Here is a 115,343-nt window from a genome sequence, read left to right as displayed (position 1 = left end):
TGACACCAAGTGTTTTTCCGTCAACATTCGCTTGAACGGCAGCCACACCATTGATTGTTCCTTTTTTATTATCCACACCTTCAAGTGAGTTGTAGGAAGCATCTCCCGGGAAGGACAGGTGAGTGTGTCCGAATAAAATCGCATCGATTCCATCTACCTCACTTAGTGGATAAACGGTATTTTCTTTATTGGATTTATCTTTGTCAAAACCTGAATGAGAGAGAACAACAACCACTTCTGCTCCATCCTTCTTCATTTTCGGAACCCATTTTTCAGCTGACGCTACTACGTCCTCCGTTACTACTTTGCCTTCCAGGTTCGCTTTATCCCATTGCATGATTTGAGGAGCTACGAAGCCAATGACACCGACCTTGACTGTTTGCTTGTTCCCTTTTTCATCGACTACTTCTTTATCCACAATTTTATATGGCTTTACAAGGTTTTCATCGTTTGACGGATCCTGATCATGGTCATCTTTATACACGTTACCAGACACATATGGGAAGTTAGCACCTTTGATACTATTTTCCAGGAATTCCAACCCATAGTTGAATTCATGGTTCCCAAGAGTTGCGGCATCATAATTCAATAAGTTCATCGCTTCATAGATCGGATGTGTTTCATTTTCAATTAATCCTTCAGATACGGCATTTTCTCCACCTAGAATGGATACGTACTTGCTGTCCACCAATTGCTTGGCAGCATCAGTCATGGCATTTTTCTCAACTAAAAGGACAGGAGCATCGTGCTTGGCTGCGAGAACTGATCCCGTTAATCCATCCACAAAATTTCTTCCTGTTGTGACAAACACTTTATCCGTTACTTTATCCAACTCAGTAGCAATTTTGAGTGACGTTTCAAATCGATTTTGACCGAAAATCCGTGATGGGTTTTTCAGTTGTTTTTCAACTTTTTCACTGATGACGCCAGGTCCACCTACAATGATGGTTTTATCTTTCCCTTTAAGAGATTCAGTTGTCGTACCTGGTACACTATCCTTCTTTGTCAGAAGAATCGGATACCCATTCTTTGCAGCATATGGTGCAATCGCAATGGCATCTGGATAGTTGGATCCGTCTGCAAGGATGGCAGTGTCTGTGTTTCCGCCAACTTCCTCAGCAATCATGGTGGCCGTCTCATAGCGATCAGAACCTTGGATTCTCTTAATATATAATTTCATCTTGCTTAATTCACTTTGTACATCTGCAGAAACGGCATTTACCCCGCCTAAAATAATCACTTTTTTCGCACCAAGACGTTTGATTTCTTCCTTCGTCTTTGCATTTAAGCTCTTCGTGCCCGTCAATAGGATCGGCGCATCCAAGTGATAAGCTAATGGCGCTCCCGTTAACGCATCGGCAAAATTATCAGAACGTGCGATGACTACTGTATCAGATTTCGCCCAGCCTTTTTTCGATACCTCTACTGCCGTTTCATATCGATCATCACCTGATAAACGATTCACAAATGTTAAGGGATCAACCTTAGCGATAAAATCAGTAAATGGATTCCCTTGAAGCAGGTCACCATTATCCAGCAGTAAATTATTCGGGTTTTCTTCACGTTCTTTTTTGATCAGAGTTGAAAGGCGAACAAGTCCATTTTCAACAGGTTTATCAGAATAATAGTCATGATCCATTAAACTTCCATGCACATCGGTCGTTTCCATTATTTTTAATTTTACATAAGCATCATTCGATAAAACATTTGTAGGGGCTTTTTCTGCCGAAACGGTACCCCCTACCGGAGAAGCAATCATACCTAAAGCTAAAGTTGACAGAGCAATACTACTTAACTTCTTTTTTACTCCATTGTTCAAACCATTCAACCCTCTCAAAATTAATATGTAAGGAACAACCCAGATCTATTAAACAGTCGAATTGACTCATTTTTTATTCTAATCTGAATCATCTAAGACAATTATACTTCGAAAATTGTCATTTACTATCATTTTTTTACATAATTTAATAAATTTTAAACAAAAAAAGAAGACTATGAACCTATAAAAGGATCATAGTCTTCTTTATCAAATAGGAGTAAGTGTCCACTCGTCATCTTCGTACAGAACTTTGTAAACTCCTTCAGGGTTATCCACATCTATATATTTAAATAGCCATTCATTAATCGCTTTATCAGAGTCCAATACGACTAGAAAGTCTGAATTCTTGAGGCTTGTAAAGAACTTTTCTTTTTCTTCCTCAGAACTTAACCCGTTCGTGATCGAATAGTTCATGGACAGCTGTTCATATGAAACGATATATTTCAAATATCCTCTATCATCTTTACTCTTGGGGCTATAGTAAGTCACCTCTGGATCAATGGCTCCCGTTGAGGCAATCTTGCTAAATTTGTTTTTCACTTCCCATCTGATTGAGGAAATCGTTTCCGGTTTTTCCGCAATCACTTTAACATTCCCACTAAATGGATATATGAATAGACTCCCTAGGAGAATCAGAGTAATCATTTTCGAAATAGGCTTATTGTTTAAATAATGGCTCCACTCATAGATGACAGCACTCATTAATATACCAATCACATAGATAATAATCGTTGATTGATACCTGCCGAAACCTGCAATTCTTGCTGCCTCAAATTCCGGCATTAAATACACATACATGAAATAGAGAGAGAACATGTATAGAACGTAAAAACCATTCGAAATAAAAATGGAGAAAATCAAAAGCTTGGATAGCTTTCTTTGGACTACATACATCAATACCAGAAGGAGAACAGCCATTATATTTACAATAGCGACAGCTTTAAAGTTATTTGATTCTAAATTAGTCGAGGCCCTCCATAACTGTGGGCCGATATGATCCATGAACTCTGAGGACTTTTCATTATTCGCGACTTTATCCGGTGTAACAGCGAACTTGTTTGCACCGTAACCCGTTTGGTAAGCCTTGATGGTATATTTTATCCATAAGTAATTCAAGAACATAGGAATCCCGATCAACCACAATAAAGCATTATAGACAATCTTTCTTACATCTTTCGTCAAAGGTTTCTTATGTACGTAATAGAAATAAATAAAGCTCAGGATAAGAATGACATTGAATGCCAGAAAGATTTTCCCGCTATCTTTTAGCAGCATAAGAAAGATCAGGATGGGTGTATTCACGATCAGCTGCTTCTTCCAATCACCTCTATAATAATACGCTACAATAACCGAGGCGAAAGCAACCAATCCTAATAAGATGTCCACTAAAAGGTTATAAAAGCTTCCCCAATTGACAAGCAATAGAGAAATACCAGCCGCCATAGTTAAAAGAATAACTCCAGGTCTTTTCCATTCACTAAAGAAGTACATTGTCACGACACAAGAGATAGCTAAAAACGCCTGCGCCATTAAGGCATAACTTTCATGTTTCCCTAATACTTCCAATATGAAATAAATAAACACTGCACTGCCGGGAGGATAGTTTTGAAATGTCACAATCGTCGAACTGTCCGGTAAACCATTGATCAGTGACATTTCCCTGACAATTAATCCCCAGTGGCTGAAATTATCATAGTGTGTCAAGATCAGCCCCTTCAAATAAATCATCATACCAAGTATTGAAAGGGCAAATACAATGATACTTGGATGAAGCATCGGCATTAATGCTTGTTTCCTTCTAAAATAAAGAAAAAGGTAAATAACAAAAAGAATAAGCCCCAAGTAGTAAATGAGATTTACTGCTAGAGGCATAATATTAATTAAACCTGCACAAAACACAACTGTAGTAATGGATGAAAAGATAAAGATAGGAATAAAAGCGATATGCACTTTTATTCTATTGAAAGAGAGAAGTCCCCATCCGCTTAAGGAAGCGAATAATAATAAAAATGAAACAACGCTGTTACTCATTATTCAACAACTCGCGACGACCAACTTCATTTTTAAAAACCCATTCTCTTTGAATCACAAAACTCACCAGGAACAACAAAGAATCTACGATTATCTTAATGACTACCTCTCCAGAACTTACAGCCGAATAAATATAGTGTACCCCCAACGCTGAAACCCCCATCTGCACGATGCTCAGGGCATAATATTTTACCATCGTATTCGATGAACTGGACTTAAATACTACGTTTCTATTAATCATAAAATTAATGAACGAAGATAAAACCCTTGAAAGCACTGTCGAGACGATGATAAATGAATCGGGTAACACTTCTTTTAACATCAATGAGAAAATCATGAATAAAACGATGTCTATCCCAAATGATGCAAAAGAGGATGCAATAAACCTGAGGAACACCGAATAGATTTTGATAGAATCTTTAATGGGATTGAAGTGAGATGATTTATTTTCTTCTATATAAATGGTTTTGATCTTAACTTCTTCTATTTTAATATTCTTTTTCTTACATTCCAGCAACATGTTCATCTCGTATTCATAACGATCACCCTTCACCTCTAGCAAATCATCTACAAACATTGCAGGAACTGCCCGCAATCCAGTTTGTGTATCCGATACGTTGATACCGCTGGCAAATTTCACAACTACCTTTGTAAGGTTATTCCCGAATCTGCTTCTAAACGGAATATTTTCTTCTGAAAAATTCCTTGAGCCCAGTACTAGACTAGTCGGACTTTCCAATAACTTAGCTGCTACTTTTTTCATATCTTCCAATGTATGTTGACCATCGGAATCAATCGTAATGAGGCCCATTGAGTCGTTATAATTCTCATTAAAATATGTAAAAGCCGTTTTCAGTGCCCGACCTTTCCCTTGATTCACACTATGGTGCAGCACCACACATTCCTTTGTTTCTTCTAAACCTTCAAATATACCGGAACACTCTTTTTTACTTCCATCATTTACAATAATAACTCGTGAAAATTGAGCTGAAATGATTTCATTCACTAAAGTTGTCAACTTTTCATCTGGGTTATAGGCAGGAATGATGATGGCAATATCATGTATGGATTTCATTGTATCTCCTCCCAAAAATTTCAATCTATCTCACTATATCTAAACCAACTGCAAAATTCAATGAAATAGCAATATCTTTACAAAAACTATACGATTGAGCGGGACACGGGGACAGGCACCGTGTCCCACATATAGTAGAGCCCACGCTTGCCTGCCATCATTCGCTGATAAGTTTGAGATTCCGCTGATAAAATCCGAATTTCGCTGATATATTGAAAATATCGCTGATAAATCCATCTCTGTGGTCAAAATGAACCCCCACACCCCACCAAATTGACTCCCAACACCCTAAACTATAACCAAAGCGGCAAAAAAAGCAGCAAACCGATAAAGATTCCTGCTTCCCCCCTCTATTTTTCACATATCCTTCACTACTTTGATCCAAAAAAAGAGAGCTCCCAAAATGAGAAGCCCTCCAATTACTATTTCCCGCCTGTGAATGAAATTCCTTTAATAAAGTAGCGATTAAAGAATGCATACAGAAGGAGTACCGGCAGAGTAAAGACCATGGATGCAGCCATGATATAGTTCCAGTAGCTGACGTATTGGCCTTTAAAGGTGTTCAATCCTAATGGCAGTGTGTACATTTCTGTATCGGTCATGACAATCAATGGGGTCATGAAGTTGTTCCAGAATCCCATGAACACAAAGATTGCTTGTGCCGCCAAGGCCGGTTTGGCTAACGGCAATACCACCTTGAAGAAGATTCCGAAACGGCTTAGACCATCGATTTGAGCAGCCTCTTCCAGTTCCTTCGGGAAGTTGATGAAGAACTGTCTCATCATGAAGATGAAGGTTGCATTGATCATGGCCGGTACGATCATCCCTTGATACGAGTTAAGCCAGCCGATTTCCTTTAAAATTAAATAGTTTGGGATCATCGTGACTTGTGCCGGTATCATCAGGACTGCGAGAATCATGATGAATAATGCCTTCTTCCCTGGAAAGCTTAAGCGCGCCAAGGCGTATCCAGACATGGAATTAAAGATGATATTCAATGCTGTCCCGATTACTGCGATGAATAAACTATTGAATAACCATCTAGGAAATAGCTCCTGCTCGATAAAGATCTGTTTGTAATTATCCAAAGTGAAATTCTTCGGTATGAAATTCATCGTTCCGCTAATGATTTCTTCTAATGTTTTAAAAGAAGAGGAGAGTGCCCATAAGAATGGAATCAGAGTTGTGATCGCATAGCCTATCAGGACAATGTATAGAAGACGCTTACTGAACGTCTTTTTCTTCGAATTCATGCTTCCATCCTCCTTAATAGAGTGATTCTTCTTTAGAGAATTTACGTTGAATCAGTGTCGCCACCAGGATGATTATGGCGAGCGCGAAGGCAAGTGCGGCTGCATACCCCATGGTGCCCAATGATTTAAAGGCATATTGATAGATTAGGAGGACAACCGTTAACGTCGAGTTATTCGGTCCACCGGATCCACCTGAGAAAATATACGATTGATCAAACAGCTGGAACGTTCCGATAACCCCCATGATCACGACGAAGGATGTAACCGGCCTGAGAAACGGTACGGTCACATAGAAGAACTTCTGAATCGCATTCGCTCCGTCCAGTTCAGCCGCTTCATATAACGAGTCTGGAATATCCTGAAGCGCTGCAAGATAGATGACCATGAAAAATGGTGCCGTTGCCCAGATGTTCATGAACATAATCGCATTCAAGGCGATGTCAGGATCACCTAAGAAATTATACGTCGGCAAGCCTACTTTTTCTAAAAGATTATTGATCAGCCCTTCTTTGTTATACATCCACATAAAGATCAGCGTCAGCACGGCTGAAGACGTTAAGGTCGGTAAGAAATAGACAATCCTGAAAAGCTTCTCACCTTTTAATCCCGCATTTAACGTCGCTGCCAGCACCAAAGCCAGAAAGGTTTGTGTTGGCACCACAATCAGTACGTACTTCGCCGTGTTTTTCAAAGCGATAATGGCCCGATTGTCTTCCATGATCCTCGCAAAATTCTCAAATGCAACAAATTCAAAACTCATATCCCCCAGGAGTTGAACCTTATGAAAGGATAAAAAGATGGCATAAAGAATCGGTCCAATAATAAACACCGCTAATACAAATAGCGTGGGAGACATAAATAAGTATCCTTGTCCTGCATCCTGTAATCTCTTCTTAGAAGATTGTTTGTTCATTCTTATCCCTACCTTCTATCTGTCTAAAATCTGCCCTATTCCCTGTATTCTTTCCGCCCAGGTCTGTCTAGCCAAGACCTCAAAAGAAAGAATACAGTCAATGGTAAAGCTGTACCTGACACCATCATCAGTGCCAGGTACCTTTAAAAAGATTATTGAATTTCGCTATTCGCTTGTTCTTCTGCTTCTTTCAGTGCTTCATCCAGAGGTCTGTCTCCCAGGAAGGCAGCGATAAATTGGTTGTTAAAGTTGTTCATGATGATCGGCAGGTTCTTTCCTTCTGCCCAAACCGTTGCATATGGTGCTCCGGCTACAAGTGCTCCGCGTAATTCATCCTTGTCATACCCTAATTTTTCAGCTACTGACTTACGTGTCGGAAGGGCAAACCCTTTAGAAGTCCACGTTTCCATTCCTTCTTTACCAGTTAGATACGAAATCAGCTTCCATGAAGCTTCCTTCTTTTCCGATGCCGCATTCATCACATATCCAACCGTGTAGGCCATTGTTCCTTTTTCTCCATTGATTGTCGGTAATTCAGCCGTTCCGTATTCAACATCCGGGAACGTATCCGCTAGGAATGGAATCGCCCAGTTTCCTTCGATGACCATGGCTGCTTTCCCTTGACCGAACATTTCTCCTCCCCAGTTCGCTCCTACTTCTGAAGCCTGTGCAGAGGTTTTGTCTTCGTTATGCTGGTCGATGATCGGCTGAAGGGCATTGACCACTTTATCTGAAGCAAAGTTCGCTTGATCATCCTTCACGACTTCCCCACCGGTTGCCTGAGCAATGTGATAAAGGCGGGCTAGTTCCGGAGCTACTCCAAATCCATAAACGCCATCTTTCGTCAGAGCCTTTGAAACTTCACGAAGCTCATCCCATGTTTTCGGAACTTCCACACCTGCTTCTTCAAACATCTTTTTATTGTAAAAGAGAGCTAGAGTCGAATAGTCTTTCGGGAAACCATATGTCTTTCCATCCACCTGGAACGCTTCAAGCATCGGTTTCTCGAAATCTTTCACATCGAAATCTTCTGTTACGTAATCATCCAGCGGCTCAACAACCCCTGTTTCAATCAGGGCAGGAGCTTCCAGAGCATCCAAATAGAAAACGTCGGGACCTTCTCCACCAATCAAACGTGTTTTCAATACATCCATATACTGCTCAGAAATGACTTCGTGTTTTACGTCAATATTCGGATGTTTTTCTTCAAAATCAGAAATCGTTTGAGTTAAAAGCTTCTGTTCAGAAGGATTTCCTCCCCAGCCTGCAAGAGTGATTTCGACCTTTTCGCTTGCTCCATTTGAACTCGTCTTCTCATCTGATCCACTGCATCCTGCCAATACCGATCCCACTAACATCGTCGTAATTCCTAGACTCGCGATCCACTTCTTCTTCGCCATTTTCATAACCCCTTTATTGATTTATTTAAAATAGGATTGTTATTCCTGGATGTGATTACACTGTCTGTTTTTCTTTCACAATGTCGTAGCCTGTTGTGTTTTCTATAATGGTGGTTTCTACTTTGTCTCCTTTTCGCATTAAGGAAAGAGATAGCACTCCATCACCAATCGTTATATCGTGAACCGTCAACATATTCATTTCATCGAGTAAAATCGGATTGAGATGGATTTCTTTTGTAAGACTGTTCGGGAATAACCCTAGCAGTGATTGTATAAACACAAGTGGTGTCCCCGCTGCCCACGCTTGTGGTGAACATGCGACCGGATACTTTACAGCCTTCCCAATTGCAGACTCATACCCGCAGAACAATTCCGGCAGTCGATCATATTCGAAGTGGCGGGATGCATCAATCAGTCCGCTCATCACCTTCTTTGATTCCTCGGTAAATCCTAGTTTACTTAATCCCAGCAGAGTCATGCTGTTATCATGTGGCCAAATGCTTCCATCGTGATAGCTCATCGGGTTATAGCCTGCTTCGCCTTTCCCCATGGTACGAATTCCGTATCCTGAAAACATTTTGTCATTCGTTAACGTTTGACTTACTTTTTCAGCACGGTTCCCTGACATCATTTCCGAATATAAAACATGCCCTGGATTGGAAGTGATCGTACCTACCTTTTCTTTGTTTTGATCAAGGGCGATGGCGTAGAATTCCTGGTCGTCCATCCAAAACTCCTGTTCAAATCGTTCTTGCAGGTTTTTCGCTTCTGCTTTTAATCTAGAAGCCGTTTCAATATTCTCAAGTGCTTCATAAACAGCAGCCAATCCACGTTTCGCCTGATACACATATCCTTGGACCTCTACTAAGGCAATCGGCGTATCAGCGTAGTCCCCGTTTCGATGAACGATGGAGTCCCCGGAATCCTTCCAGCCCTGGTTGGCAATTCCCTTGGATGATTCCTGATGGTACTCAACGAATAGATCTCCGTCACGATCTCCGTACTGGTCAATCCATTCAAGAGCTCTCTTCACATTATCTTCAAGCTTATGGAACGTATCCAAATCACCGGTCCATTTCACATACTCTGTTAAAAGAACAAGGAATAACGGTGTTGCATCAATCGTTCCGTAATAAGGCGTGAACGGAATCTGGTTCGTATTGGCAAGCTCCCCGTAGCGTATTTCATGCATGATCTTGCCCGGCTGTTCGTCTCTCCAAGGATCCACCTTCGTCCCTTGCTCACTGGCCATGGTGAACAGGGTGCCTCTTGCAACCTGTGGTTCGAAGGCAATCATTTGCAGGGCCGCAATCAGACTGTCTCTTCCGAATGGAACCCCGAACCAAGGCAGACCAGCTACAGGAAACTTTCCGTATCCAGTGTCGGTCAGTAACACTCTAAGATCTGACAATCCTCTGTCCACCAGGCGTTGAAGTGGCTGGTAATCCGTTTCTACTTTCGTTAACTGAGCGGACCATTCTTTATAAGAGACTTTTAATTTTTGAAGAGCCTCTTCGACAGGTAAAATGTCATCTCTGGTTTCTACATTTTCCAGTGGCACAATCATAAACGTAATGGACTGTTCTTCCTCATGCTGAAGATCAACCTGGAAAGTAATCTCTCCATTTTCCTTCACGTTTTTCGCTTTGGCATCCCACTGAATCTTTGTCGCACGATTGATATCGTCTGCTCCTTCATATTGGAAGGTGAGGGATTGATCCTCAACGTTCTGACCTGTTCTCTTTCCTACGTTCCCAGTTTGGAACCCGCGTACGATGAACATATCGTTAAAGTCCACATCGACTTCTATATTCAACTCAAACGAGACCGGCTTTGGGTAATAGTTTTTCGTCGTAATCGTTTCATATAACACATCATCATAAATAAAGCGCTTACGTTCAATTTCTACTGATTCCCTCCAGAGAATAAGATTTCCCTCCTCCTCTTGGTGGGGGTTCGTCGATAGAATCGTAGACATATAGTTTTCGGATCCATCCGAATGTAATAGAATCGGTTTTTCATTATTTATTTTTACATTCAACTTGCTAAGGTACCTCGTGTCATTCTTGTATAAACCAAGTCCATAACTGTGATCTGAAACGATATCTCCCTGCTCATCTGTAAGAAGAAATAAGTTGTTTTCTTTAATCACTCTGTAGTTCATATTGGTTCCTCCTACTTTCATAACGCTTCGTTTTTGTTAGTGAGTCATATCGGTGTTTTCCTGTTTTCCGAAACGTTTTGGAAATCCGGCAAAAAAAATATATCCATTTCCAAAACGTTTCGGATTACCCCCTAAATAAAAGTTGGCTTTTACTCCTCTTCCTTTTGAAGACTTTCACTAACGTTTATTCATTTCTATGATTCGTACTTTCTCTTTTGATTAACTTTGTCTCCAACACCATTCGATGGGTCTTGGATTGATTTGATAATAAGTCGAGCAATAATCTTGCCCCTTCATACCCCAGCTGAAACTTATTTTGTTGGATGGTTGTCAGCTTGGGACTAACATAGGAAGCAAGCAGTATATCATCATACCCGACAATGGAAAGTTTTTCTGGCACCTGTATCTTCAACTCTTTCGCTGCACTCATCGCTCCAATGGCCATTAAATCGCTTGCGCAAAATATAGCTGTTATTTCAGGATGTGAGGTCAATAATGTGTTAGCTGCTTTCTTTCCGCTTTCTTCTGTGAACTTACCATTCACGATGTAGTTGGTATTGAGTTCTACCCTTGCTTTTTGCAAAGCGTTTTTATACCCTTCCAATCGCTGCTGACTAACAAACGCAAACTCATGTCCATTAATCATCCCGATGTTCTTGTGACCATTTTCGAGTAAATGTTGAACGGCTTTCTCAGCTCCTAATACATTATCCGTTGTCACATGACTCACATTCCCGGACTCAAGGGGAATATCAATTAATACGCAAGGAATATCACTTTCGACGACTTCATGTAAATAAGGATCATCGGTGCGAATCCCCTGGATTATGACCCCGTCCACTCTTCTTTCCCTGCAAAGTTGAGTATACGTCTTTTCACGCTGCTTCGAAGAATTGGTGTTGAATAGGACAAGATCGTAGTCAGAACCGGAAACAAATTCATTAATGCCCGCCAGCACTTCCACGATGAAATTATCCTTCACACTTTCCTTTGTAAATCCGGAAACGAGTAATCCAATCGTTTTCGACTTTTTCATAACTAAACTTCGGGCAATCGAATTTGGACTATAATTTAACTCTTTGGCAACTTCTGCAATCTTCTTTCTCGTGTCTTCATTGACATCTGAATATCCATTTAACGCCCTTGACACCGTCGTAACGGATACCCCGGCTACTCTGGCAATATCTTTAATCGTAGTCACTTACACATCTCCCAAAACGTTTCGGATTTCCTTTAACTGAATAATACAACAGATTGAAAACGATTACAACATTATTTTTCAATAACGTTTTTTTGTTGGGACAGGGGGACAGGCACCGTGTCCCACTTATACCGTTGTGGCAGTTTCGCCGCTATTTTTGAAATTTCGCCGTTAACATCAGAATTCCGCCGTTAAATGGATCTCAGATTATATCGGGACGCAGCGATAGATAACTGGACGCTGGTTGGGCCTATCTTTTAATGCTTTGAATGTCTGAGTTCGCTGATAAATTTGAGATTTCGCTGATATATTGAAAATATCGCTGATAAAATCATGATTTCGCTGATATATCAAGAACCCTTAAAGAATGTCCCCCTCTTTTATCACCCAAAGGACTATCACCTCACCTTTTTTCTCTAATTCACTCATCATTTATGTCCCAAAACATAAAAAAACAGCGAATTTTGATAAATTCGCTGCATGATATGATCTCTTTTATAGATTATTTATTTCCTCGCTTCATGAACCTTCAGCATCTTACCCTTGACTGTGGTTTTCTTCATCGCTTGTAAGACCAACGGCCCTTTGCCATTCAATATCTCCACATACGAAAGGTTTTCCTGGATCGTGATGATCCCGATGTCGTCAGCAGTCACGCCATCAAGTTTCGCAATTGTTCCGACGAAATCGACTGCCCTGATTTTCTTTTTCTTCCCACCATTGAAGTAGAGCTTCATGATACCTCTGTTCAATTGCTCACTCTTGTCTGATTTAAAATCAGGTTCCGTGTCTAATTTCCGATCAAAATCCGCTTTGGCTTTTGACACTGCTTCTTCCGACGGCGACTGCAGCTTTGGAATCGTAAATCCGATATAGTCTTCAATCTCGGCAAGGAATTTATCTTCATACGGTGTGCAGAAGGTGATCGCCTTCCCTTCAGAACCTGCGCGGCCCGTTCTTCCCGTGCGGTGAACATAACTTTCTTTTTCCATGGGGATATCATAATTGATGACATGTGTAATGTTTTCAATATCGATTCCACGGGCTGCCACATCCGTTGCCACCAGGTACCGGAATTCCCCTCTTTTAAAATCGTCCATCACTTCAAAGCGCGCTTCCTGAATCATACCGCCATGAATTTTATCAACGGGATACCCTGATCGATCCAACTCATCACATAATGTATCAACATTTTCTTTTGTTCGGCAAAAGATGATGCAGCTATCGGGATTTTCAACAGTTGTGACGTTTTTCAGCAGAGTCAGCTTATTCTCCTCTCTCACTTCGATCAAAGAGTGATCGATTTTATCTGTCGTAATACCCGTTGCTTTGATTTCAATGTGAACTGGTTTCTTCATATATTTATGGCAAAGTGTTTCCACATCCTCTGGTAATGTAGCTGAGAATGTCAGCGTTACCCGCTCAGTCGGCAGCTCCTGAATAATCGCTTCCACCTGTTCGATAAACCCCATGTTAAGCATCTCATCGGCTTCGTCGATTACAAGGTACGAAAGCTTATCCAGTGGGAATGTTCCTTTTTCAATATGATCGAGAACACGACCGGGAGTGCCTACTACGACATGATTTTTCTGCTTAAGCTCAAGTTTTTGTCGTTGAAAAGGAGATTTCCCGTACACGGCAGCCGCTTTGATACGCTTATATCTACCGATGTTTGTGATGTCTTCTTTTACTTGAACCGCGAGTTCACGTGTTGGCGTCAGCACAAGGGCTTGAGGCTTATTCTCTTCCCACTGTACCATCTCGCAAATCGGAATCCCGAAAGAGGCTGTCTTACCGCTTCCTGTTTGGGAACGCACAACAAGATCCTTCTTCTCCAGAGCCAATGGAAGCACCTTGGATTGAACCTCGGTTGGAGCTTGATACCCTAAACCGGATAGAGCCCTTACAATTTCATTACTAAGCTTATAATCCGTAAATTGTTTTATACTCATTTCACTACCTCATTTATTCCTTCTTTAGTTTTATTCTCATAGGAAAGTGTCGATTCTATTCAATGGAATTATACCCCCAGCAAATTCTTTTCAAATATCTTTAGGTATTCCACCGATAGTGTGTTATGCTTTACCTAACCATTTTTAACTTGTAACATGTTGTCTCCGGGACCGACGAACGCTGTCGGTCCCTTTTTATATCTAAAGCGCAGGCGGCTCGCCCAGAGGCGACAAGCATAAGGCGAACATGCCGGAAAGGCGTTCTTTGCCTTTTTGGCATGTTTGACTTATGACCTCGAGCCTCTAGCCGCCGGAGCTGGATGACACCAAATGCGCAGGCGGCTCGCCCAGAGGTGACAAGCATAAGACGAACATGCCGGAAAGGCGTTCTTTGCCTTTTTGGCATGTTTGACTTATGACCTCGAGCCTCTAGCCGCCGGAGCTGGATGACACCAAATGCGCAGGCGGCTCGCCCAGAGGCGACAAGCATAAGGCGAACATGCCGGAAAGGCATTCTTTGCCTTTTTGGCATGTTTGACTTATGACCTCGAGCCTCTAGCCGCCGGAGCTGGATGACACCAAATGCGCAGGCGGCTCGCCCAGAGGCGACAAGCATAAGACGAACATGCCGGAAAGGCGTTCTTTGCCTTTTTGGCATGTTTGACTTATGACCTCGAGCCTCTAGCCGCCGGAGCTGGATGACACCAAATGCGCAGGCGGCTCGCCCAGAGGCGACAAGCATAAGACGAACATGCCGGAAAGGCGTTCTTTGCCTTTTTGGCATGTTTGACTTATGACCTCGAGCCTCTAGCCGCCGGAGCTGGATGACACCTAAAGCGCAGGCGGCTCGTTCAGCCCAGACAACAATAAAAAATAAAAAAAGGACCCTCCGAGAGAGTCCCTTCATCAAAAGCTATTACGCTTTGTTTACGTTAGTCGCTTGAAGTCCACGTTGACCTTGCTCAGTGTCAAATGTAACTTTTTGACCTTCGTCTAAAGATTTAAATCCTTCGCCTTGGATAGCTGAGAAATGTACGAATACATCTTCTCCACCTTCGATTTCGATGAAACCGAAACCTTTTTCTGCGTTAAACCACTTTACTGTACCTTGTTGCATAATTGTTTCCTCCTGTGTGGACTTGAATCCACGATTTATTACTATCGTTGCTCAATTAGATATCAAAGGCGAAAAGTTTAAATACTTATTCTTTCCTTACAGACCGAACAAAAATAATTCTTTCTTAGAATAACAGATAACCTGAGAAAAAGCAAATCGAATACAATAATCACCCTCAACCCCTCTTTATTCTTTAAACTCTCCATTAGTAAAGGATAAATCCGTCCTTATGTCGAAAGTAAGAGATAAAGGGGATGACCCAAATGAATAAAATTGGATTATTAAAAAGTTTAAATCAAGCCAGTCGCGGAAACTTCTTTTCAATTGAAATCCCTATGACTTCAAAAGAAGAAGCACAAACAATCAAAAATCTGGCAACTGAGTTAGAAAAAGAAGGAAAAATCAAAATCAGGGAATGTAATCAGAATGAATCCTCCGTTTACATTCAAGGAATCATTAAGTATGCGTTAACGTAATTTTGAAAAGGTGCCTGTGATCGAACTGCAGGGACCTCTTTTTTTTCGCAAATAAAAAAGGACTCTCAGAGAGAGTCCTTCATCATAAAGCTATTACGCTTTGTTTACGTTAGTCGCTTGAAGTCCACGTTGACCTTGCTCAGTGTCAAATGTAACTTTTTGACCTTCGTCTAAAGATTTAAATCCTTCGCCTTGGATAGCTGAGAAATGTACGAATACATCTTCTCCACCTTCGATTTCGATGAAACCGAAACCTTTTTCTGCGTTAAACCATTTTACTGTACCTTGTTGCATAATTGTTTCCTCCTGTGTGGACTTGAATCCACGATTTATTACTATCGTTGCTCAATTAGATATCAAAGGCGAAAAGTTTAAATACTTTCATTCCTTACAGACCGAACAAAAATAATTCTTTCTTAGAATAACAGGAAATCGTAAAAATAGCAAATACTTTTACAAAATTGTTGAAGACCCACTCTATCTTCCTATATAAAAGTCCACTTCCCCGGAAGGAAATGGACTTACATATGACTATTTATCTTCCTGCTTACTCCCATGTTTTACGCCTTTACTAGTATAGGGCTTGTTGCTCTTCTTCTTATTTGCTCCGGCCTGCCAGCGATTCCAGCCTTTCTTTCCTGTGCCTTGGCCTGTGCCGCTCTTTTTCTTTGGTTTACTCATTTTTTCACTCCGTTATGATAAGGTACGTTCTTTCAAGTTCGTCCTCATATCATAACACTTATTAGTGGAGGAATGAACTCCTTGTTTATTCCACTCAGTTTTTCTGCCCTGTGTAGATGTGGATCGCGTCCCTCAAGAACTCAGCCACACCCTCCTGCTCTGCATCATAGTATGCCTTAAACCGCTCATCATCGACATACATCTGAGCAAGACCGGCATGACCCTCCTTGGTGTACTGTCCCCAGTAGAATGTGATCCACTCTTTATGCAAGTCAGCAGCTTTCTGGGCGATGTCGCTTGCTGGATCACCTGTTTCGAACGCTTCGGCTAACGTTACTTTTATCTCTTTTTCAAGCCCTGTGACTTTTTCATGGTCTTCCTGGGACATGTTCATCACTTTGGCGTTAGATTCGTCCACTGCCTTGTCACCATATTTCTCCCGTACTTCTTTTCCATACCTTTTCTCGTTATCCTCAATCATCTTTTGCTTGAATCCTTCAAACTTTTCTTTATCTGACATGGTCATTCTCCCTTCCTTTACATGTATTGTTTTATCTACATTTGCAATCAATTGATCAAGCTGCTCTCGTCTGGCTAACAATTTTTCGCGGTGTTCCTTCAAGGCATGAGTTGCGTCAAAGGCAGGATCATCCAGAATATCCTTGATTTCATCCAGTCCTACACCTAATTCTTTATAAAAGAGGATCTGCTGCAGTCGGTCGACTTCCCTCTGCCCGTATATCCGATATCCTGACGAATTGGTCCTTGCCGGCTTCAGAATCTCAATTTCATCATAATAGCGCAGAGTTCGTGTGCTCACACCAGCGAGCTCCCCAAGCTTCTTAACGGTATATTCCATGATTTCACCTCCTGACAATTCTTACTTTACAGGTTGACGCTGCGTGAATGTAAAGGGGGTTTTTGAAAAAAGTTTTTTATTTGATAGGATAGCCCACCTGGAAGGGATCTATTTGGGGAATCCCTTGAAAATAAAGCAGCAGTCCGATATTCTTAGATTATTAATTATCAGTTTAAGGTTGTGTTGAACATGCGTATTAATAAATATATCAGCGAAGCTGGAAAGGCATCCAGACGCGGTGCAGATAAATTGATTACAGAAGGAAGAGTGACCATTAACGGGAAGATCGCGAAGATTGGAGATCAAGTGAATCCCGGGGATGATGTGAAGGTGAGCGGGGCACCTGTAAGGGTGGCACGAAACAATGTATATATCGCTTTAAATAAACCTGTTGGGATTACGAGTACCACAGAAAAAGGCGTGAAAGGGAATATTGTGGATCTCGTCAATCATCCCCTGCGAATTTTCAATATCGGACGATTGGACAAGGATTCAGATGGCTTGATTCTTCTTACGAACGATGGGGATATCGTCAATGAAATCCTTCGTGCCGAGAATCAGCATGAGAAGGAATACATCGTGACGGTTGACCGCCCGATTTCAGAGGATTTTCTAAAGCAGATGTCGGAGGGTGTTAAGATCCTGGGAACGAAGACACTGCCATGTAAGGTTGAACAGATTTCTAAGTATGTCTTCCAAATCACATTGACTCAAGGATTGAACCGCCAAATACGTCGTATGTGCGAAGCCCTTGGATACGAGGTATATAGACTGCAGCGTACGAGGATCATGAATATTCATTTAGGGAACCTGCCTGTAGGACAATGGCGTGACCTTTCTAAGAAAGAGAAGACGCGACTGTTTCAGGATTTGGATTATGAACCGAAGGAATGGTAATCATCCAGCCGGACCCGCCATACGTTGTGTATGGCGGGTCCGTTTTTTACATATGGACTTCCCGAGAGTGACGGACGAACCCAAGATAACGGGAGCCCTGGAAGTTCAATTCCCCCTGGTCTCCTTCCACAAGCATCCCATACTCAGTATCTTTGACCTTTAACTCCATCCTGTCCCCACTGTCCACTTCGAAGGTGACAAAGTATTGGCTATAGGCTCTTGTTTCCCCACCACCTCTTACTGCCGTCCTTTTGGCAAGGACTTTTGCCCGGACATTTATAACGGGTGACTGGTTATTCTTACTCCACTCGCCCACTCCTTTTATAATGGAGAACAGAATGAACGAAATCACGATGACAAAGACGATCCCTATAAAAATAGGGACAATTTGAAACATCATATCTCCTCCTGGTGCCATGTAACTCCCCCCTTGGGTATTTCCCACTATTTTACCATCTATATTCTTTTATATGTTATTAAAGTTATTTCATATTCACAAAAAAACCTCCCCTGATTGAGGAGGGAAGGCTATGATCCTGTCGGAAGCTTCATCTTATTTATGACCATTGTTATATAATTCTTCTTCACTGGTTTTGGCGTACGAGGAATTTCATAGGAAGTACATTCCCGGGACTCTTCCTCAGCTATATTGAGCTTAGAGGAATAGACCTTCATTCCTCCCATTATGTTACGAATCGACGATGTCAATTCATCACTTGGACTGTCCTTCAACAGATACCCGCGTGCATCCGCTTGTTCCACTTTATCTCGATACCCCTTTTTTGCAAATGTAGTAAGAACAAGCAGTGGACATCCTGCCTCTAGAGGTCCGTCCCTCTCCAGCATTTCAATATCCATGATGAAGAGGTCTGGTTTTAGTTTTTGGATAAGTGTTTGGGAGTCCTGTATGCCCGATGCCTGACCGACGACTTCCATATCGTCCTCCAGGTTAAGGAGGGAGCTCATGGTTTCACGGAGCAACTGTTGGTCTTCTTGTATGACGATTCGAATCATGTAGGTTCTCTCCTTTTATAGGCCTTATCAAGTAAAGACTCCCCTTATATGAAACGTTCATAAGGAGAGTCGGTCAGGTTTATAGTTCAGGTTTGGCTTCAGTCGAGATTCTTGATTTTGACTTATCCAGAGACTTGATGCCTCTAAAGCTTACAAACGTTTTGTTTTCTTCATCCCAAAGCTTGAAACGTAATGATTTTAAGCTTGTTAAAAGTGAGATGGTTGGTACTTTTTGTAATGGCTCTGAGTTTTTATGAGCTTCTTCCAGTCTGTAGTTCGGCACTCTCGGACTTAGATGGTGAATATGGTGATAACCGATGTTACCTGTAAGGAACTGCATGATTTTTGGAAGCTTATAGAAGGAGCTTCCTTCAACAGCCGCCAACACATATTGCCATTCTTTGTCTTCTTCGAAATACGAGTCTTCAAACGTATGCTGAACATAGAACAACCAAATTCCGATCGATCCTGAAACCATGAAGATGGATCCCTGTACCAGCAGGAATTCCTGCCATCCCAGTGTCACACATAGAAGTGCGATAAGGGCCACGATGATCACGTTCACTAAATACGTGTTATTACGTTCTTTCTTACGTGCATTTTTACGGTTAAATCTATTTTTCAGAAGGAATACATAAATCGGTCCTAATACAAACATAACGAACGGATTGCGGTAAAAGCGATACGCTAAACGAATCTTAAGAGGTGCTGCTAAATATTCATCAATCGTCAGCGTCCAGATGTCACCTGTTCCACGCTTATCCAGGTTCCCGCTTGTCGCGTGATGGACGGCATGATCATGCCCCCACTGGTCGAACGGGAATAGCGTTAACACACCCATAGCTGTTCCGACGATTCGGTTTACACGGCGGCTTTTAAAGAAAGAGAAATGGGTACAATCATGAAAGATAATGAAGATTCGTGTCAGGAACCCTGCAGCGATCACGATTGGAACGAGCGCCAGCCAGTACGATACCGAAAGACTTTGATACGCAAGAAACCATAATAGAAAGAATGGCCCCAGCGTGTTGATGATCTGCCATACACTTTCCTTTGTTGTTGACTTTTCATAAGGAGCAACTTCTTTTTTCAACGTTTTTATATTTGTCATGTCATAATTCCCTTCATTTAAGGCGTTGAACTCATTATAGGATAAGCGAAATCATCGTGTTAGTAGTAGGTGTCATATGCTGGGTATGACAAATGTCATAAGGGAGAATTTGTCATGAACCCACTAACGCACAAACCCTTGATATTGCTGGATTCACAATGATTGCTTCACGTTTCCAATTGGTTATATTATTTTTTCAGATTAGAAAAATATTCTTGTTTGAGGGATTTTTTAGAGAGGTTTTATAAAAAAGTTCTTCAATATAACAAAAAGTCTCTTGTATAGCCTACAAATAAAGAGGATGGCCCAAAGATTTTCTTTAGGTCATCCTCTTTTGTACTATTCACTCATTAAAAATCGAACTCATCCGGATCCGGACCACTGCGGAGACCTTCATTTAATGCATCTAATTGATCCATTTGTTCAGAAGTTAATTCAAAATCATATATAGAAATGTTTTCTTGAATTCTGGACTCCGTCATGGACTTTGGAATTGTGATGACTCCTTGTTGGAGATCCCAGCGCAGTATCACTTGAGCGGGTGATTTACCATGTGACTGAGCAATCCCTTTAATGGTTTCATTGCTTAATAGCTCTGCATTCATAAGGGGAGACCAGGCTTCAACTTGGATATTGTGCTTCTGGCAAAAATCTCTCACTTCCGTTTGAATCAGCTTGGGATGGAATTCGATCTGGTTAACAACAGGAGTGATTTCAGCTTCCTCGAGTAAATGCTCCAAGTGATGTACCTGGAAGTTACTTACACCGATCGCTTTGATCCTGCCCTCTTTATAAAGGGATTCAAGAGCTTTCCAAGACTCCATGTACTTCTCTTTTCCAGGCCAGTGAATCAAATAAAGATCGAGATAGTCAAGTCCCATTTTCTCTAAGCTTTCTTCGTAAGCCGCGATCGTTTCATCATAGGAAAGGCCATTATTCCAAACCTTCGAAGTGACAAACAATTCCTCCCGGGACACAATTCCAGCTTCAATCGCTTTATTGATGCCTTTCCCGACACTCTCTTCATTTCCATAGATGGCGGCTGTATCGATACTACGGTACCCCAACTTGATAGCAGTTTGCACCGCCCGTTCTAATTCTGGACCATCCTCTACCCGGAAAACTCCGTACCCTACTTCTGGCATTTTTATATGATTATTTAAAGTGATAGATTTGACGTTCATACCTACACTCTCCTTTAACTTTATATAAAATAGAATGTTCTCGAGGAGAACATGAATATAGTATGGACCATGAAATAAAGCTTGAAAAGTAGGTACTTTTTTGTGGGATAGGTACTTGGAAGTGCCTGAAAAGAGTGGCTTTATTAGTACATCCTTGTATGGTTTGTTCATTCCATTATGAAAGTAGTTGGATCTACCATGTCATAAACACATTTTCCATAAACCCTCACTGTTGTTTCAGCTTGTACATATAATGTGCTGAAAGGGGGGAACAAAATGTTAGATCGTTTTATTCTTTTATTACTGGCAGGTATCCTGGCAGGATTTGCACTATTGGGGGTAACTCTGTTTAGTGGTTTACCGGCAACGATTACTGGTATTTTAGCAGTGGTCACTCCGATTACCAGTACAATTGCAGTGATCGCTATTGTGATTTTTGCACTATGCATCATCTTTAAGGTTGTACAGGCAAAACTTCACAGAAAATGTTAATCGAAAAGAGACCCGGGTTGATCCGGGTCTCTTTTTGATTGGGACATGTTCCCCTTCTCAGCTAGATAAGTAATCTTAATAACCCGTACCCCGCCCTGTACTGAAATGCTTTCTTAACGAGAATCTGGCATTGGAGTGGATATCATGTAAAGGAATGCAGCGGGGATCTGTCCTCATCACTCACATACCAATATCTGCCGTACAAATCTCCCCTTGCTCACTTCACAGCGGTCTACAATCTGGAATCCTGCTTTTTTAACGTTTGCATCGGCATCTTCCAATGTCACGATCACGACCTTCGTTGCAAATCGTCTCGCACTGCGAAGCATTTCAAGCTGCTCATCATCCGTAATCACTGAACAAAGATTGTAGGGAAGGTCAATCACGGCCACATCATAGCTACCCTTGACGTCGTTAATATCCTTTAAAGAGACTGCCCCTTCGAAACCAAAATGAGCGATATTCTCCTTTACTCCATCCAGGATCAAAGGATTGCGGTCACTACCGACAATATCGATTCCCATGGACAACGCCTCGACAAGGACTGTCCCAATTCCGCAACAAGGATCAATCATCTTGATCCCATCCGGATTTGGGGACGCTATGTTTACGACCGCTCTTGCTACACGAGTGCTAAGTGCAGTCGAATAGCTGTGCGGCTTCTTCACATGGTGTAACCAAACGGCTTCATTTTTCATATATTTTCCGAATACCCAACGATCGTTCGTCTGTATGACCCCGAACCAAATGTCCGGATCGACCAACTCAGCTTCCCCTTTCAGATGCAAGCCCACTTCCTTCTCAATCCTACGCAGCTTCTTAAAGCCCACTCTTTCGGAATCTGGATTTTGTACATATACTACTTTGAATCCATCCAGTGCTTCTAATTTTTCTATTTCTTCTAGTAAATCTTCAAAACTTTTTCCCTCGCATATCATGTCAAGCCGTTCTCTAATAAAAGGACTTCTACTAGGATCTATTTTCACTGAACTTTCCAGAATACCAGATTCAGAGTTTTTTCCAAATAACGCTCTTCTTTCCAATGCGCATAAGGATCCTTCGTTCGCTTCCCATGAATACGTATATAAATAGTTTTTCGCTTCTATAGTGATCATCTCCGTGTGATGTTAAAAATGTTGTGTTGCATTAGAACATTGTAACATACGGAGAGGGTTCTTACCCGATAAGGTCCGTCCCTCAACGCTTTAACGTGGTGAGGGACGGACCTTCATTAAAAAAGCCCATCCATAATTGAATGGGCCGTTACTAAAAATGATCCTTTATCAAATTTTCATTTCCCAACGTTCCTGCTGGGTTTCCTTCAGCTGCTTCTCCGTTTCTTCCGGATAAACCGTACGGAATTTATGGTTTTCGGCGGGGATGATTTCAATCATCTTTTGAATCATGTCTTCCGGATCGAACTGGTCTTTTAACCCTTCCTGCTGTTTTAGCATATCTTCTTTACGGGTAAAGTTCTTTTCATCATCGAACCATTTCCAGATTTCCTCTGCGCTTCTTTTATTGAAGCCGGTCTCGAACGCACCCGGGTTGATGGTTGCAACCTTCACTCCGAACTCTTCAAGCTCCGATTTCAAGGTTTGAGCAATTCCTTCAATGGCGTGCTTCGTTGCTGTGTAAGGACCCACATATGGTGTCGCTGATATCCCTGCCATGGAACTCATGAACACGATCTTTCCGCTTCCTTTTTTCACAAGATTCCTTGCGGCCAGTTGAACGGTTTCAAGGGTTGCGAAGACGTTCACTTCAAATAGTGCACGGAAACGGTCCATAGGAACTTCTCCGAGTGGTCCGCCTTCATTGATCGCTGCGTTTGCTACAAATACGTCGAAATCATATTTGGTAATCTGTTCCCGATCTCTGGAGTTTGTAATATCGAGCTTGAATACTTCTATATCCAGATTTTGCTCTTCCGCTTCCCTCATAAGATCGGTTTTCTGGGAAGTAAGCTCTGTCGTCGCAATCACACGGTGGCCCTTTTTTGCAAGACCGAGTGATGCTTCTCTTGCCAGACCACTTCCTGCTCCTGTAATGAAAATTGTTTTAGCCATTCTGTATTCCTCCTATTAAAAACGTGTCTTCCTTCTTTCTTCCCTTTAACAAAATGTGTAAAACTTTTTATATAAAAAAGAGGCCAGCCCCCGGCTCACTAACGCATTAGTTTACCAGGGGGCTGGCCCCACAACATTATTTATTTTCCATAGTGGAAATATATTCTTTCACCACTTCATAGACATATTCCTGATTCGATGATGCGGTTTCCGGGTTGTATGCTCCACCGTTTGTCTTGTTATTGGACAGTACACGGATTCCCAGGAACGCTACATCATATGCACCGGCAATCTGTGCTGCTGCGGCACCTTCCATCTCCTCTACAGAAGTACCGTATTTCTCATGGAACCATTGGATGCGGTCCACTTCATTATTCCACACGTCGGCAGATCCGATTGTGCCCTCGACGATCTTACCATCAGTGTATGTATCCTTCACTGCTTTGGCAGCTTCAAGTAAGTCCTTGTCTCCATCGTAATAACGGATCTTTTCAGCATTTGGGTCTTCACCTGCACTGCCTTCAGAAGCCATTAAGTCCATCGGCTTCCAGACGGTTGGATCAATTCCTTCGTTATCAGCTTTGTCAGCAGTTTTCAATGAACCCAGGTTCACGGTTCTTTCTCCTAATACGATATCAAATACATGTAGTTCAGGGTCATGTCCACCTGATGTTCCTTGGTTGATGATGGCGATTGGATCGTATTTCTCAATGGCTACCGCAGTAGCTGCTGCCGTGTTTTCCATCCCTTTACCGGTTTTGGCAACGATGACAGGATAATCATCAAGCGTTCCTATATAAAAAACAAATGATCCCGATTTTTCTTCTTTCACATTTTCTAATTTCCCTGCAAACTTTTCAGCTTCAATCGGCATTGGACCTTGAATCATAATGGGCCTCTCTGCCTTTTCTTCCTTAGCTGCAGTCTGTGAAGTGGAACTGCATCCAGTAAATAAGGACAATGCGAGTAAGGATAATGATGCGAATAAAGCCAGTTTCTTTTTCATTAAATCTCTCCTTTTTCGTTTTTTCCTGATGTTGATATCTCGTTGTTTTGACCAAAAGAAAAAGATCCAGAACATGTAGAGTGGTTTCTACTTTCCAGACCTTCGAAGTCAAAGTATAGGTGGTGAACAGGGATGTGCATCACAAAGTGGCTACGTCAAAAAAGGCGTAAAACCGAATACTTCAACTCGTAGTCTAGTTCTTATAATGGGAACCAGGTAGAAACACTCAGACCATATTACCGAGGATATACGAGTAACGATATGTAAAATCAGTACTGTGCTACTATACCAGACCCAAATTAATTATTCAACCGAAATACGAATATTATTTTTATCAATATGTTAATTGTTCGTGTTTCAGTAGATGCACATTAGTCACGATTAAAAGGGATCTTCATGCAGAAAAGCCTTACATTTGATATATCAATCAAGATTAATATAATGAAAGGAAGCTACAAAATAAACAACGGGGTGAAAATCATGAAAATCGGACTTATCGGATTAGGAGATATCGCCAAGAAAGCCTACCTGCCAGTTCTCTCTGAAAAAGAAGGAGTCGAGCTGGTGCTTTGCACGAGGAATGCTGAAACCCTGAATGCTCTGGCAAACAAATATCGGATCCAGGAAAAGGTACAGACTGTAGAAGAACTGATAGCAACCAATATAGACGCAGCATTTGTGAGTACGGCTACCGAAGCACACTTTGAAATAACGGAAAAACTACTCGAGAATGGCATCAACGTTTACATAGATAAGCCGATTTCCTTGAACTTTCACGAAACCGAAAGAATCGTCCAGCTTGCAAAAGAGAGTGGCAAAATCGCTATGGTTGGTTTCAACAGGCGTTTCATACCAAAAGTGAAAGAGCTTAAAGAACACGGAAAACCGAGCTTCCTTCTTATGCAAAAAAACAGATACGCTTTACCTGATTACGCCAGAAGGTTCGTCGTAGAAGATTTCATCCATGTTGTAGATACTCTGCGATTCTTAATGGATACAGAGGTTCAGGATGTAAGGGTTCAGCATCTAAAAAAAGAAGACAAGCTTCATCATTTAGTCATCCAGTTGATCGGTGACGGCTGTACCGCTGTGGGCATCATGAACCGTGATGGCGGTGTGACGGAAGAAATCATCGAGTACTCTGCAGGACATCATAAATATGTCGTCGACAGTCTCGTGGAAACGACTCACTATCATAATAAAGAAGTCAGCTCTTCTTCATTTGGTGATTGGGAGCCTACTTTGTATAAGCGTGGGTTTTATGATTTAGTGGATCATTTCATAGCTTGTGTGCAAAATGGTACAACGCCTGACCCATCGATTGAGGATTCACTCGTAACCCATGAAATTTGTGAGAGGATTGTCGGGATGATTGAGTAGGGCATGGGACTAGGGACAGGTTCCTTGTCCCATTCATGAAAAGGGTGTCGGGACAAGGAACCTGTCCCCACGTCCCTCTTTAATAAAAACCAATAACACTTTATCCAGAAAGAAAAAGATAGTAGCGTTTCAATATGTTAGCACTCTATGCATTGAGAGACGGATCTGGCTATAGAGTTTACTTGCCGATTCCACTAGTATAAAAGACTCACAAGAGATGTAATATACCTACTTCTTATTTTCAGATAATTGTTACTATTGAGTGATATACGTCTCTTGATCACTCTTGTATACTTTAATCGAAACGTTTCACCAAATTGAAAGGAAGTGTCAAATTTGAAGAAATATTTTTCTTTGCTGTTAGCTTTATTGCTAATCGTCAGCGCCACAACCCCTGCTGCGGCTTCTGCAGAGCACACAACCAAAGGAAAAGAGATCGCTTTGTCCAAACAATTGAAAGCGATTTCAAAAAATACCTATCGATACTTCGAGGATTTTACAGATAAGAAAACCGGGCTCACTTATGATGCCGTACGAATGGATAATGGGGAGATCAATGCCCAGAAATTCACGTCACCAACGAACATCGCCATGTATATGATGAGTACGATTTCAGCTGAGGAAGTCGGCCTGATCTCACGTGAAGATGCCGTGACAAACATCGAAAAGACGTTGAATTCATTAAAAGCTATGGAAAAATGGAACGGATTATTTTACAACTGGTACTATACAGAAGATGCAACGCTCATGACAGATTGGGGGCAATTCATTTCAACTGTTGATAATGGATGGCTATCTGCAGGACTCGTTGTAGTGGGACAAGCGTATCCGGAACTCTATGAAGAGACCCACGCATTAGTAGAGGACATGGATTATTCCACTCTTTACACACCGGAAGTAGGACAAATGCGGGGCGGATATGATGTAGCAACCGAGAGCTATACTTCTCATCATTATGGTGCCTTCTATACTGAACCACGCGTAGCAAGCTACATCGCCATCGGGAAAGAGGACGTACCGGAAGAACATTGGTGGAGAATGTTCCGCACCATGCCTGAAAGCTGGGATTGGCAGGCTCAAATTCCTGAAGGATATACAGAAACATATGACGGCGTAGATGTCTTCGAAGGACATTACAGCTACAAGGGCACTAAATATGTACCAAGCTGGGGAGGAAGCATGTTTGAAGCATTGATGCCACAGCTTGTACTGAAGGAGAAAGAACTCGGGAAGAACGCACTTGGCTTGAACAATAAGCGTCATGTAGACATCCAGATTCAATATGCTAAAGAGCAAGGGTATGCAGCCTGGGGCATGTCACCAGCAGCCACACCGGATAACTATTCAGAATTTGCCGCTACTCCATTAGGCATGGACGGCTATAAGTCAGATGGCACTGTCACTCCACACGCCACTTTCCTTGCACTTGAATACGCACCGATGGAAGCGTTCAAAAACATCCAAGCGTTGAAACGTTTCGATATGTACGGGAAATACGGCTTCCTTGATTCAGTCAATGTGGAAACAGGTGAAGTGACACAAGCCTACCTCGCCTTAGATCAAGGTATGACAATGGTCTCAATCGTCAATTATTTAAAAGATGGAGTCATCAGAGATTACTTCCATCAAGATCAAATCGGGAAATCACCTGAGGACCTGCTGATAAAAGAGACGTTCTCTATTAAATAATGTAGCGAAGATAATGTAAAAGCCCAAGTGGATGTATTACTTGGGCTTTTTGTATTTTAAGTGTTACTGCCTACCTCCATCTCTTCGCCAACGCCTCAATTTGACCCGGATCCGTCCGGCAGCAACCACCAATGATACGGGCACCTGCCTCGTACCAAACTACTGATTGCTCATCAAACGCCGAGCACCCTTCCTCCCCATGCCACGTTTTGGTCTCAGCATTGTAAGACTCACCTGAGTTCGGGTACACGATGAGTGGTTTGTCAGTGTTTCTGCTTAATACGCTTATCGCCTTCTTGGCCGCAGGAATTGGTGCACAATTCACACCAATTGCAGCGATTTGTTCATCGTCATTGAACACACACGCGCACTCTTCAATCCCCGTTCCATCACTTATCGTCTCTCCATCCTTTAATGAAAAAGACAGCCAGGCGCAGGTATCTGGAAATTCTTTCAGAAGTGAAGCCAGTACCTTTGCTTCCTGCAAGGACGGGATGGTTTCGAATGCCAACAAATCAGCACCCGCCTCCACTAATGCCTGGATTCTTGGAAAATGGAAATCTGCTAAATGTTGATCACTTACTCCATAGTTCCCAACGTATTCAGAGCCGTCAGCAAGGTATGCCCCGTAAGGTCCTACAGAACCTGCAACGATTGGTTTCGGCCGATTCGCATTGCCCTTCTCTTCCTTCCAGAATTCATCCCGGGCCTGTTTGGCAAGAGTAACCGTTCTCTTGATTAATTCCAGCGCTTCAGGTTTCTCTATTCCTCGCTTTTTAAAACCATCCACCGTTGCCTGGTAGCTGGCTGTAATCGCACAATCGGCTCCTGCACGGAAATAATCAGCATGAACCTTCTCAATCGCTTCCGGTTTTTCAAGAAGTATACGGGCAGACCAAAGGGAATCGTTTAAATCAAAGCCATGGGATTCCAGCTCTGTGGCTAATGCTCCATCTAAAATCAGTGGGGAATGTTTTTGTAAAATACTATCAATGGGATTTAGCTTCAGTTGATTCGACATAACCTTTTCCTCTTTTCTTTACGTATTGTGTTAGATAATAGCTTCCATAGCAAAGGACGATAAACGGGATTCCGCAATAAAGGGCTATCCTCTGAGTGGGATCAAAGGCAATGCCGATACAAGAAGCTAGACAAAGCAGAAATGACGCAATGGGAACGAGTGGGTAGAGCGGCGTCCGATAAGCCAGATCTTTCACATCGTTTCCTTCCTTTATATACTGTCTTCGAAATAGAAATTGGGCAGCACTAATGCTCATCCACACGATCACTACCGCAAGGCCTGAGACCGAAACCAATACGATGTAGACCGTTCCCGGTGCAATGATGCTTGAAAGCAAGGCCAGTCCCCCTCCCAGCATGCTGCATACAATCGCATTGAGAGGGACTCCCCTATCAGTCAATTTGGCAAAGATCGGTGAGATGGTTTGCTTATCTGCCAGCGACCATAGCATTCTGGAAGAAGCATACAAACCTGAGTTTGCGGCTGATAAAATGGCCGTTATAATAACAAAATTCATGATATCGGCGGCATATGGGATTCCAATCCGTCCTAGCACCGCTACGAAAGGACTTTCCAATATACCGGCTGACTGGCTCGGCAATAAAGCAGATAATACGACAATCGTCCCTACATAAAAGATGATCAATCTCACAAGCGTGGTGCGGATAGCTTTAGGAATCGATTTTGATGGATTCTCCGTTTCTCCCGCCGCAACCCCGATCAATTCTGTTCCTGAAAAGGCAAAGTTCACGGCAAGCATGGTCATCAAGATGGCAAATGCCCCATTCGGAAACAACCCTGAACTTGTGATATTCGAGAAAAACGGAGCGGGCTCTGATTGACCGAGAGGGATGAACCCGACAATCGCCCCTGCCCCGATCACAATAAACGCAACAATCGAAATCACTTTTACTAAAGAAAACCAAAATTCAGATTCAGCAAAAAACCGCACTGACAATGCATTAAGTCCAAAAATCAACGCAGCAAAGACCGCGCTCCATATCCATACACTAATCGAAGGAAACCAGCGCTGCATCATCAAGCCAGCCGCCGTAAACTCCGACCCCAATGCCACTGTCCATGTCAGCCAATATAACCAGCCCACCGTGTAACCGGTGCCTGGACCAATGAACTTTGCAGCATAACTATGAAAGGATCCCGTCTCCGGCATATGGACAGAAAGCTCGCCTAAGCAAAGCATCACAAGATAAACAACCAGCGCCCCAATCAAATAAGCAAGGATCGTCCCAAACGGTCCAGCCTGATGAATCGTATAACCCGAACTCAAGAATAGCCCGGTTCCGATCACCCCTCCAAGAGACAGCATCACCAAATGCCGTGTCTTCATCTTCCTTTTAAAACTCTGACCTGCGTGTTCCATAAAAAAACACCCTTCCTCCTGAATATATTGTGGAATAAGTGGACAAACAAAAAACGCACCCTGAACGAGTGCGTCACCGACAAATAAAAGATTGCTCCTATCTATCAGGTTTGAATCACCCGCTGGAATTAGCACAGTATCTTCACAGACCTGTTGCTGAGGCTTCAAAGGGCCAGTCCCTCCACCTCTCTGGATAAGAAAATATGTAGATTTTTTAAAACTTTATCAATATATTGGAATAATGTCAAGAACATGAAACAGATGAGCAGCCCAGCCTATCCGAATGTTACTTCGGAAAGAAAAAAGGGAACAACTATACTAAAAAAGGAGAAACTGCCATGCAAGAAGGTCCGGAAATCAGAAGAGCTGCAGATGGAGTAGAGCGCGCTCTTAAAAATAAAAACGTACAAGATGTGTACTTTGCCTTCCCTCATTTAGAAGAGTACGAAGACCTTTTAAAAGGATCGATCGTGACCAGAGTGGATACGAAAGGAAAAGCCATGCTTATCCGCTTTGACAATGGCTACACCATTTATTCACACAATCAACTCTATGGAAAGTGGTACATCAGGAACCTTTACAATTATCCGAAGACAAACCGCCAGCTCAGATTGGCTCTACATAATGAGAAAAAGTCGGCACTTCTTTACAGTGCATCTGATATTGAAGTCCTACGTGATGAAGAGGTACCTGAGCATCCTTTCGTTGCAAAAGTGGGACCCGATATTTTGAGTGAAGAAGTAACAGCGGACGAGTTGCTCCAAAGAATGAAAGACAAACGATTCTACAAAAGAAAGTGGTCGATTTTTTTATTAGATCAAGGGTTTGTAGCAGGAATCGGGAATTATTTGAGATCTGAGATCATGTTTGCAGCAGGCATCCACCCTTCTCTCCGTCCGATTGACTGTACGAAAGATCAATTGATGAAAACATCAGAGGCAATCATTCATTTAATGATGCAATCCTATAAGACTGGGGGAATTACAAACGATCTTGAACTTGTTGATAAGTTAAAAGCTCAAGGAGAGAAGCGCTCAAAATATCGACATTGGGTATTCAATCGGGAAGGAGCATCATGCTTTATTTGTGGGAGTGAAATTGAGAAGACGGTCGCAGCTTCGAGGCGGTTGTATTTTTGTCCGGTATGTCAGGTTGGGAGATAGGTTCCCTGCACCCCCTCGCCTCCCATGAACAAAGATAACTGTGTTACAGTAAAAAGCTCATCTCATCAGATCTGACAAAATGAGCTCTTCTATTCTACATTCCGTATTTCTCCCGATAATAATCATGCTTCGGCTGAAACAACTCTTCATCGGATTGTCTGACGTCGGAGAAATGATCTACATTATAATGACCATACAAAGCCTTGTTATGGTGCTGGATGATTTGTTCAGCCTTCAACACGGATGAATCCTTCGTTGAGTGACCATCCGATACCAGGGTTACATCCAATCCATTAACCGTTGCATACCGAACAGCGGTGTCGATACAATATTCTGTTTGGCAGCCCATGATGACGACATGTTCAACCTTATTGTCTTTTAAAAAGCTTAATAAAGGCGTACCATAAAACGAATTTGTCGCTAATTTATCATACACAACAGCGTTGTCCGGAACATGGATGTCCCTGTGAACCTGGAATCCGTCACCTTCCCCGCCTCCGACATCCTTATCCCGTATAAAGACGGGATGAGCACCCGCTTCGGCTGCCATTTGGATGACCCGATTGATGGTTTCAATCAGCCTCTCTTTTTGGAATACAGCTTGTTCCCCTTCATTTCCTTCAATTAATTCCTGCTGGGCATCAATCACGAGCAATGCTTGGTTCAATAGAAAAACTCCTTTATCTCCATTTTCTCCTCAACTATCTTTGAATAGTTTCGACTTATCAATGAGAAAGTCCTCTTACACACAAAAAAAACAGGAAACCTTTTGGGCTTCCTGTTACAGGTTCATTCTTCATGTACCGCAATACGTTCGGTAAGGACGAACAGATGGTTCCGGGAGTTTGGTGTACTCGCACTGTTCTGTCGTGTACTGGTAAGGATTCTTAAGGACCTCAAGCAAACGCTCCATTACGCTGTAATCATTGCTTTTCACAGCAGCTTCCAACGCTTCCTCCACACGATGATTCCGGGGAATCACCGACGGATTGCTTTTTCGCATTAACTGATGAGTTGCTTCTTTCGATTCTTTTTGCCTGTTTAGTCTTTCTTCCCAGCGTTCTTTCCATTGAATAAATTCAGTATTTTTAAACAGATCGATTTCTTCCTCATTTGTTAATGAACGGAATGTATTCGTATAGTCGGCACGATTCTCTTTCATTAATCCCAGAAGATCTTTTGCAAGGGATTCGTCCCCTTCTTCTTTGTTGAAAATACCGAGTTTCCCTCTCATTCCGTCGAGCCAGCGAGCTTCATACAGCTTAGGGAATTCCAGCACAGCATCTTGAGCAAGTTTCAGCGACTCTTCTTGTTCATCATGAAGAATCGGCAACAAACTTTCGGCAAATCGGGCAAGGTTCCAACCGGCAATTTGAGGCTGATTGCCATAGGCATAACGTCCCCCGGTATCAATGGAGCTGAATACTGTTGCCGGGTCATACGTATCCATAAAAGCGCATGGTCCATAATCAATGGTCTCTCCGCTGATCGTCATGTTATCTGTGTTCATCACACCATGAATGAACCCGGCCATTTGCCACTTGGCAATAAGTGCAGCCTGGCGCTTGATGACTTCTTTTAACAGGTAAAGATAACGGTTCGGTGCATTCATACCTTCCGGGTAATGACGCTCAACTGCATAATCAGCCAGTGCGCGGAGATCATCTACCGTTCCAAATTTAGAAGCAAACTGAAAAGTACCGACACGAAGATGACTAGCCGCTACGCGGATCAGGATCGCACCCTGCTGTTCCGTTTCCCGATAAATCGGTTCACCCGTAGTCACCACCGCCAAGCTCCGGGTAGTCGGAACCCCAAGTCCGTGCATGGCTTCACTGATGATATGCTCCCTGAGCATCGGTCCAAGTCCCGCGCGACCGTCCCCACCTCGGGAATAAGGGGTTCTCCCTCCCCCTTTGAGCTGGATATCAAAACGCTCACCTGATGGGGTGATCTGTTCACCGATCAGGACTGCACGACCGTCTCCCAGCATAGTAAAATGGCCAAACTGATGCCCGGCATAGCTTTGAGCAAGGGGTTCGGCACCTTCCGGAATTCGGTTCCCGGCAAATACCTCTACCTCTTCTCCAAGTTTCCCCGCGTCCAGCCCCAGCGACTCAGCCACTCGTTCATTCAGTACGATCAGCTTTGGAGCTTGAACAGGAGTCGGATCCTGTCTAGTAAAAAAAGAACTTGGAAGTGTGGTATAGCTGTTCTCGAGATTCCAACCTGCTTGATTTCCCATTATCGTCATCTCCTTCTTTTCATAAATAAAACAAAAAACCATAGACCGTCTATGATTTTTGTGTAGTTCCCTTTTATGTCACCATCATTATAACGTTCTTCTCGGCTAATGTCCTATATGGCACCTGCGTATGTATCACTACTGATAGGATTTTCATTGGCATGAATTCCTATACCAAGAATAACATCCAGCAAATTAACATTATTGTAAAAATTAAAATTATTTTGAAATTTTTGTAATGCAAAGATATAATACTTCTAAAAGACTTTGGGGGTGTTTTTACTGAGAAAGTTCAATGTCATCGGTCTTCCCATTCAATTCTTGCTCACATGCATCGGATTATTCCTTTTCAGCGGTGCCGGTTCTCTGCTTGCGTATGATACGGAATTGGTCATCATGCTGGGGAAATATCTTCAAACCTTGCAGGAGATGGGACGTGAAATGCTCCGACCAGGCTCCATTATCATCAAAATCGGGGATCCAATGGACTTCAAAAGCTACCCGATTTATCCGTTGTTTTTTCAGCTGTTCGGTTACTCGTTCTCGCTCTTGCTCCTGGCCTTTTTTCTTGCTGCCGTCACGTCTTCCCTTGTTAGCTACTTGTTTATGTTTCTGCCTAAGAAAATTTATCAGATCTGCTTCCGTTTGCTGGATTCACTGGATTCCCTCCCGGATGTTCTGATTATCGTATTTATCCAACTTTTCATTGTCTGGTTTTTCAAAAAGACGGATATTTTGCTGTTTGACATCTACACCCTTGGGGATGAAAAAATCTATCTGCTCCCGATCATTTGTCTTGCGATCATGCCAATTGCTTTTTTAACGAAGCATTTCTTATTCCAGCTTCGGGAAGAAGAGGAAAAACCATATGTCGAATATTCCTATTCGAAGGGTTTCTCAAAAGCCTATACAGTATGGGTTCACCTATTCCGAAATGTGTGGATTCACTTTTATTATCACATCAAACCGATTTTTCTGCTTATGCTTTCAAACCTGTTGATCATTGAGATACTTTTTAATATCAACGGATTTATGAATGTGCTCCTCGATGTTTCCATCAATACGCCAAGTGCCTTTTTCATCGGGATGCTGATGATTTATATACCATTCTTCATTGTGTTTACATTAGGTGCTATTTTACTGAAAAAATGGCTGTCTGGAGAGGAGGTCAGTTCATGAGGATTCTTAAATCATTCCGGTTCTGGCTGCCCGTTGGTTTTCTCTTTGTCATGCTTTCAGCGAGCTTCATCATACCGGCCATATATCCAGAACTGCTCGAACCTGGGCCGCCGTATTTAAAGGATGATTCTGGACGAATAATCGCGGATCCTCCATATACAATGGAGGAAATGCCCCCTTTGGGCAGTGATAAACTCGGACGGAATTTATTCTATTTGCTCCTTGCCGGTGCGAAATATACGCTGTTATCGGCAATGGTCATTGCACTGCTCCGCATGGTCGGCGGGTTCACGTTCGGTATTGTGTATGCTTTTCTTCCTGATTGGGCGAAACAGATGATCAAAGGGATCGGGGATACATTTAACTTCATCCCACTTGCAATCATTGCCTTTGTTCTTCTCACCCCACTCCAGCTTGCCTTCGAGTCAGGGGCGATGTATTCGTTTCAATTTCTGATCATTGAAATAGTGGTGATTGCGATCATCGTGATTCCTTCACTCGGGATGTATATCGGGGAAGAAATGAAGGAGTATCTAAAAAATGATTTCGTTACCGTATCCAAACAAATCGGAGCAAGCAGATTCTATATCATCAAGCGCCATTTACGGCCCCAGTTCAGCCGCCATGCCCTTGTCATGTTTTCCGAGCAAATCTCCCAGACCCTGTACCTCCTCATTCAACTTGGAGTTCTCCATATCTGTTTGGGTGGTCTGAAAACGGAGGAGTTCGGGATCATGGAGCACATACCGGAATACTTTTCCTATACAAATGAGTGGGCGGCCACGATGAGTATCAACATTCAAATGGTCTTTCTGCATACGTGGCTGGTGCTGACACCACTTGCTTTTTTTGCCGTTTCAATCTTTTGCATCAATGAGATAAGCAGGTTTTTAAAAAAGGTTCTTCTTGAGGATACGCTTCCTGTCGGGAAAGGCGAGACTCCTTCCAACAAGAGGGGACCTTCTTCTCGACTGGAAGATCCCTTTACGTTCACAAACCGCTCAAAGGAGGAATTCCATTGAGGAATAGGCTGAAGTATATTCTGGCGGTCAGTCTGTTTTTACTGACAGGATGCCGGGTTGAAATGGCAACCGAACTTTCTCAAAAGCAGGATGCGCCTTCCGGAGTCAGGGTTGATATAACCGGAACGGTCCTGCTTCAAGGAAAAGAACTCATTGTAGAAGGCCAATCCAACCTTCCAGAGGATAGCACCATGTCTGCCGGGCTAAAGGATTATGGTGAGTTCGAATCCTACGCAAGGGTCATCAACTGGCAGGGAGAAGAAAGTGAGGAATACGTCACGGAAAGTACCGGGGTGGTGGACGAAGACGGGAATTTCCAGATCAAGGTGCAACGGGTCAATCCGGAATCGCGCTACAAGCTGGAGGTCATCTTTAACCCCGCCATCCAAAAATCCAAGGTTCAGGAAATCTATGGGCTCCGGGGGGAGGACATCGCCCCGAACATCGGCTACTTCGATTTCGAGTACAACGAAAACCCCATCTCCGGGATGATCAAAGTAGCCCCGATCGTGAGCATCTCTGACCCAAACGGTGATGCCGCTAAATGGAACCTGACGAACATTCCGAAAAAATCCAGGCCAGTGAAATGAGGGACGGACCTCTATTCTGCAATTGAATTTTGCCTTGTGAGGCAGAGGAGAGGTCCGTCCCTCTTAATCATAAACAAAAAAATACCTGCCCCCAATCAGGGTCAGGTATTTCCTTTCATGCGAGAAGAATCTCTCCGTGTACTCATGAATTCAGTGTCAGTGTTGCTACACATTCCACGTGCACCGTTTGAGGGAATAAGTCAACAGGTTGCACAGCATCCAGGGTGTATCCGAATGGTTCAAGCTCCTTAATATCCGTTGCGAACGTATCAGGGTTACAGGAAACATACACGATGCGTTCCGGTTTGGCGCGTCCGATTCGTCTCATGACTTTTCCGCCTGCACCAGATCGTGGCGGGTCAAGCATTAATAATTCCGGATGTCCAAAGCTCTCCAGCATTTGGTCAATTCCTTTACGAGCATCCTTCGCCAGGAATGTCGTGTTCGAGATGCCATTATCTTCAGCATTACGTTTCGCAGATTCAATCGAACTTTCAACGATTTCAATGCCGGCAAGCTCTCCTACCCTACTGGCAAATGGTAGAGAAAATGTTCCCACTCCACAGAAAAGGTCGATCATTTTTTCTGATTTCTTCGGCTGTCCCATTTCGATCGCTAAGTCAACAAGCTTTTGAGCTTGTGTCGGATTCGTCTGGAAGAACGTATCGAACCAAAGACGGAAACGGTATCCATCCATTTCATCATAAATAAAGTCACGACCGGACAGGAGATGGATTTCCTCCGCCTGTGTACGGTCTGCCCATGCTGTGTTCTCAAGCCATAGCAAGCTTTTCACATGCGGGAACTTCTCGCCGACACGCTTTACAAGATCGTCCACCGCTGTTTGATGAGCGCCGGGTGCCTCTGTGGCAAAAAGCGCAAGCATTAGCTCGCCCGTTACAAAGGATTGTCTCACCATTAAGTGACGCAGTAAGCCTTCATGCTTATCTTTATCATATCCTTTTAATCCGTGGTCCTTCACCCAATCAGCGACTTCCATCGTCGCTTCCACCATTTCAACACTTGCAATCAAACAGGTTTCAAGCGAAATAATCTTTCTGAAATTCCCCTGCTCATGCAATCCAAGGGCACCTTCAGGAGAAAACGTAAATTCCATCTTATTGCGGTAACGCCAAGGATTATCCATCCCCATGGTGTCTCTCACTAAATTCGGGTCAAAGCCTTGGACTTCCAAAGCATGTTTCACATGATCCGTCTTCTGTTTTAACTGACCCTCGTATTCCCAATGCTGCCACACACATCCGCCACACCGCTCAAAATGCGGACATGGAGCTTCCGTTCTTTCAGGATGGGCTTCAAGGACTTCATCCGGCATGGCCTTCCTTCTTCTGCGATCAGGCTGATCAACCGTTACACGAACCTTCTCTCCCGGAAGCGTCTGCGGAATCGTAAGCCTTAACTTCTTCGGATTTCCAAGCTCATTCTCCCGCCAAATAACAGCCTGTCCCGACCCTTTTTGATCTAACTCTTCTATAGTAGCAACCATTGTTTCTGGTTTGATATTCGTCAATTCCTGAGTCCTCCTTCAAAATGCTCTCTAACTCTATACTTTATTAAAAAAGCAGGATGAATGCAACAGGGACATGGGGACAGGCACCTTGTCCCATGCAATGCAATTCACTTCCTTGAGTTCAGTAGTTTGTGGATATGGGGACAAGGGACCTGTCCCTCCGTCCCTTACAAGGATAAAAAAAGTGCCCAACCCCCAAACGGAGTCAGGCACCTCTTAAATTTATTATTTCGCTTCCAATCGACTGATCCGATCATCCAGATCAGGGTGAGTCGAGAAGATGGCTGATTTTCGTCTTCCGTTGATTTTTAATGTGGAGATGGCTGTGTCATCATCACCCTTCATACGACTTGAGTATGCTTTTAACATTTGCAGAGCGTGGACCATTTTATCCTTACCGGCAAGGTCAGCTCCTCCACGGTCAGCGTGATACTCACGGTGACGGGAATAAGCGAAGACAACTAAACTTCCCAAGATCGAGAATACGATTTGGAATAGAATCACAGCAACAAAATGAACGATTGGTGCCATTTCTTCTCTTACAAATCGTGACGCAATCCATGCAGCGATTCTTGCCAGAAAAACGACAAAGGTGTTGACCACACCTTGAAGCAACGTCATGGTCACCATATCTCCGTTGGCCACGTGGGCCACCTCATGAGCGATGACGCCTTCAACTGCATCATCATCCATTTCGCGAAGCAATCCAGTCGAAACGGCAACCAATGAGCGTTTCTTCGAAGGACCCGTCGCAAAGGCATTTACTTCAGGAGAGTTGTAAATTCCTACCTCTGGCATATGCACTAAACCAGCCGCTCTTGATAAACGGTGGACTTTTTCAACAACAATCTGTTCCTCAGAAGACAATGCTCCATTCGGATCTAATACACGGACGCCCATCATTTTCTTTGCCATCCAACGAGACATGGCCAGTGAAATGAACGACCCGGAAAAACCAATAATCGCACTAAAAACCAGTAACGCTCCGAAATCAATTCCGCCTGAAGCATTAATGTAGTTACCTGCTCCAGTTAGTGAAAAAATAATACTAATCGTCAGTAGTACTAGAACGTTCGTTAAAAGGAAATAAAATATTCGCTTCCCCATCTTGTCTCCTCACTCTCATTTCAAGTTCATTTGAACCTGTATCTGAAATCATTATATATTTTTTTTAGGTAAAATACAAGAATAATTCTCTCTCACCAGGTGAATTGACGAGACCCAAGGGAACCAGTAGTATTAAAGAAGATAATTGGAAAAAGACAGGGTGTTCATGATGAAAACGTTTAACCTGACACGTAAAAATATGGCCGACTTGCTATTATCCCTAAACGGGACAACCTACCGTACCCCGCTCATGGTACTACAAGATGCGTGGAACATTAGTCATAATGATGAAAAATCAGTCGAGTCCTTCATCTCAAGCGATATGCCTCCTATCGTTCAAAAAATCATCAAACCGACTAAACGTGAAATCGGCTTCTCTCTAAATGAAATCGTCTCTCTTGGAAATCAAATCGAATTCACCAACTTCCCCCAAAGTACCGTCCAAAACTGGGTGAAGCGTGATGTGAAAGAGCTGATTGGATCTCCGCAATTCGGAAAGAAATATACCATCGAACAAGCTGCCATGCTATTCATCGTTGAAGATCTAAAAGCAACGCTAGATTTTGAATCCATTCGAAAGGTTTTAACCCTTGTGTTCAACAACATAGAAGACCGTACAGATGACATTGTAAACCCCACCGATTTATACGCTGCCTACTCTTCCGTCTTTGATAAAATTCATCATCGTTCGTTGCCAACAATGAAAGGTTCCGCTACTGGTTCAGTCAATGAGTTGATCGATCAATTTATTAAGGAAGAATGTAAGCGGCTGTTCCCTTCATTTGAAGGGGTTAAAGAAGAGAACCTCAACATTGTCCTGAATGTGTTGATCGTTTCTGTGTTTACTGTACAGTCGGCTTTTTACCAGGCTGCCACGAAGAAGTATGTGAAGGCTGCCTTAACTTTGCAGGGAATCAATTAACAAGTGCCTGACCATCTCTGGGGTCAGGCATTTTTTGATTTTTTTATTATCCTTCAGGCATTCCGAACAATAGAGTGCCGGTTAATTTTCAATACTTTCCGCATCAGATCAAGTGATGATAATAACCCTTCTCCTCCTTCCTCCATAATCAAATGGGATAAAAACACTCCATGAATTTGTCGATTCCACTTCTAAACAACCATTCTTAAAAAAGTTTCAATAATGGGTTGAAAAAACACATGACTTAATCCCTATAAAGAAACACCAATTCCTTCTGGTTATAATGAAAATTTTCATAAATAACGCATTAATTCAACATTCATTTTTTCAGCATCCTAATATTTTACTTTTACAGAAAATTCGACTTATTCAGTTAATAATAAGATTTTGTTACGATTAATCTGCAAGATTCATTACATATTGGTTTAGTCGCCCATCACTATGATTCTTGTAATAACGTTTTAGTGGGGAGGAGCGCGTTCTTCGCAATTCGTTTAAGTGGGGTAAATATTGTAACAAATAAAAGGAGAGGATGTTGGAAATGAAAGTAGGAAAGATTTTAGGGAGCGTCGTCTTAAGTGCTTTATTGGTTGCACCGGCCTACACAAGTCCGGTTGATGCGGTTGAAAACTCTGAAAAGGTTCGTGTACTCATTTCTTCAACAAATGAAAAAGCAGTAAATAATGCTAAGCAGAATTACGGCGTTCGCTGGAGTTTCGACCAAAGTGGTTTCTCCACTGAAGTGACTGAAGCACAGTTCAATGCACTTCAAAAGAATAAAAACCTGTCAGTAAAGCTTGTGGAGGAAGTTTCACTGGCTGCCAAGCCTGGCGGAACAGCAACTGCTGCACCGATCGACCAAACACCATGGGGAATTGAAGCTATGTATGAGGACCCGACAATTAATACAACATCCGGAGGCAGTGGAATTAAAGTTGCCGTACTTGATACCGGTGCCAATACAAATCACTCTGACCTTACGAATAACGTTGAACAATGTAATGACTTCTCACAGAGAAAATCCAATCTTGTTACAAACTTTTGTGAAGATAAAAACGGGCATGGTACTCACGTAGCCGGAACGGTCCTTGCTGATGGCGGAGCCGGCGATGGGATTTACGGTGTAGCTCCTGATGCAAAGCTTTGGGCATATAAGGTATTGAATGATCGTGGTTCAGGCTATTCGGATGACATCGCAGCAGCGATTCGTTATGCCGCAGACGAAGCAGATCGCTTAAACGTAAAAACGGTAATTTCCATGTCACTGGGCTCCAGTTCCGAAAGCCCACTTATAACGGATGCAGTTAATTACGCTTATAACAAAGGCGTATTAGTCGTAGCGGCAGCAGGTAACTCAGGTCCAAGTGCAAACACCATAGGTTATCCTGGAGCCCTGGTAAATGCTGTAGCAGTAGCTGCACTTGAAGATGTTCAGGAAAATGGAACGTATCGTGTAGCTGACTTTTCTTCTCGTGGAAACCCAAATACGGATGGGGACTATGTCATCGGGGTGCGTGATATAGAGGTTTCTGCTCCAGGGCGAGCAATCGAATCTACATGGTTTGATGGAACATACCATACAATCAGTGGAACTTCCATGGCTACCCCACATGTCTCAGGGTTAGCTGCAAAAATTTGGGCCGCAAACCCTAGCCTATCTGCACCCCAGCTTCGTGCCGAAATCCAAAATCGTGCTAAGAGCAATGATATTTTGGGCGGCTCCGGTGCTGCAACAGGTGATGACTATGCTTCAGGATTTGGTTTCCCGACAGTCAACTGATTTTTAGGTGATTGAAACCATAATGTACATTTTAATAATCTTTATGGGGACTTCCTTTATTTCAGGTAGTCCCCTTTCTTATTTCTCTATCTGTCATTCTGCACCTCTGCTAAAATAACATTCTAAAAGATGTTTCCGTCTTACTAAAGTAAAAGAAGATGCCCCTAAAAATAGGCATCTTCTTTACTAAAACTACCTTAATCCATACGCCTTGATGATTTCCTGAGTGATCTTATTTCCTTCATCATCCCAAGCACTTGCCTTCAATGAAACAGATGTTGCGTTTTTGGGGTTTTGAATGGTTACGCTGAACGTATCCCCCTCTTGGTTAAGTTTTACTTTCTTCCAGGTCTTCCCTTCATTGAACGATACCTCCAGGGTTGCACCTTCTACATTTCCGTAGCCTACAGCCTCTTTCACTTTACCTACAGTTAGCTCAAGACTTGTCGGACGATTGGATAAGGCATCCCCTTTGACATCTGTATCCACTTGGTAATCAAGGGTCAGGAACGGGAGGTCTTCCATCCAGTTCTCTGTTTTTTCCGTCCAGAAGGTCCATTCCGTATGTGTGCGGGTGGATGTATTCCAGCGGTTTTCATCACGTTTGGCATCTGTGATGAATCGGTATTGGGTACGTTCTTGTGGTAAGACGTCCCAAACATTCAACGCCTGTCCCTTTCCTTCTTTCAGTAACGTATCCCCTTTGTATAACTGAGAGGTCTGGTTTTGGAAAGATACATCCCATTCTGTCCCGCCTGTGTTCCCTGTTCCGGCATCAGCCCATGCAGGGACATTGATTTGGAGGGAATCACCCTGTCTTCTCGGCGGCCAGTAACCATCTCCGAGACTTGGACGGACTACAGGTGAGAACCAGTTCTCTGTCATTTTCTCCCCTCCATCATACGACTTCAGCGGTTGACGGACCTGCCACCCCTCATCCAGTACGTTGGCCTGATGATACCATCCTGTGTCTTCTGTTGCGGAAACATATTCTGTACGGGCACTAGGGAGTGAAACCTTTTGAAGGAAACCTACCGCTCCTCTTGTATGTGGACGGAGGTCAAAGCGGAATTCCCCTCCATCCGTTTCAAGATGTGAATTGTAGCGCGTATCTATTTTCGCTAAATCCTTGCCTTTTGGTGCATAAGTCAAGTCCTTCGGGATGGATCCTTCATGGACATCCATCAGGTCATACACGTATGGAGAATCAGTGTTCCCTTCCACCTTAAGCTTAATATTCCCTGAACGGACCGCCTTTACAAGCTTATCCCCTTCTTTTTTGCTGATAGCAGCAACAGCTAATGGATTGTCTGTGTATTCAGGAGTTCCTGCATAAACGCTGAATTCTTTATCTTCATTATTCACAACGATAACCAGCTTCGCTCCTGCAGCCGCGGCATTTGTTGCTTGCTGTGAAACGCTCACTTCTGCATTCCGGTCCACTACGACTGCCTTTCCTTTTGCCTTTAATCGATCAAAGTCAGCAGCGCTTCCTTTTCCGGCATACACCGTAGTCAGATTGTACTTTCCATCCAATAATGTACTTCCTGCCAACGGGATATCATCCAATTCTTTTCCGTTAAAATTGATCGTCAATAGTGGCTTGGTCAGGCGCCAGCGTGTCAGCTGCTCGAAGTATCCACTTTGCACTTCCTTGGTCGGTACGGCATATAGTTTATCGATCCACACCGGCATTAAGTATAAACTTGTCATTGGCATATCACCGATGGTTTGATGGTACTCCATACGTTGGTAATTCGCTTCTGTTTTCTTCGGTACCTCTACTTTGATTTCCTTCGCTTTTCGTGCATCCAACTCGACTGTTTTAGGTCCGTCAAGCTTCACTTCCGGATTTCCGACAAGGGCTACTCCTGCGTGATCCGTATCCATGTCGACATCCATGAGAGACATAGCGGAATAAGTGCCAGGTGGCAGTCGAAGCTCGAGGGTTCCATCTACGCCCACTACTTCAGGCTCCATTTTTTCACTGAACAGTACGACATAAGCTTGTCCTTTCGAACCGTCACGATCGGTTGCGTTCAAGGTGAGTGGATAACGCTCTTCTTCCTTGACCATCGCCATCGCTGTGCGTACGAGTTCTGTTCCGTCTTTTTTGGCTGTCAGGAACCCTTGGTATCGGGATCCAGTTTCACCAAGCGTTGAATCGAGTGTTACATTCACGTCCACCGTTCCTCCTGCAGGAACCGTAACGGTTTGATCAGAGATTGTGAGCATGCCGTTTGGTGCCTCTTCTCCCTCCGCATTTGTAAAGGCTGATTCAAGTTCAAGAGTGATTTCTTCCTCACTATCATTTGTATAGGTCACTACCTTTTCTACTGGAGCTGCTTGATCATGAGGCCATTTAAAGAATCCGAATGAGACCGAGCCTGTTGCTCTTACCTGTGTATCCAGGGCAGCTGCTATGTCCACCCGGCCTGTACCGACATGATAAGGCTGGTAACCATCAAGCTTCTTTGTCGTATTCATCAGAGCCTGTTTTAATGTAGTGCCGTCCCAATCAGGGTGCTTTTCAGCTAAAATGGCAGCTGCACCCGCCACATGAGGAGTCGCCATTGATGTACCATTTAAACTTTTATAATCTCCAGTTCCACTGGAATATTGAGAACGAGCCGCGACGATTCCCACACCAGGAGCTGAAAGATCCGGTTTGAGTCCCATGTCCCCATAGCGTGGACCTTTGGAAGAGAAATACGCCAGTTCATCCTCTTTATCCACTGCTCCAACCGTCAAGGCTGCATCAGCTGCACCAGGCGATCCGATTGTACCTTCCCCGCCTCTGTTGCCGGCAGCAATGACGAATAAGGTTCCATTTTCATTTGTCAATCGATTCACCGCTTCTGCCATTGGGTCTGTCCCATCACTTGGCATATCGCTTCCAAGACTCATATTGACGATTTTGGCATTTTCTGAGGCCCACTCCATTCCGTCGATGATCCAGGAATCCTGCCCGTATCCTTGATCACTCAATACCTTTCCAACTAGTAATCGGGCATCGGGAGCAACACCTTTATGTTTTCCATCGCCTGCGCCTGTTCCAAGAACGGTAGAGGCAACATGGGTTCCGTGACCATTGACGTCCTTCACTTCTTCACCAGGTACGAAGCTTACAGCATCATCAATCTGACCTGCTATATCCGGATGCTCCGAGTCGATTCCAGTATCAAGTACGGCAACCTTGACTCCCTCTCCTGTAAAGCCTTGTTCCCAAGCCGAATCGGCTTCGATTTGCGGTACACTTTGATCAAGGGCTGCTTCTACACGGCCATCCAGCCAGATTTTATCAACGCCGTATTCAAATAAGGGTGCTTTCTCCGTTTCTTTCTTTTCACTTTGAGCAGTGACGTCTTTCCAGAATGTTACTGCCTGCTTTTTCTCGGCAGAAAGAGCCGCTCCATTAATGCTTTCCAAGTCTCTCACTTTCTTCGATCCTTTTGGCGCCGGAGCTGCTGAGAAAGTCTTCGCCTTGGTTTCCTTGTATTCTACGATGACAGGTACAGACGCTTGATTCTTATCATCATACCCGTACTCAATCAATTTCGTAATATTAAATAAGTCTTCATCCATTTTACCTGCAGCCATATAAGGCATGGCAGAGTTCGGGAATACGAAAGTGTCGTCTTTGATGGTCATGACCCTGACACCTTCGCCATTCTTGTCAGCAGCCTCCACGTTGATGATTTGTTTGCCGTTTTCCAGAGTGGATACCTTGACCACATCACCTGTGATAAGGGTGACGGTGTGCTCCCCCTTGATGGCCGTATTCACATCGACTGTTGACTGTGTGGGATCAGCATCTTTGGAAGAGACACTTTGGGCATCCACTTGAAACATAGTGCCTGAAATCATCGTAGCGGCAATCGATCCAACGAGAAGTGGTTTCAAGTTAAGCTTTTTCATGAACATTCTCCTATTCTATTAAATGTTGATGGATTCTTAAAAGTTGACTCTTGTTGGGGAAAAAAATGAAGAAGGTATGTAGTCCTACTAAAATGATTTAAAGAATGAAAGACTACTAGAATGCAAATCAATCATCACCTCCAAATAAAGATCGTTTTTTGAAGTTCTGAGGATGTGATAGGTAAGGTATCTTGAAGTCGTGTAGACGCTATGTGGTTAATTGAATTGTAAGTCTAAGTCCGTCCCTTTCTCAATTGGGGTTATTTTTCGGGAGTAGGGAACTAGCCACAAAGAGAATGGTGGATTACATTCAACTTTTTTGTGAATATTGACACATTTTTTTGAGCATTAAATCTAAATAGAAAGTGGTGAAATCGAGTAAATTGAGAGGACGGAACAAAGAACACATTCTGTGAGAGAAATGAAAGGTCCTTCATTAGTACAAACGCATCAGCATCTCTCCATCCGTCTTAAGTCCCCTAAAAATATATAATAGAAGAGATCAAGGGAGGATAAATAGAATCAGCAATACATGAGGCTTTACTCGTTCATAAAGTCGAACATCTTAATATTAATCACTCGGGGCATGATGTCGCCGAGTGAAGTTCATCATCTTTTCATGCAGCTCTGTGAAAAAAAGGATAAATAGAAAAAGAGCAGGCGGAACCACAAAGGGTTCAACCTGCTCCTATTTTGCATTAATAGAGACTTTCCGAACGGGATATTAGATCCATCATTATGTCCCAACTCGTGTGAAATAGCTAGTTGAAAAATGAATGCGTAGAGGTCACTTGAATGATGAATGACTAGTTATCAGTTTACCTGTCCCCTTGTCCTATCTACGCTACCGATTCTATGTCTTTCCTGCCGGCAATGGTTTTTTTCTTAGTAAATCGTTCGACCAGCACGGCTACTGCGTTGTCTCCTGTTGCGTTCAGTAACGTAGCCGGAATATCGATTATAGTTGAGATCACCGCTAATAACGGAAGCACTTCCGGCGTCAGCCCGTAGGCGGCGATGATGAACATTTCACCAATCAGTCCTCCTCCAGGGATCCCCCCCATGACGATTGCGGTGATAATCGCGACCAATACCGCTATAAGGTACGTATCAAGCCCTTCAAAAGGAATGCCCAGAACGCCAAATGCAAAGACGATTTTCAAGATGGCCCCCATGGCCGAGCCGTCTTTATGAATCGACGCTCCAATAGGAATGACCGTTTCTCGAACGGCATTGGATACCCCCATCTTTTTCGTTGCATCCAGATTGGCAGGAATGGTTGCCACTGAGCTTTGTGTTCCGATTGCGGTTGCCGCAGGTAAAAGGTTATGCTTCCAAAAGCCTCTCACCCCTCTTTTCCCTCCTGCCACAAAGGCATAGAAGGAGAAAACCACTACAAAGTAAATCACCGCTATCACTAAATACAATAGGAAAGAACGCAAATAAGAAGATAGTAAGCTTGCCCCGAACGTTCCTACTAATGTAGCAAAATAGGCAGCCAGACCGATTGGGGCATAATACATGATATACGATACCAACTTCATGCTCACATCGGCCCCTGCCTGTAGGATTTTTTTCAATGGCTCTGCTTTTTCCCCCAGTCGATTCGTGGCAAATCCGAGTGCCACTGAAAACAAGATAAGGGGCAGCATATGCTCCCGTGTAAATAATTCAATGAAATTATCCACAGTAAAGGTTTGGACGATTTGGTCCCCCAATTGGATGTCTTCTGTTTCAACTGACTAGTCCAGACTGATGGTAATACCTTCCGTCGGGGAAAAAACCTTCACTCCCACAATCATCAACACAGACGAGATGATCGTGGTGATCAGGAATATCACCAGCATACTGCGCATGATTTTCTTAAATTGACCTTTCGATTCCAAATTGGCGATCGCCGATGAGATCGAAAAGAAAACCAGGGGTACCACGATCGTAAAGAGGAGATTCAGGAAGATATCTCCCAAGGGTTTTAACATTTCTGCTTTCTCTCCCATGGTCAGTCCGATAATGGATCCTATGATAATGGATGCGAGTAGTGTGATGGCTAATCCGTACGTTTTAAATATGTTTTTCATTCTATGTTCTCCTCTTCATTATGATTGTAAGGTGGATTATTCTTTACCGGTCATTCCGAACTAAATCAGCATACGATTCACGCTCGATCACGACCCGTGATTCCCCATCCTTTACAAACACAACAGCCGGTCTTGGAATCCGATTATAATTACTCGCCATGGAATACCCGTAGGCTCCTGTACTGAACACGGCCAGAATATCACCGTAATTCGTCGGTGGCAGCATCAGGTCCCAGATCAGCATGTCACCGGATTCGCAGCATTTCCCGGCAATACTCACAAGCTCCGTGCATTCCTCATGGGGACGATTGGCAAGCACCGCATGGTATTTCGCCTGATAGAGGGCCGGGCGAATATTGTCCGTCATCCCCCCGTCGATCGCGACGTACGTGCGCACATCGGGAATGATTTTCTTCGACCCCACTTTATACAAGGTCGTCCCAGCTTCAGCCACCATGCTTCGTCCCGGCTCCACCCATACTTCAGGGAGCGGATATTCATTCTTGGTGAAATAGGTCTTCACACTATCGGTAATGCCCTTCACATACGTTGGAATCGGCAGGGGCTGGTCTTCTTCCGTGTACCGGACACCGAATCCTCCGCCGATATTCAGCACCGGTATAGTCACATCAAATTCGATCCGGATCCGCTGCAGGAAATCTGCCAGTACTTGAATCGCCTGATCAAACCCTTCCCGTTCGAAAATCTGAGATCCAATATGTGAATGCAGACCGAGTAATGAGAAGTACGGCTTGTGGAGAGCTAACTGAATCGCCGTATTCGCCTGTCCGTTGGAAATGCTGAATCCGAATTTCGAATCCTCCTGTCCCGTCGTGATGTACTCATGGGTGTGGGCTTCCACACCTGGCGTGACCCTGATCAGGATCTGAACCTGCTGCTCACGCTCCTTGGCCAGATCATGCAGCAGTTCAAGCTCTAGGAAACTATCGACAACAAAGCAGCCGATTTTAGCCTCAAGTGCCATGAGTAGCTCCTCTTCTGACTTGTTGTTCCCATGAAAATGAATACGCTCCGCTGGAAAACCTGCCTCAAGGGCCGTATACAATTCCCCGCCGGATACAACATCCAGTGATAACTCCTCCTGCTCTGCCAGGCGCACCATCTCTTTACATAGGAACGCTTTACTCGCATATGCCACCTGGAACTGCAATCCGCTTTCGTTGAAGGCATTACGGAAAAGTCGGGCATTTTCACGAATCATTCCTTCATCGTAAACCATTAAAGGCGTGCCATAGGTCTCCACCAACTCACCCGTGCTCATTCCTCCGATTTCAAGATCTCCACGAACATTCACATCAACTGTACTCATATCCTTTACTCCTTTTGACTCTCTCTAAAAAAACACAAAAAAACCGTATGAAGCGATGCTCATACGGTTTATCATCAAAAGTTTTGGAAACATAATGAAGACTATGTATTAACATCTCTTCAATAGTTCTCCACAACTTTTTCATTGTGACAGTCCAACATTTCTTCAATGCTGGCCCAACAAAAAATAGAATTGGCTATTTTCTGCTTCGGCGATCTGCCTTTCCCTTCTTATCCCGGAATCCATTATTCTCAAAGAAGATACTCATCATACTCGCGCCTCTATTATCAGAGAGTGACGTATTATTTTGTTTGAATTACTATACCACTCTCTTAAAATAGTTGTCAATTGGTTTTTGAAAGAGAAATAGGCAAAACCCCCGGAAGTAGCCCGGGGATTTCGTGGATCATTTTATTTCAGATTGATTTCGAACGGTTTCATTTTGACCGGCTTATCATTTCTGCTCAATGTCTCGAATGGGACAATCAGTGAGTAGTCCTCAAGGTTGGCATCCTGAGGCAATGTAAACGTGGATTGATAACGGAGAGTATCCTTATCCACTGTTTTCGTTTTAGCACTTCTGATCATATGATTCAGCATCTCATTATAATCCAGTTCATCCTTCGCATTTCTTTTAATATCTTTTGATGGGATCACCTGAACGAATTGAGCAAAGCTCTTTAATATGTCATATTGGAATTGTTTCTCTTTGATATGATCAATGGTGAAATCGACTGTCACCTTCCCTTTTGCGTTTTGGATATCTTGTACCGTGACCTGATAACCAAAACGAGGGCTCTTCACCTGGAATGGAGGTGAATCCTTCAGTGAGTTGATGCCGTCTTCATCTACTCGCTCCATATCAGCCTGGACTTTCAGCGACTGTGCTTTATCACTGAGTTTACTCGTGAACAGCTCCCTGACAGTCTTTTGATAATAACCGTCAATTTCTTTGATATTTAGTGTCTCTGCACTGGACTTTGATAACCGGTTCCCTAAGTCATCAAACACAATCAGATTTAACGTATCCTTCTCGGACTCCACCGAATAGGTATACTCCAGCGTAGTCGTAGCTTTTCCTTTAGTGACAGATGTTACTTGCAGCTCAAATTCCCCATTGGGCGATTCTGTCCTTACATCTGTTTTGATCTTTTCAGATGGAATCCTCTTGACCGGTACATCAAAGGTCCAGGTACCGTTCACATCTGCCATATGGGTGAACGTTAACGGAAGCGTGAAGTTTTCCGGCGGTTCTTTCCCATCCCGGTAAAATTCGATCGAGCCTATGAACTCATCCCCGTCTTTTTTAAGACCCGAACTTCCCGATCCCCATTGATTCTGATCCTTACCGTCGAAGAGATGATAGCTGTAGCCGCTCACCGGACGATTCCCTTCGTCCATATGTTCGATGGAAAGGTCATCACCCTTCGCCTTGAAGGTGACTCCGATGACGTTCCCGTCATAATATGTGCTTGTGATTGTCACATCGACGCCGTTGGAAGTGGCGGCCTGATTAACTTCCGTCACTTTATCGCTGAAATAGAGTTCTTTTCCGACATCCGAACCGACTTTTTCATAAATGGCACCCAGTACAGGCAGTTTGGCCAGTGCATTGTTCACAGGTGAGAACAGGAAGCCCGATACGAGTACCATGGAGGCAGCAGCGGTGGTAAATGCGGCACTTATCTTGACCGTTTTTTTCCGGACCTTTTGTTTTCTGCCTTCTTGGATTCCTGTTGAAATTGCCTCAAAAACCTTTTCTTTTGGTACCTCGATGCTGTTCATTTCTTCCTCAAACCATTTTTTGTCCATACTGATTCACTCCTTCCAGCAGCATTCTCAATTCCAGCTTCGCCCGGTGAAGATACGTCTTGACCGTCCCTTCAGGCGTACCCATCGTATCGGATATCATCTTGATCGACTGACCCTGGAAGTAGAATAAGATAATGACGGTTTGATAGTGCTGATTCAAAGACGCCATGGCCGTAATCAAGTCGATCCGCCCTTCTATATCCGTTTCTTCTGAGACGAGAGTGTTGTCTAGAAACTCATCCCCCGTCAGGACCAGTCGGTTTTGTTTCTTCAACATGCTGTATGCCGTATGTATCAGGATCTTGATCAGCCAGGTGCTGAAATACTCTGGGTTCTTCAAACGGGCTATCGAGGTGAATGCTTTACAAACCGTTTCCTGCACCACGTCGAGAGCATCCTCTTTATTTCTTACATATAGAAATGCCGTCCTGTACAGCTTCTCGCTTTCTGAGTGGATCAGCCTTTCAAATGCCTGTTCATTCCCTTTGATTGCTCTTTTTACGAGTTTCACATCCATTGATTAACCTCCTGTCATTCATTAGAGTCGGGTGAGGCGGGAAAAGTTTCAAGGAATTTTTTATGGGGTGTCATGCGATGTAGACTGAGGGTAGTTACCATTTATTTCAAAAAGACGCATAAACTATGAAAAACGACGCAATAAATTTGAAATCGACGCAATTACTTCGATCATGACGCAATTCACCTTGAAAATGACGCAATCATGGACGATTTCGACGCAATTAAGTAGGATGGGGTCATCCTCCACCAAGATTGAATGAAAATGATCCAAAAGCCAAAGAAAGGTTGAAAAATCCTTTTTTATCTTCCATCGTAATGCTTTTCACTAAAAAAAGCTTATCCGTCTCGATAAGCTTCAATCCGCCCGTCCCGTATAGATCATCACAAAGTGGAGGACCGCTTCTATTGATTCCATATTCATGTAACTATGGCCTTTATCCCCATGGAATTTGATCGAGTCATACTGACTGAGCTCGAATACTTCATCCTGCACCTTCACACGTACTTTTCCTTCCATAACGGTTACAAATTCAATCACCCCGGGCTGGTGGGCATCCGCACGGTACTCACTGTCCGGTTTCAGGAAGGCCCTGTGGGTTTCCAATGAGCTGTAGCCAGAGGAAGTAAACATCGGTTCCAGGGTCAAGGACTCATTGGCACTGATCACTTTGCTCCCTTCATTTTTCCGGGAAATCTGGACTTCTTGTTTTTCCACGAGAAGGGCCGAAATGGGGATCGCGAGTCCGTTCGCAATTTTCCATATGATCGTCAAAGATGGATTCGCCTCTCCCCTTTCGATCTTGCCCAAAGTCAAAGTACTGACATCGGTCATAGCTGCGAGTTCCTGGAGGTTTAGCCCACGCTCATGTCGTATATGTCTCAGTGTCATCCCGACGTGCCTAGCCAATTTTTCCGGGTCCTGCCAAGTCAAACCGTCATTACTCATAATCCTACCTCTTTCTATAGACAACGTATGTAAGTATATTATAATATATAAAAAATAAACTATAGTATATGTATTGGAAAGGAGTGTTCATCATCAAAGAGCTTGCTCTCGGTGTCATTTCATCTATGTTCTTTGCCGTTACCTTTATTCTGAACCGGTCCATGGAGCTCGCTGGTGGAAGCTGGATGTGGAGTTCATCCCTGCGATTCCTGTTCATGCTACCCTTCCTATTCCTTATTGTAGGTTTACGGAAGAATATAAATCAAGTCTGGATTGAAATGAAGAAGAAACCATTCGAATGGCTGACGTGGAGCTTTGTCGGGTTTGTCCTCTTTTATGGTCCTATCACCTATGCGGCTGCGTACGGACCGGGTTGGCTTGTAGCGGGCACGTGGCAGTTTACCATCGTCGCAGGCATCTTACTCGCTCCTTTATTTTATACTTCCGGGCCGGCCAGGCGCAGGCATACCATTCAAAAAAGAGCTTTGGCCATATCCTCCATCATTTTAGTTGGGGTTCTCTTCATTCAACAGGAAAATGCCAGTGGATTGTCCTTTTCTGAAATGGCCGTTGGGATCTTACCTGTGATCATCGCAGCCTTTGCTTATCCTCTTGGAAACCGGAAAATGATGGAGGTGTGCGGTGGCAAGCTTGATACCTTCCAACGTGTGCTCGGGATGACGATCGCAAGCACTCCTTTCTGGCTGATCTTAGGATGCTATGCGTTCTTCGAGGTTGGGGCACCAAGCGAGCAGCAAGTGATACAATCCTTTATTGTCGCCATATGCTCAGGTGTGATTGCGACGTCCCTGTTCTTCATCGCCACGAATCAGGCAAGGCACACTCCCGGGAAACTTGCCGCAGTGGAAGCGACCCAATCGACACAGATCCTGTTTGTCATCATAGGAGAAGCGGCGATCCTGTCCGTTCCACTTCCATCAGGAATAGCCCTGATCGGCATCCTCCTGATCATCACGGGAATGATCATCCACACCATAAACGTGAAAAGAATGAATACCGGAATGGTCAAAGCCGTTAAATCCGTCAGCTAAAAAAAGGAGGGGCATCCTGGATGCTCCTCCTTCACTTTATTTAAATACCTTTCTTCTCATCCACTGGGTAGCAGCCCATTTATCCCCGATGACAACCGGTGCGCCGCCATGAAGCGTCAAGTCGTTCAGCTCCTGGTTATCATAGAAATATTCGAAGTAGACCGCCATCCCCTTTTGCGGAGAAACAGAGAAATTCAATTTAGGGAAGTACGTTTCCCCGCCTTCCTCTACGTCATTCAAGTACATCACGAGGGTGCTGATTCTCGGATTCTTCACCGGTCTTGATGAGGCCGAGAAGAAGTCAAAGTGAGCCTTGTATTCCTGACCCGGTTTATAGTTAAGGATTTGAAGACCTTCCCCGTGCTCCACGGGTATATTCATAATCTGAGAGACCCGTTTTTCGATACAAGACACGACGTCGTGTTCATTCTCCTCTAGGAACACTGAACTGCTCGTTCTAAGCTCGTCCACTGTGCGTGTGTTACCGATTTTCGAGCGCTCGACCCGATCCTTGGAAAGCTGAATGAGTTCATCACATTCTTCATGGCTCAACACATTTCCAAGAACGACGATCAACGGCTCTTCCATTTTCGCGATGATCTGAATCTCCCGGTCGTCCGTCTTGATCTTATTCCCCGTATGGTGGAAAATCGTTTGTTCCTTTACAGCTATTTCAGTATTATCCATTGCCAACTTTCATCAACCTCTTATCGTATTTTTAACATTCTGAATTTTTATATTGGTGGAAGCACCCTTTGATTCTTCCAATCTAGAAAAAACGATAGCAACAATAGGCATAACTGTAGTCTTTATTTTGGCTGGCGGTTTCCTCCTGCGTGTGTATTTTTATATATTTTACACCCGTGATGAGGGGAATTCTATCTTTTTTTTGATGAAAAATTAGGGGTCTGATGGGAATGAAGGGGATTGTAGGATTGGCGCGGTTGCGGGGACGTCACAGAAAAGACACGGATGGGTTTTATGCGCCGGTTTCCTCTTATACATCAAATTTCGAAAGTATGCGTCTTTTTAAAATTTATGCGTCGATTCCTCTGCGTCTTCCTTCCAAAAAAATGGACTGCCGAATCAAGTTCGACAGCCGATCCCATTTTATTCCTTCAAACCTTCATACTGAACCAATACTTCCTTCACAATCTCGCTATCCGGATCCAGTCCGCTCACTTCTTTCAATACATGGGCAGGTCCGTGTTCCTTGATCATGCCCTGGATTTCAACCGCTTGTTCATCCTCAGGATTGTCAAACAATAGCGCTGCAGCAATCGCTTTGGCAAGGTAGGCATAAGAGAGCCCCGCTTTTTGAGCCTCTGTCGTCGGTCGGATCAAGCGGTCATCAGGACCCAGCTTGCGGATCGGCGCCCGTCCCACACGACTGACATCATCATTCAGGTAAGCATTTTTGAAGCGTACGATGTTCTTATCAATATAAGCAAGATGCTCGTTTTCATTAAGTCCGTATTGCTTCACAAGGTAGGCACCTGTTTCTTTCAGTGTCTCCTTGACCTGCTCGGCAATGGCTTCATCGGCCAATGTCTGATCGATCGTTGACTTGCCTTGCAGGTAACCAAGGTACGCAATGACCGCATGGCCTGTATTCACCGTGAACAGCTTACGCTCGATGAATGGAGCAAGGTCGTCTACAATCGTCATGCCTTCAACAGGCGGGATTGTTTCTTTTGTTTCAACCACCCATTCGTAATACGGTTCAACGAGTACATCTAGTGAGCTCTGATCTTGAATCGGTACAATGCGGTCGACGGCTGAATTGAAGAAGTAGACTTTTCCTTCAAGCATCGCAATCGTTTTCTCATCAAGATTTTCTATAATATGATTCTTTAATATATCAGTGGCACCGATCTGATTTTCACATGCAATCACGTATAACGGCTCATCTGATGAGGCGATGCGTTTTTCGATCCCTTTGGCGATCAGGGGAGCGATCCGTGGAAGGATATTCGGTCCGATCGCCGTCGTCAGATAGGTGGATTGTCCGATCGTCTCAATGACTTCCCCTTCTTGATGAAGGTTGTTCAGTCCGGATACATTCTCGATTGTTTCGGTTTCCTTCGTTTCCGTGGCGAGTTTCACTTCGTAGCGTCCTTCTTCATTCAGCTTGTTGATCACCTGCTCGGCGATGTCTACGAAGGTCACGTGGTAACCTGATTGTGTGAATAATGCTCCGATAAACCCTCTGCCTATGTTTCCTGCTCCAAAATGTACCGTTTGTTTCAACATCATCATTCCTTTATCAAATTAGTTTGTAAGTAGTCCAAAAAGATTTCTTCTAATTTCTTTAAAATGACCGCTTCGTTCGTGGACGAATAGATCATCATCGACCGGTGATCTTCGATTAAGCTTGTAGAGATCAGGCTGAGAATTTCCTGTTCCCTCCTGCTCAATTCTTCAGGGGCAAGCATGAGGAGAAGGCTTTTCATCTCCATTTCCCCACCGTCCATCCCTTTGATCTTACAAGGTTCATCCAGATGGGCCACCTGGAAGATCAGCTTCTTCACGTTGTGGTCACGGCAATGGAAGAGGCCCATATTCGTCTTCGGAATCCCGAGTCCGCCTTTTTTCTCCCTTTCGATCAGCTGATGCATGACCACATGCGTGTGTTGAAGAAGTTCGTCCTGTTCCGCTTGTTCCACCATTTCATTCAGGATCCTGAAGTGACTTCCCGTCGACTGCTTCCGGTACACCCGGAAATTGGTGAGGATGGCTTCCATGCTGGAGTGGACATCCTTGATTTCCTGAAGGAGCATCCTGACCTCGGTTTTCTCAACCGATCGCGGCGCTGGCTTCAAGTATTTCTTCCTCGTCAGCTTTTCAACATTATTCTGCAGATAGCTTTGGATGAATCCGATGTCCTTCTCGCTCAATAACGGGCTTACCAGAATATACTCCACTTCCGTAAAGGGGAGCCTGACCGTGGAAATGACAATATCGTAGTCATCAAGGTTTGCACTCTGAAAATCCTTGATCGACAGGATTTCCACCTTGTTGATCATCGTCAGTTCCCGCTGGATGCGGCTGGCGAGCATCTTGGACGTCCCGATCCCTGTCGGACAGACGACCACCGCTTGGATGTTCACCTTCTCTTCATTCATCAGCATGGCCGATCCGAAATGAAGGACGATGAAGGCGACCTCATCATCGGGAAAAGAAATATCCTTGAATTCCGTTTCAAGACTCTTTTTCACTGCTAAAAATAACACGGGATATTTCTTCTTGATTTCATCCGTCAATGGATTGAAAAGATCCAGCTCCTGCTGCAGGCGGAAGATGGACGGTCCCATATGGGCAAGCAGGCCCTGGAAAAGGGAAAAGTCATCGGACAGATCCACATGGAGGTCTTCCGATACATCCTTGATGACATTCTTGATGAGATGGCCAAGGAGGATACTGTCATAGTAAACAACGTCGGGATCCTGAACTTTGGATCCTTTTAAAATAACGGTCAAAAATTGGACATCCCGATTGGTCATGGGTATGGAAAGCTTATCTTTCAGTTCCCTGTAAATCATGTCCATCAGCTGATTTTCAGTAGAATCATGATCCTCCGCTTGCTCATATTTCTGTAATTCGAAGCCCTTTTCGGTTCGTTGTATCGTCAGGGAGGTATACACAACAAGACCGATATAATCACTGTCCGTCAAGGTGATTTGCCCCTCTGCCAAGTGTTGGTTCACCACCCGGTCGACAGCGAGTAAATAGTCCGGTTTGAAATACCCCAGCACCGGCTCATCTAGGTGATTCCCCTTTTGCATCCCATACAGGGTCTCGATGATGACTTCATAAAAATAGACGAGGAAGAAGCTTGCCAGTGCATGACGTTTGTCGGCTTCATCTGCGGTAAGCTCCACCCCCACCCCTCGTTTCCTTGTCAGGGTGATGCCGTATTTTTGCAGCCAATCTGCGATTTCATCGAGATAAGAAGTGAGAGTCGTGACGCTGATCCCCAACTGCTGTGCAAGGACCTGTTTTTTGAAGGAAGATCCTTCATGGAGAAGGATGATCAATAAACCCAGTTTTCGCTCTTCAGGTGTTTCATCGGTCGGATTCACTTCCGCAAGATTCTGGATCAAGCGATAGATGTGTTCATTCTTCCCGTCGATGAACAGTCCTTCATTGCCCGTCCGCTTCAGTTCTAAATGATACTGTTTTAAAATGCTTTCGATGGATTTCAGGTTGCGCTGAACGGTTCTCCCGCTCACATTCAAGAATGCAGAAAGAGAGTACACGGTATGTTTTCCCGATGTTTTTACGATCAATTCAATGATGGATTTTTCCCTTGATGTAATAAACATTCTTTCCACTCTTTTCCCTGAATTAGCTTTTATCAATACAAATGAGAACAGAAAGGCAGGGATCCTACCTTTCTGAATGATTGTTCTAGTTGCTATTAATGATGTCCTTCAGTTCTTTGGCTGACTTGGCCAGAACCATTCTGTCGACGTTTTCCTGCTCGGAGCAGACAACGGCGATCCCTGAAAGGATTTCCAGATGTGTGCCGTCCTTGCCGGCGATACCGAAGATCATCTTCGCCTTCTCACCGTTGAAGTCCACGCCGTCCGGAACTTGAACGACCGTGAATCCGGACTTGATGACGGCTTTCTTCGCGTCTTCCGTACCGTGTGGAATGGCTACATTATTACCCATATAAGTAGATGTGATTCCTTCTCTGTCAATCATAGCATCTACATAGCTGTCTTCCACGTATCCTGCTTTGACCAGAGCTTCTCCTGCGAACCGGATCGCCTCTTCTTTTGTGGCAAAAGACTGATTCATGAAGATGTTCTCTTCAAGCAGTAGATCATCATCATGATCAGCATTCGGTTCAGCGTTCACCGTTTCTTCCTCTGCATCCTCCACAACCTCTGCCTGCTCACCCGTGATTCCGTCCTGAAGACTCGCAATCAGCTTGTCGTACTCCGGACTGGATAGGAAATTATCCACGGAAATGTGATAAGCATTCGGAAGCTTATTTTTCGCCCGCGGCGTCAGTTCTTCCTGTGTGATGACCACTTGAGCGTCAGATGGAAGGTTACTGATGGATGTATTCGTTACGCTGACGTCGAGTTTTGCCGCCTTCACTTTCTTACGGAGGAGTGAAGCCCCCATAGCACTAGAGCCCATCCCTGCATCACAGGCAAAGACGATTTTGTTTACTTCTTCAGGCATTGTTCCTTGGCTTACTTGTCCGGCTACAGAACTTTTCTTGCCCTTCATTTCCTGCATTTTCTTCGTTGCGCCTTCGATGTCTTCATCTGTCGTTTTGCTTGATTTCAACACGATGGCAGACACGATGAAGGAAACGGCTGCTGCCACAAAGACGGCTGCAAAGTTTGCCAGATACGCCATTCCTTCTGGAGGGGTAACCGCGGTAATCGCAAGGATACTACCTGGTGATGCCGGTGATACCAATCCTCCACCTAATAAAACAAGGGTGAACACTCCACTCATTCCACCAAGGATGACGGAAACAAACAGCATCGGCTTCATTAATACGTACGGGAAGTAAATTTCATGAATCCCACCGAAAAAGTGAATGATTCCTGCTCCAGATGCAGATTGCTTTGCTGTTCCTTTTCCAAAGAACATGAACGCCAGTAGAATTCCAAGACCTGGTCCCGGGTTGGCTTCTAATAGGAAAAGAATCGATTTTCCACCCTGTTGAACTTGCTCCAATCCGATCGGTGATAGTACACCGTGGTTGATGGCATTATTTAAGAATAAAATCTTTGCAGGTTCGATCAGGATACTTGTTAAAGGAAGCAGTCCAGCTGCCACAAGCCAGTCTACACCTGAGACTAGTAGATTCGTAAATGCGTCCACGGCAGGTCCTACACCAAGGAATGCCAGGATCGCAAGGATTCCTCCAAGAATACCTGCTGAGAAGTTATTGACGAGCATTTCAAATCCTGCTCTGATTTTCCCTTCGATTGCCCCGTCGAACTTTTTGATCACGTAAGCCGCAAGAGGACCCATGACCATGGCACCTAAGAACATCGGTGTATCCGGTGCACCGACAATGACACCCATTGTCGCAATCGCACCCACGACCCCACCGCGCTGGTCGTGTACGAGCTTACCTCCTGTATACCCGATTAAGAGCGGTAACAGGTACGTAACCATCGGCCCTACCAGTTTGGCAAGGCTTTCATTTGGAAAGAACCCAGTTGGTATGAACAACGCTGTAATTAAACCCCAAGCGATAAAAGCGCCAATATTAGGCAGAACCATTGAACTGAGGAAGTTACCAAACTTTTGTACCGCGACTTTCATATTCGATTGAGCCACTTCTCTCATCCTTTCATGTTTGAATAATCATTTTTCTTATATTCATCATAGGCTCCGGATGGTGACGGTTTCAAGAAAGATGAAAACTAACTTTGTCACCCTTGTCACGACAAACCTATTGTTTCTCTGGCCGCGGAAGTTATTCTCACTTAAGAGGGACGGACCTCCTGCTCTAAAAGCAGGAGGTCCGTCCCTCTTTTTATCTTCTATCTTCTTAATCCAACTTCACCTTCACCTGGTCATCCACATATTTCGTTGTGCTGTAGCCCCCTATTTCAAGCTTGGTCAAGTTTACATCTTCCCTGGACGAATCGTTATAAAATTCAATGGTTTGTTCCTTCTCGAAGTAGCGGGGTTGATCCAATTTATCATACTCATATACATCGATTTCATGGATCTTGCCGTTTTTGTCCATCAATACCCCATCGCCATCACTAACTCCAATTGAAGTATTTTCATTCATCAAATAATCGCTGGAGAACCCATAGTGCACTCTTTCATAGGCACGATCCTTCGATACATCATGCGTAAGAATCACCTTCGCCGGATTTCCTGCCTGAATTTCATCAATGGTAATGGTATTCCCTTGATACTCGAATGCCTCGGGCAGGTCCTTGAGATTATCAAGTGGGATGGTTTTCCGATCGTCTACAGATAAATGAATGGAATCAAACAGTATGTCAACTTCTTTTGGATTTTCAAAATATAAGGTGTCAAAGCTTGATGTAAAGGCACTCCATCCCTCCTGGTCAAAGGATTCAACGTACATATTCCCTCCAAAGAGGTCTGCCTTCACTCTCTCCTTATCCGATTCAATGGAATCAAAGGTAATGACATCAATCCTTCTGTCCCCGCCTTGATTCTGAAAGCTGTACTGGAGGAGCGTCGTAGTCGGCGCGATCGTAAGCTTATCCAGGCGGACTGGAATTCCGTCAATGTCGATTTCCTTATCCAGCTTATGCACCCGGGATGACTGCTTTGTAAACGGAATGTCAAAGCTCCAGTCCCCTTCCGCAAATGTCATCTCCCTACTGAAATACTCACCTTTTCGAGTGTCCGGATCTACTTGCATGAGTCTTGCCACATTCAATTTAATGGTTCCGCTGTCCATCGAAACCGGCAGGAGACTCATGGTACCTTTATACACATTTTTCTCTTCATTTTGTATTTCATCCTGATCGACAGGAGGAGAATAGAACATGTTTTGCACATCACGCCTCATGACGTCGTATTCATTCTCGATATGGACTCCTTCATGAGCATTCATCATATAGCGATTGTCTTCCTCGGTATCCTCTATTTCATAAAAGACAAGGGTCTGTACATCATCGGCGACGACACTCTTGATGGTGATCTTCACCCCATTGCTTTCCGACTCGAGATTCAACCTTTCCCCCAGATCATGCTGGAGAATGGCACGCAATTGTTCATCCTCTTCCGTCCATGCATAGTAGAGGCTGGAGAATCCACCTGTCACGAATCCAATCGAAACGATCATTGCGAAAATACCTGCGAAGGCAAGCCAAATCGACTTCCGTTTCTTTATCTTCCGTTGCCTGCGCGCTTCTCTTTCTTCCACCTTATTCTTGACCTTCTCCATGAATCCAACAGGGATCTCCATGGCATCTGTCATTCCTGTCAGAGTCAGTGCCACTTCCTGAAAGGTGGCCAAATCCTCCTGACAGCCCTGACAATGGTAAATATGCATCTCAAACTCTACTTTTCCAGGCCGATCCATCGTTCTACCTAAGTAATCAAGATAATGCTTATGGTATTCCGGGCAGCCCTCGAAAGAACCGTGGCCCAATTCTTTCCGAAGCTTTCGTATAGCTGAAAATAAAACAGATTTTACCTTCTCTTCTGAAATATCAAGAATACGCCCAACTTCCTCATAAGAGCATTCCTTGAAATAGAATAAAGCAATCGCTTCCCTTTCATCCCACTCCAATTGATGTATGGCCTGAAAGAGCGCATCATCATGATTCTGTCCTTCTGAAACCCGGAAACTCTTATCTTTAGAAAGATCCCGACCATTATGTATAAAATGAGAAACAGCCCACGAGTCAAATGAAGGTTCTTTTTTCAAACGGTGTAATTCATTATGTATCATGTTGATTGAACGATAAAATATCTCTTCCAGGTCCTCTTGCTTATTTACATATATCCGTCCAAGGGCATAGAATGACTGGTTACGCTGTACAAACCAATCCATTACCGACTCCAAGTCCTTTTCCCTCATCCTGCTGATCAAAAAGGGAGCTGTTTGCGTTGTGACCATATATGTATTCCCCTCCTAAAAAAAACGAAATATTCCAAAATAAAACATGTAATTCCATTTTACCATATAAAGGGTGTGTGTTTGGGTTAAAAAAAACGGAAGACGAATTCCCAGACAAAATTCTGGCAAACACGATCAAATACAATTGACTAACTTATTCCATTTCAATATATTTTTTTTACTGAAGAGTCATTTATTAGTCTATGAAAGAGTCTGGAGGATGTAGATGAAAACAAAGGACAAGTTGATGGATTTTTTTCACTTGCAGTCGGATGAGATCATCGGTGAATGGTTACAGTTGCGGGAAGTCGATCAATTTTCCATCTTTAATGTGAACGCACCGAAAGAAATTGAAGAAAAACTTAGGCAGGAGTCAGGAAGCTTTATACTCTATATAACCGAGGCGTTGGTCGATGAAGAACAGAAACTTTCGAACGAGCTTTTAAAGTGGTCGAATCTCATTGCCAAAGAGCGTGTGAATGACGGGACAAGTATCGATAAGGTGCTTGAACAATTTCACCGTTTCAGGAAAGTTTATTTTCAATTTATGAAAGCTTGGCTGATGGAAAATGAAGATCTTCTGCTGGAAGCCCGCTATGCCATGATTGAAAACTACCATTCCATCTTTGATGAAGTGATAAAAACCTTTGTTATATCCTACAAGACTCATTATGAAAGCAGACTCAAGGATCAAATGGGACTCATTAATGAATTGAGCTCACTCATTATTCCATTATCCAATACGATCGCGATACTCCCACTGGTCGGGGATATTGATACAACGAGGGCAAAGTATATCATGGAGCATGCCCTAGAGAAGTGTGTGGAAAAGGAAATCCAGCATTTGGTGGTGGACCTTTCAGCCGTGCCTGTCATCGACACCATGGTCGCCCAGAAAATCTTTGAACTTATGAACACCCTGACTTTGGTGGGGGTCGATCCTGTCATCACGGGAATCAGGCCAGCCATCGCACAAACTGCCGTTCAACTCGGCATCCCCCTTGGATCTTTGCATATTCACTCTACGTTACTCCATGCTTTGAAGAGCCTGGGATACAGCATCAACCCAAGAACATAATATATAGAAAAGGTCTGGATCCCAATGGTCCAGACCTTATGCATATCTATGAACGGTCGATTTCACCAAGCTGCTCATGCATGTCCAGCTCGATCATCTTTTTGGCCTTAGAGAAAGTAAACACTTCGTTAGAGACCCAATGATTATATAACTTAGAAAGGGCATTCCTGTGGTAGACCGTGCCTTTTACCTCTGAGAAGAAATAGATGATCAAGAGGTTGACCACGTCTTTAGGAAGGGCCTTTTTACGCTCGATAGACTTTAACGACAGGGTATCCAATCCTCTTAATCGGTCTCCGATCACCGATTCTGCCATATGAAACGGATCTGATGTCCGGCATAATTCCACTAATTCTGGATTAATATCTTCGAATTTCAAAGTGAATTCCCCTTTTACATAGAAAGTGAACGAAAAACGCGACACTTCAACCTTTTTTAGATTAAGATCAACTACTATGTAGTATAACAGAAAAATGGGACATTCATGACTTCCTGTATGCTTAATTTTTTATTAACCAGAATTCCATCTTTCTCTCTTTAGCAGAAGGATAGACAAGACGTTTCACCTGTTCCTCCACCAGGAAGCATTCCGTAATCCACCCAGGAACCGAACCATGCTCTTTCTTCCAAAGATGGGTTCGTTCCAGAGCATCCTCTACCCTCATTTTCACCCATGTGTTGTCATCCTCCGTCACTCTCTTCAACCATGATTCACCTGAGAGGCTAAAGTACGGAACCCCCCCCAAGATGGCTCTTATTTCTAGCCCATATCAAGCTTTCCCTGGGGAGGAAGCCTATATGACGATTTTCAGAAGCCACCTGTGTGAACTCTTCTAAATAACAGAAACATCCTGACCATTGCCGATCAGTACTTCGCGGTCGGATCATTTCCGACATATAAATCGATTGACCTTTATGAAACAGATTGTCGATCTCCCGATTGATAAAAATGGGCTCTCTCCGATTATAATTAGAGTCGGACTGAGGCGTACCACAGGTAAATCCATTTTGGGAAAATCGAATCATTTTGACAAATTGCATATTGCTGCCCCTCCTTTTAGGTGAATTCCCCAAGGGCGTTTTTTCCAAATTCACTCTATGATGGTGGTAATTACCTTTATAGAATGGTTTTAAACAATTTGTTTTATAGAATAAAAAGAAACGAGCGATTACAGAGTAACCGCTCATTAAATCGCTTCTACCGTTGCTCATTCAATGCTCGCTCAAGAGTCGAAGTGACAGAAATATTTTCAAATGATATACCAAGTTGAATAGCGGTTTGGGCAATTTCCGGGCGAATGCCGGAGATTGAACTTTTCACACCAATTAAGTTCAAACTCTCCATTATCTGGAATAATTGATGAGCAACCATCGTGTCCACCATGATGACACCTGATAAATCAATAAACAAGTGCTCAACATTTTTATCGACGCATTCGGCCAGTGTATTCTCGAGGATATACTTCGCCCTTCCTGTATCGATATCACCGACAAGAGGCAGCACCCCTGTCTTTTTATCGATTAAGATGACAGGTGAACTCAATTCTTTGATCATTTCCTGCTGTGCCTTCAAACGCCTTTGGGCATACTCGTAATTTTCTTCTGCAAACTTGGAAATGACAAGACCAAAGGTTTTAATGATCAACTCTCTGAATGAATCGATTCTCTCCGCTGGATAATCAGTGCCATACAGGCGTTCAAATTCCTTCAAAATCTCCAAATATTGATCCTGGGTTCTGAAGAATTCCCTCAGTATATAGTGAGTTGGGGTTTGTAAGTGCTCTTCATCTTTTGCAATTTCTTCGATCCATTCAGCGAAATTACATAGTGCGTCCTGCCCTATATCTTTAAAAAGGAGACAAAAACGTTCGTGAAATTCGTGATTTTGGCGCTTCAACGTTAGGATGACCTGTGGATCAGTTGAAGAATAAACGCCTGAGACATCACTTTTATCAAGGGATTCATACCAATTCTCCGTCAGTTTCCACGTACGTTCTTTCATAAATTCATAAAATTTTTCCTCTACCTGCATATTCGACCTACTTTCTATAAGACAAGATATTGTGATCAGTTCATAAGCCATGATCCTGACGGGCAGGAATGTATAAGACTATCTTAGTTGCCTATACCCTAAATGACTTATTCATATGCCTATAAGAGTAATGTACTATTTCCTTGAACGAAAGGGAAGAAAAAGTTGAACAAATGGTGTACAAGGACCATTTTATTTTCTATGTTTTTCCAAAATTATGATTGATTTGACCTTGAAAGGTTGCATATTTTCATAAAAAAGTACACTATCCCTTTGGGAAAATAAGGGATGTGCCCTGATGAAAAAGCTGGTCGGAAATCGCATTGTCAGAAAAAGATTAGTAGGGGATAAATAAAAACAGAAAAGAATGTGTGCAATAAGAAAGACTTCCCCATCTTTCCTCTTTATTAATTAGTAAATTACTTTACCATTTCCTCAATATCTACGAACTCTTAGAACCATTTCGGACTACATGTTGAAAGAACCAATGCAGCGTAAGGAATGCCACTAAATAAACGGGGAGCGAGTACCATATTTTCCACTCTAGATGTTTCATATAACCGTTAAAACTCAGCAACAGTTCTATAAAGAACGAGAGTACTGTCCAAATGAGCACATAAAACAATGGCTTATCCGGTTTCATAATATTCAAGTATAAAAGCGCAATAAACGAGGGAGCAAAGGCCACCAGTGCAAAATCGGAAACTTCCACACCTTTGGTTGGTCCAAAATCTACATAATCCAACATAAGCCCTACCAGAACATGTGCCAACGCACCAAAATAACCAACGAACGGAAACATGATAAGATTTTCCCTAAGTGTTAACCTCTTTGGCACGAACATCAGTGCAATGACTAAAAAAAGAATAAGTCCCCATACTAATATCAAGCTGAAACAACCCCTTTGTCGGTTAAAAAGAATACTTCTCCTTATTTTGCTGAAACACAAGAAAATTATGTACTTAACCGGGGTTCTTTAAATTCCCGGAATTCCGGATATCGACATCAACTACAAAGTCTGTGGACAAGTTTTGATAATACTTCGATCTCCACTCCTTTAAGTCCATCCTCGGTATTTCTTTTCTGAATAATTGGCCAAGTCCTAGAATATCCGCCTCACTATTCTGTAGCTTCGAGAACATCTTATTCAAACGATCTGTCAGAAGCTTTTCCAATCCCTTTTCAATCATTTTCTCTGTAGGATCTCCTTTTGTTTCCAGTATCATGACATCTAACTTTATTTTGGAATATAAGAACGGTTCTTTCCGCACCTCACTTGTATGTTCAATCGTATTTCCTAAGATCAAGACACTTCCTTCATTGAGCACCTCTATTTTCCCTTCAGTGCTTTCTCCCTTAAATGCATTATAAAGAAGGGTTTCATTAGGGTTGATTTCTTCTACCATTTTTCCGTTCTTTATCACCGCTGACCCCACATGGTCCACTAACGTCGTCTCTCCAAGACAGAGCATCGGGATGGCCACGTCCCGGGTATAAGAGTGAATACTTCTATAAACTTCCCAAACTCTGGTTAAAGCAACCTGAGGGTCCCAACCGGCATTCTTTTCAAAGAAATCCAACAGAGTCGTCCCGCGCGGAGAGGTGTTTTTCTCCATACTTTCGAAAAATCGGTCAATATCGTCGTTACAAATGGCAACCAATGCTTTTGAAGATACATCCCTCGACCTCATAATACCTGAAATAAGGTCCTTCACACCTTCTTCTGCAAGAAGTCGATCGATGACAATTACCTTTACGTGAAGCAAATCGACACTGCTTTCCATGTCAGCACTGATATCATCTACAATTTCATTAATCGTTTCACCAACACCAACAACCACTTTCGTTTGTATCATATCCTGCTGAGGGTGGGGAATCTGCAGAAAGACTTTATATTGGTCACTATCCTTGGATATCCCCAAGACAACGGGCATCACCCGATGATTAATATCTCTGGTATCCCAACAGCCACTCATCATGAAAACCAAGAATAAGAGAGAAAGCCAGATCACCGCTTTTTTACACCTCAACTTGCATTCTCCTTCCTTGTTCTTACACCAAGAAACCAAATTGAAATTGGAACTCCAAAGATGACATAAAATCTTAGGGGAGTATTCCATTTAAAGAGCTGTTCAACGTCACTCCAATTTGGAATCCACAAACAAATGATGTAAATGATGAGTGAAACCGATATTACTAAATAAGATGATTTCATGGTTGGAAGCACACATTTATTTATTATTTTTACACTCATCCATAATACGAGTGATATAAACAACAATATATAAATCACTATACTTAGTAAGAAAAACATGGTGAGTCGATCAAACATAAGCCATGTCAAATTGATGGCATCCACTGTCATGATGAAAGGGAACATAAATGTAGATGCTGTTGCCTGGCCAAATGTAAGGACGGGTATATATACAGATATGATAAAGATGGGAATAAGTGCAACCGCAGCAAGCAAAACTTTTTTGCTCTTATAGGGAAGGACCGGCCTTACAAACCCAATAAACAGAAATACACCACCAATGGCAAAGAAGCTTCTATGGTAAGAGGAGTCAGTCAAAAAAGAAAAATCTTCATTCCATAAGGGATATACATAGTGCCAATCCACGTTCTGAAACGCAACCACCAATATGAAGCAAACCAACGGGAATAATAATAAGAAGAGAAGTATAGCTGTACGAAAGATGGCTTCTACTCCCTTAATAGCTAAATAACATGATAAGATAAGCAGCAATGCCATGATCGCCCAGATGGGAGTGTTTGATAGAAACACAATGGTAACGACTTCTGAATACGCCCGGACTGTTATGATGTTAGCCATTAAAAAATAGAGGAGAGCGGGGAACAGAAAAATGAATGTCATCAACTTTCCCTCACGCAGATAAATGGTGATGATATCTTGTTGCGGAAAACGATCAAGCCCCGTCAAAAGCAAGAATAAAATAATGAAATGTACGATGACTCCGATAATGATCGGAATCCAATGTCCTTGAGATGAGCTTTCAATGATATTACTAGGATACAAAAACAGAATAAGGCCTATGTGGGTTAAAATGTACATAATGACAACATACAAGCTTCTATCCACTATTACTAACTCCTTTAATCTTGAGGTAAGGCACCCCAAAAGTGCTTATCCCCGCTAAGTATGCACAAACTAAGAATATTCCTGCCAATATGCCGAATACCCCAAAAATCGAAGAAAGAATCAAGATAAGATATTTAAAGATTCGGATGGAGATGGAATTTTGAAATCCAATGATGGTAGAGTTGGCAATCGTAGTGGCGGCTAAGATGATAATCAGTAAATTGCTTACTAATCTCGCCTCGACTACGGCCTGACCCAGAATGATCCCTCCTACCATTGTAATGGTAGGACCGATGCTTTTCGGAAGCCTAATACTCGCCTCCAATATTAATTCAAGAATAAGAAGCATGAAAATGGTCTCAACAAATGCCGGATAAGGGACACCTTCACGAGTCTGAGCAACGGATAATGCTAATTCAATACGGAGCATCTCAGGATTGACAGCGACCAATGCTACATACAGCCCTGGTAAAACAAGGGCAAGCAATGTACCGATAATCCTGAGCAACCTCACTGAAACCATGATAGGGAAAGAGAAATTCCGATCATTCTCAAGGAAGAACATATCCCAGAAATCGCTTGGAAGAATAAGAGCAAAAGGTATTCGATCCAGAAATAATACAAGTTTTCCTTTTTGCAGGCTCCTGTATACTTCTTGGGGCGCCTCTGTTGTGTTGAAGGGAGAAATCAGGGTTCGGGTCGACAATCCTAACATCTTCGTCACATCTTGTATGGTATGAAGGGATTGATCCATATTTGATGTGATCTGGTGGACGACCCTGCTCACATAATCCACATCTGCGCTATCCTTACGATACACTACCGAAAGCGTTCTTTTCTCTACACCCCCTCCTGAGAAGGATCTTATCTGCAAGTCTTTTGAAACGACCTGTTTGCGGATAATCCCAATATTTGTATCGATGTCTTCATTGAAAGAACTCAATGGCCCTTGTAGGGTATTTTCATTGATAGGAGGCTCGATTGAACGATTCAGCGCCTTTGCAACCGGGTCCATCCTGAAGAAAGGCCCATTTTCCTCAACTCTTGAGATGATCAGCTTCCCTTCCAAAATCGCTTCGATGACTTCCTCTCCATCATGAAGCAATTCACCCATCGTCCCTGATATGACTCGATCTTCGATTACCTGGATTGTTTTCTGTACATCTATAAGACTTTTAAGCCCTGACAATAAATAGCGAGATTCACCAAAATCTTGATGCACCTGAAAGAAATCATCATTGTCCCCTATTGATGCCTTCATCTCCAATAAATATGAATCCATTATAATAGACTCCTTCTATACATATCTCTTGATTACTGTCCCCAAATTTAAGGTGAATATGTATATGGAACTAGGGATCCAAACAATGAAAGGTCAATCCGAGCAAACCCTTTCAACCATCAAGCACTTCCCTGGCCACGGGGATACTTCCGTAGATTCACACCTTGAGCTTCCGGCAAACTGGAGGTTATTCAAACAGGAGAGGTTGACTTAACGAAGCTTAATCATTCGATTGAGTCCATTAAAAAGAGAATCCAGCGATAAAAAAATGGTTGTCTAATAAGGTATAATCAGAAAAATAATCAAAGTCAAAAAGCCAAGAATGCTGATCCAATAGCATTCTTGGCTTTTTTTAAGATTTTGTGTTGGAGTTTTTTCGGAAAGAAAACACACGTCAGCTTTCCCGGAATAACAAGGTTCCTGTTAGGATCCGATATTGCGATACTCCTCAGCAATCCTGATACTCTTTTGCTGGGTGAAAGCACTGACAGCTATGACAATGACGATGTTGCAGATCAATCCAAGGATACCTGCATGTATTTCGAAAGGCGTGGTTTCTGCGACTAGCTGGTAATAGTAGTTTACAAATGTACCTACGACGAGTCCCGTGATCACAGCCGGGCCGGTCACCCTTTTCGAATAGAGGGCTCCGTATACACCGGGTGCGAATTGAACGATGGAACCATAGGCTCCCAGCAATAGGGCGATGAGCCCCTGCCCCCCGAATACGGTGATAAAGTAAGCAAGCCCTCCGACAACAAACACACCGATTCTCATCAGAAGCAATGTGGTTTTATCAGAAAGGTCCGATTTTACATTCTTAATGACCCCGTCCGTAAATTCCAGCGAAGCACTGTGGGTGATGGCATCTGCCGTAGACATGGCTGCTGCTAACGCTCCTGCACCTACAAGCCCGTAAACCCAGCCGGGAAGGCTAAGGACGGTGGTGATCAGGTAAGGAAGAATTTCATCCGGTGCTCCAATGTCAGCTGGATTGACGACATTCACTGCCGAAAAGCCAACAAATAATAGTGGGATAAGGAACAGGGCAAAGATCGGATACACCAATACGGTTTTCTTAATCGTTCGTGCATTGGAGGCGTATGACTTTGAAAATAGGTGTGGCCACATTAAGAACCCTATGAGAGATACAAGAATCGTGGTCGTATAAGCTGTCCCTGACATGGTAGACCCTTCATTCCCGATTTCAAAAAAGGCAGGGTTGTCCTGAACGAGGTTGGTAAACATCCCACCCACGCTGTCGTGGAGCTTATTCACAATCGCAAGGCCGACTACCCACGAGATGACAATCATTAAGATCCCCTGGAACACGTCAGACCATGCCGCTGCCCGCAATCCACCTGTTGCAACATAGACGACTACGATTCCATACGCGAGCAGGGCTCCAAGCCAAAGAGGAATACGTCCTTCAGTCATGATATTGAAGATGTAGGCCATCCCTTTCATCTGCGTGGCTAGGTATTGAATGGAGGCGAGTAACGCAATGACCCCAATTAAGATAGGAAGCGTCTTACCTCCGTAACGTTTTTTCATAAAGCCGGAAACCGTGTATATATTGAATTTACGACCGATTTTCCCGATTTTCGGACCGATGATGTACCATGGGAGAATCGCAAAAGCGGTATAAGTTAAAATATAAAGTGCGGGTGCTCCTTTGGAATATGCCCACCCTGGAGCGCCGAGAAATGAAAAGGCACTGAACACAGCCCCTCCCATCAGGAACCACATCACAACCAAGCCGAGACCTCCGCCAGCAACGGTAAACTCATCTAATGAATGTTTATCATGACCTCTTCCTGCCATCACACCAACTACTAATGCAATCACAAGATAGCCGATCATCATGATCATTGCAATTTGCCAATCTGCCATTAATGGACCTCCTCTTCATCTTTGTCTGGATCGATCCGATAGAGTATAAGAACGATTAGAAAGGTAATGATAATCCATAAAATCACCCAGAATATCGAAAACGGCAGCCCCATGATGATCGGGGTTGCCCTGTTTCCAATTGAAAACAAGGGGAAGATCAATAGAAGAAACGGTAAAATCAGAGACAAGCAATAGATTTTCGTAAACGCGCTTTTACTCATAAAACACCCTCCTTTTTTGCTGCATATTCCACTTTCCCATCAAGGATCGTTAACTCTACTTTTAACTCTCGTAATCTTTCAGGTTCACAGTGTAAAATCGACTCATTCAACACAACCAGATCGGCGAGCTTCCCTGCTTCGATGCTGCCTTTTATGGGTTCTTCAAAGCTCGCATATGCACCGTTCCATGTATAGGCCTTAATCGCTTCCTCTAGGGTGATTCGTTGTCCGGTCCCTATCACTTCACCGGATTTACTCATGCGAGTGACAGCTGAATAAATCCCTTGGAGCGGATCCACGGCGGTGATCGGGCTGTCAGATCCGATTGCAAAAGGAATCTGCGCTTCTGAAAAGCTCTTTAAGGGGAACATGACGTCGACCCGTTCTCCATAATCTTTCACGTAGCCGTCGCCGAATTCATAAATGAAGGCTGGGTTTGGTATCGGAACAATATCAAACTCTTTTATCCGGTAAATGAGGTCTGCTGGTGTCATGCCGGAATGTTCAATGCGGTGACGATGGTTTTCACGGGGGTGTAGGTCAAGAGCATGGCGAATGGCTTCAATCATCATTTCAACCGCTTTGTCCCCGATGGCATGTGCGGTGATTTGCCACCCCGCTTCATGCGCTTTTCCGAGGGACCCGTTTAATTCATGCTGGTTCAAATATAAAATGCCTGAGTCATTTGGATTGCTCGTGTAGGCCTCCCTCGTCTTGGCTGTAGGGCCACTGCTGCTTCCGTCGATAAACACTTTGGCAGGCCCGATTTTCATCCACTCATCCCCAAGGCCTGTCCCTATTCCGCTTACCAGGCCTTTCTCCACCATTTCTACAGAATCATGCAGCGAACCGTAAAGTGCGTATACCCTCTGCTTAACTCTCTTTGCTCTTACTGCTTTTTGAAGGAACCGAATATGTTCAGGTCCATATCCCCCGGCATCATGGACACTCGTAATTCCTTTTGTTAAATAATCCTGGGAAGCGAGGGACAATCCCTGCTGCACCTCATCCTCAGAATAATTGGCTGTAAGAAACATGTTCATATGGGCAGCTTCCAGCAGCAATCCGGTTAATTCGCCGTTTTCCCGTACATATTTCCCTCCATTCGGATCTTCTGTTTCAGGATGAATACCCGCAAGCTCCAGCGCTTTCGTATTCACGCACGATATGTGCCCGCATGTCCGGACCACAATGATCGGGTGTTCGGTGGAAACCTGATCAAGATCCCACCGAGTTATGTGCCTTCCCTCTTTAAGGGTATTCTGGTTATAACCCCAGCCCCGGATCCATTCCCCCTTTGGAGTTAATCGTACTCTCTCCTTCAACTTCCCGAGGAGCTCTTTTATACTTCCTGCCTCCTTGCCGTTCACCCCGAGCCTATTGGTTCCATAAAGTTCGAGGTGGGCATGAGCATCAATAAAGCCGGGCAAGAGACTTCTTCCCTCCAAATTCACAATCTTCGTTCCTTCACCTGCAAATGATAGAATTTCTTCATCCGTGCCGACCGCGATTATTTTATTATCCTGAATGGCAACCGCCTCTTTCACGGAAAATTCAGAATTCACAGTAACCACTTCTCCGTTTACGAAGAGCATCGTCGCTCTCAAACGATCACCTCCCAAATGGGACAGAGGGACAGGTCCCTCGTCCCAGCCTTCTCTTACTTATCATGAACAGCAGCAGAGCCGTCTTTTGGGACAAGGTGCCTGTCCCCATGTCCCTTACAAACACGCAATGCTGTCGCGTATAGGAGCTGAACTCCTTTTTCCACATCATCCATCTCGGCATACTCCATTGGATTGTGGCTGATGCCTTTTTCACAGCGTATGAAGATCATCCCGTAATCACTGATATAGGACATGAATAAGGCATCATGGAAAGGGCCGCTCATTAAGGTCGGTGAATCCAGTCCAAGCTTTTCATCCTCCTCCTTCATAATGTCCTTGATCCAGTCTGCACAATATCTCGGTTCACTCCGGGTATCTTCTTTAATCTCGTATTTAAGATTGTAACTGATTGCCGTCTCCTCGATGATTTGATAGAGTTTTTCCTCCAGTTTCGTACGTGCTTCAACATCTATATCACGAAGGTCCACGGTAAACTCCACCTTTTCGGCAATGATGTTTCTTGAGTTCGGGAACACCTGCATACTGCCTACCGTTCCTACTGTGGTTCCGGTTCCTTCTCTTTTAACCAGCTCATCGAATTTCCGGATGATTTCCGACGCACCGACAAGGGCATCCTGCCTCATCGTCATCGGCACCGAACCCGCATGGCCCGCGAATCCTTCTAGTGTAACGGTCAGCCAGATCGGTCCGGAGATGCCTGAAACAATTCCGACTGGTTTTCCCTTTTCCTCAAGGACCGGCCCCTGTTCAATATGTAACTCCAGAAACGCTGCGATATCACCTTTTTGGTAAACAGGACTTGCGGTTACATCCGGCTCGACCCCGAATTCCTTCAACGCCTCTCTTCTCGTCACACCCTGCTTGTCTTTACGGTCCAGTTCGCCTTCCTCAAGCATCCCGGCTATAGCCCGGACTCCAAATACTCCTTTGTTAAACCGGCAGCCCTCTTCATCGGAAAAACAAACCACTTCAATGCTCCGGTCCGGGACGATTCCATTGTCCTTCATACTATGAATGACTTCGATCGCTCCCAGTGCACCTGCAGTCCCGTCGAACCTCCCGCCATATGGCTGAGAATCAATGTGTGAGCCCAGCATAAGGATCGGCTTATCCTTGTCGGCACCTTCTATCCTTCCAATCAAATTTCCGAAGCCGTCAATCCTGGCCGTCAAACCCGCCTCCTCCATCCAGCCTTTCACCACTTCCACTGCCTGGCGATCCTCCTTGGAATGGGCCAAACGGCAAACGCCTGTCTCCCCGATCTTCCCGATTTCAGCTAACTCCTCTAGATGACGCTTTAATCTTTCTCGATTGATTGACATAGAATCATCCTTTGCTTACATATTTTATAGCCTTAACTTTAGTTTATTTTGAAAAAGCCTGTTTATCATTAGACACTTTGTCTATAAAAGATCCTGTGATCCGTACAGAATGACAAATAGAATGAAATTTCAGAAAAATTAGTAGAGTCTTCTATTCAATGAATATCGGACACCAACCCCCTTTCGACTTCCACTCCCTTATTTAGACTAGTTTCTAGAACATTTTCACTTAATCCTGCCTGACTTTTGAAAATGAAGAGATTTACATAGGCGTTTTCGCAAGAACAGATACATTTATTAGGACAAGTTCCCTGTCCTGCTTGCCAATTACTTGCCATGATGAAGATAATCCGGCCGAAATGAGTATAAATCCGGCCGTTTTTCACGAAAATCCAGCCGAAATCCTGATAAATCCGGCCGTTTCTGTTGATAATCCGGCCGTTTTCGAAAAAAATCCAGCTGATTTACATAAATTGCAAAAAAACTTCATTAAGCGCAGCAAAAAAATAGAGAGGCCACTCGCTATGCGAATGACCTCTCTACTTCGATATGCATATCATCGTCAGACCTACAAACGTGGTTAACCGCTTGGCGTGCTCAACCGACTTTCTGTTTTTAACCATCAATAATTTTCTGCTCTCTTTGTTCGTTGCTGCGAATAAATCAGCATCCCAAAGAATACGAGCACGGATGCCAGGATCAGTCCGAGTGAGATAGAGGAAATTGATAACATCTTAAAAATGACGCTTACTGCGACCACCATGTACAAAACTGCAAGCATCTTTTTGACGGTAACGTCTGAGAATCGTTTCAGCTGGATGGAGCCGATCGGGGTTCCGATCAAGGTTCCGATGATCAGCATGATTCCATGACGGTAATCGAGTGCTTCCCCCGCATACATGTACGAGCCGATCCCTGATAATACGATGATCGAGGCTGCCGATATGCTGGTTCCAATCGATTTGGTGAGATCAAGCTTCAGCCATTTCGAGAGGAGCGGAGTCATGACAAATCCACCGCTGACCCCCATAAGTGAAGAGATGATACCGGTGAAGATACCGATAAAGGGAGTTGCAGATACTCCTTTCGCTTGCGCTTCCTTTCTTCGTTTAGTTAAAAACTGGTAAGAAAACCAGCTTAATATCCCAATATAGACAATGGAGATAACCGTGGAAGCTCCATTCATCGAATCGAGCCACTTCACAAATGGTACGGTGATGACTGATCCGATCACTCCGAATCCCCCGAGGACAACCGCTAATTTCATATTTACATTTTTTAATTGAATGTGTGACACTGTCCCCGTCACAGTCGATCCCAATGTCAGCATTAAGGAGAGAACGATCGCCTGGCTTGGTTCATAGCCAAGTACAAGTAAGGTTGGTGTGAGAACTATCCCGCCGCCTATACCAAAAAAACCAGAAATGATGCCGATGACTGCTCCGCCTATGATAAATAATAACCATTCCATCTTGTTGTTCACTTCCTTCGTCTCACATTATACCTTTCCTTAAGATATAATAGAAATGAATAATAATAATGTAGACGATTACGTTTTGTAATGGAGGGGTTCTATGCAACTGGAATGGATTCGAACCTTCGTCACTCTCGCTCAGCTTCAACATTTCACCAAAACAAGTGAATTCCTGAACTTGTCTCAACCGACCGTCAGTGTTCACATCAAGAAATTGGAACAATCCTTAGGAATTGAACTCATCTACCGTTCTTCTGCCAATCAGGCTTTTCAATTAACACCTGAGGGACTTCACGTGTTTGAAAAAGGAAAGAAGATGTTGGAGCTTTGGAGGACGATGGAACAGGTCACACAAAAGACTGAAGAAATCCAATTAAGGATCGGGGCCACTCACACCGTCAGTGACGTTCTTCTTCCCGATTTTGTCAAAAAGATCAAGATCCTCTATCCACACATCCGGCTTCAACTGATGACCCACAATCACGAAACCATTGTGGAGGCACTGAATCACAAAGAACTCGACCTCGCCCTTGTGGAAGGAACACGGGGACTCGAGCCTTTTCACCTGGAAGTCATCAGCCATGACGAACTGCGTTTCTTCGCCAGCAGCCGCATGAATTTACATTCTTCCCCCCTCATCCTCAGGGAAATCGGATCAGGGACGAGAGAGTATGCGGATGATTTTCTGAGATCCGAACGAATCGTACCGACAGAAATTCTTGAAGCCAGTAGTCATTACTTAATCAAGCAACTCGCAGTAAGGGGTCTCGGCATTGCATTTCTATCAAGCTCCTTGGTAAAAGAAGAGGTGCTCCAAGGAATGCTAGTATCCCTTGACCCTTACGTCATCAACCGACCATTTTATTCAGTGTACCCTGAAGATGGAGAAGCGGGATCAATTGTGAGAGAGTTGGTAGAGTTGCTCGGAAGTTCTTCATAAGCAGATAGGGACGGACCTCAGCTTCCACACGAAGCAAAGGTCCGTCCCTCTAAAATATCAATCGCTAGATCGCAGCCACAGTTCCATCTCAGCTTCCAATTCTTTAACGGCGTCCAGCTTTCTCCCATACAGTTGATTCAGTTCATTGTATTCAATATGACCTGTCTCCATGGCTAGATCAATTTCTCTTATCATGTTTTCCAGTCTTTCAATTCTCTTTAAAACTTTTGCCTGTATTATTTCCTCATTTATTCTTTCAGGTTTTTGTACTGGTTTCTCAACCCTTACATCAATCGACTCTTTCCTCTCCTCCTTCTCTTTTTCACGTTTATACTCATCATAATTCCCATGATAGCTCTTCAAAGAATAATCCTCCACATCAATGATTCTCTCCGCCATCCGATTGATAAAATAGCGATCGTGGGAAATGAAGAAAATCGTACCACTGAAGTCTTCGAGAGCTTCCTCAAGGGTTTCGATTGTATCAATATCCAGATGATTGGTCGGTTCATCGAGTATCAGTAAATTGATATCCTGGAATAACAGCATGGCAAGCTTTAACCTGATTCTTTCCCCACCTGAGAGATGCTTTACTTTCTTGAAGACACTGCCTTTGTAAAACATGAACTTCGCCAGGAATTCCCGAGCTTTTCCTTCAAGTATGGAGATATCCTCCCTGAAGCAGTCGAGCACCGTGACTTCCTCATTATTAAAAGCAATGTTTTGTGGTAAATAGGCTGCCTTTACATTTGCACCAAACTCTAACACGCCTTCATCCGGCCGCACTTCCCCTACAAGCATTTTTAAGAATGTGGTTTTCCCGCTTCCATTCGGACCCAGCATGCCTACTCGTTCACCAAAGTGAATCATGACATCTGTGTTGTTAAAGATGATCTTATCCCCAAAGCGTTTAGAAAGCCCCACTGCCTTGATGGTTTCTTTTCCTGATCGTTCTGCAGCTCTCACATCAAGCTTCATATTCCTTCGTTCAAATACTGGCTTATCGATGCGATCCATCTTATCCAGCTTCTTTTGGACGCTTGAAGCCCTCTTAAAGAACTTGGTATTATCAGCCCTCATGGCCCAGTCACGCAGACTCAACACGGTCTTTTCCATGCGATGGATCTTCTTTTGCTGTTCTCTGAAATGCTCGTATTGAATGCGCATATTCTCTTCCTTTTGATCAATGAAAGAAGAATAATTGCCTTTATAAGAAGTCGATCTCATATCCTCTATTTCCACAATCTTTGTGACCACGTTATCCAGGAAGTAGCGGTCATGGGACACGATGATGACCATCCCTTTGTAGCTCTTCAAATAGCTCTCCAGCCATTCGATGGATTCCATATCAAGATGATTGGTCGGCTCATCTAGAAGCAGGATATCCGGCTCGTGAATCAGGAGCTTTCCAAGAATGACCGTTGTCTTCTCCCCTCCGCTCAATAAGTCGAATTCCCTTTCCAAGAAGCTCTCCGTAAGCTGCAGCCCTGTACAAACCCTGCTCATTTTTTCCTCTCGTTCATACCCCCCCTTTACTTCAAACAGCTGAGTGAGCTCACTGTATTTAGTAAGTGTCCGCTGGAGCTCATCCTCCTGTAATAAGGTCATCTGCTCTTCCAGTTCACGCATCTGTTTCTCGACTCTGTCAATCTCTTCAAAGGCCAGATTAAGGACATCACTGACTTTCACCCCTGTTGGGTACACAGGCGATTGTTCAAGATAGGCAGTGGTCGCTCCCCTCGACATATGAATGAGGCCTTCGTCATACCCATGACTCGATGTCTGGGGGTAACCAGGATAGTAATTCATCGGCTCGATGCCTGCAATCAGCTTCAAGATTGTGCTCTTACCGCTTCCATTTGCCCCGACGATTCCGACCTTATCCCCTTCATATACTTCCAGCGATACATCTTCCACGACCAGCGTCGCTTCCATATATTTTTTTATCCCATTTAATTTCAGTTCCAACATACGCGTTCCTTCTTTCATCCATAATTGAAGTTACGCTGTTTATGGACGGGTCAAGAAGACCTTTACTCCTATTCAATTGTGAAATAAAAAAGACCGTAAGAAGAGGGTCTCTTCTTACGGTCCAGTATCATCAATGTATATGATTTTTCGCAAAGCAGTATAAGCATCATGCGCATACTAAAAAAGCGCATTCCAATGCCTAATACAATCCAGACGCTGCTGGACGCTTTATGATCAATCATCATCCCGATATCAGTAAAGTAAGTTACCTTCCAATTGCCCTGACTCCATAAAGAGCATAACAAATAAACCTATCTCCATAGGCACTTTCACGCTCATTACAAAATCCGTATTAATTTAAAAATAAATTAAATAATTAGCAATTAGTTGGTTCCATAAACTTACTTTCCCTCCCCCGGAATTTTCTTTATTATCTCACTTTTTCATAATTTTGTAAATAGGCGGGACGGAGGGACATGTCCCTTGTCCCATTAACCCCTCATAAATGCAATGGTTTCAGCTATCCCCTGTTCATAGGATGTGTGCTGCCGCTTACCCATAAATCCATCGATCTTTTCTCCAGATAGAATAGTAGGTTCCGAGTTAATATACTGCATCTCCAACGCCTCACGCATTCCCTTCCCTGCAAAAAGGGAGTATACGGCAAACATCGATTTTGAGATGTAGTAAAGCCCCTTCTCTTCACCGAGCTGCTTTTTTAGGATCTGCTCTACTTCGTTCCCGGTTATCGGTGCGGTGGAAGGTATATTCCAATTGTGTCCGTATGCTTCGTCCTGACTGGACAAGTCGACCATCGCTTTAGCCCCATCCTTAGTAAATATGAATTCACGCACAACATCCTTCGGACCGACAAACCCCGCTTTTTTCTTTTTCAAAATCTGTTCTAATGTGAAATGGATGTATGTGTTGGTGGCATTCGGTCCATAAAAGTCCGGAAAATGGCAGATGAGCGACGGAACAGAAGATTGCTTGATCATATGATTCAATTCTAAGCGCAGTTTGCCTTTTCGTGTATGAGGGTGTTTTTCTCTATCTTCGGTCAGCATTGTACCGCCACTTCTTCCGTAGGCGTAGATATTGTCTACAACTGCCAACCTGGCGCTGTTTTGTTCCGCTGCAAAAATGATGTTTCCCGTAATCGTACTTAATTTATGTTTCCATTCATCATAAGGGAGGTTTATGGCATGAAAGATGATGTCACTGTCCTTTGCAGCATGAATAAGCTGGTCTTTATTTTCCGCATCCCCAGTCTCGATGGTCACAGCCTTCAAACCTCCAAATAATCTGGACAACTTTTCTTTCCCTCTTGCAAATGCTACGACTTCTAAACCCCTGCTGACCAATTCCAGCACAAGTGCATACCCCATTCCTCCAGAAGCACCTACCACCGTTGCCTTTTTCATAAAAAGTCCCCCTTTTAATTAACCGCTGGTCAAATACATCCAAAAAATTTTATCCTATTGATTTCAGGATAAAATTCACGTGCAAGTGTGCCAGGTTCTCAACTTCTTCATAGGTTTCATCACAACGGCAGTAATGACTGACAAACCCGTGTAGTGCCAGGAAAATCGACCACGTCTGTTGGATGGTGATCTCTTGGTCGCTTAGATGAATAAGGGCTTTAGCGAATTTTTCATATGATTCGTTCGGTCCTTTGTTTACGCAGCTTTTGACTTCCTCATCCGCAAGCAGGAACATCATTTCATACTGGCTTTTATGACTCAGGCCGAATCGAATGAATGCGAGAAGAATCCCCCTCAATTTCCCTTCGTTATCCATTTCTTGACCCATCACATCACCCAGCCATTGATCCAACAGTTTAAAATCGGTTTCGATCATGGCATAGAACAATTCTGCTTTATTCTTGAAATGGTAGTAGAGGGAGCCGTGACTGTATCCAAGCTGGGACGCAATCTGCCTCATGGACACCTGCTGATAACCCTTCTTCCGAAAAAGCTCCCGTGCCGCTGCCATTACCATTTCCTTCGTGAGCTCCTGTGCTACTGCTTTTCTGGGTGACATACATTTCTCATCCTTTTTATTGACCAGTGTTTAATTAAATAGTACTTCGCTTACGATGGTAATGTCAAGGGATTTTTTACCAAAAAGAGGGGCGAACCTCCTCTAAGCTGGAGGTCCGTCCCTCTTATCTACTTACCCAAAAATCCACCCTCTGATTTTATCAGCTGCCCGGTGATCCATCCGGAATCATCACTGGCTAGAAATCGTATCAACTTCGCTGCATCCTCAGGTTCACCTAATCGTCCCATTGGAAACATTGGTAGTAAGTGTTCCCTTAACTCTTCATTGATCCACCCTGAATCAGTCGGACCTGGATCAATCGAATTAACGGTGATACCGATTGGCGCGAGGCCAACGGATAATGGCTCAGTGATGGCAATCAACATACCTTTTGATGCGATATAGGCCAGGTTGTTGGGATCCGGACCCTTAGACACCATATGGATGATCCGCCCGTCTTTTCTTTCAGGAAAGGCTATTTCATATCGCCTCGCAAACTCCATGGTCAGCATGAGCGTCCCGCTGTTGTTCACATGGTAATGCTTATCCAGAATGTCTCTATTCAACGTCCGAAAATCGGCAGGTGATTCGAATGTCGCATTGTTTACTAGAATACATGGTGTTCCCAATGTCTCTTCCACTCGATCCATTATTCGAAGCGGTGATGCTTTATCACTCAGGTCAACTTCCATATGAAAGGCACGTACGCCCATTTGCTTTAATTCTTCACAAAAGGTTTCCGGAAACTCATTCTCTACTCCATTTCCACTAGCCTCATCAAACGCGCTCCAATGGGTAAAAAAGATATCAGCCCCGGCGCTGGCAAGTGTTCGGCAAGTCGCTGCCCCTATTCCTTTTGAACGACTTGCTCCTGTCACGATCGCTACTTTTCCTTTTAGATTGGTCATTTCATATTCCTCCTATTTTTAAAGGAAGCTATAAGGTGTCACTAAGAGATATATATATCCCGGCACAAAAAAAAGCAGATACAAAGGTATCCACTCTAGGTGTCGGGTATTCAATCACACCAGGCGCTCCTTGTATATGATGGTCAAACAGACACACTTCTCCCGTCAAAATGATAGGTTCATAGTCTATTGATCTCGTTCATCATTACAGGATTGTCCACATGTCCGATTCAAATCCCCTTTCGTCTACATCTCTCAATCAGAAGTATAATGGATTTTTTTTCAATAGACAATCTATGGTTATCGGGACGGAGGGACAGGTCCCTTGCCCATCATCACTGTCCTGTGCCGTTCCCCGAGTCATGACCGCCTCCCATGGTGTAATTCTGGTCTTCACCAGGTTTGGTAGAAGGATGAATCCCCTGTACATGCCGGTCGTTTCTTCTTTTCTTTCGCTTGAGATCGATTAGTAAAGCGAATAATAAAACACCCGAAATCATGATCACAAACCACCACATTATACATACCCCCTTCTAAACCATATGAGCTCTTAATCACAATCATGCCCTGGAGTAGGACAAACATGATGTTATAGAACGTGTTGGGATAAAGGGTATCAGCTTTCGCCAATCAATCCAGTTGCTTTCGTTTATCATCTGCAATCTTAACGTTTTGTCGCTGAAGCAGCAAAAACAAGGCCAGGCCGATCAGGATCAGAGCGATTCCGATACCTTGTTGCAGTGAGATCACTTCTCCCAAAATGAAATAAGCGAGTAAGCAGGTTCCAATCGTTTCCCCGAGGATCCCCATAGAAATCACGGTTGTGCTCAGCCATTTCAACAGCCAATTAAACACTGTTTGTCCAAAGATCGTTGAAACCAAGGCTAATAGAAGGAAGTACCACCATGTCTGTGAGGAATAATCCCTGAAAGAAACGTCCTGTGTCAATGCAAAGATCCATAAGAACAGTGAACTGCTGGCATACCCGATGATCGTATACGGAATGAGGGACAGCTTTTTACGGATATGCTGGCCGACAAAGAAATAGGCTGTGATGACCCCCGCTGCAATAAAGGCAAGGATGTCGCCGAATAATGCTTCTCCACTGATTTGAAAATCCTGCCACGCAATTACGAAGCTTCCGACGATCGCAACCAGACAGCCGATCAGGGCTCCCAAGCGGTATCGCTCTTTAAATAGAAAATAGCCTCCCACCATGGCAAAGAGCGGCTGCAATGTGACGATTACCGTCGAACTTGCCACTGAGGTATAGTGTAAGGATTCGAACCATAAGACATAATGCGTCGCCAGAAAGACTCCTGACAATAACCCGAGTCCCCACTGTTTCTTGGTAAGGGTAGATAATTCTTTCCGGTTCGATTTACTTGATACTAAGAATTGCAGCAGAAGGAGTGCTGCAAAAAGCATGCGGTAGAATGCAGTGATCGTGGCAGGAGCATCTGCCAATTTGACAAAGATGGCTGAAGTGGATAGAGCAAATACGGCCAGGAACAATGTTGTGTATGTCATGAATGATGATTTCAATCCTTATGCCTCCAAATTGGTTGTTTACTATACTATACAACTAAACTTCAAGTCTTCAAAACAATATCAGCACTATCCACTGGACAAAAGGTATCCATATAATAGTCCTCCGCCTTCCAATATCTCTTTTCAAATTTTTCAAGATTCTGTTTAGTCGTTTCAGCTTCCCGCATAAATCTCTTTTCCCGGGGGCAATCCAGGAAAATGATGTGGTGATAAAAGCCTTTCCATTCCTTCCTCTGGAGGAAAACACCCTCCACGATGATGAGTCCTGTTTTAGGAAGCGTAACCGTTTTCCAATCGTGGTTATCCATGTGAGAGTCGTAAAATGGAAGGTTGAGTTGCTTGTCATGCGTCAGTCTTTCAAAGAAGTTTTCACTTAACCACTGAACGTCCCATTGTAAATGGAAATATTCATACCATTCTTCCGATCCAGTATGATACCGTTGATTGCGTTCGACGATGTGGTCATCGATGTGGAAGATATGATAGGCAATCCCTTCTTTTTTCAGGATTTCATTAAGTTGTTCCACGAAAGTTGTTTTTCCGGATCGGCTTAGGCCGTCTATTCCTAAAATGGTTCTGCCCTGAGATGGAATGGCCGAAATGATTCCCCTTAAATCATCGTGGTTTTCCAATATTCTCACCCTTTAAAATGACTTTTCGCTGTAGTTGCATACTCTAATAGTTCATCCACGCTTCCCGTACATACTTCAACCTCTGACAAATGATAAAAAGTCGTTGTCTGTGCAAAGTCACTTATTTCATTGTTAGGAGAATATAAAATTACTTTTTTATTCAGCCCAAGAGCTATTCCCAGTTCAACATGACTCCCTTTTCCCCCAGGCAACAACACAAGGATCACATCGGATTCGATGATGGCCTGCTTTTCTTTTTCACCGATCCTTCTTAACTCTTCAACTGTGGAAGTCCTGCTATTTTGAGTCCAATCATATGTATGGGTATACCCTGTTCTTTTCAAACGTTCACAGACGTCTCGTACTTGATCGATATTTTGAAAGCTTGATGCAACATAAAACTTCATGTCGGTCTCCTTTCTTATATTCATAACTTGATTTTACCATAATATTCTAAAGATCAATCTTCTATTAAAAACGCTCTTTTCGCAAAGATTGTTGCTTTTTAACATAAGCTCTGTTAAGGCTCTGTCAATTAGTGTGTGCTGGATGGTGAGGGGAACTGCTCCGCTTGCAGCTAGCGTTCGGCCGAGCCTCCTCAGCTTAGCCGAACGGGGTCTCGGCACGCCCGTACTTCCGCAGGAGTCTACGCAGTTCCCCTCACCATCTTTAACAGAATTTCTGTGACAGTGCTTCAACATACTCAATAATACCATGTAACTAGAAAAAAATTCTTTTTCAAAAAAGGCAAATCAATCTCTACCCTTGAATAAGGTTGTTTGCTAAAAAGCTTGTTTTAATTGTTTTCGATTAAGGATACATGCTTAGAAAGTTGATTCTCGCTGCAGGATGCTCGACTCCTGCGGGAATAGCTGGACAGTCCGAAAAGCGGAGGCGGCTTGCTCAGCCCCGACAAGCATAAGATGAATGGGCCGGGAAGGCGTACTTTGCCTTCATGGACCATTTAGCTTATGACCTCGAGGGGCTAGCCGCCGAAGCTGGACAGGTGAGACCCCGGAGGCTCACCGCCAGCCCCGCGGAAAGCGAGCATCCTGGAGCGGAAATCAACTAGTACACTCTTCTCTACAATAGCAACACACTTTACGAAAAGAGCCGTTAAAAAAGATGATTCCCCTAATCTTCTCAGGCTCTTTGTAATGTGTTCCATAAAGTTTTATCAAAATAGTAATCGGGAATAGAGAAGTATGTTTAAACACTTGAGAGGAGTGATTCCAATAATCGGTGATACCGGTACTGCGTTATTTGTCATTATACCTATGACCATCATTTTGATTCTTATTGTAGCCACTATTCTTTTCTTTAGAAGAAAATCAAGAAAAGATAAAGATTTTTAAATTAAAGAGGTCTGGCAAAATGAACTTTTCCGTTTTTGAAGGCGCTCCCAAAGAATAAATTACTAAATAAAAAGGTCTCCAAATAATCAGTAAAAGCTGACTTTAAGGAGACCCTTTTTAATAGTTTTTATCTAGATATGCCTTCAAGCGTTTTTTTCAGCACAATCTTTCTATACATACCATTAAACATTAGTGGTATGTCCTCTTTCACAGATAAATGTCCCTTTATATTTTTCATACAGGAACTCAAAGTTCAACCCGATATCCGTGCCTAATAATCTTATAATCGGCCTGATCACCTTTTGATAAATCGGAAGTGCTCTTCCTTTGGGTGAAAACTTATCGAAGATGATGATCTCACCATCCTGCTTCAAAACCCTGATCATTTCCTTGAGACACTGATCTGCATCAGGTACGACAGATAGAACAAGGCTTCCAATCACTACGTCGAATGGATGATCTTCAAAACTCATATTCTGTGCATCCATTTTTAAGAATTGAATCGAGGAATCCGGGAACTTTTTTCTGGCTTTTTCAAGCATTTCATTAGAATAATCAACTGCTGTAATGTTTAGTACCTTATGGTTAATCAGCTCCAAATCGGCCCCTGTACCTACACCCACAAATAATATCTTTTGATATTCGTTAAACTGCACTTCTTCAAAAAATCTTTTTCCGTGCTTTAAGAAATTCACCCGAATTAAAAAACCTATCGTATACTGGAGACCAATATTTATACATCCGTTCATTCCAACGATTGTTCATTACTGCACCTCTTGATTTTATTGTCTATCTTGGTCAGAGGAATACGTATTATGATCCAAGCTTACTTGGTTTGCTTTTTTTCTGTTCGTGCCTTGTACGAATCATACTCGGAACCCCCACCGCCATACTTACCATGAAACTCCACATAACATAACGCCAGTCTCCTGTAAAAAGCGACACTCCGATGAAAAACATCAGCTGTACCACAAGGGCGAACCATGAAGCAATCCAGGCCAAGGTTAAATTTTGTTTCATTTGCAACCCTCCTATTCTTAAAATGACGCCACTAAATGATTCTATTAATCTCTTATCTTTTATTACCAATTATTTCAAAAATTTTCACCTAACTCAATCATTAATTTATTAAAAATGTTGAGCTTACCTTCACTCCTCACTATATAATGAGGATAGGTGATCAATATGAAACGAATTCATTACAGCTGGATAATATTAACCATTTCCTTCTTCTCGATTATCGTAGCCGGAATTGTCCGCTCTTCTTCAGGAGTCTTCATCGAACCTTTCGAGAGCGAGTTCGGATGGGACCGATCTGTCATTTCTCTTGCGTTTGCTGTGGGTCTCTTTTTATATGGGATTTCCGGTCCGTTTATGGCAGCGTTAATTGAAGTGCTCGGTTTAAAGAAGATCATGATTATCTCCATGGGAACATTATTGTCGGGAACGTTGCTTACTTTGGTGATGAATCAACCATGGCAGCTCATTTTGATTTGGGGGATAATTATCGGGTTAGGTTCTTCTCTTTTCCTAACAGTCTTAAGCCCTTATATCGCAAATCGCTGGTTTGTAAAACGCAGGGGCCTTGCAGTTGGAATACTAACGGCAAGTACCGCCACGGGGCAGTTGATCTTACTTCCGATCTTAGCAATCATTATAGAAAACTATACATGGCGAGGGGCCATCAGCCTCATCATCATTCTTAGCGTCACCATGTTTCTCATCATTGCTTTCTTTATGAAAAGCTCACCCAAAGATATCGGCATCGAGCCCTATGGCGATGAAGACGGGCTTCAAGAAAAGGAGGGCGACTCCAGGAAGAATCCAATTCTGATCGCGTTCAACGGGTTATTTCTCGCGGTAAAAGCAAAGGAATTCTGGTTACTGGCAGGGAGCTTCTTTATATGTGGTCTTTCCACCAGTGGATTAATTGGGACTCATTTTGTTTCCTACTGTTTAAGCTATGGGATCTCTTTGGTGACGGCTGCCTCACTACTATCTTTCATGGGGATATTCGACCTTTTCGGTACCACATTATCCGGCTGGCTTTCGGACCGCTTCGATAACCGCTGGCTGCTGTTTTGGTATTATGCCTTAAGAGGAGGTTCTTTGGTCTTACTTCCCTTTGCTTTGTCTGAAGGGTCTGTTACTTTGCTCATCATCTTCTCCGTATTTTACGGACTGGATTGGATTGCGACCGTACCGCCTACCATTAATATTTCAAGGCAGATCTTCGGGGTTGCAAAAAGCGGGGTCATTTATGGGTGGATATTTGCCGCTCATCAGGCTGGTGCTGCCGTTGCGGCGTTTGGCGGCGGGATCATTTTCAACCTGTTCAACTCCTATACTTGGGCATTCTTCCTCGCAGGAATATTCTGCGTACTGGCCAGTTTGTTTGTGGTCTTGATCAAAAAAGAGGGACGGACCTCTAATTCCCTTTCATAAGGATACTTGTTAATGAGAGGTCCGTCCCTTTCCAGGGAGTAATTAAAACGATTCGCTACTATAAAGGTCCGCTTTTATATGCTCAAAGAATGGACTCGGTTCACCTACGCTGAATAGCTGCAGCTCGTGCATGGCTCTTGTGCAGGCCGTGTAGAATAAGCGGCTGAGGCTATCGTCACCATACGAGCTGGCAGATGCGTCATAAAGGATGACGGCGTCAAATTCGATTCCTTTTGCTAGGTATGCCGGGATGACGATCACGCCCTGTTCGTATTCAAGAGAAGCGCTTTTCATGAGCTTGATGCCTTCCACACCCCTTAAGGAGGCGTATGCGGCTTCACTTTCTCTCGCAGATTTACATATGACGGCAATGGAGTGATAGTCCCGGTCCTTCCATTCTTCTATTTTCGCTGCAATTCGGCTGTGAAGTTCATCGTGATCAGTGACCCGGGTGAGCACCGGTTTATCCCCTTCCCGGTCAAATGGGGAGATTTGGTCGCCGCCAGGCACAAGCCGGCGTGTGAACTCGATGATCGGCTTGGTGGACCTGTAGCTTTGAGTCAGGTTAATCATTGTGGTCTCACCCTGTCCATAGAGTCCGGTCAATGTGCTGAAATCCACGTGCTCACGTGCATGGGCAAAGATGGCCTGATTAAAGTCGCCAAGCACGGTCATCTTGGCTGAAGGAAACAGACGCTTGATGAATTCGAATTGAAAAGGTGAGTAGTCCTGAGCTTCGTCGATGAGCACATGCTTAATCGACGTATTGGTCTGAAAGCCAAGAATCAGCTCTTTCAACAGTAAAAAAGGAGTCGCATCCTCGTAGGACAGTTCCCCTTCCTCGAGCATGTTCACTGTCGAACGGCAAATATCCTCCCACTCTTCCGGGATCTCACCCTTCCATAAGGTGGAGATGTTCGTAGGATCAGCAAAAAGCTGAAGATACATTCCTCTCACGTCCACATATTGAAACCTATTGATTCGCTTGCGCAGTCCCTTGAATCTCCTGCGAACGGTCAATCTGGCCAGCGCATCATACTCGATCTCATAATCATTAGACGGATTTTTCTTCTGCAGGTGCTGATGCGCTTTGTGATAGTCCTCATTGCTCATCAGCTCGATTTCTTCTTCGACCCAAGGCTTGCTCCGTTCAAGCTTCTCTGCTTCATCGATCTGTTGATTGATCCACTCGGTCAATTTCTCCAGCCTGTTATGGAAACGCAATGACGTATCACTGGTATAAAATCGTTCCTTGATTTGATTTGCTGTGACGATCGGCTGTCCCCGGAACTTGATTCCTTTGAATCGCATCCCGGATTCCTCCAGTGACGTTCTGTATAATTTAATGACATCAAAGAAATCCGTCGATGCCTTGAAGGAAATACTCGCCGTCCTGGTCCGGTACGAGGGGGCACCCGTTTCAGTCAGGACGTATTCCAATTGACTGTATGGTCCCTCCAATTCGAACTCCGCACTCAACCGATGGTCCAGATATTCCTGAAAGGTCACCTGCTCCATATTCTCTTCACCAAGCTCTGGCAGTACGTTCGATACGTAGCTGTTGAACATGGCGTTCGGGGAGAACAGAATGATTTGATCAGCCTTGAGACTGCCCCGATACTTATAAAGTAAATAAGCAATCCGCTGAAGGGCGGCCGATGTTTTCCCGCTGCCCGCTGCACCTTGAACAATGAGCAGCCGGCCGTAATCGTGCCTGATGATTTGATTCTGCTTCTTCTGGATGGTCGCCACGATGCTGTTCATATGGGTATCGGTCCGCTTCCCCAATACCTCCTGCAAAATTTCATCCCCAATCGTCAGGCTGGTATCAAACATGGATTCGATGACGCCATCCCGGATGAGATACTGCCATTTTTTCTCCAGTGTCCCTTCGATTATCCCACCGGGTGTGATGTATTCAGCGGGACCTGGCGGATAATCATAGTAAACGCTCGAGATCGGAGCGCGCCAATCATAGACCAGGAAGTCCTCGCCACTTTGATCTGTGAGAGTGGCAATGCCGATATAGACCTTTTCCGACTCCGATTCTCCTTCTTCGGTAAAATCAATCCGTCCGAAATAAGGCTTACCCTTCATGCGTTGTAGAGCGGATAATTTTTTTACTGCCTGCCTGTGAGTGCTTTGACTGACGGTCAACACTTGTGCCTGCTGCCTCAAACTGAGGACGGTTTCCAGAAAATCATCGAACGTATCCGTATTCACCTTGACCTCATCCCAGAAGTGTTTACGGATCTCCACCACTTCCTCTTGTCGTCGTCCGGTTTCATCCTCCAGACGACCGATTTGCTCCACAATTGTCTCAATGACACGGTCCACACGTTCCTGCTCCTGCCGAATTTCAAGATTCATCCAAGCACTCCTTTTTCTAAAAAAAATTGAGGGTTGACGAAAGAGTAAATTATGTTATATAATTATTATTGAGGTAATATGTTTTAATTTACTCAAGATAAGCGTTTCTGTTCTAATTTATCACAAATATCCACTCTAATCAATATAAATATGATGACTGCCAAACGATTAATGATCGTTTGGCATTTTTTCGTCTGGAAAAAGAGGGACGGACCTCATGCCTTCATTTGAAAGCACAAGGTCCGTCCCTCTGCATTATAGTAAACCCCTCCCCTTTGCAACATAGCTTTCCATAATCGGTGCAGGCACCAAGTTCCCACCAGTCGCCCACACTAGATGAGTCGCATGATTCAATTGATTATTAGTTAATGAAAGCGATTCAAGATGCTTCCGTATTTGCTCGGAGGTTGGGCCCAGCATCCCCGCAAGTGCGGAAGGCTCCAAAGAAATGGACTCTGATTTATGTAAAAGAGCCAGCATTTTAAATAAGTTTTCATCCTTCACTGTATACACGCCGTTCACCAGTTCCTGCACCACCCTTCCTGCTAATGCTGAGGGGCGTCCAACCGCCAGGCCATCGGCTTCTGTCCGATTGCTTAATCCTAAATCCTGGACTGAAATATTTTCGTGTTTTCCAGTCGATAGCCCAAGAAGCATACAGGGAGAATTGGTTGGTTCGGCAAAGTAACAATGAACATGATCACCAAATACATGCTTTAATCCGTACGTCACTCCTCCAGGGCCGCCTCCAACACCGCATGGCAAATACACGACCAATGGATGGTCCCTGTCAACCTTTATCCCCTCTTCTTTAAACTGCTTTCGTAACCGCAGCGCAGCGACTGCATAGCCCATGAAAAGATCCTTCGAATTTTCATCATCTATGAAGAAACAATTCGAGTCCTTCACACATTGCTTTCGCCCCTCTTCAACGGCATAGGAGAAATCGTTACGATGCTCGATCACCGTTACTCCTTTTTCTCTGAGAAGTACCTTTTTCCATTCTTTCGCTTCACGCGACATATGGACCGTCACATTGAAACCAAGAGCTGCACCAATGGTCCCGATACTTAAGGCTAAGTTTCCCGTCGACCCTACCGCAATGGAGTATTGTGAAAAGAACTCCTTGAACGAGGGATCGGCTAACATGGAATAGTCATCGGTCAATTGAATCATATCGTGTTTTAGCAAGAGTGTTTCTGCAAGTTTCAGAACTTCGTAGATGCCTCCCCTGGCTTTAATGGATCCGGCAATGGGCAGCTCATTGTCACATTTCAAAAGTAGCTTTCCAGGTATGGTGGTTTGATAATACTTTTCCAGTTCTTGCTGCATATGCGGCAGTGATTTAATAGGTGATTCAATGATTCCATTCTTCTCTTCTGTTTCAGGAAATACATGTTGTATGTATGGAGCAAATCGCAGAAGCCTCTTTTCAGCTTCATAGATATCATTTCCGTCTACAGAATTTGTTTCAGAATTGAAGCAGGATTTTAGTGAAGAGTTTGACCAAAAGGTCTCTTTCATTACTTTTAGATCGGAAAGTAAAGCCGGTCTTAGCCCGTATGTTTGTTCCATCATTTATTCCCCCCTCAATTTACGTATCATTTTACAGAAGTTTCGAAGCCTTTAGAAGTTTAATGTTGACTATTTATTGAAGGTAAAAAAATGAATGGATCAGTATGACACTCTTTGTAGAATTCTATGATTTTTTATCAATTTCCGGGGAAATAGTTGTAGAAATTTGGAGGACAAGGCGACCGCTCCCTCGTCCCGTAACAATCATCATAGTGTATTTGAGTTTGTCGGGACAAGGTGACTGTCCCTCTGTCCCATTCGATTGGAATGGAGAGCCATTGTGACGCTTATTAGTATAGTGATTGCCCCGATCATTTGCATAGTGCTTACCGACTCTTTCAACACAATGTATCCGACCACCATTGCCACAAACGGTTCAATGTTCAGGAGCAGGGATGTATTTGTAGAGCCGATTTCTGAAATGCAATGGTTCCAAATAAGCGGGCATATCCCATGCATGATGATCGCTGTAAAAAAAAGCAGCATCCAAATGCTGAAGGGGACGGACCTCAGAAAAGTAACGTCGGAGAATGGCAAAAACACGGTCATCAAGATCAACCCCACCATGGTCGAATAAAAGGTCAATAGAATAGAAGAAAGGTGCCTTGCATATCGTTCCACAAGAATCATGAACACGGAAAATGTAAGCATCGTGAGGAAGATATACCCTTCTCCCATACCGATCACTATGGCCCCTTTCTTCATGATGACCAGGAGCACGCCGAAAAAGCTGAAAAGGCTCCACATCCAGAAAAACGGACTTTTGCGTTCCTTAAATACAACCGAATTGATAAGGGATGTACAAATGGGTGCCGTAGCCAGGATCAAGGCAGCCGTTACGGGTGATGCCGTGGTCAAGCTGGCATAGAAGCTCCAGTGATTCAAGGTCACGCCAATGAAACCGATGAAGAGCAGCGGGATGACCATGGATTTCAACGAAGAAAATTGTCTAATTGGCTTGTAGAATACTATAAGCAGGAACAGAGTAATAAAAATAAGCCGTAAAAAAGCGATTTCCATCGGCTTGAAATAGTGCACTAAAATCGCACCGAAAATAAAATTACTTCCCCAGCAAATGACACAAAAAAGGAGGCCCATGTAGAGATACACGGGCTTTCCATTTACCTTTTCTTTCATTTCACCAGCTCATGGGTACTCCAGAGAGACCCATATACCACTTTCCCTTTGTTCATCACGGCCAGTCGTTTCGGTCTTCTGGCAACGACTTCCGCTGATGAAGCGGCGTCAACGAAAATAAAGCTTGCATCATCTTCCACTTTCGGCCACTTGTATTCACCTGTTTTCGTCAATGCCGTTGTTCCGCCAGTTATCCACTTCAGACTGTCCCTTAAGGATACTTCATCGCTTTTTCTTGTCACCTGGCCGTATTTATACACTTTCTCTAACACGTCCCCGTGACCAAGCGGACTCCAGGAGTCATAGAATCCATCACACCCAAGATGGACCTTCACTCCATGATCGTCCAGGAGCTTGATTGGCGGAAGGGACTTTGTCAAAGGAATGGTCGACATGATTGCCACTCCGTTATCTCTTAACCTCTCTGCCAGTTCAACCTGTTTCACTTCCGGCACCTCCCCGATACAGAAGGCATGACTGATGGCTGTCCGGTTCTGCCAATTCGACTCTTCCACCATATCGATCCACTTATCGATCGTGTAGGTCCCCACATGCCCGCTGTCGTGCAGATGGATGTCTACATCCGCATTGAACTCCGTTGCAATATTCATCGTTTCATAGAGTGATTTTTCAATTGAGCGATCGATTCCTGCAGGGTCGAGGCCGCCAACCATGGTGGCTCCATTTCTCATCGCTTCCCTCATCAATGTCGGCACGGAACCTCTTAATAATCCGTGCTGCGGGAAGGCAATGATATCCGCAGTCACCGCATGCTTATACTCTTCCAATACCTCGATGACACCCTCGAGGTTCTTCAATCCAATGTATGGATCAATGTTTACGTGAGTGCGGATATGCGTTGAACCGTTTGAAAGGATTTCGTCAATCATCCGTTTCGCTCTTTGTTTAGTCGTTGGTGCGAGTTCTGTCAGCTCCTCTGCTTCAAACTGCAATCTTTCTTTCAGGTTTTTAACGGGCTTCGTCGCTTTCCATCCAAGCGTTAGATACGTTTTGTCCAAATGGTTATGCATTTCGTTAAAGGTCGGAATGGCCAAGTGACCTTTTATATCATAGATCACATCAGCAGTCTCGGGTATGGACTGTGTATGAGGCAGCTGTTGAACGATTTTCCCTTCCTTGACCCCGAGGTGAAAAAGCTCTGTTTTCGTTTCTGTCATGCCTCCATTTTCTATGTTTCCTACTTCAAGCTTCACATTTTTCAGCCAGATCATCAAAACGTCTCCCTTCTATTATTTATTGATCAGTACAGATTCAGAGTGAGGCAGCAACACCTTTTCCCCGTTCTTATAAACAGAATCAATTTTTGCTCTCCTTGCCACTGCTTCCGCTGAGCAGCTTGCTTCCACCAGGAGGAAGTCTGCTGCGTCCCCTACTTGAGGCCACACCTGTTTCCCTGCATCATCCAACGGCGTGATCCCTCCGGATGCATATTTCCATGTACGGTTGATGGAGTACTCGTCAATCAGTCGGAATCGTTCAGCAAGAATATTCAGCTTCTCGATCGTATCCCCGGTTCCAAAAGGTGACCAGTGATCGGTTAAGCTGTCATGACCGACGGATACCTGTAAACCGTACTGATCCAGAGTCGAAACAGGAATGGTTGGACGGTTAATCGGGATAGTAGTGGTAATATCAATCTCTTGATCTTTCAGAGTGGACATCATGTCGGTAAGAGATTGCCCCTCAAGATCACCAAGTGCAATGGCATGACTGATCGTGACCCGCCCCTTCAAGTTCGCCTCTCTTGTAAAATCAGCAAGACGTTCAAAGGTGAAAGCGCCAAGTGTGTCCGGGTCATGAAGGTGAATGTCAACACCGGCATTATGCTCTGTAGCAATGTCAAACGTCGTATAGAGCGATTGATCGATATGACGGTCCACTGTCGCCGGATCGACTCCCCCGACAAGGGTGGCACCATTTTTCATCGCTTCCCGCATCAGTTCCACTGAATTGCTGCGCAGGAGCCCGTGCTGAGGAAACGCCACAATGTCATAAGTGAGGTGGTGTTTATATTTCTCTAGTGCTTTAACGGTGACTTCCAGGTGCTTTAAGCCGGAAGTCGGTTCGATGTTGCAGTGCGTCCGGATGTGAGTGTGGCCATTTTGAAGCAGCAGCTCAATCATCTTTTCAGCTCTCTCCTGTGCGTATGGCAATTGCTTAGGAAGCAGCTCCTGTTCTTCTTCTATTCTTGTAAAAATTCCTTTTGTGATCGGGCGGCACGCCTTCCATGGACCACTGTAGTAGGTTTTATCGATATGGATGTGCATTTCACGTAAGGAAGGCAGGATCAGCTTTCCTTTTGCATCCAACACGGCCGCTCCAGCTTCAATCTCTGACTCGTCCCGTGAGATGGCCGTAATCTTTCCACCTTCTATTTTGACATGGGAATATTCCGTAAGGGTTCCTGTCACGACTCCATTCTCTTTCTCAAAACCCGTTTCCATTCTCACATTTTTCATCCATACTGTTTTCATCCAATCAGCCTCCAATATTTAGTGTTTACAAGGGTACGGATGGTGCTCATCCACCATCCGTAATCTCTCCTATTCGATCGTTGCCTCTTTCACCATTAAGTAGTTGGCGGCACTCAACCAAAAATCCTTCACTTCATTGTTGTACAATGCTAAATGCTCGTAGTTTCGAATTGGAATGTATACCGCTTCTTCCATTTCAATGGTCATCGCTTCTTCATATAATGTCTTTCTGACTTCAGGGTCCACTTCTTTCCTTGCCTGCTCGATGAGATCATCGACTTTTTCATTGGTGTAATAGAAATGGTTTCCTGGTGAACCGTGGGAAGAAGAGTGGAACAAGTTGTATTGGTTGTAGTCTCCATCGCCTGTTGCATTCCCCCAACCGCCAATGAACATATCTTGTTCTCCTGTGTCTACGGCTTCAATATACGCACCATATTCAAGCACTTGAATATTCACTTTGATCCCGATTCCCTTCAGCTGGGACTGAATGACTTCTGCCATATTGATCCGTTCTTTACGGTCACTTGTAATCAGTGTCAGCTCAAGACCTTTTTCAAATCCTGCTTCTTTCAAAAGCTCCTTGGCAGAATTCGGGTCATACTCATACGGTTTCACGTTTTCACTATGACCGAATACTTGCGGACTCATGGCAGCATTCGCTAAAGTACCCACTCCGTTATAGACACCTTTTATAATCGCTTCTCTTTCAATGGCCATGGAAATGGCCTGTCTTACCTTTACATTATCAAAGGGCTCTTTTTGCGTATTGAATCCGACATACTCGACGGCTAACCCTTCTGTTCGATACAGATTCAATGTGTCGGAGCTTTCGATGCGCTCGATTTCAGTTACGGGCACTTGATCACTGATATGAGCTTCACCTGTTTCAATCATCGCTAAGCGGGTAGCGTCCTCTGGTACTACCTGAAACTCGATTCCATCAATATTCGGCTGTTCTCCCCAATACTCTTCATTTTTCTCGAGGGTGATGGACTGACCTGACTTCCATGTCTTGAAGGCAAATGGCCCGGTTCCGATCGGGTGCTTAGCAAGACTATCAGGATTTTCTTTCACTGCTTTCTGGCTCATGATGCTTCCTTCGTTACTTGCAAGGATCGATAAGAGAGGTGCATAAGGAGCATCGAGCTTGAACTGCACTTTATATTCATCCAGTACGTTGATTTCTTTGATCATCCCCAGTTTATCCTTTTGAGGAGACCCGGTGTTTGGATCCAATAAGCGGTCGAACGTCACTTTGACAGCCTCTGCGTTAAATTCAGAACCGTCGTGGAACATGATTCCCTCATTTAATGTGAATTCCCACGTCGTATCGTCCGGCTGCTCCCAGCTTTTCGCCAGTGACGGAACAATGTTCATTTCTTTATCAAACGTTACAAGGCTCTCGTACACCTTTTGATAAAGTACATTGGCGGACGGAATATCTGTGATAAAGTGGGGGTCCAAATTGGTTGCATCGGATAATCGGACGACCTTCAGTATCCCGCCTTCTGATTCACCGCCTTGTTTGCTTGCGGTTTCACTTTCTACATTACTTGTTGAACACGCCTGGGTGATGAGCATGACCATCACGATCAATAATCCTGCGATCCCCCTGAAATACTTCTTATTTTCTTTCAATTCCTCCACTCTCCCTTTTCCGTATTGTTGGTGCCTATCTGCATTATAAAAAAGAAAACAGCGATTGATTTTCAATATCTTTACCAACTTTTTAATTATTTTGACAATTCAAACTTATCACCTTCCCTTTCCACCCCTCTTCCTCTATCTTTGAATTACACAAACCATTTCAATGAGGAGGAAACGTCATGTCGACAGAACTTAAAGTTCAAGAAATTCAATCACCCATACTTGAGTCAAAGCCCAGCCTGTTTGAAACAAGAATCAAACCATTTTGGGAAACCTTTTCAAGGAACAAGGCAGCAGTAGTCGGTGGAGGGATCATTCTCTTCTATATTCTCATTGCCCTGTTTGCTCCTTTACTCGCTGTACATGATCCTTATGACATTCAACTGGACAATAAACTCCAGCCCCCGAGTACAGAACATTGGATGGGGACGGATGATAAAGGACGGGATATCCTAGCTAGGATCCTCTACGGCTCCCGTCTTTCAATGGGGGTCGGTTTTGCCGCAGTCGGCTTCGGTGCTTTCTTTGGCATCATCATGGGGTTGATTTCAGGGGTTTATGGAGGATGGATCGATACCTTCATCAGCAGAATCCTGGATGTCATGCTTGCTTTCCCTGGGATCCTATTGGCTCTTGCCATCATCTCTGCCCTGGGACCGAGCCTTGTGAATGTCATGATTGCCGTCGGGGTGTTCTCCATCCCTTTATTTGCAAGGGTTGTCCGGGGATCGACGCTTGAAACGAAGAAGCTTGAATATATCGATGCCATTCGTTCGCTTGGAGCCAATGATTTCATCATCATCTTCAGGCACATCCTGCCGAACATTTTATCTCCCATCATCATTCAAGGATCCTTGCGTCTCGCCACCGCCATCCTTTCAGCAGCGGGATTATCCTTCCTTGGATTAGGGGCACAGCCTCCTTCACCTGAATGGGGTACGATGCTGTCCAGCGGAAGGGACTTTTTATTCACGGCTCCCTACATCGCCCTCTTCCCGGGGTTGGCGATTTCCATTCTCGTACTCGGCTTTAATCTTTTCGGGGACGGACTTCGGGACGCGCTTGATCCGAGACTGAAATCATAATAAGGAGGAATAGGAAATGATATTGTACATTTTCAGAAGATTAATAGAAATCATCCCCGTCATATTCGGTGTGACCCTGGTTGTCTTTCTCATCATGCAGATGGTTCCCGGAGACCCGGCTATCATACTTGCAGGAGAAGGTGCCTCGAAAGAAGCGATCAACCAACTGCGGACAGAGCTCGGCTTGAACCGACCACTGTATGTTCAATATGGAGAATACATCATGAATGTCTTCCAGGGTGACCTTGGACAATCTTTGAAGAGCCAGCAGCCTGTCATCCAGGAAATCATGACCCGCTTACCGATCACGATTGAACTGGCCTTCTACAGTATTCTCATTACGATAGTCCTTGGAATGACAGCAGGGATCATTTCGGCAGTCAGACCATACTCTGCTACCGATATTTCCGTGATGATCGTCGCTTTATTAGGGATTTCCCTTCCAAGCTTCTTTCTAGGTCTTCTATCCATTTATTTATTCTCTGTAAAACTTCAGCTTTTACCTGTTGCGGGATGGGACAGCATGCTGCACATCATTTTACCTGCCTTTACGCTCGGGGTCGGAGGAGCTGCCATCGTAGCCAGAATGACCCGATCCAGCATGCTTGAGGTCGTGAGGCAGGACTATATCCGTACTGCTCAGGCAAAAGGTTTAAAAAGCTTTGCCATTATCTATAAACATGCCCTGCGCAATGCCTTGATTCCCGTCATCACGGTGGTCGGCCTTCAGTTTGGGGCACTTCTCGGAGGGACGGTATTAATTGAATCGGTCTTTGCCATCAATGGTCTCGGCCGTATGATCGTTGACTCGATCCGTACACGTGACCTTCCAATGGTTCAGGGCGGAGTACTGGTCGCATCCCTGGTCTTCGTGATCGTCAATCTATTCGTAGACGTTTTATACCGATTCTTTAACAAACGAATTGAACTTAACTAGGAGTGGTTGTAATGAGTAAAAATGTGGTCTTGGAAGTAAAAAACTTAAAAACCCATTTCACTTCGAAAAAAGGAGTGACGAAAGCCGTTGATGGAATCGATTTTGTTCTTCACGAAGGTGAGACGCTGGGAATCGTCGGAGAATCGGGCTGTGGAAAAAGCATGACCTCCCTTTCGATTCTTCGTCTTGTCCCCTCCCCTCCCGGAAAGATAGTGGACGGCACCATTGAATTGAAAGGAAAGGACATCCTTAAAATGTCCGAACCCGAACTTAGAAAAGTGCGCGGAAACCAAATTTCCATGATATTCCAAGAGCCAATGACGTCATTGAATCCTGTCATACCGGTCGGGGAGCAGATTGCAGAAGCTGTTCGCATCCACCAAAAGCTCGGGAAAAAGGAAGCATGGAAGAAAGCGGTCGAAATGCTCGAATTAGTAGGCATCCCTTCTCCTGAACAAAGGGCGAAACAAGAGCCTTTCCAGCTGAGCGGCGGAATGAGGCAACGTGTCATGATCGCCATGGCACTTGCCTGCAATCCCGAAGTCCTGATTGCGGATGAGCCGACTACGGCACTTGATGTGACGATCCAGGCACAAATCCTTGAGCTGATGAAGGACCTTCAGAAAAAGCTGAATATGGGAATCATCTTCATCACACATGATTTAGGCGTGGTAGCCGAGCTATGTGACAAAGTAGCGGTTATGTATGCCGGACAGGTTGTGGAATATAGTTCGACGGAACAATTATTCTCCAATCCGAAGCATCCATACACAAATGGACTGATGTCTTCATTACCGAAATTGCATGAAGACCAGGCAGAACTGGAAACGATGCCGGGAAGCGTCCCTTCCCCTTATGACATGCCAAAAGGCTGCCGTTTTTCTCCCCGTTGCGCATTGGCGACCGCACGATGTCACGAGGAAGAGCCACAGCTCAATTCCTCGAAGGATGGCAGTCAAATCAGATGTTTTCTATATAATGCCGAGAAAGAGGTGCAGATGACATGACCGCTATGATGACAGAGAAAAAACCTATTTTAGAAGTGAATGGCCTGAAACAGTACTTCCCTATCAAAAGGGAGTCGTTGTTCCAACCTAAACAAGTGGTGAAAGCCGTGGACGATATCACCTTCACGCTCTATGAAGGGGAAACCCTCAGTATCGTAGGTGAGTCCGGCTGCGGTAAATCGACAACCGGCCGTGCCATCCTTCAGCTGGATAAGCCGACGGAAGGCAGTATCCAATACAAAGGAATCGAATTGAACAGTCTATCCAAAAAGGGATTAAGAAATATGAGGGGCGATATCCAGGTCATTTTCCAGGATCCGTTTGCCTCCTTGAATCCGAGACAAACCGTCAGAAAGATCCTGAAAGAAGCCATGACCATACAAAAAGTATTGCCCCCTTCCAAGCATGAAGCTCGTATGAAGGAATTATTGGACTATGTGGGTCTCCCGATTACATCACTCGACCGTCTCCCCCACGAATTCAGCGGCGGTCAGCGACAAAGGATCGGAATCGCACGGGCATTGGCGGTCAATCCGAAAGTGATCATCTGTGATGAAGCCGTATCGGCACTGGATGTATCCATTCAGGCACAGATCTTGAACCTGTTAAAGAAACTTCAGAAGGAATTGAAATTAACGTACCTCTTCATTTCCCATGATTTAAGTGTTGTACGTCATATATCAGATCGGGTGATTGTGATGTATCTGGGGAAGGTTGTCGAGATTGGGAGAAAGCATGAGCTGTTTGACAACCCTACTCACCCTTATACCAAAGCCTTACTTTCAGCCATCCCCGTACCTGATTTTTCTAAGAAAAGAGAAAGAATCCTTTTAAAAGGGGATGTACCTTCCCCATTGAATCCGCCATCCGGATGTAAGTTTCATACCCGCTGCCCTCTGGCAACGGATTTGTGTAAAGCAGAACTGCCTCCTATGACCGGTCATGGAGAACATTTCACAAGGTGCCATTATGTCTAAACATATTTTCAGAATCTTAGTTTTCTTATAAAATAGAAAGTATGACTCATCACTTTAGGAGTTCTTCACATGATTACACAAGAATCCTTTTCATTTTATATCATGCTGTCCGTATTAGCCCCAATCATTGGGGCTTTTAGCTTATTATTTCTCTTTCTATTTGAAAAACGTCTGGATCAACTGGAGAAAGAAAAGAACGAACTGCTTCTGAAACAGGAACTTCAAGAAGCTAGATACAACCAACTGAACCAACAGATCCAGCCCCACTTTTTTTTCAATACACTTAATGTCATCCTGAGCCTGGCACGTTTGAATCGCAAGGAAGAACTGATTTCTGCCATCGAGGTGCTTTCCAAATACTTTAAGTTCAAATACAAACAGACTGACCCATTGATCACCATGGAGGAGGAAATCCAATACACCCGATATTATCTCGACATTCAAAGACTGAGATTCAGAGATCGGCTCGATGTAGTGTGGAGCGTTGAAGAAAGCTGCAAGCTTTCCCTAGTCCCTCCTTACCTCCTGCAGACCCTTGTAGAAAACGCCTTTAAGCATGGACTTGAAAAGAATCCCGGACAAGGCAAGCTGATCATCATCCTGAATGAGCAAAGGAACAAAGTGTACTTAGAAGTATGGAACAGCTCATCAACTGCTTTGGAAGCGCTAGATGTTCAAAAGGAAGACCGTGGAATTGGATTACACAATATTCAGAAGCGATTGCAGATGCTCTTTCCTAAGGAAGAAATCCTCATTCAGCTGAATGAAGAAGCCAAAGGAACGAGTGTCCAGATCTTCTGGCCTCATATGACCAGAGAAGACACCATTACTTGATGAAGGAGGAAGCGCCATGCATATTTTGCTCGTTGACGATGAGCCCCTGGAACTGGAGCAGCTCAACTACATGATTCACGAAAAATATCCTTACTGGACGATTCATACAGCCGCGGATGCGTCACAGGCGTTAAAGATTCTGACGGAACATCCGATTCGCCTTACGCTCCTCGACATTCAACTGCCTGGTAAATCAGGGATTGAACTCGGGATTGAAATGAAGAAATATGACCATATCGACATCATTATGGTCACGGCCTACCAATCATTCGATTATGCACAGGCCTCCCTGCGACTCGGGGCAAAGGATTATTTGACAAAACCGATTATTGAAGAAGAATTATTCCAAGTTCTCGATCACTATAAATACGCATCAATCCAATCCCATATCGTGCAGGAAGCGTTAACGATCATCCATGAACAATACAGCGATAAGCTTTCCCTTTCTTCATTGGCGAGCCAGATCCATATCAACGGTACGTACCTGAGCAGAAAATTTCATGAAGAGATGGGGATCAGCTTCTCAGAATACCTGAATGATTTCAGAGTCCAGGCCGCACAGCGATTACTGCGGCAGGATACCGAAAAGTCCATCTCTTCTATTTCTGAAGCGTGCGGATTCAGCAGCCAGCACTATTTCAGTTCATTATTCAAGAAGCAAACAGGATACACTCCAAGGGAATATCGGATAAGAGAGAAGGTATAAATCAATGAAGCCACGAACGTATCGTGAGTATATACAAGGAACCATCACGTTTGGAGTGGCGTATGGAGTCGTTTCGCTCCTGGCAAGATGGGTGACCGGCAATACGATTTTGTCCTCTCCTGAAACACTTGTGAAATATGGACTGCTTGGTGGAATCGGCTATGCCATGATGGGAGCCACCGCTCTCTTTCTATTCGGGTGGATCACCCCCTATATCAGGGAACGATTCCCAACCTACATGACTCTAGGGGATGTTTTGAAAGAAAGGCTCCGTGGGAGGTCATACTGGTTCGTCATGTGGGTATTGCTCCTGACAAGCCTGGACTCACTGCTTATACAAGCACTGGGGGCAGGTGTGTTATTTCATTTTCTATTAAAAACACCGATCTATGTAGGGTTACTCGTATTCTTTCTATACTGCTTCCTGTTGTCCATAGGGGGCATGAAGCAAATCCATCGCTTTGAAGGGATTCATATCTCGTTTATTTTCGCAGCCATCATTCTGATTCCCGTTTATTTTTTTATCCAAAAAGGTATTTTTCCCGTTTACGATGGATTGCTGCTTTATCATCCCTACTTATTATTTCTGAAACATAATGAAATCACCTTGTTCATTCTTACCGCATTTCTGATTGGATTCGGACAAGTATTGATCGACCGGGCGACCTGGCAGCGGATCTATATCATTGAAAAATCCAAGGTCCGAACATCCTTTATGATGGCCGGGATCATTTGGGCGACCATCCCCCTCGCCTTCACCGCGATTGTATTGATTGCGGTTTATGGGCAGGGCTTTGAAAACATTTACTCCATATTGAGTCAGCTGGTGGAGAAAATCGACTCATTGTTTCTGCTTCTATTATTTATCGGCTGCTGCTTCAGTGCCATCGCCTCCACCGTGGGGGCAGAGCTCCATGCCACATCGATCATGGTCATCCGGAATATGCTAAGCCACAAGTTCGATTGGAGTGAAGACCAGCAATTGAAAAAGACCTATTTGGTCTCTGGTGTGCTTTCCCTTTCACTCTTTCTCATCAGCTCGATCCTGTCACCCAGTCTGATGGAGCTTATCTTCTTTTTCGCCCAGGTGTATGCAGCCATCATTCCGACGATGCTGGTGGTCATCTTTTATAAAAGAACGATTCCGGTGCTCCTCCCTTATTGTTCGTTGATTGGTTTAGGAGTGGGGCTGCTGTCTCTCCTAAACTATAACTCAATTCAATCGACCTGGATCAGCTTTTTCGTGTCGAGTGGATTAGTGGTGATATCCCTGGTGGTTAATGAGATTCGGATTCATAGAAAATGAGACCACACTCGTAATGGTCCGAGTAAGAGAGTCGTCAAGTAGGCGACTCTTTTGACTTAATGGACTAAGACATCTACTAATCATAGGATTGTATGATGTTATCTATAAAGCCTCATCGTGATAGAATGAAAGAAACGATGAAACTATTACAAATAAGGAGGAAAGATAAGAATGACAGAATCAAAGGAATGGAAACATGGTGCTCGCGGACATTCATTCATCACTTCGTTTAGCGGAGGAAAGGATAGTGTCTTAGCTCTATACAAAGCATCGAAGGATGGAGAGGCGATCGGCCTGATGGTGATGCTGGAGGAAGAAGGAAAACGTTCCAGATCACACGGGATGCCTCCGGAGCTTATCCGAGCACAAGCGGAATCGATCGGCTTGCCCGTATTCACAGCAGCTGCCAGTTGGACAGATTATGAAGAAGTCTTCATGACCCTTTTAGATAAAGCAAAGAATCATGGGGCAGAAGTGTTAGTGACGGGAGACCTGGATATGCCTGAACACGGCTGTTGGCATGAAAAAGTGGCGAAGAACGCAAGGCTTAAACTCGGGATGCCTTTATGGGGAATGAACCATCGTGAAGCTGTCGAAGAGTTTATCAATCTGGGATTTGTATCCATCGTTGTTACGGTTAATTTATCCCTGGGCATGCGCCTTGAAGATTTAGGGCGAACGTTGACCCATGAATACATAAAGGAACTTGAAGCCCGTGGAATCGATCCTTGCGGAGAAGGTGGAGAATTCCATACCACAGTAGTGGATGGACCGATTTTCAAACAACCTGTTCCCGTTTTAAAACGTGAGATTATGAAAGACGGAGATTATGCTTTTTTGCCACTGGATCTGGATCAAATGTCGGATAGTCGCGTTAGAAAGTAACCCTGCATGATGATTGAACAATGAAAAAGCTGGAGATCAGATGGTTGATCTTCAGCTTTTTCCCCTTTAAATATAATTATTAAATTAAAATTGCACTCCTGATTCCAACACCAGATGTTCTTTGAGTGTTTGCTGTAATGTACCCTTTGTCTCTACTTGACTGTCGAATGACACTCCTGTATCAACTATTTTTCTGACAAGCTCTACCCGTAGCCCTGTAAGGATTGCCTTGCATCCCATCATATTAATTCCGTTTAAGATCTTCTCAAATTGAAAAATGACATCCAATTCCATTTCGGCAATACCCGATAAATCTATAATAAGGGTTTGAATTTGCATAGAACTGATTCCCATCAACACTTTCTCTTCCAATGTATTGATACGATAGGTATCTATCATTCCAATTAAAGGAAGTACCGCAACCGAGCTGGCTATCGGAATGATAGGTACCGATAGATTTTCCACCAGCTTTTTTTGCGACAATAGCAGTTCATCTTTGTAATCAGAATAACTGATAAAGAAATTGTTCAGGAACTGATCAACACTGTCATTGATTCGTTTTTCCAAATCAAAGAATTTCTTTCGTGGAGATTCATTATCCTCATTCTGATCATCAAATTGATAAAGGAAATACCATAAAGTTCTTCTAATTGCATGTACCCATTCCAGTTTGAATGCAAGTGTGAGAGAATGTTGCGCCCATGCAATACCCTCTACCTTTGCAAATTCAACCAGCTCTTCTTCTCTGTTTTCAACGATATAGTGAGCTAACATTTCTGCATTCTTTAATAGATCGATGTTTCCTTTTTCTAGAATATCATTGATTTTGCTCCCAACATTTACAGCTTCAGATAAGAGCATTTGCTGGAATTTCTCTCTGTTAGCCGTAAGAAAATCCGTTACCTCTTCCTTATTATGGAATAATCCATTCATCATAACACGCTCCTTTTTATCCTGATATATTCCCTATTCGTTGCTTTGAATAAAAATCCTTCTAAAACAAGTATTTCAAATATTTATTTAACATTTCACACCAATTTAATCGTCAGGTTTGTTGGGCAGAAAATCATTAATCAATTTACCCATTCATTTTAATCACCTATCGACACCTGTAAGAAAAGTGGGCCGGATACTTGGGACTACATTTGATTTGCTATGAACCTTAGAACAAACTCATCCTGCCTAATAAAAAGGTCAACAAAACAAAAAAAACAGTAAAGATATCTTAATTTTATATGTCTGAAAATTCTTATAATTAAATAAATACGGAGGGGAGGATGAATAGATGAAGACGAAGGTAAGTAGTTTCAGGAGCAGGGTTGTCATGATTGGAATAATGGTACTGATGTTAGCGATTAGCGGTTGCTCTACCAATATGGGGGCAAATTCGGGTGACCAGGCTGATGGACAGGCTTCCAACAAAGAAAATAAGTTGGTCATTGCCCGTCTATCCGATGTGGAGAATCTTGATCATCATTTTATGTCCACCATCAATGCAGCAAGTGTGACACACGGTAAAATTTACGAGGGGCTTGTCGGCAGAGACAAAAATGCCAAAATCAAGCCATTACTTGCTGAGGAATGGGAGCAGTTGGATGATACAACGTGGGAATTCAAACTAAGAGATGATGTCTCGTTTCATGATGGGACACCATTTAATGCCGAGGCTGTGAAGAAAACGTTTGGTCGTTTAACAGACCCAAAGGTGGCTTCGCCTCGAGCAGTTGTATTCAAAATGGTCAAGGAAGTAAAAGTAGTCGATGATCATACCGTTCAATTTCTTTTATCTGAACCTTTTTCACCCTTATTATCCATCCTGGCGAGTCATGAAGGCGGAATCATCAGTCCCAAGACGATCGATAAATATGGAAAGGACATTATCCAAGAGCCGGTCGGCACAGGTCCATTTGAGTTCAAGTCCTGGGAAACAGGAAAAGAGATTGTGTTTAATAGAAACGACGAGTACTGGGGAGATCAACCAACTATAAGCGAAGTCGTATTCAAGGTCGTACCAGAAGAGACAACGAGGATTTCTATGCTTGAAACAGGCGAAGCCCATATTGCGGAACCTCTTTCTGTCACGATGATGGATTCAGTGAAGGCTTCCGATAATGTTGAAGTATACCGAAGTGAAGGCTTTGGTACCGAGTATGTAGGATTCAATGTACAAAAGGAACCTTTCAATGATGTCCGTGTCCGGAAAGCCATATCCCATGCAGTTGAAATGGATTCCATCATGAAAGGTGTATTTAATAATATAGGAAAAAAGGCAAACTCCTTATTAGGGTCTAAAGTGTTTGGCTATCATCAGGATATGAAGGCATATGAGTATAATGTAAATGAAGCCAAGCGGTTACTGTCCGAAGCTGGGTATCCTGATGGATTCAAAACAACATTGCTTACAATGGACAGTAAGGAAAGGATCAGCCTGGCTGAAGTCATGCAATCCCAGCTCAAAGGAATTGGAATCGACCTGGAAATCCAGATCCAGGAGTATGGAACCTTTGTAGAGCAAGCCACAAGTGGAAATTCGGAAATGTTCATCATCAGTTGGAGAAATGCTACAGGTGATGCAGACTATAATCAATACAATCTTTTCCACAGCAACTCCCATGGACCTGCCGGAAATACATTTTTCTATAGTAATGAAGAGGTAGATCGATTGATCGAACAGGCACGTTCTGAAATGGTTCAAGAGAAACGATTGGAGCTTTATGCAAAATCTCAGGAGCTGGAAATGGAAGACGCGGTCTATATCCCGGTTCGAGTGATTGAAAATATGGCGGCGATTCGAAACAACGTAAAAGATTTTTCTATCAGTCCTGCCGGTTATTTGGAAATCAATGATGTTAGCATTCAATAATATCTCTTAACTAAACGATTCAGTAAAACCAAAAATGAGAAGTTGCCTAACTTCTCATTTCTTATTTCTATTTACTTATTCTTTCGTTCCTGCGCTTTAATGGCCACTTTTTCAAGTCCATCTTGTGCAAATTCCACATCTGACTTCGGCATTGCTTTATTATTCTTAAGGTCCTTGTTCTTCTGTTTAGACATACTTTCACCACCCTTTTTGTTTTATTTATATAGTGCACAAGGATGGCAATAAATATGAAGCCATTCGAAATTTCCACTGGCCTATGTGTTGAACATAAAAAAGTCGACTCCCATAGGAATCGACTTATTATAGTGAATGAAAGAAATTAAAAAACCCCATTTTCATTGGGTGAATCCTCCGGAATGGCTTGTCCAACATCCCACAATTCAACGATCCGCTCATCCTGGAAACGGAAGATATGAACGACAGCCCCTCCCAGGTCCTCTGGATTCTGTCTCACGTGTGAATGAACCGCAACCGTGTCACCTTCCTGGATGGCACGTTTGACTTCGAGCATCTTCTCAGGGTTTCCGGCTGCATTCTCTTCCATAGCAGACATAAGTGAATTGGCATCTCCTGGAAAATGCGGATTGTGGTGGCGAAAGTCAGGACTTACGTGACTCTCGTATGCTTCACGGACGTCTCCTGATGCGACAAGTTCCAGAAATGAGACTGCTCTTTCTTTAATGGTGAGTGAACCATTCATTTTAATCATCCTTTCATTTCAACCGAGATACTTTCATTTTATAGGATATGGAACGAATAGGCGAATGAATGTCCATGATGTAAAAAAGCATTGGCCCATGCAGGTCAATGCTTTTTTTGTCTTATCGTGTATTAAATGCATTCAACATCCAAATATGTTGTTCGAGTGATGTTTTAATTCCGATGAATAAGTCAGCTGTAGGCTGATCCTGAGAATCCTCTGCTGCTTCGATGATTTTCTTGGAATCATTCACGATTTGTTTAAAATCGTTTATTAATGCGTCCACCATTTCTGTGGCGGTTTCTTTTCCATTGGATTCTTCAATGGTAGCCGTTTCAAGGTACTCTTTTAGGGTAGCAATCGGCTTCCCTTTGATTGTAAGAATTCTTTCTGCTACTTCATCAATATAATTTCCCGCTTCGTTGTAGTATTCTTCAAATTTCTCATGCAGGGTGAAGAATTCCGGACCCGTTACATACCAATGATAATTGTGTAGTTTTGTATAAAGGACGTTCCAGTTTGCAAGTTGTTTGTTAAGGGCCACGACTAATTGTTGATTCATGTATGTTCTCTCCTTTTGTCTTTGTTATAAATGTATTATATCATTATTTATAATAATTATCAATTAATAAGTATTATCATAAAATACTGTACACCCTTATTCTATCCACTGAGATATAGAACATACAGCTTCCCCTAAAAACAAAACCAACAGGAGCATGACTCATTCCCTGAGTTCATCGCGCCTGTTGGTTTCATAGAAAATTATAGATCTTTTTGTTCCACATTAAGTTCAATCAAATTACCATCTGGATCGGCGCAGAAAATTTGGGCGAATCCACTTTTCGATTGTGGTTTTTCGAGAATTTCCACTTCGTTTTCTTTTAACCATTGGAGAGTATCATAATAGCTCTCCACTCTAAGGGCAAAATGGCCTTCCCTGCTGGATAGACGTTTATCCTTGCGTATGGTTTGCGAAGAAGGATCGACGATCAAGTGGAGCTGCTGACCCTCAATATCATACCAGGCACCCGGAAAACCAAAATCGGGACGCGGAATTTCGTTTAAACATAACGTTTTCCCATAGAAATCTTTTGCTTTTTCCAAATCTGTAACCGTAAGACTTACGTGATGGAGATATTTGTACTTTATCAAGACCTTCACTTCTTTCTTTTCAACTATTTAATTAATGGGAACAAGGTGCCTGTCCCCTCGTCCCACTTACACCGTCATCTTCCAACTGGACATTGCCAGCCAGTGTTCTTTCTCTTTATAGTCGGGCACGATTCTCCCGACAAGACGCCAGAAGGACCGGTCGTGATTGAGGTGGACCATGTGGCACATTTCATGGACGACGACGTAGTCGATGACATCCTGGGGGGCCATGGCAAGCTTCCAGTTGAAGGTCAATTGTCTTCTCCCATCACAGGTACCCCAGGTCGTTTGACTGTCTGAGATACGGATGGAACGGGGCTTGGTTTTAAAGTGACGTTGATGGACCGCAATGCTTTTCTCTACGATCGCTTTGCACTGCTTGTAGTAAAAACGTTTTAACGCCTGTTGGATCCGTTCATCCTCAAGCTCTTTTACTTGGATATGCAGTGTTTTTCCGTCAAATGTGACATGATCCTGTATGATCGATGGATCGTGTTGAACCTGTATGGGAAATGAGTTCCCAAGAAACAAAAAGGGTTCCCCATGTTGATAGGTCTTCTCCTGTGGTCCATTCAGACGATCCTTCATCTCCTTCGATCTCTCCAGGATCACATCCCATTTATCCTCCAGCAGCCGGATCACCGATTCGTCCGGGGTCCCTTTAGGTGCATGGACTTCAATGTTTCCGAAGCTGTCCAAGTAGATGCCGATGGATGTCCGATTCTTATATTTAATCTCAAACTGTATGGTCTCACCAGAATAAGTATGATTCATCTTTTATCCCCTGTATCGGATGGCCAACCCTTTTAAGAAATTCCGTGCATACCGGTCACCGCACACTCTGTAATTGTTATGGCCTTCTCTTCGCATAATCGCTCCCAATTCACCTTTTGTAATTACCACTCCAGCCAGATCCAGGATGTCGATCATATCCTCACTTGTTAATGAGAGGGCGATCTTCACCTTTTTTAATAGAAGATTATTCACATGTTCATACGTCAATTCCGGTCGTCCCGTCTGTCCCGGTTTTGGCCCTCTTTTAAACGTAATGAAGCCGTTCAAGAATGACTCGAACATTTCATCATCACATGGGATATGGTCTTCATCCTCCAGGATATCGTCCTCGAAATCATCACTATACTGTGTTTTTGTTAGAACCTTCAGCACTTCTTCCTTTGAAAGCTCAATGCCTCCCAGCTCAAAGATCTCAACCATTTCTGTATTTTTAAGATCCAATGCATATCGTAATCGAATCAATAGATCGTTATTATTTAGGTTCATGTGTCGACCTCCTGAAAAATTTCCTATCACTAAATTATTAGCTTACCACTTTAAGGACATGTTTTATAGTATGACCTCAATGAAAAAGAAGCTTACCGATTAATGAACCGATTCAGACATCTTCTGCGCATGCTTCGCCTTCTCTGGATAATCCTGTTATACTTACGATACTTACTATAAACCTGAAATGAGTGATGTCATGATTACCTCATATGAGAAAATCAATCTGTCCGGAAACAAACTGGCTGAAGTTTATCTCCATAAAACTCCCGACAAACGATTTATCGTATCGATACCAGCAATCCATTGGTCTGCAGAATTCAATCAAAAGGATGACATCAGAATTCAAAGTACAAAACTTCAATCCTCACTTAATTTCCATATGTTCCAAGGGGATACAGACGAATTGGTAACAGCTATCGAAAAGTTAGTTCAAAGCCATTTTTGATACACGACAGCAAATTTATTTGCTGTTTTTTTCTTGTTCAAATTAGAAAGGAGCCTTTTAAGTAACCGTCAACATATGTGTCATTCTCTCCGACATCTCTTCTCTTAGTTGATCCGATACTTTTTAACTCACACTGTTGATTTAACCTGACTCGGATGAATTCATTTATCATTTTGGGAGAATATATAAATTGTGCGTTCAAAGCAGGAAGGAGGCACACAAAATGAATTTCAGGAGGATGTTTATGGGTATTTTAAGTGGAAATCCAAAAGATGAACCAATGCATTATGGTGAAGTATTCAGCACATGGAACTATTTATTCTCAGCTAAAAATGCGGTTGCTGGTTATCAGCTTCAACTGAACCACGCCGGGGATGAAGATCTTAAGAAGTTACTTAAAGAAGGTATTGAAGCCGGGCAGGAAGAGGCAAAACAAATTGAAACCCTGCTTAAAGAAAATGGAATCGGCTTACCGCCTACCCCTCCAGAACCGCCACAGGCGTGTCTCGATGACATTCCAACAGGTGCCCGTATGCCGGACCCTGCTATCTCAGGAGCACTTTCAACCAATATTGCTGCTGGATTAGTTGCTTGCAGTACGGCCATCGGTCAATGTATTCGTGAAGATGTGGCCATGATGTTTGGACAATTCCATATGCAAAAAGCTCAATTAGGGGCTAAAGTACTCAAATTAAACAAAGAAAAAGGCTGGTTAATCCCGCCGCCCCTTCATAAAAACAAACAAGAACATTGTGATTGATGATCTGAATTCAGTTGTTAAAGACCTGTTCGTCTAACAGGTCTTTTACATTTCCCTAATTCTAAAGCCAAACTGGGATAGAAAGAAAAAAGAGGGATCTATTTAACGTAAGATCCCTCTCCCTAACTATTATCTAGTTATTATTGTTGTTTGGGCTGTTTGAGCTGCTTGAGTTGCTTGAACCATTGGAGTTGCTGGAATTACTACCGCCTTTTGCTCCAATTTCCTGATAGAATTTTTTGTCATGGTTTTCTGAGGTTGCTTCTCCGCCCTTTTCACCAATCTCTTGGTAGAATTCTTTATCATGGGTTCTGGCTGTTTTCTCTCCGCCTTTACGGCCTGCTTCTTCGTAACTCATTTTGCTGTTGTTGTCATTGTTGTTGCTACTGTTTTTGTTGCTGTTGTTGCTGTTACTGTTTGCCATAATGAAAATCCTCCTTAAGTTTAGTAAAAGTGGTGTGTACGTTTGTACACTCGTTATATACCTCGAAAGGATCTTCCTAAACGATTTTTTGGAGATTTTAACATTTTTGTAAATTAATTTATACCGTCGAATTCAGCTAACTAAAATAGCAAAACGTCCTGCCTTTATTGGAACAGGTCGTTTTGCTATTGTTATCATTTAAACTTACACGTCAACAAGCGGAAACCGAAGTGTAACCGTCGTACCTTTTCCCGTCTCGCTGTCAAAGTGTATGGTCCCCTTATATTTCTCCACAATGTTGAAGCAAATCATAAGACCCAGGCCGGTTCCTTTACTCTTCAAGGAATAGAAAGGAGTACCGAGGTTTTTCACTTCCTCCTGACTCATTCCACGTCCGTTGTCAATAATTCGAATGCAGACATGGCCTTTTACTTTGGTAGCCGTCACCTTAACGGACCCGCTATGCGGGGAAGCTTCGATGGCATTTTTCATTAGATTGATGAAAAGCTGCTTAAATTCAATAGAATTGACCGCCACATGACAATCCTTTTCCACGTTGAGATCAATGCCATTATCATTCAACAAACCGTACATGTTGAGGAGTTCCGTTACATCTTGCAGAACCAGTTCAATATCAACGTTGTCCACCTTCTCCCCTTGATCGGGCTTTGAAACGGAGAGGAACTGTGAAATGACATGCTCCGCCGTATCGAGTTCATTGATCATAAGGGAAAAATTCTGCTTCTGGCTTTGACTTAATGCGGGATTTTCCACATAAAATTGAAGAAATCCATTCACCACGGTCAAGGGATTCCGGATTTCATGGGCGACAGCCGCCGCCAGCTGACCAGTCGTCCTCATCCGCTCCGCCTGCTGCACCTGTTCATAGTAAACCCGCTGCTTCTGAATCCGCAGATTCGTTAAATGAAAGATAAAATACAGCAGGACCTGACTTGCCAGGAAGTTCACCACATTCCCTACTAAATCTGTGTATATGTAAGGATAATCCTGCCCCTTATCCACGAACCCGATATAACCGAATGTAAAGGCAATGAAAGCAAAATTGATCACAAGCGAAAAATAAAAAAGCCTCTTGTCAAAAAAGAGAATCGAAAAAGCAGGAATAAAACAAAGTAAAATAAACCCCGACCAGGTTTCCGGATACAAGTAAAACAGGGTGTAAAAATAACCGGTCGACGAAATGACCGTCATATATCTCATCCACGCATTCTCATACCAAGGATAAATCAATAGACAGCCAGAGATGATCACGATCATCACTCCATGCACCGCGAATCGTGAATTGACCGGATTATCCACCAGTAAACCCGCTATCATCAGGACGATGATCAACGAAACAATCATATAATAGTATTTCTTATGTAATCGGCCATTAAATTCTTTCATTAGAAATGCTCCCACTAGAAAACTCTATTTCTGTCATTCTATGACAGGACATAGTAACTATCTTACAAAAATCGGGAATAGTCAATAATGGAAATCAATTAAAATGGGAGGGACGGACCTTCACAAGGTCCGTCCCTCCTCAACATGATCAGAAAATATTCAGCAGCTCATCAAATGAATCAATGGCTTGGGTGTATTCTTTCGCCTCCCCAAATCCATAGCGGGCATAGATAAATGGAATCCCTGCTTCTTTTGCCGCCCTTTGGTCCCCTTCTGTATCACCTACGTATACTGGGTCAATTAAATGGTTGCGTTCGATGATCAGCTTAATATTCTCACCTTTTGAAAGACCTGTTCTGCCGGGGTTCTCATAATCGATGAAATGCTTATCCAGTCCATGATAGTCATAAAAGGCCTCGATGTATCCGTCCTGACAGTTGCTCACGATAAACAGCTTGGACTTCTTCGACAGCTCTACAAGCACCTTTTCCACATGGTTATAGAGACTCCCTCCATGCTTACTTAAGTGCGGGATTTCATGACTGGACAGATCTTTCAGTAGCTGCTCCCGCTCCTCTTCGTTCAATTCAGGGAACAATTTCTTCCCGATTTCCTTCATTTGAAGCCCCATGGTTCCCTCAAGATGCTCCCTTGTTATGCCTTCTTTTAACTGGTTATGTTCGTTGATGACGTTGTTCCATGCTTCCAGTACGGATTCTATTGGGTCCCAAAGTGTGCCGTCCAGGTCGAAGATGATGCTGTCCATGATCGGTTCCTCCAATTCGTTTTTTGTTAGGGAAAAATTGTCATTGTATGTAGTATAGCAGAAATTTCAGGGATAGGGTTATTTCCTAAACACTACAGGCGTTAGCTTGAGTAGTGGGACATGGTGCCTGTCCCCGATGTCCCACAAAGGAAATTTATGTTAATATGTAATAAAAAATGATTTGTAGAGTCATAGACTATAACGGAGGTTAAATCAATGAGCAAACATACCGAGCTGCGTAATCTAATTGATCAAAGCTGTCAAGAACTCGACTTCTCTGGTGTCGTCCTAGTTAAACAAGGGACAGAAGTTGTATCCGAAAGCGCCCGTGACTATGCGAACCGATCTGATCGCCTTCCGAACAAACCGACTACACGATTCGGAATTGCCTCCGGGAGTAAGTTATTTACGAGCATAGGAATAGCCCAATTGGTTGAAAAAGGGGCACTCTCTTTTGACACTCGTCTAAAGGATTGTTTGGATATCGACTTTCCTCATTTTGATGACCGTGTGACCGTCCATCATCTTTTGACACATACATCAGGCATTCCGGATTATTTTGATGAAGAAGTGATGTCTGATTTTGAAGAGCTATGGAAAGAAACACCAGTTTATCACATGAGATCGCTACGGGATTTCCTGCCATTCTTTCAATCCGGTCAGATGAAATTCACTCCCGGTGATCGATTTCATTATAATAATGC

General features: G+C 43.6%; 100 protein-coding genes, 3 pseudogenes and 3 riboswitches (2 of these 106 cut by a window edge). Of the genes and pseudogenes, 28 read left to right on the top strand and 75 right to left on the bottom strand.

Annotated features, from left to right (window positions below; genetic code table 11):
* The 10 genes from AAEM60_RS05805 to AAEM60_RS05760 all read right to left on the bottom strand — a co-directional run.
* Positions 1-1,819: the 5' portion of a bifunctional 2',3'-cyclic-nucleotide 2'-phosphodiesterase/3'-nucleotidase gene (locus AAEM60_RS05805; protein ID WP_341357647.1), read on the bottom strand. 2,492 nt of this gene lie to the left of the window's left edge; 1,819 of the gene's 4,311 nt are visible here — the first part of the coding sequence; its start codon is at positions 1,817-1,819; its stop codon lies beyond the left edge, outside the window.
* Positions 1,820-2,026: 207 nt separating this feature from the next.
* Positions 2,027-3,850: a hypothetical protein gene (locus tag AAEM60_RS05800; RefSeq protein ID WP_299744588.1), complete on the bottom strand. Its 1,824-nt coding sequence runs from the start codon at positions 3,848-3,850 to the stop codon at positions 2,027-2,029.
* On the bottom strand, positions 3,843-4,925 hold the full coding sequence (locus AAEM60_RS05795) for a bifunctional glycosyltransferase family 2/GtrA family protein (RefSeq protein WP_299744585.1): 1,083 nt from the start codon (positions 4,923-4,925) through the stop codon (positions 3,843-3,845). Before AAEM60_RS05795 ends, AAEM60_RS05800 begins: the two co-directional genes overlap by 8 nt.
* A gap of 422 nt (positions 4,926-5,347) precedes the next feature.
* Complete coding sequence (locus AAEM60_RS05790; protein ID WP_149157402.1) at positions 5,348-6,178, bottom strand: carbohydrate ABC transporter permease; 831 nt, start codon at positions 6,176-6,178, stop codon at positions 5,348-5,350.
* A gap of 13 nt (positions 6,179-6,191) precedes the next feature.
* Complete coding sequence (locus tag AAEM60_RS05785) at positions 6,192-7,091, bottom strand: sugar ABC transporter permease (protein WP_299744581.1); 900 nt, start codon at positions 7,089-7,091, stop codon at positions 6,192-6,194.
* A 152-nt stretch (positions 7,092-7,243) separates the two neighbouring features.
* The gene (locus tag AAEM60_RS05780; protein ID WP_299744578.1) at positions 7,244-8,491 is read right to left on the bottom strand and encodes an ABC transporter substrate-binding protein; all 1,248 of its coding nucleotides are present in this window, start codon (positions 8,489-8,491) and stop codon (positions 7,244-7,246) included.
* A gap of 55 nt (positions 8,492-8,546) precedes the next feature.
* Positions 8,547-10,655, bottom strand: a complete 2,109-nt coding sequence (locus AAEM60_RS05775) for an amylo-alpha-1,6-glucosidase (protein ID WP_299744575.1) — start codon at positions 10,653-10,655, stop codon at positions 8,547-8,549.
* Positions 10,656-10,839: 184 nt separating this feature from the next.
* On the bottom strand, positions 10,840-11,856 hold the full coding sequence (locus AAEM60_RS05770) for a LacI family DNA-binding transcriptional regulator (RefSeq protein ID WP_299744572.1): 1,017 nt from the start codon (positions 11,854-11,856) through the stop codon (positions 10,840-10,842).
* A gap of 506 nt (positions 11,857-12,362) precedes the next feature.
* Positions 12,363-13,808: a DEAD/DEAH box helicase gene (locus tag AAEM60_RS05765; protein WP_299744569.1), complete on the bottom strand. Its 1,446-nt coding sequence runs from the start codon at positions 13,806-13,808 to the stop codon at positions 12,363-12,365.
* Between the two features lie 916 nt (positions 13,809-14,724).
* Positions 14,725-14,925 carry a cold-shock protein gene (locus tag AAEM60_RS05760; RefSeq protein WP_064094055.1) on the bottom strand — a complete coding sequence of 67 codons (201 nt, stop codon included), beginning with the start codon at positions 14,923-14,925 and terminating at the stop codon, positions 14,725-14,727.
* Positions 14,926-15,188: 263 nt separating this feature from the next.
* Between AAEM60_RS05760 and AAEM60_RS05755 the strand changes: the two genes are divergently transcribed.
* Positions 15,189-15,401: a hypothetical protein gene (locus AAEM60_RS05755; protein ID WP_299746041.1), complete on the top strand. Its 213-nt coding sequence runs from the start codon at positions 15,189-15,191 to the stop codon at positions 15,399-15,401.
* Positions 15,402-15,494: 93 nt separating this feature from the next.
* Here the strand turns inward: AAEM60_RS05755 and AAEM60_RS05750 are convergent, their stop codons facing one another.
* From AAEM60_RS05750 to AAEM60_RS05740, 3 genes are all read right to left on the bottom strand, one after another.
* Positions 15,495-15,695, bottom strand: coding sequence for a cold-shock protein (locus AAEM60_RS05750; protein WP_064094055.1), 201 nt, complete (start codon positions 15,693-15,695; stop codon positions 15,495-15,497).
* 237 nt (positions 15,696-15,932) lie between these two features.
* Entirely contained in the window at positions 15,933-16,082 is a 150-nt protein-coding gene (locus AAEM60_RS05745; RefSeq protein ID WP_082051258.1) for a DUF3934 family protein, read from the bottom strand.
* Between the two features lie 94 nt (positions 16,083-16,176).
* Positions 16,177-16,941, bottom strand: a complete 765-nt coding sequence (locus AAEM60_RS05740) for a MerR family transcriptional regulator (RefSeq protein ID WP_299746022.1) — start codon at positions 16,939-16,941, stop codon at positions 16,177-16,179.
* A gap of 189 nt (positions 16,942-17,130) precedes the next feature.
* Between AAEM60_RS05740 and rluF the strand changes: the two genes are divergently transcribed.
* Positions 17,131-17,838 (top strand): 23S rRNA pseudouridine(2604) synthase RluF, encoded by a 708-nt coding sequence (gene rluF / locus AAEM60_RS05735; protein WP_299746019.1) that lies wholly within the window; start codon positions 17,131-17,133, stop codon positions 17,836-17,838.
* Positions 17,839-17,884: 46 nt separating this feature from the next.
* Here the strand turns inward: rluF and AAEM60_RS05730 are convergent, their stop codons facing one another.
* From AAEM60_RS05730 to AAEM60_RS05715, 4 genes are all read right to left on the bottom strand, one after another.
* Positions 17,885-18,256, bottom strand: coding sequence for a DUF2500 domain-containing protein (locus tag AAEM60_RS05730; protein WP_299746016.1), 372 nt, complete (start codon positions 18,254-18,256; stop codon positions 17,885-17,887).
* Between the two features lie 110 nt (positions 18,257-18,366).
* Positions 18,367-18,852, bottom strand: coding sequence for a response regulator (locus AAEM60_RS05725; RefSeq protein WP_299746014.1), 486 nt, complete (start codon positions 18,850-18,852; stop codon positions 18,367-18,369).
* A gap of 79 nt (positions 18,853-18,931) precedes the next feature.
* Positions 18,932-19,963 carry a fatty acid desaturase gene (locus AAEM60_RS05720; RefSeq protein WP_299746011.1) on the bottom strand — a complete coding sequence of 344 codons (1,032 nt, stop codon included), beginning with the start codon at positions 19,961-19,963 and terminating at the stop codon, positions 18,932-18,934.
* A 350-nt stretch (positions 19,964-20,313) separates the two neighbouring features.
* Positions 20,314-21,147 carry an aldo/keto reductase gene (locus AAEM60_RS05715; RefSeq protein WP_299746009.1) on the bottom strand — a complete coding sequence of 278 codons (834 nt, stop codon included), beginning with the start codon at positions 21,145-21,147 and terminating at the stop codon, positions 20,314-20,316.
* Between the two features lie 276 nt (positions 21,148-21,423).
* Here AAEM60_RS05715 and AAEM60_RS05710 point away from each other — a divergent pair, with 276 nt between their 5' ends.
* Entirely contained in the window at positions 21,424-21,639 is a 216-nt protein-coding gene (locus AAEM60_RS05710; protein ID WP_299746006.1) for a hypothetical protein, read from the top strand.
* 176 nt (positions 21,640-21,815) lie between these two features.
* Here the strand turns inward: AAEM60_RS05710 and AAEM60_RS05705 are convergent, their stop codons facing one another.
* The 3 genes from AAEM60_RS05705 to AAEM60_RS05695 all read right to left on the bottom strand — a co-directional run bounded on the left by AAEM60_RS05705 (position 21,816) and on the right by AAEM60_RS05695 (position 24,714).
* Entirely contained in the window at positions 21,816-22,754 is a 939-nt protein-coding gene (locus AAEM60_RS05705) for an RsmD family RNA methyltransferase (RefSeq protein WP_299746004.1), read from the bottom strand.
* A gap of 168 nt (positions 22,755-22,922) precedes the next feature.
* Positions 22,923-23,708 carry an SDR family oxidoreductase gene (locus tag AAEM60_RS05700; RefSeq protein WP_341357646.1) on the bottom strand — a complete coding sequence of 262 codons (786 nt, stop codon included), beginning with the start codon at positions 23,706-23,708 and terminating at the stop codon, positions 22,923-22,925.
* Between the two features lie 136 nt (positions 23,709-23,844).
* The gene (locus AAEM60_RS05695) at positions 23,845-24,714 is read right to left on the bottom strand and encodes a 5'-methylthioadenosine/S-adenosylhomocysteine nucleosidase (protein WP_341357645.1); all 870 of its coding nucleotides are present in this window, start codon (positions 24,712-24,714) and stop codon (positions 23,845-23,847) included.
* 169 nt (positions 24,715-24,883) lie between these two features.
* Positions 24,884-24,987: riboswitch (purine riboswitch) on the bottom strand.
* Between the two features lie 207 nt (positions 24,988-25,194).
* On the opposite strand from AAEM60_RS05695, the gene AAEM60_RS05690 reads away from it, so the two are divergent.
* Positions 25,195-26,094, top strand: a complete 900-nt coding sequence (locus AAEM60_RS05690; RefSeq protein WP_299745999.1) for a Gfo/Idh/MocA family oxidoreductase — start codon at positions 25,195-25,197, stop codon at positions 26,092-26,094.
* Between the two features lie 327 nt (positions 26,095-26,421).
* The gene (locus tag AAEM60_RS05685; RefSeq protein WP_341357644.1) at positions 26,422-27,783 is read left to right on the top strand and encodes a glucoamylase family protein; all 1,362 of its coding nucleotides are present in this window, start codon (positions 26,422-26,424) and stop codon (positions 27,781-27,783) included.
* 70 nt (positions 27,784-27,853) lie between these two features.
* Here AAEM60_RS05685 and mmuM read toward each other — a convergent pair whose 3' ends face one another.
* Positions 27,854-28,804, bottom strand: a complete 951-nt coding sequence (gene mmuM, locus AAEM60_RS05680) for a homocysteine S-methyltransferase (protein ID WP_299745995.1) — start codon at positions 28,802-28,804, stop codon at positions 27,854-27,856.
* Positions 28,773-30,185, bottom strand: coding sequence for an S-methylmethionine permease (gene mmuP / locus AAEM60_RS05675; RefSeq protein WP_341357643.1), 1,413 nt, complete (start codon positions 30,183-30,185; stop codon positions 28,773-28,775). The genes mmuM and mmuP overlap by 32 nt, the downstream gene beginning before the upstream one ends.
* Before the next feature lie 94 nt (positions 30,186-30,279).
* Positions 30,280-30,385, bottom strand: a riboswitch (SAM riboswitch).
* Between the two features lie 138 nt (positions 30,386-30,523).
* Between mmuP and nei the strand changes: the two genes are divergently transcribed.
* Positions 30,524-31,348 carry an endonuclease VIII gene (gene nei / locus AAEM60_RS05670; protein WP_341357642.1) on the top strand — a complete coding sequence of 275 codons (825 nt, stop codon included), beginning with the start codon at positions 30,524-30,526 and terminating at the stop codon, positions 31,346-31,348.
* Between the two features lie 94 nt (positions 31,349-31,442).
* Here nei and AAEM60_RS05665 read toward each other — a convergent pair whose 3' ends face one another.
* Positions 31,443-32,015, bottom strand: coding sequence for an isochorismatase family protein (locus AAEM60_RS05665; RefSeq protein WP_299745989.1), 573 nt, complete (start codon positions 32,013-32,015; stop codon positions 31,443-31,445).
* A gap of 129 nt (positions 32,016-32,144) precedes the next feature.
* Entirely contained in the window at positions 32,145-33,602 is a 1,458-nt protein-coding gene (locus tag AAEM60_RS05660) for a YdiU family protein (protein ID WP_299745987.1), read from the bottom strand.
* 264 nt (positions 33,603-33,866) lie between these two features.
* Between AAEM60_RS05660 and AAEM60_RS05655 the strand changes: the two genes are divergently transcribed.
* The 3 genes from AAEM60_RS05655 to AAEM60_RS05645 are packed head-to-tail and all read left to right on the top strand — an operon-like array spanning position 33,867 to position 36,384.
* A complete protein-coding gene (locus AAEM60_RS05655; protein ID WP_299745985.1) occupies positions 33,867-34,772 on the top strand; it encodes an ABC transporter permease subunit in 906 nt (301 codons plus the stop codon).
* On the top strand, positions 34,769-35,794 hold the full coding sequence (locus AAEM60_RS05650; protein ID WP_341357641.1) for an ABC transporter permease subunit: 1,026 nt from the start codon (positions 34,769-34,771) through the stop codon (positions 35,792-35,794). The genes AAEM60_RS05655 and AAEM60_RS05650 overlap by 4 nt, the downstream gene beginning before the upstream one ends.
* A complete protein-coding gene (locus tag AAEM60_RS05645) occupies positions 35,791-36,384 on the top strand; it encodes a hypothetical protein (RefSeq protein ID WP_299745981.1) in 594 nt (197 codons plus the stop codon). Before AAEM60_RS05650 ends, AAEM60_RS05645 begins: the two co-directional genes overlap by 4 nt.
* A 142-nt stretch (positions 36,385-36,526) precedes the next feature.
* On the opposite strand, the gene rlmD is transcribed toward AAEM60_RS05645, so the two are convergent.
* Positions 36,527-37,915: a 23S rRNA (uracil(1939)-C(5))-methyltransferase RlmD gene (gene rlmD / locus AAEM60_RS05640; protein WP_341357640.1), complete on the bottom strand. Its 1,389-nt coding sequence runs from the start codon at positions 37,913-37,915 to the stop codon at positions 36,527-36,529.
* Positions 37,916-38,140: 225 nt separating this feature from the next.
* A complete protein-coding gene (htpX, locus tag AAEM60_RS05635; RefSeq protein WP_299745977.1) occupies positions 38,141-39,022 on the bottom strand; it encodes a protease HtpX in 882 nt (293 codons plus the stop codon).
* Between the two features lie 166 nt (positions 39,023-39,188).
* On the opposite strand from htpX, the gene AAEM60_RS05630 reads away from it, so the two are divergent.
* Positions 39,189-39,944 carry a DUF1836 domain-containing protein gene (locus tag AAEM60_RS05630; RefSeq protein ID WP_299745975.1) on the top strand — a complete coding sequence of 252 codons (756 nt, stop codon included), beginning with the start codon at positions 39,189-39,191 and terminating at the stop codon, positions 39,942-39,944.
* Between the two features lie 541 nt (positions 39,945-40,485).
* On the top strand, positions 40,486-41,724 hold the full coding sequence (locus AAEM60_RS05625) for a S8 family serine peptidase (protein ID WP_341357639.1): 1,239 nt from the start codon (positions 40,486-40,488) through the stop codon (positions 41,722-41,724).
* A gap of 192 nt (positions 41,725-41,916) precedes the next feature.
* Here the strand turns inward: AAEM60_RS05625 and AAEM60_RS05620 are convergent, their stop codons facing one another.
* The 6 genes and pseudogenes from AAEM60_RS05620 to AAEM60_RS05595 form a co-directional block, all read right to left on the bottom strand.
* Positions 41,917-45,642 carry a S8 family serine peptidase gene (locus tag AAEM60_RS05620; RefSeq protein ID WP_341357638.1) on the bottom strand — a complete coding sequence of 1,242 codons (3,726 nt, stop codon included), beginning with the start codon at positions 45,640-45,642 and terminating at the stop codon, positions 41,917-41,919.
* Between the two features lie 839 nt (positions 45,643-46,481).
* Positions 46,482-47,720, bottom strand: a pseudogene (locus tag AAEM60_RS05615) (dicarboxylate/amino acid:cation symporter).
* A 43-nt stretch (positions 47,721-47,763) separates the two neighbouring features.
* Positions 47,764-49,050 carry a diaminopimelate decarboxylase gene (gene lysA / locus AAEM60_RS05610; RefSeq protein ID WP_341357637.1) on the bottom strand — a complete coding sequence of 429 codons (1,287 nt, stop codon included), beginning with the start codon at positions 49,048-49,050 and terminating at the stop codon, positions 47,764-47,766.
* A 115-nt stretch (positions 49,051-49,165) separates the two neighbouring features.
* Positions 49,166-49,342: riboswitch (Lysine riboswitch) on the bottom strand.
* Positions 49,343-49,461: 119 nt separating this feature from the next.
* Positions 49,462-50,862 carry a DUF4179 domain-containing protein gene (locus AAEM60_RS05605; RefSeq protein ID WP_341357636.1) on the bottom strand — a complete coding sequence of 467 codons (1,401 nt, stop codon included), beginning with the start codon at positions 50,860-50,862 and terminating at the stop codon, positions 49,462-49,464.
* Complete coding sequence (locus tag AAEM60_RS05600; protein WP_299745963.1) at positions 50,843-51,379, bottom strand: sigma-70 family RNA polymerase sigma factor; 537 nt, start codon at positions 51,377-51,379, stop codon at positions 50,843-50,845. Before AAEM60_RS05600 ends, AAEM60_RS05605 begins: the two co-directional genes overlap by 20 nt.
* A 357-nt stretch (positions 51,380-51,736) precedes the next feature.
* Complete coding sequence (locus AAEM60_RS05595; protein ID WP_341357635.1) at positions 51,737-52,327, bottom strand: XRE family transcriptional regulator; 591 nt, start codon at positions 52,325-52,327, stop codon at positions 51,737-51,739.
* Between the two features lie 92 nt (positions 52,328-52,419).
* On the opposite strand from AAEM60_RS05595, the gene AAEM60_RS05590 reads away from it, so the two are divergent.
* Positions 52,420-53,379: a multidrug resistance efflux transporter family protein gene (locus tag AAEM60_RS05590; RefSeq protein ID WP_299746059.1), complete on the top strand. Its 960-nt coding sequence runs from the start codon at positions 52,420-52,422 to the stop codon at positions 53,377-53,379.
* Positions 53,380-53,415: 36 nt separating this feature from the next.
* Here AAEM60_RS05590 and AAEM60_RS05585 read toward each other — a convergent pair whose 3' ends face one another.
* From AAEM60_RS05585 to AAEM60_RS05565, 5 genes are all read right to left on the bottom strand, one after another.
* Complete coding sequence (locus tag AAEM60_RS05585) at positions 53,416-54,072, bottom strand: 2OG-Fe(II) oxygenase (RefSeq protein ID WP_299745957.1); 657 nt, start codon at positions 54,070-54,072, stop codon at positions 53,416-53,418.
* 417 nt (positions 54,073-54,489) lie between these two features.
* Positions 54,490-55,629, bottom strand: a complete 1,140-nt coding sequence (locus AAEM60_RS05580; RefSeq protein ID WP_299745955.1) for a mannitol-1-phosphate 5-dehydrogenase — start codon at positions 55,627-55,629, stop codon at positions 54,490-54,492.
* Between the two features lie 5 nt (positions 55,630-55,634).
* Positions 55,635-57,704: a BglG family transcription antiterminator gene (locus tag AAEM60_RS05575; protein ID WP_341357634.1), complete on the bottom strand. Its 2,070-nt coding sequence runs from the start codon at positions 57,702-57,704 to the stop codon at positions 55,635-55,637.
* Positions 57,705-57,789: 85 nt separating this feature from the next.
* On the bottom strand, positions 57,790-59,697 hold the full coding sequence (locus AAEM60_RS05570) for a PTS mannitol transporter subunit IICBA (RefSeq protein ID WP_299745950.1): 1,908 nt from the start codon (positions 59,695-59,697) through the stop codon (positions 57,790-57,792).
* Between the two features lie 214 nt (positions 59,698-59,911).
* Positions 59,912-61,975 (bottom strand): sigma-70 family RNA polymerase sigma factor, encoded by a 2,064-nt coding sequence (locus AAEM60_RS05565; protein WP_341357633.1) that lies wholly within the window; start codon positions 61,973-61,975, stop codon positions 59,912-59,914.
* Positions 61,976-62,201: 226 nt separating this feature from the next.
* Between AAEM60_RS05565 and AAEM60_RS05560 the strand changes: the two genes are divergently transcribed.
* Positions 62,202-63,053 carry an STAS domain-containing protein gene (locus AAEM60_RS05560; RefSeq protein WP_299745944.1) on the top strand — a complete coding sequence of 284 codons (852 nt, stop codon included), beginning with the start codon at positions 62,202-62,204 and terminating at the stop codon, positions 63,051-63,053.
* Positions 63,054-63,099: 46 nt separating this feature from the next.
* Here AAEM60_RS05560 and AAEM60_RS05555 read toward each other — a convergent pair whose 3' ends face one another.
* The 7 genes from AAEM60_RS05555 to AAEM60_RS05525 all read right to left on the bottom strand — a co-directional run bounded on the left by AAEM60_RS05555 (position 63,100) and on the right by AAEM60_RS05525 (position 69,467).
* Positions 63,100-63,432: a hypothetical protein gene (locus tag AAEM60_RS05555; RefSeq protein WP_299745941.1), complete on the bottom strand. Its 333-nt coding sequence runs from the start codon at positions 63,430-63,432 to the stop codon at positions 63,100-63,102.
* A gap of 121 nt (positions 63,433-63,553) precedes the next feature.
* Positions 63,554-63,757: a hypothetical protein gene (locus AAEM60_RS05550; RefSeq protein ID WP_299745938.1), complete on the bottom strand. Its 204-nt coding sequence runs from the start codon at positions 63,755-63,757 to the stop codon at positions 63,554-63,556.
* A 494-nt stretch (positions 63,758-64,251) separates the two neighbouring features.
* The gene (locus AAEM60_RS05545; protein ID WP_299745935.1) at positions 64,252-65,085 is read right to left on the bottom strand and encodes an STAS domain-containing protein; all 834 of its coding nucleotides are present in this window, start codon (positions 65,083-65,085) and stop codon (positions 64,252-64,254) included.
* A gap of 442 nt (positions 65,086-65,527) precedes the next feature.
* Positions 65,528-65,974 (bottom strand): hypothetical protein, encoded by a 447-nt coding sequence (locus AAEM60_RS05540; protein WP_299745932.1) that lies wholly within the window; start codon positions 65,972-65,974, stop codon positions 65,528-65,530.
* 73 nt (positions 65,975-66,047) lie between these two features.
* Positions 66,048-67,115, bottom strand: a complete 1,068-nt coding sequence (locus AAEM60_RS05535) for a Ger(x)C family spore germination protein (RefSeq protein WP_299745929.1) — start codon at positions 67,113-67,115, stop codon at positions 66,048-66,050.
* The gene (locus AAEM60_RS05530) at positions 67,112-68,185 is read right to left on the bottom strand and encodes a GerAB/ArcD/ProY family transporter (RefSeq protein WP_341357632.1); all 1,074 of its coding nucleotides are present in this window, start codon (positions 68,183-68,185) and stop codon (positions 67,112-67,114) included. Before AAEM60_RS05530 ends, AAEM60_RS05535 begins: the two co-directional genes overlap by 4 nt.
* Positions 68,178-69,467: a spore germination protein gene (locus tag AAEM60_RS05525; RefSeq protein WP_299745923.1), complete on the bottom strand. Its 1,290-nt coding sequence runs from the start codon at positions 69,465-69,467 to the stop codon at positions 68,178-68,180. The genes AAEM60_RS05530 and AAEM60_RS05525 overlap by 8 nt, the downstream gene beginning before the upstream one ends.
* Before the next feature lie 67 nt (positions 69,468-69,534).
* On the opposite strand from AAEM60_RS05525, the pseudogene AAEM60_RS05520 reads away from it, so the two are divergent.
* Positions 69,535-69,642, top strand: a pseudogene (locus AAEM60_RS05520) (glycoside hydrolase family 3 N-terminal domain-containing protein); the annotation flags it as partial.
* A gap of 248 nt (positions 69,643-69,890) precedes the next feature.
* Here AAEM60_RS05520 and AAEM60_RS05515 read toward each other — a convergent pair.
* From AAEM60_RS05515 to AAEM60_RS05495, 5 genes are all read right to left on the bottom strand, one after another.
* Positions 69,891-71,360, bottom strand: a complete 1,470-nt coding sequence (locus AAEM60_RS05515) for a sodium:solute symporter family protein (RefSeq protein WP_299745920.1) — start codon at positions 71,358-71,360, stop codon at positions 69,891-69,893.
* Entirely contained in the window at positions 71,360-71,581 is a 222-nt protein-coding gene (locus AAEM60_RS05510) for a DUF3311 domain-containing protein (protein ID WP_299745918.1), read from the bottom strand. The genes AAEM60_RS05515 and AAEM60_RS05510 overlap by 1 nt, the downstream gene beginning before the upstream one ends.
* Positions 71,578-73,188 carry an amidohydrolase gene (locus tag AAEM60_RS05505; protein ID WP_341357631.1) on the bottom strand — a complete coding sequence of 537 codons (1,611 nt, stop codon included), beginning with the start codon at positions 73,186-73,188 and terminating at the stop codon, positions 71,578-71,580. Before AAEM60_RS05505 ends, AAEM60_RS05510 begins: the two co-directional genes overlap by 4 nt.
* A gap of 53 nt (positions 73,189-73,241) precedes the next feature.
* Complete coding sequence (locus AAEM60_RS05500) at positions 73,242-74,531, bottom strand: M20 family metallo-hydrolase (RefSeq protein WP_299745912.1); 1,290 nt, start codon at positions 74,529-74,531, stop codon at positions 73,242-73,244.
* A 622-nt stretch (positions 74,532-75,153) separates the two neighbouring features.
* Positions 75,154-76,002: a sulfite exporter TauE/SafE family protein gene (locus tag AAEM60_RS05495; RefSeq protein ID WP_341357630.1), complete on the bottom strand. Its 849-nt coding sequence runs from the start codon at positions 76,000-76,002 to the stop codon at positions 75,154-75,156.
* Between the two features lie 103 nt (positions 76,003-76,105).
* On the opposite strand from AAEM60_RS05495, the gene AAEM60_RS05490 reads away from it, so the two are divergent.
* Positions 76,106-76,945: a LysR family transcriptional regulator gene (locus AAEM60_RS05490; RefSeq protein WP_299745906.1), complete on the top strand. Its 840-nt coding sequence runs from the start codon at positions 76,106-76,108 to the stop codon at positions 76,943-76,945.
* A 57-nt stretch (positions 76,946-77,002) separates the two neighbouring features.
* Here the strand turns inward: AAEM60_RS05490 and AAEM60_RS05485 are convergent, their stop codons facing one another.
* From AAEM60_RS05485 to AAEM60_RS05440, 10 genes and pseudogenes are all read right to left on the bottom strand, one after another.
* The gene (locus AAEM60_RS05485) at positions 77,003-78,916 is read right to left on the bottom strand and encodes an ABC-F family ATP-binding cassette domain-containing protein (protein ID WP_341357629.1); all 1,914 of its coding nucleotides are present in this window, start codon (positions 78,914-78,916) and stop codon (positions 77,003-77,005) included.
* Between the two features lie 491 nt (positions 78,917-79,407).
* Entirely contained in the window at positions 79,408-80,340 is a 933-nt protein-coding gene (locus AAEM60_RS05480; RefSeq protein ID WP_299745900.1) for an NAD(P)H-binding protein, read from the bottom strand.
* A gap of 49 nt (positions 80,341-80,389) precedes the next feature.
* Positions 80,390-80,959: a TetR/AcrR family transcriptional regulator gene (locus AAEM60_RS05475; RefSeq protein WP_299745897.1), complete on the bottom strand. Its 570-nt coding sequence runs from the start codon at positions 80,957-80,959 to the stop codon at positions 80,390-80,392.
* A 128-nt stretch (positions 80,960-81,087) separates the two neighbouring features.
* Positions 81,088-81,867: an SDR family oxidoreductase gene (locus AAEM60_RS05470; RefSeq protein ID WP_341357628.1), complete on the bottom strand. Its 780-nt coding sequence runs from the start codon at positions 81,865-81,867 to the stop codon at positions 81,088-81,090.
* Positions 81,868-82,202: 335 nt separating this feature from the next.
* A complete protein-coding gene (locus AAEM60_RS05465) occupies positions 82,203-82,385 on the bottom strand; it encodes a hypothetical protein (RefSeq protein ID WP_299745891.1) in 183 nt (60 codons plus the stop codon).
* A gap of 112 nt (positions 82,386-82,497) precedes the next feature.
* Entirely contained in the window at positions 82,498-83,412 is a 915-nt protein-coding gene (locus tag AAEM60_RS05460; protein ID WP_341357627.1) for a DMT family transporter, read from the bottom strand.
* A gap of 47 nt (positions 83,413-83,459) precedes the next feature.
* Entirely contained in the window at positions 83,460-84,050 is a 591-nt protein-coding gene (locus AAEM60_RS05455; protein WP_341357626.1) for a kinase, read from the bottom strand.
* Between the two features lie 5 nt (positions 84,051-84,055).
* On the bottom strand, positions 84,056-84,457 hold the full coding sequence (locus AAEM60_RS05450) for a nucleoside 2-deoxyribosyltransferase (RefSeq protein ID WP_341357625.1): 402 nt from the start codon (positions 84,455-84,457) through the stop codon (positions 84,056-84,058).
* A 1,075-nt stretch (positions 84,458-85,532) separates the two neighbouring features.
* Positions 85,533-86,170 (bottom strand): annotated as a pseudogene (locus AAEM60_RS05445) (methyltransferase domain-containing protein).
* Between the two features lie 48 nt (positions 86,171-86,218).
* Positions 86,219-86,425, bottom strand: coding sequence for a hypothetical protein (locus AAEM60_RS05440; protein WP_341357624.1), 207 nt, complete (start codon positions 86,423-86,425; stop codon positions 86,219-86,221).
* Between the two features lie 165 nt (positions 86,426-86,590).
* Between AAEM60_RS05440 and AAEM60_RS05435 the strand changes: the two genes are divergently transcribed.
* On the top strand, positions 86,591-87,850 hold the full coding sequence (locus AAEM60_RS05435; protein WP_341357623.1) for an MFS transporter: 1,260 nt from the start codon (positions 86,591-86,593) through the stop codon (positions 87,848-87,850).
* A 42-nt stretch (positions 87,851-87,892) separates the two neighbouring features.
* Here AAEM60_RS05435 and helD read toward each other — a convergent pair whose 3' ends face one another.
* The 6 genes from helD to AAEM60_RS05405 all read right to left on the bottom strand — a co-directional run bounded on the left by helD (position 87,893) and on the right by AAEM60_RS05405 (position 97,017).
* Complete coding sequence (gene helD, locus AAEM60_RS05430; protein WP_341357622.1) at positions 87,893-90,220, bottom strand: RNA polymerase recycling motor HelD; 2,328 nt, start codon at positions 90,218-90,220, stop codon at positions 87,893-87,895.
* Between the two features lie 255 nt (positions 90,221-90,475).
* Positions 90,476-91,798, bottom strand: a complete 1,323-nt coding sequence (locus tag AAEM60_RS05425) for a D-serine ammonia-lyase (protein WP_341357621.1) — start codon at positions 91,796-91,798, stop codon at positions 90,476-90,478.
* A 204-nt stretch (positions 91,799-92,002) separates the two neighbouring features.
* Positions 92,003-92,932, bottom strand: a complete 930-nt coding sequence (locus AAEM60_RS05420; RefSeq protein ID WP_299745866.1) for a DMT family transporter — start codon at positions 92,930-92,932, stop codon at positions 92,003-92,005.
* Positions 92,929-94,167 carry an amidohydrolase gene (locus AAEM60_RS05415; RefSeq protein ID WP_341357620.1) on the bottom strand — a complete coding sequence of 413 codons (1,239 nt, stop codon included), beginning with the start codon at positions 94,165-94,167 and terminating at the stop codon, positions 92,929-92,931. Before AAEM60_RS05415 ends, AAEM60_RS05420 begins: the two co-directional genes overlap by 4 nt.
* A 15-nt stretch (positions 94,168-94,182) precedes the next feature.
* Positions 94,183-95,427 carry an amidohydrolase family protein gene (locus AAEM60_RS05410; protein WP_299745861.1) on the bottom strand — a complete coding sequence of 415 codons (1,245 nt, stop codon included), beginning with the start codon at positions 95,425-95,427 and terminating at the stop codon, positions 94,183-94,185.
* A gap of 69 nt (positions 95,428-95,496) precedes the next feature.
* Positions 95,497-97,017, bottom strand: a complete 1,521-nt coding sequence (locus AAEM60_RS05405) for a glutathione ABC transporter substrate-binding protein (protein WP_341357976.1) — start codon at positions 97,015-97,017, stop codon at positions 95,497-95,499.
* Between the two features lie 239 nt (positions 97,018-97,256).
* On the opposite strand from AAEM60_RS05405, the gene AAEM60_RS05400 reads away from it, so the two are divergent.
* From AAEM60_RS05400 to AAEM60_RS05365, 8 genes are all read left to right on the top strand, one after another.
* Complete coding sequence (locus tag AAEM60_RS05400; RefSeq protein ID WP_341357619.1) at positions 97,257-98,162, top strand: ABC transporter permease; 906 nt, start codon at positions 97,257-97,259, stop codon at positions 98,160-98,162.
* A 16-nt stretch (positions 98,163-98,178) separates the two neighbouring features.
* Positions 98,179-99,099 carry an ABC transporter permease gene (locus AAEM60_RS05395; protein ID WP_113970311.1) on the top strand — a complete coding sequence of 307 codons (921 nt, stop codon included), beginning with the start codon at positions 98,179-98,181 and terminating at the stop codon, positions 99,097-99,099.
* An 11-nt stretch (positions 99,100-99,110) separates the two neighbouring features.
* Entirely contained in the window at positions 99,111-100,106 is a 996-nt protein-coding gene (locus AAEM60_RS05390; protein ID WP_299745852.1) for an ABC transporter ATP-binding protein, read from the top strand.
* Positions 100,107-100,111: 5 nt separating this feature from the next.
* Entirely contained in the window at positions 100,112-101,083 is a 972-nt protein-coding gene (locus tag AAEM60_RS05385) for a dipeptide ABC transporter ATP-binding protein (protein WP_299746053.1), read from the top strand.
* A gap of 69 nt (positions 101,084-101,152) precedes the next feature.
* The gene (locus tag AAEM60_RS05380) at positions 101,153-101,917 is read left to right on the top strand and encodes a histidine kinase (protein WP_299745849.1); all 765 of its coding nucleotides are present in this window, start codon (positions 101,153-101,155) and stop codon (positions 101,915-101,917) included.
* Between the two features lie 16 nt (positions 101,918-101,933).
* The gene (locus AAEM60_RS05375) at positions 101,934-102,623 is read left to right on the top strand and encodes a response regulator (RefSeq protein ID WP_299745846.1); all 690 of its coding nucleotides are present in this window, start codon (positions 101,934-101,936) and stop codon (positions 102,621-102,623) included.
* Between the two features lie 4 nt (positions 102,624-102,627).
* On the top strand, positions 102,628-103,929 hold the full coding sequence (locus tag AAEM60_RS05370) for a hypothetical protein (protein ID WP_341357618.1): 1,302 nt from the start codon (positions 102,628-102,630) through the stop codon (positions 103,927-103,929).
* Between the two features lie 171 nt (positions 103,930-104,100).
* On the top strand, positions 104,101-104,814 hold the full coding sequence (locus AAEM60_RS05365; protein ID WP_341357617.1) for a diphthine--ammonia ligase: 714 nt from the start codon (positions 104,101-104,103) through the stop codon (positions 104,812-104,814).
* Between the two features lie 84 nt (positions 104,815-104,898).
* Here the strand turns inward: AAEM60_RS05365 and AAEM60_RS05360 are convergent, their stop codons facing one another.
* Positions 104,899-105,747 (bottom strand): STAS domain-containing protein, encoded by an 849-nt coding sequence (locus AAEM60_RS05360; protein ID WP_299746050.1) that lies wholly within the window; start codon positions 105,745-105,747, stop codon positions 104,899-104,901.
* Between the two features lie 352 nt (positions 105,748-106,099).
* On the opposite strand from AAEM60_RS05360, the gene AAEM60_RS05355 reads away from it, so the two are divergent.
* Positions 106,100-107,677 carry a glutathione ABC transporter substrate-binding protein gene (locus AAEM60_RS05355; RefSeq protein ID WP_341357616.1) on the top strand — a complete coding sequence of 526 codons (1,578 nt, stop codon included), beginning with the start codon at positions 106,100-106,102 and terminating at the stop codon, positions 107,675-107,677.
* A gap of 71 nt (positions 107,678-107,748) precedes the next feature.
* Here AAEM60_RS05355 and AAEM60_RS05350 read toward each other — a convergent pair whose 3' ends face one another.
* From AAEM60_RS05350 to AAEM60_RS05325, 6 genes are all read right to left on the bottom strand, one after another.
* Positions 107,749-107,871, bottom strand: coding sequence for a hypothetical protein (locus AAEM60_RS05350; protein WP_258549680.1), 123 nt, complete (start codon positions 107,869-107,871; stop codon positions 107,749-107,751).
* Positions 107,872-108,017: 146 nt separating this feature from the next.
* Positions 108,018-108,398 carry a nuclear transport factor 2 family protein gene (locus AAEM60_RS05345; RefSeq protein WP_299745827.1) on the bottom strand — a complete coding sequence of 127 codons (381 nt, stop codon included), beginning with the start codon at positions 108,396-108,398 and terminating at the stop codon, positions 108,018-108,020.
* Positions 108,399-108,519: 121 nt separating this feature from the next.
* Complete coding sequence (locus tag AAEM60_RS05340) at positions 108,520-108,960, bottom strand: DNA starvation/stationary phase protection protein (RefSeq protein WP_113970302.1); 441 nt, start codon at positions 108,958-108,960, stop codon at positions 108,520-108,522.
* 203 nt (positions 108,961-109,163) lie between these two features.
* Entirely contained in the window at positions 109,164-109,553 is a 390-nt protein-coding gene (locus tag AAEM60_RS05335; RefSeq protein ID WP_299745822.1) for a VOC family protein, read from the bottom strand.
* Between the two features lie 66 nt (positions 109,554-109,619).
* Positions 109,620-110,327: a SprT family zinc-dependent metalloprotease gene (locus tag AAEM60_RS05330; protein WP_299745819.1), complete on the bottom strand. Its 708-nt coding sequence runs from the start codon at positions 110,325-110,327 to the stop codon at positions 109,620-109,622.
* 3 nt (positions 110,328-110,330) lie between these two features.
* Positions 110,331-110,834: a DUF1456 family protein gene (locus tag AAEM60_RS05325; RefSeq protein WP_299745816.1), complete on the bottom strand. Its 504-nt coding sequence runs from the start codon at positions 110,832-110,834 to the stop codon at positions 110,331-110,333.
* A gap of 199 nt (positions 110,835-111,033) precedes the next feature.
* Between AAEM60_RS05325 and AAEM60_RS05320 the strand changes: the two genes are divergently transcribed.
* Both AAEM60_RS05320 and AAEM60_RS05315 read left to right on the top strand, forming a co-directional pair.
* The gene (locus AAEM60_RS05320) at positions 111,034-111,282 is read left to right on the top strand and encodes a YueH family protein (RefSeq protein ID WP_299745813.1); all 249 of its coding nucleotides are present in this window, start codon (positions 111,034-111,036) and stop codon (positions 111,280-111,282) included.
* Positions 111,283-111,526: 244 nt separating this feature from the next.
* Positions 111,527-112,042, top strand: a complete 516-nt coding sequence (locus tag AAEM60_RS05315) for a DUF3231 family protein (protein WP_299745810.1) — start codon at positions 111,527-111,529, stop codon at positions 112,040-112,042.
* Between the two features lie 133 nt (positions 112,043-112,175).
* On the opposite strand, the gene AAEM60_RS05310 is transcribed toward AAEM60_RS05315, so the two are convergent.
* The 3 genes from AAEM60_RS05310 to AAEM60_RS05300 all read right to left on the bottom strand — a co-directional run bounded on the left by AAEM60_RS05310 (position 112,176) and on the right by AAEM60_RS05300 (position 114,639).
* Positions 112,176-112,466, bottom strand: coding sequence for a general stress protein (locus tag AAEM60_RS05310; protein ID WP_341357615.1), 291 nt, complete (start codon positions 112,464-112,466; stop codon positions 112,176-112,178).
* 204 nt (positions 112,467-112,670) lie between these two features.
* A complete protein-coding gene (locus tag AAEM60_RS05305; RefSeq protein ID WP_341357614.1) occupies positions 112,671-113,873 on the bottom strand; it encodes a HAMP domain-containing sensor histidine kinase in 1,203 nt (400 codons plus the stop codon).
* Between the two features lie 148 nt (positions 113,874-114,021).
* Entirely contained in the window at positions 114,022-114,639 is a 618-nt protein-coding gene (locus tag AAEM60_RS05300) for an HAD family hydrolase (RefSeq protein WP_341357613.1), read from the bottom strand.
* Positions 114,640-114,855: 216 nt separating this feature from the next.
* On the opposite strand from AAEM60_RS05300, the gene AAEM60_RS05295 reads away from it, so the two are divergent.
* Positions 114,856-115,343, top strand: partial view of a serine hydrolase gene (locus AAEM60_RS05295; protein WP_341357612.1) — the 5' portion only. 535 nt of this gene lie beyond the right edge of the window; 488 of the gene's 1,023 nt are visible here — the first part of the coding sequence; the start codon lies at positions 114,856-114,858; the stop codon falls past the right edge of the window.

The sequence above is a fragment of the Rossellomorea sp. y25 genome, assembly GCF_038049935.1.
In the GTDB taxonomy this organism is placed as follows: Bacteria; Bacillota; Bacilli; order Bacillales; family Bacillaceae_B; genus Rossellomorea.
This window is presented reverse-complemented; position numbering and strand designations above follow the sequence as displayed.

What these genes read in the sequence shown, in the direction of transcription:
- AAEM60_RS05625 (WP_341357639.1), top strand. Translation starts at nt 40,486, where the DNA reads ATGAAAGTAGGAAAGATTTTAGGGAGCGTCGTCTTAAGTGCTTTATTG.
- nei (WP_341357642.1), top strand. Translation starts at nt 30,524, where the DNA reads ATGCAAGAAGGTCCGGAAATCAGAAGAGCTGCAGATGGAGTAGAGCGC.
- AAEM60_RS05380 (WP_299745849.1), top strand. Translation starts at nt 101,153, where the DNA reads ATGATTACACAAGAATCCTTTTCATTTTATATCATGCTGTCCGTATTA.
- AAEM60_RS05300 (WP_341357613.1), bottom strand. Translation starts at nt 114,639, where the DNA reads ATGGACAGCATCATCTTCGACCTGGACGGCACACTTTGGGACCCAATA.
- AAEM60_RS05725 (WP_299746014.1), bottom strand. Translation starts at nt 18,852, where the DNA reads ATGATTCGAATCGTCATACAAGAAGACCAACAGTTGCTCCGTGAAACC.
- AAEM60_RS05755 (WP_299746041.1), top strand. Translation starts at nt 15,189, where the DNA reads ATGAATAAAATTGGATTATTAAAAAGTTTAAATCAAGCCAGTCGCGGA.
- AAEM60_RS05620 (WP_341357638.1), bottom strand. Translation starts at nt 45,642, where the DNA reads ATGAAAAAGCTTAACTTGAAACCACTTCTCGTTGGATCGATTGCCGCT.
- AAEM60_RS05765 (WP_299744569.1), bottom strand. Translation starts at nt 13,808, where the DNA reads ATGAGTATAAAACAATTTACGGATTATAAGCTTAGTAATGAAATTGTA.
- AAEM60_RS05690 (WP_299745999.1), top strand. Translation starts at nt 25,195, where the DNA reads ATGAAAATCGGACTTATCGGATTAGGAGATATCGCCAAGAAAGCCTAC.
- AAEM60_RS05360 (WP_299746050.1), bottom strand. Translation starts at nt 105,747, where the DNA reads ATGAATGGATTATTCCATAATAAGGAAGAGGTAACGGATTTTCTTACG.
- AAEM60_RS05395 (WP_113970311.1), top strand. Translation starts at nt 98,179, where the DNA reads ATGATATTGTACATTTTCAGAAGATTAATAGAAATCATCCCCGTCATA.
- AAEM60_RS05775 (WP_299744575.1), bottom strand. Translation starts at nt 10,655, where the DNA reads ATGAACTACAGAGTGATTAAAGAAAACAACTTATTTCTTCTTACAGAT.
- AAEM60_RS05790 (WP_149157402.1), bottom strand. Translation starts at nt 6,178, where the DNA reads ATGAATTCGAAGAAAAAGACGTTCAGTAAGCGTCTTCTATACATTGTC.
- AAEM60_RS05660 (WP_299745987.1), bottom strand. Translation starts at nt 33,602, where the DNA reads ATGACGATAATGGGAAATCAAGCAGGTTGGAATCTCGAGAACAGCTAT.
- AAEM60_RS05515 (WP_299745920.1), bottom strand. Translation starts at nt 71,360, where the DNA reads ATGGCAGATTGGCAAATTGCAATGATCATGATGATCGGCTATCTTGTG.
- AAEM60_RS05785 (WP_299744581.1), bottom strand. Translation starts at nt 7,091, where the DNA reads ATGAACAAACAATCTTCTAAGAAGAGATTACAGGATGCAGGACAAGGA.
- AAEM60_RS05720 (WP_299746011.1), bottom strand. Translation starts at nt 19,963, where the DNA reads ATGACAAATATAAAAACGTTGAAAAAAGAAGTTGCTCCTTATGAAAAG.
- AAEM60_RS05345 (WP_299745827.1), bottom strand. Translation starts at nt 108,398, where the DNA reads ATGAATGGTTCACTCACCATTAAAGAAAGAGCAGTCTCATTTCTGGAA.
- AAEM60_RS05795 (WP_299744585.1), bottom strand. Translation starts at nt 4,925, where the DNA reads ATGAAATCCATACATGATATTGCCATCATCATTCCTGCCTATAACCCA.
- AAEM60_RS05780 (WP_299744578.1), bottom strand. Translation starts at nt 8,491, where the DNA reads ATGGCGAAGAAGAAGTGGATCGCGAGTCTAGGAATTACGACGATGTTA.
- htpX (WP_299745977.1), bottom strand. Translation starts at nt 39,022, where the DNA reads ATGGGGAAGCGAATATTTTATTTCCTTTTAACGAACGTTCTAGTACTA.
- AAEM60_RS05315 (WP_299745810.1), top strand. Translation starts at nt 111,527, where the DNA reads ATGGGTATTTTAAGTGGAAATCCAAAAGATGAACCAATGCATTATGGT.
- AAEM60_RS05305 (WP_341357614.1), bottom strand. Translation starts at nt 113,873, where the DNA reads ATGAAAGAATTTAATGGCCGATTACATAAGAAATACTATTATATGATT.
- mmuP (WP_341357643.1), bottom strand. Translation starts at nt 30,185, where the DNA reads ATGGAACACGCAGGTCAGAGTTTTAAAAGGAAGATGAAGACACGGCAT.
- AAEM60_RS05715 (WP_299746009.1), bottom strand. Translation starts at nt 21,147, where the DNA reads ATGAACGTCAAATCTATCACTTTAAATAATCATATAAAAATGCCAGAA.
- AAEM60_RS05705 (WP_299746004.1), bottom strand. Translation starts at nt 22,754, where the DNA reads ATGATCACTATAGAAGCGAAAAACTATTTATATACGTATTCATGGGAA.
- AAEM60_RS05375 (WP_299745846.1), top strand. Translation starts at nt 101,934, where the DNA reads ATGCATATTTTGCTCGTTGACGATGAGCCCCTGGAACTGGAGCAGCTC.
- AAEM60_RS05405 (WP_341357976.1), bottom strand. Translation starts at nt 97,017, where the DNA reads ATGGTCATGCTCATCACCCAGGCGTGTTCAACAAGTAATGTAGAAAGT.
- AAEM60_RS05630 (WP_299745975.1), top strand. Translation starts at nt 39,189, where the DNA reads ATGATGAAAACGTTTAACCTGACACGTAAAAATATGGCCGACTTGCTA.
- AAEM60_RS05695 (WP_341357645.1), bottom strand. Translation starts at nt 24,714, where the DNA reads ATGAAAAAGAAACTGGCTTTATTCGCATCATTATCCTTACTCGCATTG.
- AAEM60_RS05710 (WP_299746006.1), top strand. Translation starts at nt 21,424, where the DNA reads ATGTTAGATCGTTTTATTCTTTTATTACTGGCAGGTATCCTGGCAGGA.
- AAEM60_RS05495 (WP_341357630.1), bottom strand. Translation starts at nt 76,002, where the DNA reads ATGGAATGGTTATTATTTATCATAGGCGGAGCAGTCATCGGCATCATT.
- AAEM60_RS05650 (WP_341357641.1), top strand. Translation starts at nt 34,769, where the DNA reads ATGAGGATTCTTAAATCATTCCGGTTCTGGCTGCCCGTTGGTTTTCTC.
- AAEM60_RS05475 (WP_299745897.1), bottom strand. Translation starts at nt 80,959, where the DNA reads ATGTCACCCAGAAAAGCAGTAGCACAGGAGCTCACGAAGGAAATGGTA.
- lysA (WP_341357637.1), bottom strand. Translation starts at nt 49,050, where the DNA reads ATGAGTACAGTTGATGTGAATGTTCGTGGAGATCTTGAAATCGGAGGA.
- AAEM60_RS05760 (WP_064094055.1), bottom strand. Translation starts at nt 14,925, where the DNA reads ATGCAACAAGGTACAGTAAAGTGGTTTAACGCAGAAAAAGGTTTCGGT.
- AAEM60_RS05365 (WP_341357617.1), top strand. Translation starts at nt 104,101, where the DNA reads ATGACAGAATCAAAGGAATGGAAACATGGTGCTCGCGGACATTCATTC.
- AAEM60_RS05800 (WP_299744588.1), bottom strand. Translation starts at nt 3,850, where the DNA reads ATGAGTAACAGCGTTGTTTCATTTTTATTATTATTCGCTTCCTTAAGC.
- AAEM60_RS05385 (WP_299746053.1), top strand. Translation starts at nt 100,112, where the DNA reads ATGATGACAGAGAAAAAACCTATTTTAGAAGTGAATGGCCTGAAACAG.
- AAEM60_RS05560 (WP_299745944.1), top strand. Translation starts at nt 62,202, where the DNA reads ATGAAAACAAAGGACAAGTTGATGGATTTTTTTCACTTGCAGTCGGAT.
- AAEM60_RS05420 (WP_299745866.1), bottom strand. Translation starts at nt 92,932, where the DNA reads ATGAAAGAAAAGGTAAATGGAAAGCCCGTGTATCTCTACATGGGCCTC.
- AAEM60_RS05320 (WP_299745813.1), top strand. Translation starts at nt 111,034, where the DNA reads ATGATTACCTCATATGAGAAAATCAATCTGTCCGGAAACAAACTGGCT.
- AAEM60_RS05605 (WP_341357636.1), bottom strand. Translation starts at nt 50,862, where the DNA reads ATGGACAAAAAATGGTTTGAGGAAGAAATGAACAGCATCGAGGTACCA.
- AAEM60_RS05745 (WP_082051258.1), bottom strand. Translation starts at nt 16,082, where the DNA reads ATGAGTAAACCAAAGAAAAAGAGCGGCACAGGCCAAGGCACAGGAAAG.
- AAEM60_RS05595 (WP_341357635.1), bottom strand. Translation starts at nt 52,327, where the DNA reads ATGAGTAATGACGGTTTGACTTGGCAGGACCCGGAAAAATTGGCTAGG.
- AAEM60_RS05740 (WP_299746022.1), bottom strand. Translation starts at nt 16,941, where the DNA reads ATGGAATATACCGTTAAGAAGCTTGGGGAGCTCGCTGGTGTGAGCACA.
- AAEM60_RS05450 (WP_341357625.1), bottom strand. Translation starts at nt 84,457, where the DNA reads ATGAAGTTTTATGTTGCATCAAGCTTTCAAAATATCGATCAAGTACGA.
- AAEM60_RS05510 (WP_299745918.1), bottom strand. Translation starts at nt 71,581, where the DNA reads ATGAGTAAAAGCGCGTTTACGAAAATCTATTGCTTGTCTCTGATTTTA.
- AAEM60_RS05340 (WP_113970302.1), bottom strand. Translation starts at nt 108,960, where the DNA reads ATGAATCAACAATTAGTCGTGGCCCTTAACAAACAACTTGCAAACTGG.
- AAEM60_RS05310 (WP_341357615.1), bottom strand. Translation starts at nt 112,466, where the DNA reads ATGGCAAACAGTAACAGCAACAACAGCAACAAAAACAGTAGCAACAAC.
- AAEM60_RS05480 (WP_299745900.1), bottom strand. Translation starts at nt 80,340, where the DNA reads ATGAAAAAGGCAACGGTGGTAGGTGCTTCTGGAGGAATGGGGTATGCA.
- AAEM60_RS05700 (WP_341357646.1), bottom strand. Translation starts at nt 23,708, where the DNA reads ATGGCTAAAACAATTTTCATTACAGGAGCAGGAAGTGGTCTGGCAAGA.
- AAEM60_RS05485 (WP_341357629.1), bottom strand. Translation starts at nt 78,916, where the DNA reads ATGTTGGAACTGAAATTAAATGGGATAAAAAAATATATGGAAGCGACG.
- AAEM60_RS05350 (WP_258549680.1), bottom strand. Translation starts at nt 107,871, where the DNA reads ATGTCTAAACAGAAGAACAAGGACCTTAAGAATAATAAAGCAATGCCG.
- AAEM60_RS05500 (WP_299745912.1), bottom strand. Translation starts at nt 74,531, where the DNA reads ATGTCAATCAATCGAGAAAGATTAAAGCGTCATCTAGAGGAGTTAGCT.
- AAEM60_RS05730 (WP_299746016.1), bottom strand. Translation starts at nt 18,256, where the DNA reads ATGGCACCAGGAGGAGATATGATGTTTCAAATTGTCCCTATTTTTATA.
- AAEM60_RS05355 (WP_341357616.1), top strand. Translation starts at nt 106,100, where the DNA reads ATGAAGACGAAGGTAAGTAGTTTCAGGAGCAGGGTTGTCATGATTGGA.
- AAEM60_RS05425 (WP_341357621.1), bottom strand. Translation starts at nt 91,798, where the DNA reads ATGATGGAACAAACATACGGGCTAAGACCGGCTTTACTTTCCGATCTA.
- AAEM60_RS05525 (WP_299745923.1), bottom strand. Translation starts at nt 69,467, where the DNA reads ATGGATTCATATTTATTGGAGATGAAGGCATCAATAGGGGACAATGAT.
- AAEM60_RS05545 (WP_299745935.1), bottom strand. Translation starts at nt 65,085, where the DNA reads ATGCAGGTAGAGGAAAAATTTTATGAATTTATGAAAGAACGTACGTGG.
- AAEM60_RS05470 (WP_341357628.1), bottom strand. Translation starts at nt 81,867, where the DNA reads ATGACCAATCTAAAAGGAAAAGTAGCGATCGTGACAGGAGCAAGTCGT.
- AAEM60_RS05575 (WP_341357634.1), bottom strand. Translation starts at nt 57,704, where the DNA reads ATGTTTATTACATCAAGGGAAAAATCCATCATTGAATTGATCGTAAAA.
- AAEM60_RS05440 (WP_341357624.1), bottom strand. Translation starts at nt 86,425, where the DNA reads ATGAAACAAAATTTAACCTTGGCCTGGATTGCTTCATGGTTCGCCCTT.
- AAEM60_RS05490 (WP_299745906.1), top strand. Translation starts at nt 76,106, where the DNA reads ATGCAACTGGAATGGATTCGAACCTTCGTCACTCTCGCTCAGCTTCAA.
- AAEM60_RS05435 (WP_341357623.1), top strand. Translation starts at nt 86,591, where the DNA reads ATGAAACGAATTCATTACAGCTGGATAATATTAACCATTTCCTTCTTC.
- rluF (WP_299746019.1), top strand. Translation starts at nt 17,131, where the DNA reads ATGCGTATTAATAAATATATCAGCGAAGCTGGAAAGGCATCCAGACGC.
- AAEM60_RS05390 (WP_299745852.1), top strand. Translation starts at nt 99,111, where the DNA reads ATGAGTAAAAATGTGGTCTTGGAAGTAAAAAACTTAAAAACCCATTTC.
- AAEM60_RS05600 (WP_299745963.1), bottom strand. Translation starts at nt 51,379, where the DNA reads ATGGATGTGAAACTCGTAAAAAGAGCAATCAAAGGGAATGAACAGGCA.
- AAEM60_RS05370 (WP_341357618.1), top strand. Translation starts at nt 102,628, where the DNA reads ATGAAGCCACGAACGTATCGTGAGTATATACAAGGAACCATCACGTTT.
- helD (WP_341357622.1), bottom strand. Translation starts at nt 90,220, where the DNA reads ATGAATCTTGAAATTCGGCAGGAGCAGGAACGTGTGGACCGTGTCATT.
- AAEM60_RS05465 (WP_299745891.1), bottom strand. Translation starts at nt 82,385, where the DNA reads ATGTGGTGGTTTGTGATCATGATTTCGGGTGTTTTATTATTCGCTTTA.
- mmuM (WP_299745995.1), bottom strand. Translation starts at nt 28,804, where the DNA reads ATGTCGAATCAACTGAAGCTAAATCCCATTGATAGTATTTTACAAAAA.
- AAEM60_RS05565 (WP_341357633.1), bottom strand. Translation starts at nt 61,975, where the DNA reads ATGGTCACAACGCAAACAGCTCCCTTTTTGATCAGCAGGATGAGGGAA.
- AAEM60_RS05400 (WP_341357619.1), top strand. Translation starts at nt 97,257, where the DNA reads ATGTCGACAGAACTTAAAGTTCAAGAAATTCAATCACCCATACTTGAG.
- AAEM60_RS05325 (WP_299745816.1), bottom strand. Translation starts at nt 110,834, where the DNA reads ATGAACCTAAATAATAACGATCTATTGATTCGATTACGATATGCATTG.
- AAEM60_RS05330 (WP_299745819.1), bottom strand. Translation starts at nt 110,327, where the DNA reads ATGAATCATACTTATTCTGGTGAGACCATACAGTTTGAGATTAAATAT.
- AAEM60_RS05750 (WP_064094055.1), bottom strand. Translation starts at nt 15,695, where the DNA reads ATGCAACAAGGTACAGTAAAATGGTTTAACGCAGAAAAAGGTTTCGGT.
- AAEM60_RS05410 (WP_299745861.1), bottom strand. Translation starts at nt 95,427, where the DNA reads ATGAAAACAGTATGGATGAAAAATGTGAGAATGGAAACGGGTTTTGAG.